Annotated in this window: 110 protein-coding genes (1 of these 110 running past the window's edge); 57 read left to right on the forward strand and 53 right to left on the reverse strand. The window is 68.1% G+C overall.

All coding sequences use genetic code 11. The features are described 5' to 3' along the window. Window positions 1-231: 231 nt before the first annotated feature. Window positions 232-1,110 carry a non-homologous end joining protein Ku gene (gene ku / locus AC1RU4_RS06020; RefSeq protein WP_492890132.1) on the forward strand — a complete coding sequence of 293 codons (879 nt, stop codon included), beginning with the start codon at window positions 232-234 and terminating at the stop codon, window positions 1,108-1,110. A 7-nt stretch (window positions 1,111-1,117) separates the two neighbouring features. Continuing rightward, window positions 1,118-3,676: a DNA ligase D gene (gene ligD / locus AC1RU4_RS06025; RefSeq protein WP_492890133.1), complete on the forward strand. Its 2,559-nt coding sequence runs from the start codon at window positions 1,118-1,120 to the stop codon at window positions 3,674-3,676. Here ligD and ku (AC1RU4_RS06030) read toward each other — a convergent pair. The 7 genes from ku (AC1RU4_RS06030) to AC1RU4_RS06060 all read right to left on the reverse strand — a co-directional run bounded on the left by ku (AC1RU4_RS06030) (window position 3,673) and on the right by AC1RU4_RS06060 (window position 11,749). Further along, window positions 3,673-4,479 (reverse strand): non-homologous end joining protein Ku, encoded by an 807-nt coding sequence (gene ku / locus AC1RU4_RS06030; protein ID WP_492890134.1) that lies wholly within the window; start codon window positions 4,477-4,479, stop codon window positions 3,673-3,675. The genes ligD and ku (AC1RU4_RS06030) overlap by 4 nt on opposite strands. Before the next feature lie 119 nt (window positions 4,480-4,598). Then, window positions 4,599-5,639 (reverse strand): ABC transporter ATP-binding protein, encoded by a 1,041-nt coding sequence (locus AC1RU4_RS06035; protein WP_492890135.1) that lies wholly within the window; start codon window positions 5,637-5,639, stop codon window positions 4,599-4,601. Then, window positions 5,636-7,168 carry an ABC transporter permease gene (locus tag AC1RU4_RS06040; RefSeq protein WP_492890136.1) on the reverse strand — a complete coding sequence of 511 codons (1,533 nt, stop codon included), beginning with the start codon at window positions 7,166-7,168 and terminating at the stop codon, window positions 5,636-5,638. The genes AC1RU4_RS06035 and AC1RU4_RS06040 overlap by 4 nt, the downstream gene beginning before the upstream one ends. 146 nt (window positions 7,169-7,314) lie before the next feature. After that, the gene (locus tag AC1RU4_RS06045; protein WP_492890137.1) at window positions 7,315-8,337 is read right to left on the reverse strand and encodes an iron ABC transporter substrate-binding protein; all 1,023 of its coding nucleotides are present in this window, start codon (window positions 8,335-8,337) and stop codon (window positions 7,315-7,317) included. 249 nt (window positions 8,338-8,586) lie between these two features. Continuing rightward, window positions 8,587-10,020, reverse strand: coding sequence for an amidase (locus tag AC1RU4_RS06050; RefSeq protein WP_492890138.1), 1,434 nt, complete (start codon window positions 10,018-10,020; stop codon window positions 8,587-8,589). A 201-nt stretch (window positions 10,021-10,221) separates the two neighbouring features. After that, window positions 10,222-11,280, reverse strand: a complete 1,059-nt coding sequence (locus tag AC1RU4_RS06055; RefSeq protein ID WP_492890139.1) for an NAD(P)-dependent alcohol dehydrogenase — start codon at window positions 11,278-11,280, stop codon at window positions 10,222-10,224. 70 nt (window positions 11,281-11,350) lie between these two features. Beyond that, window positions 11,351-11,749 carry a (R)-mandelonitrile lyase gene (locus AC1RU4_RS06060; protein WP_492890140.1) on the reverse strand — a complete coding sequence of 133 codons (399 nt, stop codon included), beginning with the start codon at window positions 11,747-11,749 and terminating at the stop codon, window positions 11,351-11,353. Window positions 11,750-12,086: 337 nt separating this feature from the next. Between AC1RU4_RS06060 and AC1RU4_RS06065 the strand changes: the two genes are divergently transcribed. The 3 genes from AC1RU4_RS06065 (at window position 12,087) to AC1RU4_RS06075 (ending at window position 16,055) form a co-directional block, all read left to right on the forward strand. Next, window positions 12,087-12,668: a class I SAM-dependent methyltransferase gene (locus AC1RU4_RS06065; protein ID WP_492890141.1), complete on the forward strand. Its 582-nt coding sequence runs from the start codon at window positions 12,087-12,089 to the stop codon at window positions 12,666-12,668. A gap of 144 nt (window positions 12,669-12,812) precedes the next feature. Next, window positions 12,813-14,741 (forward strand): glycosyltransferase family 2 protein, encoded by a 1,929-nt coding sequence (locus tag AC1RU4_RS06070; protein WP_492890142.1) that lies wholly within the window; start codon window positions 12,813-12,815, stop codon window positions 14,739-14,741. Window positions 14,742-15,371: 630 nt separating this feature from the next. Next, complete coding sequence (locus tag AC1RU4_RS06075; RefSeq protein WP_492890143.1) at window positions 15,372-16,055, forward strand: outer membrane protein; 684 nt, start codon at window positions 15,372-15,374, stop codon at window positions 16,053-16,055. Between the two features lie 261 nt (window positions 16,056-16,316). Here AC1RU4_RS06075 and AC1RU4_RS06080 read toward each other — a convergent pair whose 3' ends face one another. Beyond that, a complete protein-coding gene (locus tag AC1RU4_RS06080) occupies window positions 16,317-17,030 on the reverse strand; it encodes a FadR/GntR family transcriptional regulator (protein WP_492890144.1) in 714 nt (237 codons plus the stop codon). Window positions 17,031-17,202: 172 nt separating this feature from the next. On the opposite strand from AC1RU4_RS06080, the gene AC1RU4_RS06085 reads away from it, so the two are divergent. From AC1RU4_RS06085 to AC1RU4_RS06130, 10 genes are all read left to right on the forward strand, one after another. Continuing rightward, window positions 17,203-18,222, forward strand: a complete 1,020-nt coding sequence (locus AC1RU4_RS06085) for an ABC transporter substrate-binding protein (RefSeq protein ID WP_492890145.1) — start codon at window positions 17,203-17,205, stop codon at window positions 18,220-18,222. Window positions 18,223-18,232: 10 nt separating this feature from the next. Beyond that, window positions 18,233-19,060, forward strand: coding sequence for an ABC transporter permease (locus AC1RU4_RS06090; RefSeq protein WP_492890146.1), 828 nt, complete (start codon window positions 18,233-18,235; stop codon window positions 19,058-19,060). Between the two features lie 3 nt (window positions 19,061-19,063). Continuing rightward, complete coding sequence (locus AC1RU4_RS06095) at window positions 19,064-19,867, forward strand: ABC transporter ATP-binding protein (protein ID WP_492890147.1); 804 nt, start codon at window positions 19,064-19,066, stop codon at window positions 19,865-19,867. A gap of 14 nt (window positions 19,868-19,881) precedes the next feature. Next, window positions 19,882-20,634: an ABC transporter permease gene (locus AC1RU4_RS06100; RefSeq protein ID WP_492890148.1), complete on the forward strand. Its 753-nt coding sequence runs from the start codon at window positions 19,882-19,884 to the stop codon at window positions 20,632-20,634. Continuing rightward, window positions 20,634-21,338, forward strand: coding sequence for a fumarylacetoacetate hydrolase family protein (locus AC1RU4_RS06105; RefSeq protein WP_492890149.1), 705 nt, complete (start codon window positions 20,634-20,636; stop codon window positions 21,336-21,338). Before AC1RU4_RS06100 ends, AC1RU4_RS06105 begins: the two co-directional genes overlap by 1 nt. Window positions 21,339-21,638: 300 nt before the next feature. Next, the gene (gene ssuD, locus AC1RU4_RS06110; RefSeq protein ID WP_492890150.1) at window positions 21,639-22,820 is read left to right on the forward strand and encodes an FMNH2-dependent alkanesulfonate monooxygenase; all 1,182 of its coding nucleotides are present in this window, start codon (window positions 21,639-21,641) and stop codon (window positions 22,818-22,820) included. Further along, complete coding sequence (locus AC1RU4_RS06115; RefSeq protein WP_492890151.1) at window positions 22,817-23,380, forward strand: NAD(P)H-dependent oxidoreductase; 564 nt, start codon at window positions 22,817-22,819, stop codon at window positions 23,378-23,380. Before ssuD ends, AC1RU4_RS06115 begins: the two co-directional genes overlap by 4 nt. A 160-nt stretch (window positions 23,381-23,540) precedes the next feature. After that, window positions 23,541-24,536, forward strand: a complete 996-nt coding sequence (locus tag AC1RU4_RS06120; RefSeq protein WP_492890152.1) for an ABC transporter substrate-binding protein — start codon at window positions 23,541-23,543, stop codon at window positions 24,534-24,536. 4 nt (window positions 24,537-24,540) lie between these two features. After that, window positions 24,541-25,353, forward strand: coding sequence for an ABC transporter ATP-binding protein (locus AC1RU4_RS06125; RefSeq protein ID WP_492890153.1), 813 nt, complete (start codon window positions 24,541-24,543; stop codon window positions 25,351-25,353). After that, on the forward strand, window positions 25,350-26,195 hold the full coding sequence (locus AC1RU4_RS06130) for an ABC transporter permease (RefSeq protein WP_492890154.1): 846 nt from the start codon (window positions 25,350-25,352) through the stop codon (window positions 26,193-26,195). Before AC1RU4_RS06125 ends, AC1RU4_RS06130 begins: the two co-directional genes overlap by 4 nt. Window positions 26,196-26,201: 6 nt before the next feature. Here AC1RU4_RS06130 and AC1RU4_RS06135 read toward each other — a convergent pair whose 3' ends face one another. Next, window positions 26,202-26,432: a hypothetical protein gene (locus tag AC1RU4_RS06135; protein WP_492890155.1), complete on the reverse strand. Its 231-nt coding sequence runs from the start codon at window positions 26,430-26,432 to the stop codon at window positions 26,202-26,204. 75 nt (window positions 26,433-26,507) lie between these two features. Continuing rightward, the gene (locus AC1RU4_RS06140; RefSeq protein WP_492890156.1) at window positions 26,508-27,014 is read right to left on the reverse strand and encodes a YciE/YciF ferroxidase family protein; all 507 of its coding nucleotides are present in this window, start codon (window positions 27,012-27,014) and stop codon (window positions 26,508-26,510) included. A 354-nt stretch (window positions 27,015-27,368) separates the two neighbouring features. On the opposite strand from AC1RU4_RS06140, the gene murI reads away from it, so the two are divergent. The 3 genes from murI to rpsD all read left to right on the forward strand — a co-directional run bounded on the left by murI (window position 27,369) and on the right by rpsD (window position 30,367). After that, complete coding sequence (gene murI / locus AC1RU4_RS06145; protein ID WP_492890157.1) at window positions 27,369-28,196, forward strand: glutamate racemase; 828 nt, start codon at window positions 27,369-27,371, stop codon at window positions 28,194-28,196. 96 nt (window positions 28,197-28,292) lie between these two features. Continuing rightward, the gene (locus AC1RU4_RS06150) at window positions 28,293-29,531 is read left to right on the forward strand and encodes a lytic murein transglycosylase (protein WP_492890158.1); all 1,239 of its coding nucleotides are present in this window, start codon (window positions 28,293-28,295) and stop codon (window positions 29,529-29,531) included. Between the two features lie 218 nt (window positions 29,532-29,749). Next, entirely contained in the window at window positions 29,750-30,367 is a 618-nt protein-coding gene (gene rpsD, locus AC1RU4_RS06155) for a 30S ribosomal protein S4 (protein WP_492890159.1), read from the forward strand. 149 nt (window positions 30,368-30,516) lie between these two features. On the opposite strand, the gene grxD is transcribed toward rpsD, so the two are convergent. The 7 genes from grxD to purC all read right to left on the reverse strand — a co-directional run bounded on the left by grxD (window position 30,517) and on the right by purC (window position 35,823). After that, entirely contained in the window at window positions 30,517-30,855 is a 339-nt protein-coding gene (grxD, locus tag AC1RU4_RS06160; RefSeq protein ID WP_492890160.1) for a Grx4 family monothiol glutaredoxin, read from the reverse strand. Between the two features lie 140 nt (window positions 30,856-30,995). Beyond that, window positions 30,996-31,232, reverse strand: a complete 237-nt coding sequence (locus AC1RU4_RS06165) for a BolA family protein (RefSeq protein WP_492890161.1) — start codon at window positions 31,230-31,232, stop codon at window positions 30,996-30,998. Window positions 31,233-31,247: 15 nt separating this feature from the next. Beyond that, complete coding sequence (gene purL / locus AC1RU4_RS06170) at window positions 31,248-33,476, reverse strand: phosphoribosylformylglycinamidine synthase subunit PurL (protein ID WP_492890162.1); 2,229 nt, start codon at window positions 33,474-33,476, stop codon at window positions 31,248-31,250. A 78-nt stretch (window positions 33,477-33,554) separates the two neighbouring features. Next, window positions 33,555-34,253 (reverse strand): phosphoribosylformylglycinamidine synthase subunit PurQ, encoded by a 699-nt coding sequence (purQ, locus tag AC1RU4_RS06175; protein WP_492890163.1) that lies wholly within the window; start codon window positions 34,251-34,253, stop codon window positions 33,555-33,557. Between the two features lie 38 nt (window positions 34,254-34,291). Then, window positions 34,292-34,528, reverse strand: coding sequence for a hypothetical protein (locus tag AC1RU4_RS06180; protein WP_492890164.1), 237 nt, complete (start codon window positions 34,526-34,528; stop codon window positions 34,292-34,294). Between the two features lie 33 nt (window positions 34,529-34,561). Further along, window positions 34,562-34,804: a phosphoribosylformylglycinamidine synthase subunit PurS gene (gene purS, locus AC1RU4_RS06185; RefSeq protein ID WP_492890166.1), complete on the reverse strand. Its 243-nt coding sequence runs from the start codon at window positions 34,802-34,804 to the stop codon at window positions 34,562-34,564. Between the two features lie 209 nt (window positions 34,805-35,013). Next, window positions 35,014-35,823 carry a phosphoribosylaminoimidazolesuccinocarboxamide synthase gene (gene purC, locus AC1RU4_RS06190; RefSeq protein WP_213360731.1) on the reverse strand — a complete coding sequence of 270 codons (810 nt, stop codon included), beginning with the start codon at window positions 35,821-35,823 and terminating at the stop codon, window positions 35,014-35,016. Window positions 35,824-36,117: 294 nt separating this feature from the next. Between purC and AC1RU4_RS06195 the strand changes: the two genes are divergently transcribed. From AC1RU4_RS06195 to AC1RU4_RS06205, 3 genes are all read left to right on the forward strand, one after another. Further along, complete coding sequence (locus tag AC1RU4_RS06195; protein WP_492890167.1) at window positions 36,118-36,441, forward strand: DUF1476 domain-containing protein; 324 nt, start codon at window positions 36,118-36,120, stop codon at window positions 36,439-36,441. Between the two features lie 207 nt (window positions 36,442-36,648). Beyond that, window positions 36,649-38,850 carry an SH3 domain-containing protein gene (locus AC1RU4_RS06200; protein WP_492890168.1) on the forward strand — a complete coding sequence of 734 codons (2,202 nt, stop codon included), beginning with the start codon at window positions 36,649-36,651 and terminating at the stop codon, window positions 38,848-38,850. Window positions 38,851-38,991: 141 nt separating this feature from the next. After that, entirely contained in the window at window positions 38,992-39,735 is a 744-nt protein-coding gene (locus AC1RU4_RS06205; protein ID WP_492890169.1) for an SH3 domain-containing protein, read from the forward strand. Between the two features lie 19 nt (window positions 39,736-39,754). On the opposite strand, the gene purB is transcribed toward AC1RU4_RS06205, so the two are convergent. Further along, window positions 39,755-41,062: an adenylosuccinate lyase gene (gene purB / locus AC1RU4_RS06210; RefSeq protein ID WP_492890171.1), complete on the reverse strand. Its 1,308-nt coding sequence runs from the start codon at window positions 41,060-41,062 to the stop codon at window positions 39,755-39,757. A 128-nt stretch (window positions 41,063-41,190) separates the two neighbouring features. Between purB and AC1RU4_RS06215 the strand changes: the two genes are divergently transcribed. Beyond that, a complete protein-coding gene (locus tag AC1RU4_RS06215) occupies window positions 41,191-41,670 on the forward strand; it encodes a hypothetical protein (protein WP_492890172.1) in 480 nt (159 codons plus the stop codon). Window positions 41,671-41,755: 85 nt separating this feature from the next. Here the strand turns inward: AC1RU4_RS06215 and rpe are convergent, their stop codons facing one another. Further along, window positions 41,756-42,439, reverse strand: coding sequence for a ribulose-phosphate 3-epimerase (rpe, locus tag AC1RU4_RS06220; RefSeq protein WP_492890173.1), 684 nt, complete (start codon window positions 42,437-42,439; stop codon window positions 41,756-41,758). A 170-nt stretch (window positions 42,440-42,609) separates the two neighbouring features. Between rpe and AC1RU4_RS06225 the strand changes: the two genes are divergently transcribed. Continuing rightward, a complete protein-coding gene (locus AC1RU4_RS06225; protein ID WP_492890174.1) occupies window positions 42,610-42,942 on the forward strand; it encodes a hypothetical protein in 333 nt (110 codons plus the stop codon). A 47-nt stretch (window positions 42,943-42,989) separates the two neighbouring features. On the opposite strand, the gene AC1RU4_RS06230 is transcribed toward AC1RU4_RS06225, so the two are convergent. Further along, complete coding sequence (locus AC1RU4_RS06230) at window positions 42,990-43,997, reverse strand: P1 family peptidase (protein WP_492890175.1); 1,008 nt, start codon at window positions 43,995-43,997, stop codon at window positions 42,990-42,992. Window positions 43,998-44,176: 179 nt separating this feature from the next. On the opposite strand from AC1RU4_RS06230, the gene AC1RU4_RS06235 reads away from it, so the two are divergent. Further along, window positions 44,177-44,908, forward strand: coding sequence for a cytochrome c biogenesis CcdA family protein (locus tag AC1RU4_RS06235; protein ID WP_492890176.1), 732 nt, complete (start codon window positions 44,177-44,179; stop codon window positions 44,906-44,908). Window positions 44,909-44,939: 31 nt separating this feature from the next. Here the strand turns inward: AC1RU4_RS06235 and AC1RU4_RS06240 are convergent, their stop codons facing one another. The 9 genes from AC1RU4_RS06240 to AC1RU4_RS06280 form a co-directional block, all read right to left on the reverse strand. Beyond that, window positions 44,940-45,389, reverse strand: a complete 450-nt coding sequence (locus tag AC1RU4_RS06240; RefSeq protein ID WP_492890178.1) for a GNAT family N-acetyltransferase — start codon at window positions 45,387-45,389, stop codon at window positions 44,940-44,942. A 240-nt stretch (window positions 45,390-45,629) separates the two neighbouring features. After that, window positions 45,630-46,730: a branched-chain amino acid ABC transporter substrate-binding protein gene (locus AC1RU4_RS06245; RefSeq protein WP_492890179.1), complete on the reverse strand. Its 1,101-nt coding sequence runs from the start codon at window positions 46,728-46,730 to the stop codon at window positions 45,630-45,632. A 129-nt stretch (window positions 46,731-46,859) separates the two neighbouring features. Then, window positions 46,860-47,222 (reverse strand): DUF6867 family protein, encoded by a 363-nt coding sequence (locus tag AC1RU4_RS06250; RefSeq protein ID WP_492890485.1) that lies wholly within the window; start codon window positions 47,220-47,222, stop codon window positions 46,860-46,862. A gap of 118 nt (window positions 47,223-47,340) precedes the next feature. Continuing rightward, complete coding sequence (locus AC1RU4_RS06255) at window positions 47,341-48,054, reverse strand: ABC transporter ATP-binding protein (protein ID WP_492890486.1); 714 nt, start codon at window positions 48,052-48,054, stop codon at window positions 47,341-47,343. A 50-nt stretch (window positions 48,055-48,104) separates the two neighbouring features. Further along, a complete protein-coding gene (locus AC1RU4_RS06260; protein ID WP_492890180.1) occupies window positions 48,105-49,055 on the reverse strand; it encodes an ABC transporter ATP-binding protein in 951 nt (316 codons plus the stop codon). Then, complete coding sequence (gene livM / locus AC1RU4_RS06265; protein ID WP_492890181.1) at window positions 49,055-50,491, reverse strand: high-affinity branched-chain amino acid ABC transporter permease LivM; 1,437 nt, start codon at window positions 50,489-50,491, stop codon at window positions 49,055-49,057. Before livM ends, AC1RU4_RS06260 begins: the two co-directional genes overlap by 1 nt. A 10-nt stretch (window positions 50,492-50,501) precedes the next feature. Beyond that, a complete protein-coding gene (locus AC1RU4_RS06270; RefSeq protein ID WP_492890182.1) occupies window positions 50,502-51,419 on the reverse strand; it encodes a branched-chain amino acid ABC transporter permease in 918 nt (305 codons plus the stop codon). A 378-nt stretch (window positions 51,420-51,797) separates the two neighbouring features. Continuing rightward, window positions 51,798-52,988 carry a BaiN/RdsA family NAD(P)/FAD-dependent oxidoreductase gene (locus AC1RU4_RS06275; protein ID WP_492890183.1) on the reverse strand — a complete coding sequence of 397 codons (1,191 nt, stop codon included), beginning with the start codon at window positions 52,986-52,988 and terminating at the stop codon, window positions 51,798-51,800. Further along, window positions 52,985-54,067, reverse strand: coding sequence for a lysine-2,3-aminomutase-like protein (locus AC1RU4_RS06280; RefSeq protein ID WP_492890184.1), 1,083 nt, complete (start codon window positions 54,065-54,067; stop codon window positions 52,985-52,987). The genes AC1RU4_RS06275 and AC1RU4_RS06280 overlap by 4 nt, the downstream gene beginning before the upstream one ends. A gap of 114 nt (window positions 54,068-54,181) precedes the next feature. Between AC1RU4_RS06280 and AC1RU4_RS06285 the strand changes: the two genes are divergently transcribed. The 3 genes from AC1RU4_RS06285 to AC1RU4_RS06295 are packed head-to-tail and all read left to right on the forward strand — an operon-like array spanning window position 54,182 to window position 56,876. Beyond that, window positions 54,182-54,505, forward strand: a complete 324-nt coding sequence (locus AC1RU4_RS06285; RefSeq protein ID WP_492890185.1) for an XdhC family protein — start codon at window positions 54,182-54,184, stop codon at window positions 54,503-54,505. Further along, complete coding sequence (locus tag AC1RU4_RS06290; protein ID WP_492890186.1) at window positions 54,505-55,206, forward strand: XdhC family protein; 702 nt, start codon at window positions 54,505-54,507, stop codon at window positions 55,204-55,206. The genes AC1RU4_RS06285 and AC1RU4_RS06290 overlap by 1 nt, the downstream gene beginning before the upstream one ends. Continuing rightward, window positions 55,203-56,876 carry an NTP transferase domain-containing protein gene (locus AC1RU4_RS06295; RefSeq protein WP_492890187.1) on the forward strand — a complete coding sequence of 558 codons (1,674 nt, stop codon included), beginning with the start codon at window positions 55,203-55,205 and terminating at the stop codon, window positions 56,874-56,876. Before AC1RU4_RS06290 ends, AC1RU4_RS06295 begins: the two co-directional genes overlap by 4 nt. Before the next feature lie 9 nt (window positions 56,877-56,885). On the opposite strand, the gene bcsS is transcribed toward AC1RU4_RS06295, so the two are convergent. Both bcsS and AC1RU4_RS06305 read right to left on the reverse strand, forming a co-directional pair. Further along, a complete protein-coding gene (gene bcsS / locus AC1RU4_RS06300; protein ID WP_492890188.1) occupies window positions 56,886-57,629 on the reverse strand; it encodes a cellulose biosynthesis protein BcsS in 744 nt (247 codons plus the stop codon). 134 nt (window positions 57,630-57,763) lie between these two features. Then, the gene (locus AC1RU4_RS06305) at window positions 57,764-58,222 is read right to left on the reverse strand and encodes a DUF488 domain-containing protein (RefSeq protein WP_492890189.1); all 459 of its coding nucleotides are present in this window, start codon (window positions 58,220-58,222) and stop codon (window positions 57,764-57,766) included. A 173-nt stretch (window positions 58,223-58,395) separates the two neighbouring features. On the opposite strand from AC1RU4_RS06305, the gene AC1RU4_RS06310 reads away from it, so the two are divergent. Next, window positions 58,396-59,880: a helicase HerA domain-containing protein gene (locus AC1RU4_RS06310; RefSeq protein ID WP_492890190.1), complete on the forward strand. Its 1,485-nt coding sequence runs from the start codon at window positions 58,396-58,398 to the stop codon at window positions 59,878-59,880. Between the two features lie 171 nt (window positions 59,881-60,051). On the opposite strand, the gene AC1RU4_RS06315 is transcribed toward AC1RU4_RS06310, so the two are convergent. The 3 genes from AC1RU4_RS06315 to AC1RU4_RS06325 form a co-directional block, all read right to left on the reverse strand. After that, on the reverse strand, window positions 60,052-61,380 hold the full coding sequence (locus tag AC1RU4_RS06315; protein ID WP_492890191.1) for a TRAP transporter large permease: 1,329 nt from the start codon (window positions 61,378-61,380) through the stop codon (window positions 60,052-60,054). Then, entirely contained in the window at window positions 61,380-62,000 is a 621-nt protein-coding gene (locus AC1RU4_RS06320; RefSeq protein ID WP_492890192.1) for a TRAP transporter small permease subunit, read from the reverse strand. The genes AC1RU4_RS06315 and AC1RU4_RS06320 overlap by 1 nt, the downstream gene beginning before the upstream one ends. Before the next feature lie 424 nt (window positions 62,001-62,424). Then, complete coding sequence (locus AC1RU4_RS06325) at window positions 62,425-63,570, reverse strand: TRAP transporter substrate-binding protein (RefSeq protein ID WP_492890193.1); 1,146 nt, start codon at window positions 63,568-63,570, stop codon at window positions 62,425-62,427. A gap of 270 nt (window positions 63,571-63,840) precedes the next feature. Here AC1RU4_RS06325 and AC1RU4_RS06330 point away from each other — a divergent pair, with 270 nt between their 5' ends. The 5 genes from AC1RU4_RS06330 to AC1RU4_RS06350 all read left to right on the forward strand — a co-directional run bounded on the left by AC1RU4_RS06330 (window position 63,841) and on the right by AC1RU4_RS06350 (window position 70,060). After that, window positions 63,841-66,048 (forward strand): esterase-like activity of phytase family protein, encoded by a 2,208-nt coding sequence (locus AC1RU4_RS06330; protein ID WP_492890194.1) that lies wholly within the window; start codon window positions 63,841-63,843, stop codon window positions 66,046-66,048. 295 nt (window positions 66,049-66,343) lie between these two features. Next, on the forward strand, window positions 66,344-66,991 hold the full coding sequence (locus AC1RU4_RS06335; protein ID WP_492890195.1) for a TetR/AcrR family transcriptional regulator: 648 nt from the start codon (window positions 66,344-66,346) through the stop codon (window positions 66,989-66,991). Further along, window positions 66,988-67,953 carry an HlyD family secretion protein gene (locus tag AC1RU4_RS06340; protein WP_492890196.1) on the forward strand — a complete coding sequence of 322 codons (966 nt, stop codon included), beginning with the start codon at window positions 66,988-66,990 and terminating at the stop codon, window positions 67,951-67,953. The genes AC1RU4_RS06335 and AC1RU4_RS06340 overlap by 4 nt, the downstream gene beginning before the upstream one ends. After that, on the forward strand, window positions 67,950-68,900 hold the full coding sequence (locus AC1RU4_RS06345; protein WP_492890197.1) for an ABC transporter ATP-binding protein: 951 nt from the start codon (window positions 67,950-67,952) through the stop codon (window positions 68,898-68,900). The genes AC1RU4_RS06340 and AC1RU4_RS06345 overlap by 4 nt, the downstream gene beginning before the upstream one ends. Further along, entirely contained in the window at window positions 68,897-70,060 is a 1,164-nt protein-coding gene (locus AC1RU4_RS06350; RefSeq protein ID WP_492890198.1) for an ABC transporter permease, read from the forward strand. The genes AC1RU4_RS06345 and AC1RU4_RS06350 overlap by 4 nt, the downstream gene beginning before the upstream one ends. Before the next feature lie 196 nt (window positions 70,061-70,256). Here AC1RU4_RS06350 and AC1RU4_RS06355 read toward each other — a convergent pair whose 3' ends face one another. The 3 genes from AC1RU4_RS06355 to groES form a co-directional block, all read right to left on the reverse strand. Continuing rightward, window positions 70,257-70,565 carry a GIY-YIG nuclease family protein gene (locus AC1RU4_RS06355; protein ID WP_492890199.1) on the reverse strand — a complete coding sequence of 103 codons (309 nt, stop codon included), beginning with the start codon at window positions 70,563-70,565 and terminating at the stop codon, window positions 70,257-70,259. A gap of 363 nt (window positions 70,566-70,928) precedes the next feature. Beyond that, complete coding sequence (groL, locus tag AC1RU4_RS06360; protein WP_492890200.1) at window positions 70,929-72,575, reverse strand: chaperonin GroEL; 1,647 nt, start codon at window positions 72,573-72,575, stop codon at window positions 70,929-70,931. A 95-nt stretch (window positions 72,576-72,670) separates the two neighbouring features. After that, complete coding sequence (groES, locus tag AC1RU4_RS06365; protein ID WP_492890201.1) at window positions 72,671-72,985, reverse strand: co-chaperone GroES; 315 nt, start codon at window positions 72,983-72,985, stop codon at window positions 72,671-72,673. Between the two features lie 316 nt (window positions 72,986-73,301). Between groES and AC1RU4_RS06370 the strand changes: the two genes are divergently transcribed. Both AC1RU4_RS06370 and AC1RU4_RS06375 read left to right on the forward strand, forming a co-directional pair. After that, window positions 73,302-73,589, forward strand: a complete 288-nt coding sequence (locus AC1RU4_RS06370; RefSeq protein WP_492890202.1) for an usg protein — start codon at window positions 73,302-73,304, stop codon at window positions 73,587-73,589. 165 nt (window positions 73,590-73,754) lie between these two features. Next, window positions 73,755-74,324 (forward strand): exopolysaccharide biosynthesis protein, encoded by a 570-nt coding sequence (locus tag AC1RU4_RS06375; RefSeq protein ID WP_492890203.1) that lies wholly within the window; start codon window positions 73,755-73,757, stop codon window positions 74,322-74,324. Window positions 74,325-74,358: 34 nt separating this feature from the next. Here AC1RU4_RS06375 and AC1RU4_RS06380 read toward each other — a convergent pair whose 3' ends face one another. Further along, the gene (locus tag AC1RU4_RS06380) at window positions 74,359-74,502 is read right to left on the reverse strand and encodes a hypothetical protein (protein WP_492890204.1); all 144 of its coding nucleotides are present in this window, start codon (window positions 74,500-74,502) and stop codon (window positions 74,359-74,361) included. A 638-nt stretch (window positions 74,503-75,140) separates the two neighbouring features. Here AC1RU4_RS06380 and oxlT point away from each other — a divergent pair. After that, window positions 75,141-76,448: an oxalate/formate MFS antiporter gene (oxlT, locus tag AC1RU4_RS06385; RefSeq protein WP_492890205.1), complete on the forward strand. Its 1,308-nt coding sequence runs from the start codon at window positions 75,141-75,143 to the stop codon at window positions 76,446-76,448. 91 nt (window positions 76,449-76,539) lie between these two features. On the opposite strand, the gene AC1RU4_RS06390 is transcribed toward oxlT, so the two are convergent. The 3 genes from AC1RU4_RS06390 to putA form a co-directional block, all read right to left on the reverse strand. Next, window positions 76,540-77,343 carry a carbon-nitrogen hydrolase family protein gene (locus AC1RU4_RS06390; RefSeq protein ID WP_492890206.1) on the reverse strand — a complete coding sequence of 268 codons (804 nt, stop codon included), beginning with the start codon at window positions 77,341-77,343 and terminating at the stop codon, window positions 76,540-76,542. Continuing rightward, window positions 77,343-78,398 (reverse strand): agmatinase, encoded by a 1,056-nt coding sequence (gene speB / locus AC1RU4_RS06395; protein WP_492890207.1) that lies wholly within the window; start codon window positions 78,396-78,398, stop codon window positions 77,343-77,345. Before speB ends, AC1RU4_RS06390 begins: the two co-directional genes overlap by 1 nt. A gap of 97 nt (window positions 78,399-78,495) precedes the next feature. Beyond that, window positions 78,496-82,329, reverse strand: coding sequence for a trifunctional transcriptional regulator/proline dehydrogenase/L-glutamate gamma-semialdehyde dehydrogenase (putA, locus tag AC1RU4_RS06400; protein WP_492890208.1), 3,834 nt, complete (start codon window positions 82,327-82,329; stop codon window positions 78,496-78,498). A 196-nt stretch (window positions 82,330-82,525) separates the two neighbouring features. Here putA and AC1RU4_RS06405 point away from each other — a divergent pair, with 196 nt between their 5' ends. Beyond that, on the forward strand, window positions 82,526-83,572 hold the full coding sequence (locus tag AC1RU4_RS06405) for an LLM class flavin-dependent oxidoreductase (protein WP_492890209.1): 1,047 nt from the start codon (window positions 82,526-82,528) through the stop codon (window positions 83,570-83,572). Here the strand turns inward: AC1RU4_RS06405 and AC1RU4_RS06410 are convergent. After that, window positions 83,527-84,510 carry a DMT family transporter gene (locus tag AC1RU4_RS06410; RefSeq protein WP_492890210.1) on the reverse strand — a complete coding sequence of 328 codons (984 nt, stop codon included), beginning with the start codon at window positions 84,508-84,510 and terminating at the stop codon, window positions 83,527-83,529. The genes AC1RU4_RS06405 and AC1RU4_RS06410 overlap by 46 nt on opposite strands. A gap of 232 nt (window positions 84,511-84,742) precedes the next feature. Here AC1RU4_RS06410 and AC1RU4_RS06415 point away from each other — a divergent pair, with 232 nt between their 5' ends. The 7 genes from AC1RU4_RS06415 to AC1RU4_RS06445 are packed head-to-tail and all read left to right on the forward strand — an operon-like array spanning window position 84,743 to window position 92,749. Beyond that, window positions 84,743-84,865, forward strand: coding sequence for a hypothetical protein (locus tag AC1RU4_RS06415; RefSeq protein WP_492890211.1), 123 nt, complete (start codon window positions 84,743-84,745; stop codon window positions 84,863-84,865). After that, complete coding sequence (kdpF, locus tag AC1RU4_RS06420; RefSeq protein WP_492890212.1) at window positions 84,862-84,960, forward strand: K(+)-transporting ATPase subunit F; 99 nt, start codon at window positions 84,862-84,864, stop codon at window positions 84,958-84,960. Before AC1RU4_RS06415 ends, kdpF begins: the two co-directional genes overlap by 4 nt. Window positions 84,961-84,976: 16 nt before the next feature. Next, window positions 84,977-86,686, forward strand: a complete 1,710-nt coding sequence (kdpA, locus tag AC1RU4_RS06425) for a potassium-transporting ATPase subunit KdpA (protein ID WP_492890213.1) — start codon at window positions 84,977-84,979, stop codon at window positions 86,684-86,686. Between the two features lie 27 nt (window positions 86,687-86,713). Beyond that, window positions 86,714-88,768 (forward strand): potassium-transporting ATPase subunit KdpB, encoded by a 2,055-nt coding sequence (gene kdpB, locus AC1RU4_RS06430; protein WP_492890214.1) that lies wholly within the window; start codon window positions 86,714-86,716, stop codon window positions 88,766-88,768. Between the two features lie 2 nt (window positions 88,769-88,770). Further along, window positions 88,771-89,340 (forward strand): potassium-transporting ATPase subunit KdpC, encoded by a 570-nt coding sequence (gene kdpC, locus AC1RU4_RS06435; RefSeq protein WP_492890215.1) that lies wholly within the window; start codon window positions 88,771-88,773, stop codon window positions 89,338-89,340. Window positions 89,341-89,354: 14 nt separating this feature from the next. After that, the gene (locus tag AC1RU4_RS06440) at window positions 89,355-92,063 is read left to right on the forward strand and encodes a DUF4118 domain-containing protein (RefSeq protein WP_492890216.1); all 2,709 of its coding nucleotides are present in this window, start codon (window positions 89,355-89,357) and stop codon (window positions 92,061-92,063) included. Then, on the forward strand, window positions 92,060-92,749 hold the full coding sequence (locus AC1RU4_RS06445; protein ID WP_492890217.1) for a response regulator: 690 nt from the start codon (window positions 92,060-92,062) through the stop codon (window positions 92,747-92,749). The genes AC1RU4_RS06440 and AC1RU4_RS06445 overlap by 4 nt, the downstream gene beginning before the upstream one ends. A gap of 18 nt (window positions 92,750-92,767) precedes the next feature. Here the strand turns inward: AC1RU4_RS06445 and AC1RU4_RS06450 are convergent, their stop codons facing one another. Further along, entirely contained in the window at window positions 92,768-93,511 is a 744-nt protein-coding gene (locus tag AC1RU4_RS06450; protein ID WP_492890218.1) for an alpha/beta fold hydrolase, read from the reverse strand. A 176-nt stretch (window positions 93,512-93,687) separates the two neighbouring features. On the opposite strand from AC1RU4_RS06450, the gene AC1RU4_RS06455 reads away from it, so the two are divergent. Both AC1RU4_RS06455 and eutC read left to right on the forward strand, forming a co-directional pair. After that, window positions 93,688-95,076 carry an ethanolamine ammonia-lyase subunit EutB gene (locus tag AC1RU4_RS06455; RefSeq protein ID WP_492890219.1) on the forward strand — a complete coding sequence of 463 codons (1,389 nt, stop codon included), beginning with the start codon at window positions 93,688-93,690 and terminating at the stop codon, window positions 95,074-95,076. A gap of 10 nt (window positions 95,077-95,086) precedes the next feature. Further along, the gene (eutC, locus tag AC1RU4_RS06460) at window positions 95,087-95,941 is read left to right on the forward strand and encodes an ethanolamine ammonia-lyase subunit EutC (RefSeq protein WP_492890220.1); all 855 of its coding nucleotides are present in this window, start codon (window positions 95,087-95,089) and stop codon (window positions 95,939-95,941) included. On the opposite strand, the gene AC1RU4_RS06465 is transcribed toward eutC, so the two are convergent. From AC1RU4_RS06465 to AC1RU4_RS06475, 3 genes are all read right to left on the reverse strand, one after another. Beyond that, complete coding sequence (locus tag AC1RU4_RS06465) at window positions 95,938-96,483, reverse strand: hypothetical protein (protein ID WP_492890221.1); 546 nt, start codon at window positions 96,481-96,483, stop codon at window positions 95,938-95,940. The two genes, eutC and AC1RU4_RS06465, sit on opposite strands and share 4 nt — an antisense overlap. Continuing rightward, complete coding sequence (locus AC1RU4_RS06470) at window positions 96,467-96,934, reverse strand: cytidine deaminase (protein ID WP_492890222.1); 468 nt, start codon at window positions 96,932-96,934, stop codon at window positions 96,467-96,469. The genes AC1RU4_RS06465 and AC1RU4_RS06470 overlap by 17 nt, the downstream gene beginning before the upstream one ends. A gap of 129 nt (window positions 96,935-97,063) precedes the next feature. Then, window positions 97,064-97,960 (reverse strand): LysR substrate-binding domain-containing protein, encoded by an 897-nt coding sequence (locus tag AC1RU4_RS06475; RefSeq protein WP_492890223.1) that lies wholly within the window; start codon window positions 97,958-97,960, stop codon window positions 97,064-97,066. Window positions 97,961-98,101: 141 nt separating this feature from the next. Between AC1RU4_RS06475 and AC1RU4_RS06480 the strand changes: the two genes are divergently transcribed. After that, complete coding sequence (locus AC1RU4_RS06480; protein WP_492890225.1) at window positions 98,102-98,419, forward strand: DMT family transporter; 318 nt, start codon at window positions 98,102-98,104, stop codon at window positions 98,417-98,419. Window positions 98,420-98,470: 51 nt separating this feature from the next. Here AC1RU4_RS06480 and AC1RU4_RS06485 read toward each other — a convergent pair whose 3' ends face one another. Further along, on the reverse strand, window positions 98,471-99,649 hold the full coding sequence (locus AC1RU4_RS06485; RefSeq protein WP_492890226.1) for an FAD-dependent monooxygenase: 1,179 nt from the start codon (window positions 99,647-99,649) through the stop codon (window positions 98,471-98,473). Window positions 99,650-99,673: 24 nt separating this feature from the next. Then, window positions 99,674-99,916, reverse strand: coding sequence for a zinc-finger domain-containing protein (locus AC1RU4_RS06490; protein ID WP_492890227.1), 243 nt, complete (start codon window positions 99,914-99,916; stop codon window positions 99,674-99,676). A gap of 200 nt (window positions 99,917-100,116) precedes the next feature. On the opposite strand from AC1RU4_RS06490, the gene AC1RU4_RS06495 reads away from it, so the two are divergent. From AC1RU4_RS06495 to AC1RU4_RS06515, 5 genes are all read left to right on the forward strand, one after another. Beyond that, window positions 100,117-101,103 carry a hypothetical protein gene (locus AC1RU4_RS06495; RefSeq protein WP_492890228.1) on the forward strand — a complete coding sequence of 329 codons (987 nt, stop codon included), beginning with the start codon at window positions 100,117-100,119 and terminating at the stop codon, window positions 101,101-101,103. A gap of 56 nt (window positions 101,104-101,159) precedes the next feature. Next, window positions 101,160-101,912, forward strand: a complete 753-nt coding sequence (locus tag AC1RU4_RS06500; protein ID WP_492890229.1) for an alpha/beta fold hydrolase — start codon at window positions 101,160-101,162, stop codon at window positions 101,910-101,912. A gap of 168 nt (window positions 101,913-102,080) precedes the next feature. After that, the gene (cysE, locus tag AC1RU4_RS06505) at window positions 102,081-102,935 is read left to right on the forward strand and encodes a serine O-acetyltransferase (protein ID WP_492890230.1); all 855 of its coding nucleotides are present in this window, start codon (window positions 102,081-102,083) and stop codon (window positions 102,933-102,935) included. Window positions 102,936-103,063: 128 nt separating this feature from the next. Then, on the forward strand, window positions 103,064-103,276 hold the full coding sequence (locus tag AC1RU4_RS06510; RefSeq protein ID WP_492890231.1) for a DUF3126 family protein: 213 nt from the start codon (window positions 103,064-103,066) through the stop codon (window positions 103,274-103,276). A 21-nt stretch (window positions 103,277-103,297) separates the two neighbouring features. After that, a complete protein-coding gene (locus AC1RU4_RS06515; RefSeq protein WP_492890232.1) occupies window positions 103,298-103,828 on the forward strand; it encodes a gamma carbonic anhydrase family protein in 531 nt (176 codons plus the stop codon). Between the two features lie 235 nt (window positions 103,829-104,063). On the opposite strand, the gene AC1RU4_RS06520 is transcribed toward AC1RU4_RS06515, so the two are convergent. Next, window positions 104,064-104,705 carry a transglutaminase-like cysteine peptidase gene (locus AC1RU4_RS06520; protein ID WP_492890233.1) on the reverse strand — a complete coding sequence of 214 codons (642 nt, stop codon included), beginning with the start codon at window positions 104,703-104,705 and terminating at the stop codon, window positions 104,064-104,066. A gap of 396 nt (window positions 104,706-105,101) precedes the next feature. Between AC1RU4_RS06520 and AC1RU4_RS06525 the strand changes: the two genes are divergently transcribed. Together AC1RU4_RS06525 and AC1RU4_RS06530 are read left to right on the forward strand one after the other, a co-directional pair. After that, a complete protein-coding gene (locus AC1RU4_RS06525) occupies window positions 105,102-105,875 on the forward strand; it encodes a rhomboid family intramembrane serine protease (RefSeq protein ID WP_492890234.1) in 774 nt (257 codons plus the stop codon). 154 nt (window positions 105,876-106,029) lie between these two features. Beyond that, complete coding sequence (locus tag AC1RU4_RS06530; protein WP_492890235.1) at window positions 106,030-106,461, forward strand: CBS domain-containing protein; 432 nt, start codon at window positions 106,030-106,032, stop codon at window positions 106,459-106,461. Window positions 106,462-106,558: 97 nt separating this feature from the next. Here the strand turns inward: AC1RU4_RS06530 and hisI are convergent, their stop codons facing one another. Both hisI and folE read right to left on the reverse strand, forming a co-directional pair. Beyond that, window positions 106,559-107,050: a phosphoribosyl-AMP cyclohydrolase gene (gene hisI, locus AC1RU4_RS06535; RefSeq protein ID WP_492890236.1), complete on the reverse strand. Its 492-nt coding sequence runs from the start codon at window positions 107,048-107,050 to the stop codon at window positions 106,559-106,561. Window positions 107,051-107,093: 43 nt separating this feature from the next. Then, the gene (gene folE, locus AC1RU4_RS06540; RefSeq protein WP_492890237.1) at window positions 107,094-107,741 is read right to left on the reverse strand and encodes a GTP cyclohydrolase I FolE; all 648 of its coding nucleotides are present in this window, start codon (window positions 107,739-107,741) and stop codon (window positions 107,094-107,096) included. A gap of 230 nt (window positions 107,742-107,971) precedes the next feature. Here folE and AC1RU4_RS06545 point away from each other — a divergent pair, with 230 nt between their 5' ends. Then, entirely contained in the window at window positions 107,972-108,424 is a 453-nt protein-coding gene (locus AC1RU4_RS06545; RefSeq protein WP_492890238.1) for an iron-sulfur cluster assembly scaffold protein, read from the forward strand. 26 nt (window positions 108,425-108,450) lie between these two features. Here AC1RU4_RS06545 and AC1RU4_RS06550 read toward each other — a convergent pair whose 3' ends face one another. Both AC1RU4_RS06550 and AC1RU4_RS06555 read right to left on the reverse strand, forming a co-directional pair. After that, window positions 108,451-108,903: a hypothetical protein gene (locus AC1RU4_RS06550; protein ID WP_492890239.1), complete on the reverse strand. Its 453-nt coding sequence runs from the start codon at window positions 108,901-108,903 to the stop codon at window positions 108,451-108,453. A gap of 191 nt (window positions 108,904-109,094) precedes the next feature. Then, on the reverse strand, window positions 109,095-109,796 hold the full coding sequence (locus AC1RU4_RS06555) for an acid phosphatase (protein ID WP_492890240.1): 702 nt from the start codon (window positions 109,794-109,796) through the stop codon (window positions 109,095-109,097). A 131-nt stretch (window positions 109,797-109,927) separates the two neighbouring features. On the opposite strand from AC1RU4_RS06555, the gene yidD reads away from it, so the two are divergent. Both yidD and thrS read left to right on the forward strand, forming a co-directional pair. Next, on the forward strand, window positions 109,928-110,236 hold the full coding sequence (gene yidD, locus AC1RU4_RS06560) for a membrane protein insertion efficiency factor YidD (RefSeq protein ID WP_492890241.1): 309 nt from the start codon (window positions 109,928-109,930) through the stop codon (window positions 110,234-110,236). 50 nt (window positions 110,237-110,286) lie between these two features. Further along, window positions 110,287-110,351, forward strand: the 5' portion of a protein-coding gene (gene thrS / locus AC1RU4_RS06565) for a threonine--tRNA ligase (protein ID WP_492890242.1). It continues 1,897 nt past the right edge of the window; only the first 65 of its 1,962 coding nucleotides appear in the window; the start codon lies at window positions 110,287-110,289; the stop codon falls past the right edge of the window.

Below are 110,351 nucleotides of genomic sequence, written 5' to 3' on the forward strand. Positions count from 1 at the left end.
GGGCGGCCTGGGACCATTCGGCGCTGGTGAAGGCGCTGGAGATGCTCGCAAACCACACCGTCGCTCCCGATGCGTGAGGAGGGCGCGGGATAGCGGTTGGCAGGGCAGCGTGGGGCGATGTTCGCATGACGTCGCCCCGCTGCCAGACCGGAAGGACCCGAAAACACCTGTTCCCTATGGTGCCGGAACGCCTGCAGCCGTCGAACGTTGACGGCCGTGTGGAGGATGGCCATGGCACCGCGGGCGGTTTGGAAAGGCTATCTGCGGATCGACCGGCTGATCTGCCCGGTGGCGCTGTTCACCGCCGTGTCGACCTCCGATCGCGTGAGCTTCCACACCCTTAATCGCAAGACCGGCAATCGCCTGAACCGCCAGTTCGTCGACGCCGGAACGGGGGAGGAGGTGCCCCGCGACGAGCAGGTCAAAGGCTATGAGATCGCGCCGGACGATTATGTCGTCTTCGAACCGGAGGAGATCGCCGCCGCGGTGCCGGAGGGCGACAAGACGCTGGCGGTGAACGCCTTCATACCCTGCGCGGGGATCGACGACCTCTATTTCGACCGTTCCTACTACCTCGCCCCCGACGGGCCGGAGGCGGTGGACACCTGCGCACTGATCGGGGAGGGGTTGCGCCGGCGGAACGTCGCGGCACTCGCTCAGGCGGTGTTGTTCCGCCGCGCCCGCTCGCTGCTGGTGCGGGCCGTGGAAGGCGGACTGACCGCGACCTTGCTCAATTTCGACTACGAGGTGGGCCCGGCGGACGAGGCTTTCGACGGCATCAAGCCGATGCGCATCGACAAGGAAATGCTGGATCTCGCCCGCCACATCATCGAGACCAAGAGCGGCCGCTTCGATCCGGCGGCCTTCGACGACCGCTACGAGGCGGCGGTGGTCGAACTGGTACGGGCCAAGGCCGCCGGCCGCAGCGTGAAGCCGCCCGAGGCGCGCAAGCCCGAGAAGGTGGCGAACCTGATGGAGGCGCTGCGCCGCAGTGCGGGCATGGACGCACCGACCAAGCCGCGAAAGGCGACCGGACGCAAGCCGCCGGCTCAGGGGAAGGAGCCGGCGGGTGCAGCGCCGGCGCGCAGATCGCCACGCAAGGCGGGGTGAGCGAGCCATGGCCCTCGATCTCTATCGGCGCAAGCGCAATTTCGACGCGACGCCGGAGCCGCGCGGGCGTGCCGCGCCGCGCGGCGGCCATGCCTATCTCATCCAGAAGCATGCCGCGCGGCGCCTGCACTACGATCTGCGGCTCGAACTGGACGGGGTTCTGAAGAGCTGGGCGGTGACGCGCGGCCCGAGCCTGGTGCCCGGCGAAAAGCGCCTCGCCGTCGAGGTGGAGGACCACCCGCTCGACTATGGAAGCTTCGAGGGCACCATCCCGAAAGGCGAATATGGCGGCGGCACCGTGCTTCTGTGGGACACCGGCAGCTGGGCGCCGATCGGCGATCCGCACAAGGGTTTTGCCAAAGGCCATCTCGAATTCGAGATCGACGGCGAGAAACTGCATGGTCGCTGGCATCTCGTGCGCATGCACAAGCGGTCGGGCGAAACCCGCAACAACTGGCTGCTGATCAAGGGCGAGGATGCCGCTGCCCGCGAACCCGGCGCGCCGGACATTCTGGAGGAGCGCCCGGAATCGGTGAAGACCGGGCGCGACATCGCGTCCATCGCCAGGGAAGCGCCGGGCTGGTCGTCCAAGGTGAGCCATGCGACGGCCGCTCCGCTCATCCCTCCAGCCAGGAAGGCTCCCGCCAAGACCACTTCCCCCAAGACCACTTCCGCGAAATCCCCTCGGCCCGGTCGTCGCGCGGCCGTCGTGCAATTGCCGGACTTCGTGCCGCCGGCGCTCGCCACTCTCGTCCCCAAGGCACCGACCGGCAGCGCCTGGGTGCATGAGATCAAGTTCGACGGCTACCGCCTGCAAGCGCGGATCGAGAAGGGCGACGTCCGGCTGCTCACCCGCAGCGGACTCGACTGGACCGCGCGCTTCGGGCCGGATCTCGTCGCGGCACTGGCGGCGCTGCCGGTCGGGACAGCGCTGGTCGACGGCGAGGCGGTGGTGGAGGCCGGCTCCGGCGCCTCCAGCTTCGCCGCGCTCCAGGCCGACCTGTCGGAGGGGCGCAACGACCGGATGCGGTTCTATGCCTTCGACCTGATCCATCTCGACGGACGCGACCTGACCGGGGAGCCGCTGATCGCCCGCAAGGCGACCTTGCAGAAATTGCTGGCCGGAAGCCGCGATCCGCTGCGCTTCAGCGAACATTTCGCGGAGGACGGCGCCATCATGCTGCGCCATGCCTGCCGCCTCAGCCTCGAAGGACTGGTGTCGAAGCGGCGCGACGGCCGCTACCGATCCGGCCGCTCCCGCGATTGGCTGAAGTCCAAATGCTCGCATCGGCAGGAATTCGTGATCGGTGGCTACGTGCCCTCCAGTATTGCCTCCCACGCGATCGGCTCGCTGGTGCTCGGCGTGTTCGAAAATGGCGCCCTTCGCCATGTCGGGCGGGTCGGCACCGGTTTTTCTTCCCGCGCCGCCGCCGATCTGTTCGACACCATCGAGCCGCTCGCGCGCAAGAGCAGCCCCTTTGGCGAACCGCTATCGGCCGAGGCACGCCGCGGCGTCCGCTTTGTCGAGCCCTCGCTGGTGGCCGAAGTCGAGTTTCGCGGCTGGACCGGCGATCATAATCTGCGCCACGCCTCCTATCGCGGCTTGCGCGAGGACAAGCCGGCGGCGGAAGTGGTGCGGGAAGAGGTTGGGCGCACAGGAGATGCCGACATGAACGCTGCGCGCCCGTCCACCTCCGCGGTGACGCTCACGCATCCCGATCGTCTCTACTGGCCGGAGGATGGCGTCACGAAGCAGGGCCTCGCCGACTACTATGCGCAGGTCTGGCCCTTCATCGCCCCGTTCGTCGTCGCCCGGCCGCTGGCGCTGCTGCGTTGCCCCGACGGAATCGGCGAGGCCTGCTTCTTCCAGAAGCATGCCTGGCGCGGCATCAACAAGGCGATCAGGCTGGTGCCCGATCCCAAGGACAAGGGCGGCGAGCCGCTGCTCACCATCGGCGATCTCGACGGGCTGATCGCGCTCGTCCAGGCCGGCACGCTGGAAATTCATCCCTGGGGAGTGCCGCTCGCCGGGTTGGAAAAGCCGGACATGCTGATCTTCGACCTCGATCCGGGCGAGGCGGTCGGATGGAGGCAGGTGATCGAGGCCGCGCGCTCGGTGCGGGACTATCTGCAGCAGGACGGGCTTGCCGCCTTCGTGAAGACCTCGGGCGGCAAGGGATTGCATGTGGTGGCGCCGCTGGTCCCCAAGGCGGGATGGCCGGCCGCCAAGGCCTATGCGAAGTCGCTTGCGGCGCGAATGGCGGCGGACGATCCCGACCGCTTCATTGCCGTCGCGACCAAGGCGAAACGCAAGGGGCGGATCTTCATCGACTATCTGCGCAACGCCCGCGGCGCGACGGCGGTCGCTCCCTATTCCACCCGCGCGCGGCCGGGCGCGGCCGTGTCCATGCCGATCGCCTGGGAGGAACTCGACGATCTGGCGAGCGCCGCCCAATTCACCATCGACAATGCGCCGGCTCGGCTCGCCAATCTCGAGGCTGATCCCTGGGAGGGTTTTCGCGCGGCGGCGCTGCCCCTGCCGGCGGCGAAACGGGAAAAGATCTAGCGCTTCGCCTTCTTCTCGGCCGCCAGGCTGCGTTTGAGCGCCTCGGTGATGCTGATGACGTTGTCCCCCACAGGCTCGGGCACATGCGGCTTCGCCGCCTTTGCCGACGGCCGCCTGCGCTTGCGGGCGGCAATCAGCTTGCGCAGGTTCTCCTGCACCGGATCGCGCACCATCGAGAGATCCCAGTCGCGGGTGCGCTGTTCGATCAGCGAGGTCATCAGCTTCAGCGAGACCGGATCAGGTTTTTCCGCCGCCCGGTCGCCGAAAGCGTCCTGCGCCGGCCGGACCTCGTCGCCATAATGCAGCGTCCACAGCACGATGCCACGCGCGCGCGGCTCCAGCATCACCGCGCGCTCGCGCCGATAGAGCACCAGCCGGGCGACGCCATTCATCCCGGTCGCCACCATCGCCTCGCGGATGACCGCGAACGCTTCGGCACCGACCGTATCGGCGGGCACGAGGAAGTGCGGCTTGTCGTACCAGATGGAGGCGATGGATTCCTTCGGTACGAACATGTCGATATCGATGGTACGGGTGCTCTCCAGCGCCACGGCGTCGAGTTCGTCGTCCTCAAGCAGCACGTTGCGGCCGGGCTCGATCTCGTAGCCCTTCACCTCGTCCTGCTCGCGCACCGCGCGTCCGGTCCCGGTGTCGACATAGCGCGCCTCGACGCGATTGCCGGTGGCACGGTTGAGCGTGTGGAAGCTGATTTTCCCGGCTTCACTGGTTGCCGGCGCCATGGTGACCGGGCAGGTCACCAGCGACAGCTTGAGATAGCCCTTCCAGAAGCTACGCCGTGCCATCCGTCTGGCTCCCAGCCGGTCTCGTTCGGTCCGTGCAGCGTCAACGGCTCACCCCGCTCCGCGTTCCATCGGTCCCGCCGTCGCATGGCCAGAACGCCGCACGGAGCGAACCACATCCGCTAGCGGGCGCCGAACACATGCGCCGCACCGGCGATATCGAGCCGGACGCGGTCGCCCGGCTCGGGCAGCGCCACGCTGGAGGTCTTGACCAGGATCGGTGGCAGCGCCACCCCTTCCAGCACCACCGCGACCGTGCAGGTCGCGCCGCTGAACTCCACCTCGACGACCCGGCCGGGGCAGGGGAGGTCGCCCTCGTCCTTGACCACGCGGATCTGCTCCGGCCTCAGCATGATCTCCACGCGCCCGTGATGATCGGCGGCGACCGCCACCCGGCCCAAGGCGCAATCGGCCATGCCGTTGCGGGCGACGGCGGGCAGCAGCACGGCATCGCCGAGGAACAGCGCGGTCTCCCGGTCCCGCGGGTGCAGATAAAGCATTCGCGGCGTGCCGGCCTGAACGAGCCGCCCCTCGCGCAGTACCGCGACCTGGTCGGCGAAGGACAGCGCCTCGGCCTGGTCGTGGGTGACCAGAATGGCCGTGATGCCGGCCGCCTGCAGCACCCGCGCCACCGCCTTGCGCATGTTTTCGCGCAACCCGGTGTCGAGCGCCGAAAACGGCTCGTCGAGCAATATCAGCCGCGGCTTGCGGCCGAGCGCCCGCGCCAGCGCCACCCGTTGCTGCTGGCCGCCCGAAAGCTGGTGCGGCCGGCGGTCGAGCATGCCCCGATCGAGCTCCACCATGTCGAGGAGGTCGAGCACCTGCCGCTCGCGGTCCGGGGCGCCGCGCGCGATGCCGAAGCCGATGTTTTCGGCGACGCTCAGATGCGGAAACAGCGCCCCGTCCTGCGCCACGATGCCGATGCCGCGCTTATGGGCCGGCATCGCCGCCTGCCCCTCGGCCATCACCTCGCCGTCGAGGACGATCCGGCCTTCGTCGGGTGCCTCGAATCCGGCGACGAGGCGCAGCAGCGTGGACTTTCCCGAGCCGGAAGGGCCGACCACGGCGGTGCGTCCGCCGGCCGCGACCCGCAGCGACACCCGGTCGAGCGCGGTCGCACGGCCGTAGCGCTTGCCGAGGCCATCGATGGTGAGCAGCGTCATTGGCCTGCCGTCCGTTTCGACTGGGCGTGGAGCAGGAGGGTGAGCGGCAGCGACAGCACCACCATCATCACCGCGTAGGGCGCGGCGGCGACGTAGTCGATCTCGCTGGTCAGCGACCAGAAGCGGGTCGCCAGCGTGTCGACCCCGTTGGGCGCCAGCATCAGGGTGGCGGTGAGTTCGTTGGTGATGCCGAGCGCAACCAGCGCGAGGCTCGCCGCCACGCCGGGCGCCGCCAGCCGCGCCGTAACCTGGCGCACCGCCTGGGCCGGCGTGCGGCCGAGCGCCATGGCGGCGCGTTCCAGCTCCACCGGCGCCTGGGCGATGCTGGCATGCAGGCCAACCATGGCGCGCGGCAGGAACAGCAGCACATAGGCGGCGAGCAGCGTGGCGAAGGTCTGGTAGAGCGGCAGCAGATACCGCACGGTGAGGCTCACCAGCGCCAGCGCCACCACCACGCCGGGCAGCGACCCGACATAGTAATGGCAGGCCTCGAGGACCCGCTGGAGCCGCCCCGGCGCCCGCACCGACAGCCAGGCCATCGGCGCGGCGGCGAGTGTGGCGAGCGCACCCCCGGCGAGTGCCAGCGCCACCGTCTCGACAAAGGCGCTGCCGACGGCCTCAAAGCGCCAGATTGCGGTGCCGCCGAGCAGGAGCCAGCGGGTAAGCGTCACCAGCGGCACGCCGAGCGCCACCGCCGCGACGAGCGCCGGCAGGATCAGCACCGGCAGGCGCCACCGGCCGAGCCGCCGCCGCGGCGCCGGTCGCGCCGACCCGGCTCCCACGCGCGCATAGCGCTCGCCACCCCTGATCAGCACCTCGATGCCGATGAGCAGCACGCAGCAGGCGATGAGAACGCCGCCCAGCATATTGGCGGCCGGGCTGTTATAGGCGGACTGAAACTGGTCGACGATGGCGGTGGCGAAGGTGTCGAACCGGATCATCACATAGAGTCCGTATTCGGACAGCAGGTGCAAGCCGACGAGCAGCGAGCCGCCGCAGATCGCCAGCCGCAGCTGCGGCAGCACCGCGCGGAAGAACACCAGCCACGGATTGAGGCCGAGCGATGCGGCGGCATCCTCGATTGCCGGATCGAGCCGGCGCAGCGTCGCCGCCACCGGCAGATAAAGGAACGGGTAGTAGGCGATCACCGAGACGAAGGCGGCGCTCGATAGCCCGCGCATGCCGGGCACGAGGCCGATCCAGGCATAGGAATGGACGAAGGCCGGCACCGCCAGCGGCGCCACCGCCAGCCAGGCCCACAGCCGTGCGAAAGGCAGGTCGGTGCGCTCGGTCAGCCAGGCCAGCATCACTGCCACCACGATCGCGATCGGAATGCTGGTGGCCTCGAGCAGGAACGTATTGATCAGCAGTTCGCCGACTCGTGGACGGAACACCAGTTCCCGCACCGTGGCCCAGCCCACCTCATAGGTGGTGGCGACGATGAAGCCGAGCGGCACCAGGCTGGCGAGCGCGACCAGCGCCGCGGCAGCATATACCGCCGCATGCGGCAGGCGCCGCGCGCGGCGCATCGCTCCGCCCGCCGGAACCAGGGCGCCGGCGGCAGGTAGGGAAGCAACTAATCCGTCGTCCTGCCGCAAGGCCGATGCCCATCGGATGGGGAGGGGAAAGGCCGCCGCGCGTCGTCGGCGCAGCGGCCACGGGGACCGGGCCGGGCTCAGATCAGCCCGGCGGCGATCATCAGCTCGGTGACCTTGCGGCTGTTGAGCGTCGAGGGGTCGACCACCGGAGCCTGCAACCCGGCGAGCGGGGCCAGCTTGGGATTGGACGCGGCGTCCTTGCCCGCGGCGTACTCGTAGGAGGTGCCGGTCTTCAGAATGTCCTGTCCCGTCTTGCCGGTCACGAAGGCGAGGAAAGCCTGCGCCTCCTTCGGATGGATGCTGGACTTCAGCACGCCGCCGCCGGAGATGCTCACGAACGCGCCGGGATCCTGATGGCGGAAATAATGCAGCGCGACGTTCCTGCTGTTCTCGCCGGTCTTCGCCTGATCGCCGAACCAGTAATAATGATAGATGACGGCGCCATCGATCTCGCCGGCGTTCACCGCCATCATGGCGACGCTGTTGCCCTTGTAAGGCGTGGCGTTTTCCTTCAGCGCCTTCAGCCATCTGGCGGTTTCCGCCTCGCCCTTCAGCTCCAGCATGGCGCTGACGATCGCCTGGAAATCGGCGCCGGCGGGGGCAGCGCCCCAGCGTCCCTTCCAGGCCGGGTCGGCGAGGTCGAGGATCGACTTCGGCAGCTTGTCCTCGCCGAGCTTGGTCTTGTCGTAGGCGAAGACGGTCGAGCGCGCGGCGATGCCCACCCACATGCCGTCGGACGGCCGGAATGCCGCCGGCACCTGGTCCAGCGTCGCCTTGTCGACCGGGGCGAACATGCCCGCCCGGTCCACCAGCATCATCGCCGGCGAGTTCTCGGTCAGAAATATATCGGCCGGCGAGGCCGCGCCTTCCTGGATGATCTGATTGGCGAGCTGCATGTCGCTGCCCTGGCGCAGGGTGACCGGGATGCCGGTCGCCTCGGTGAAGGCGTCGATCCACTCGCGGCCGAGACTCTCGTGCTGGGCGTTGTAGACGACGATCCCTTCGGCCTCCGCGGCCGTGGCAGGCTTGGCGGCGAGCGTCGCTGCGCTGAACAGCGCGGCCGTCACGAAAACCGTCAAACGTTGAAACGAAACTCTCATGCGCCCTCCAGTGACGATATCGACAGAGGTTGTCCCGGCGCGGAGGGCTATAGTATTCTGGTCTGCTGTTTTCAATATTTACGTCGACGACGATACCCTGAAGAACGATTATGTGAAGATAATTGGAATTCCTCTAAACAATGAATATTCAAGATCCTGCGTTTCGCTAGACGCTGCCATTCAATACTTACGATAGGGAAGATGTCGATTTTCCCCGCCGTCGCATGGCCTCGCCGGCGGATCGCCCGTTCACGCCAGGACCGGCCGAATGTCGGCCAGGCCGGGCGGGCGCTTCTGCGGCCATTGGGTCGCCCGGTGGTATTGCTCCCCGATGGCCAGCACCTTCGCGTCACCTCCGGCCGAGCCGATGAGCTGCATGCCCATCGGCAGGCCTCGGGAGCCGAATCCGCAGGGGACGGCGAGCGCCGGCAGGCCGATCAGGCTCACCGGCACCACCACCTCCATCCAGCGGTGATAGGTGTCCATGGTGCGGCCGTTGATCTGCCGCGGCCAGCGCCATTCGGCGGGAAACGGCCAGACCTGTGCCGACGGCATTACCAACAGGTCGTAGCGGCGGAACAGTGCCGACGCCGTCGCATACCAGCGCGAACGCAGCACGCTCGCCTCATAAACCTGTGCGGCGGTGACCGTCTGTCCGAACTCGATCTCCCAGAGGGTTTCCGGCTTCAGCGCCGCGCGCTTGACGGGATCGACCCAGAGGCTGCCCTTGGATCCGGCGTTGAGGAAGCCCCGCAGATGGATCCATGCCTGCCACAATTGTTCCGCCGGAAAGGGCGGCGCAACGGGTTCCACCACCGCCCCCATATCCGCGAGCACCGCCAGCCCGGCTTCGCAGAGATCGAAGATTTCCGGCTCGCACGCATAGGCGCCGCCCCAGTCGCCCAGCCAGCCGATGCGCCGGCCGCTCATGTCGATGTCGAGCCGGTCGGCGAAGCTGGCGCCCGGCCGGCCGAACGGCACCTCGGGATTTTCACCCGCCATGACTTCGAGAAGCCGCGCGAGATCCTCGACGGTCCGCGCCATCGGCCCGTCGGTCGCCAGGGTGGCCAGAAACGTGTCGCCGTCGGCGTCGCCCGGCACCAGGCCCCAGCTGGGACGGAAGCCATAGACGTTGCAGAACGCGGCGGGGTTGCGCAGGCTGCCCATCATGTCGGACCCGTCGGCGACCGGCACGAGGCGGGCGGCGAGCGCGGCCGCCGCGCCGCCCGACGAGCCGCCGGCGGTGAACGCCGGGTCATAGGGGTTGCGCGTCGCCCCGAACACCGGATTGAAGCTGTGGCTGCCGTGCCCCCATTCGGGAGTGTTGGTCTTGCCGGTAAAGATCGCCCCTGCGGCGCGCAGACGCGCGGCGATGAGATCGTCGCGGTCGGGCACATGGTCGCGATAGAGCGGCGAACCGAAGGTCGTGCGCAGGTCCCGGACGGCGACGAGGTCCTTCACCGCCAGCGGCAGCCCATGCAGCCACCCGCGCGAGGGTTCATTGTCCATCGCAAGCGCTTCGGCCATCAGGTCCGCGGGATCACGACTGGAAACGATGGCGTTCACCACCGCGTTTGCGACCGGGAGACGCTGCAGATAGTCGGCCATGATGTCGGAGGGCTTCACCGCGCGCGTCGCGACCAGATGCGACAGCTCCGTCGCCGTCAAATCCATCAATGACAAGGGGTTGCTCCCGGTCGATAGGGAAGGGGACGCCGTCCGAGTCGGCGCCGGGAGACTATCATGCGGGCGGGGTCCGCGCTGGATGAGGGCTTGAGCGCACAATGCGTCCCGGCTCACCAGTCGCCACGCGGTAGCGCTATCCCGCGCAATTCATGGACGGGGCCGCGCCGCCTGAGGCGCGGCCCTCGATTGCGGCCGAGGTCAGGCCGCCGCCGGCACCGGCAGCGAGGCCATGTCGATCACGAAGCGGTAGCGCACATCCGCGCGCTCCAGCCGCTCGAAGGCCTCGTTGATCTGGTCCATGCGGATCATCTCGACATCCGGCAGCACGCCCTTCTTCGCGCAGAAATTCAGCATTTCCTGCGTCTCGGCGATGCCGCCGATGGGGGAGGCGGCAATGCGGCGACGGCCGAACAGCATCGGGATGGTGTTGATTTCGGCCAGCGGGCCGAGCTGGCCGACCAGGACCAGCGTGCCGTCAATGTCGAGCAGCGGGATATAGGGATTGATGTCGTGCTTCACCGGCACGGTGTCGATGATCAGATCGAAGCCGCTCGCCGCCTGCGCCATCGCCGCCTCGTCGCTGGAGACCAGCAACCGGTCGGCACCGAGCGCCAGCGCGTCGGCTTCCTTGTCCTTAGTGCGGCTGAGCGCCGTGACTTCCGCCCCCATCGCCGCCGCCAGCTTCACCGCCATGTGCCCGAGCCCGCCCAGGCCGATCACGCCGACGCGGCTGCCCGGGCCGACATTCCAGGTACGCAGCGGCGAATAGGTGGTGATGCCGGCGCAGAGCAGCGGCGCCGCCTTGGCGATGTCCAGCCCGTCCGGCAGGCGCAGGGTGAATTCCTCGCGCACCACCAGATGCTTGGAATAGCCGCCATAGGTCGGTTCGCAGGTGATGCGGTCGCGGTCGTTATAGGTCTGGGTCATCACGTTGCGGCAGAGCTGCTCCTGGTTCCGGCGGCACTGGTCGCATTCCTGGCAGGAATCGACCATGCAGCCGACCGCCACCGCGTCGCCGGGCTTGTAGTTCTTCACCGCGTCGCCGACCGCGACGACGCGCCCGACGATCTCGTGGCCGGGCACGACCGGATAGGTCGAGAAGCCCCAGTCGTTGCGGGCCTGATGAAGGTCGGAATGGCAGACGCCGCAATAAAGCACCTCCATGGCGACGTCGTTGGGCCGCAGCGCCCGCCGCTCGAAATCGAAGGGCGCGAGGCGCGCGTCGGGGCCTTGGGCGGCATAGCCGATGGTCTTCATGCGGATGTTCCTTGCAGGATTGAGGAGGCGTCGGCCTCCCCGAATAAGGTGGTCGCGGCGGGCCCCCGCTTCAGGGCGTCGTGCCGGCATATTGATCGTCGGTGACCTGCTCCAGCCAGTCGACCACCCGGCCGTCCTGCATCTCGGCGATGGCAATATGCGTCATCGCGCAATCGGGCGCGGCGCCGTGCCAGTGCTTCTCGCCGGGCGGGAACCAGACGATGTCGCCGGGCCGGATCTCTTCGACCGGGCCGCCCTCGCGCTGCGCGCGGCCGAAGCCGGAGGTGACGAGCAGGGTCTGGCCGAGGGGATGGGTGTGCCAGGCCGTGCGCGCGCCGGGCTCGAAAGTCACCGTCGCGCCGCCGAGTTGGCCACTGCCGCTGAACGGAGCGTCGATGCGCACCGCGCCGGTGAAATAGTCCGCCGGGCCTTTCTTCGACGGCTGCGAGCCGCTTCGTCTGATGTCCATGGTCATCCTGGCAGGAGATCGACGACGCGAAGCGCCGAGTATGGGGCGCACTTTAGGCGGGAAGCCGTCGCGGGATTAGTCACTGTATATTGCACGCAGTCATATCCGGAATTCATGAATGTGCCGCGAAGAGGGGGGCCGATCTCGATGCCTTCCCGATGGTGGCGCACCATGTCCCATCCCCGACATAACCGCTGCCATCGAGATGCATTATCTCTGCGGCAGGCTCTCGACGAGATCGGTTGCTTTTGGCAAGGATGGAGGTGCCGGAGGCAAGGAGTGCGAAATGTCCGAGAGCGGCTATGGATCCGGGGAGTACTGGCGGCGTCGAAGCGATATGATCTATTATCAGCATATCGATTTCATCATGCGTTCCGTTGCTGCCGATGCCCGGACGATGCTCGACGTCGGCACCGGAAATTGCCAATATCTTGAATGGTTCGACTGGATTGCCCGGCGTGTGTCGGTGGACATCCGCGTTCCCTATAAGTCGGCGAATGTGCGCGCCGTGAAAGGCGACATCCACAACATCGATTTCGGCGAGATCTTCGACGTCGTCACCTGCCTGCAGGTGCTCGAACATGTGCCGGATGCCGGCTCCTTCGGCCGGCGCCTGCTCGAACTCGGCCGGCGGGTCATCATCTCCGTGCCCTATAATTGGCCGGCGCATCCCCCGGTGACCGGCCATGTCCACGATCCGGTGGACTATGAGAAGCTGACGGGATGGATGGGCCGGGAGGCGAACTATCACGACGTGGTGCGCGAACCGTTTGCCGGGAGGTGCGGATCGCGGCTCATCGCGATCTATGACGCGGATCCCGCGTGCCGGTTCGGCAAGGCGGACATCGAGCGACGGCGGATGCGCATGTCGGACAAGGGCAAGAGCCTCCCGTTCCAGCCGAAATCGCCGGCGGTGTGAGGGCACAGACCGCATCTCGCCGCGGACGCGACCGGCGGATCGACAAGAAAATGGCTTGGATTCAATAAATTGAGCATAATCACCTCGGCCGGAGCGCTTCGATCCGGCCGAGGTGATCAGTTCCAGCATTGCGGACGGACGATTTTGGCCGAGCCTGTTTCGATCGAATTCCTGCCCGCCTACATCCGGCCGCTGCTTGCCGGTTTCGGCAAATTCCGCAGCTTCCTGCACGATATCGAATTCCCTGGGCTCGCCGCCTACCCGGTCTTCGTGGTGCGAGCCGATCCGGCCAATCTCATCGCCACCTATATGTCGGCGAGTTCGGATCGGGGGCTCGCGTCCTGGCTCACCGACCAGATCGTGGCGGTCCATACCAGCGAGAAATTCGCACGCCACGCCGCCGAATGGCGCAGCCAGGCGCAGGATCGGCGTATTCCCCAGCTGCGTCATATTCTGCCGCCGATGCCCGAGCCCGCCGAGCTGCGGGCGGACGTGCAAAGGGAGCTCGGGGCGGCATTGCAGGTGGTGCCCCACGCGCAGGTCGACGCGCTGCTGCGCTACGTGCTGCGGAGCGGCCTGTTCACCGAAGCGATGGCCGGCCAGTCTTTGACCGATTGGCTGGAGGACTTCTTCCACACACAGCGGCCAGCGGCCATGCGCATGCTGGAATGGCTGGACACGCCCGACGACATCGGGTCCGAGCGCCAGCTGCTGCTGGAATGCGCCGTGCGGCACTATCTCCAGGCCCGCTACTTCGAACGCGCCTATGATCTTGTCTCGCGGGCCGCGACGCGCAGGCGATCCAGTCAGGACATGGACCCGCGCCTCCTCGAGGACCTCTGGTATTCGGCCTTCCGGCTCGGCCGCCGGGAGGAAGCCCGCCAGTGGCTCGACGAATGGACGCGGACACGGCCCCTGCACAAGGGACCGCTGGTGAACAAGGCGATCGTCGCCGCCTATGACGACAAGGAAGCGGCCTGCCTCCTGCTGGAACGCAGCAGCGCCCTCACCGGGCGTTCAACGGTTCCGGGCCAGGTCCTCTATGCCGAATATAATCTCAGCCTGGGGCGCGTGCATCAGGCGGAACTCGCCATGCGCCAGGCCTTCGAGGTTGCCGAGACCCCGGAACAGCCCATTCCAGACAATTATTTCGTCGCGTTGCACAACATTCTCACCGTGCGTGGCGAGAAAACGACGATCCTGCGCGACCTGTTCCGCCGCTCGAACATGAACCTGTCATGGGACATTTTCGGCATCGATACGGTAACCGACCACACCGTGGATGCGGAAGCGCCGCCGGCGCGCGTGGCCGTGGTGATGACCGCCTATAATGCGGCCGCCCATCTTGCGCGCGCCATCGAGGGGGTCTTGTCGCAAAGCGCCGATGGCGTGCGGCTCATCGTGGTCGACGATGGCTCGCAGGACGACACGGCGGCGATCTGCGCGCCGCTGGTGGCGGCAGGGCGGCTCACCTATCTCCAAACTCCTCGTAACGTCGGCACCTATGCCGCCAAGAATCTCGGCATCCGCAACGCGCTGGAGACCGGCTGCGACTATGTTGCGCTATGCGATTCCGACGATTTCTGGCTGCGCGCGCATGTTGCCCACCACCTGCGCGCCATGCATGGCCGGCCGGAGATCAAGTGCACCACCTCGCAATGGCTGCGGGTACGGTCGGATTCGACCGTCGAATGCGGCCTGCGGGGGCGCTATGTCGAAAATTGCCCGCACTCGACCTTCTTTTCCGCCGATGTCTTCGACAAGGTGGGCTTCTTCGATCCCGTGCGCTTCGGTGCCGATCGCGAGTTCCAGCAGCGGGTCCGGCTGCATTTCGGCTCGATGTCGAGCGCGTCGATCAACGCCGTGCTGACGCTCGGCCGGCGGCATGGGCTTTCGCTCACCCAGTCCGGCGCCGGCGCCATATCCGAGTTCAGCGAATCGCCGGTGCGCATCGCCTATTGGAAGGCGTGGAACGACTGGCACGATTCCGAGCTCGCCGCCGGCCGCATGCCGCGAACCGATGGCAGCCTGGATGCTCGCCCCTTTCCGGTGCCGGACGAAATGTTGCCCTGAGCGCGATGCCTGGACGGCGCCGTCCGTCGCCGGGAGCCGAAGGCGCCGTCGGTCGGCTGTCAACGTCGCGGGCGAGCGGCGAATACGACCCTATTACTGGCAAAGCCGCGCTTCCGTGGAGCATTTGCGGCGGGATGGCTATTCCGGCCGAACCAATTATGTGGAGAGCCCGGATTTCCGTTCGGGAATACAGAAAAACGGGAATAGTTCTCTGATTATTCTATAATGATTTGATGATATTTCCTGTATAGATACCAATACGTTATTGTGTCACCCTCCGTAATTCGTCCGGCAAATGAACGCATGCGTGCCGGATAGTCGTCGGATAGCTGTGAGGGAGTGACTTGCTGGCGAATGCTTGCCTGCGGATTCCGAGGCCACGAATGGAGATAGCCTTGGCATGATGGGGTGCGCGCGTACCATTATCCAGCCATGCCAAGGGTTTCACCCGCCCCGCCCGACACGGCAGAGCCGCCGAAAACACATCTCCGCTGTTGCATATTTATCACTTCATTAACCTTTATATTGAAGCATTATACCAGCACAACCCATTACCCATTCTCGTTGAGTTTTCGCGCGATATTCGCTGTCATCAATCTTTCGACCTCGGGGGTCTCGGCTATGAAGAGCATGTTCCTTTCGGCCGTCAGCCTTTTAGCCCTGGCCTGCCCGGCCCTGGCTGCTGACATGGCGACCAAGTATCCGGTGAAGGCGCCCGTCGTGGTGGTGCCGGAATTCTCCTGGACCGGCTTCTACATCGGCGCCAACATGGGCGGCGCGTGGTCTGACGGCTCCGGCTCGGCGACCATCCTGCCCTACGGCACCGGCATGGTCAGCGGCAGCGGCAGCGGCTTCATCTATGGCGGCCAGCTCGGCTACAACTACCAGGTCGGCTCCTGGGTGTTCGGTGTCGAAACCGATATCCAGGGCTTCGCCGGCAGCGGCAACACCGGTGGCATTGCCGGGTCGACCTGGTATGGCGATGGCAGCGACGTGGATTATTTCGGCACCATCCGCGGCCGCGTCGGCTACGCCTGGGATCGCGTCCTGGTCTACGGCACCGCGGGCGGCGCCTATGGCAAGAGCTCCATCGACGGCGTCATCGGCACCACCTCCTATGACGTCTCCTCGACCTATTGGACCTGGACGGTCGGCGCCGGCGCGGAATACGCCTTCGCCGACAATTGGACCGTGAAGGGCGAATATCTTTACATGGGCACGCCGGACTCGGTGCCGGAAATTCCCGGTACTGTCGACATGTCCGGCCACATCAACACCAATGTCGCCCGTATCGGCGTGAACTATAAGTTCTGATCCCGGGCCGCCGGCCCGCTCCTTCCGCCGCAGGCGGCAGGCCCCTTTATGGGAGCTCCTGGGCGGCGGTCAAGGATTTGGGCGTCCTGATTTCAACGATGGCGCGTGTCGGTCCGATGGCTCGGAACCGACACGCGCCATTCTGGTTTCATAGGCTTGGCGGCCGCGGCGGACATCCGGGCCTCTTGTGAATGCGTGACGGCCGACGCCGTGCTGCATCGCAACCAATGCGGCCATTGCGCGGAGTCGGCGAAGTCGGCTTCAGCCCTCTTCGGCGGCACGCATCTGCTTCTCCAGAAGCTTGCGCTCGACGGTGCGCAGATGCGCGCGCATGGCATTGGCGGCGCCGGCCATGTCGCGATGCTCGATCGCGTCGACGATCGCCTCATGCTCCTTGAAGCTGTGATGGTCCGGCGAGGGCTTGAGCGGGGAGGCGCGCAGCCGCCCCCAGGTAACGGCGCGGCGCACCGCGTTGAGCGTGTCGAACAGCCCGAGCAGCAGGCCGTTCTGCGTCGCCTCCGCGATGGTGCGGTGCAGCCGCGTGTCCCAGCCCTCATATTGCCGCCAGCTCTCCGCCTGCCGCGAGCGCGACAGGCACAGCCGCATCTCGGAGATCGCCGCCGGCGTGGCGGTGAAGGCGGCGGCGCGGGCGATTTCCGGCTCGATGACAAGGCGGGCGCGCATCACCTCCGCCGGGTTCGAGCGCCGTGCCAGCGCCGCGATGTCGGCGAAAGTATCGAGCGGCCGGCTGCCCATGAAGGTGCCCTTGCCGACATGCCGCCAGATCTGGCCTTCGGATTCGAGCACGTCCAGCGCCTTGCGCAGCTCAGTGCGCGAAACGCCGAGCGCCGTCGACAGCTCCCGTTCCGGCGGCAGGCGCCCGTCATCCGGCAGGTCGCTCTGGGCGAGAAAGGCCCGGAGCTGGGTGACGGTGCTCTTTTGCGTGTGCGGATCGCTTTCGATGAGGCTGTCCATACATTTCAACCAAGTGTGGAATTGGTTCAATCTATGGAACGGCAAAAGCGGCCGGTCAAGCCAATGTGAGCTTGACGCTTCGGAAGGCTCAATGTAAACCAAATCATAATTGGTTTCACACCTCGCGGTGAATTCAGCAGTGGGCAAACCACTCGATCCAAGGGAGTCCGAAATGCTCGACATGCTTGCCTTTCGCATAAGATCACTTAGCCGATCCGCATTCCCCGCCGGCGCGGTTGCGCTGGTCGGGGCTGCCGCACTGGCCTTTGCCGCACCGGCCGAGGCCAAGGTGCGCGTCGCCTATGGCGACATCGCCAGCGTCGAGAACCTGCATCTGCTCGCCGCCTTCGAGCTCGCCAAGCAGAAGGGCGTCGAGATCGAGATGACCTACCTGAAGTCCGAGGACATCGCCGCCCAGGCGGTTGTCAGCGGACAGGCCGATATCGGTGTCGGCGGACCCTATGCGCTGATCCAGAAGGTGAAGGTGCCGGTGCGCCTCTTCCTCCAGCTCTCGACGCTGCGCTTCTATCCGGCGGTGAACGCCGAATTCTACAAGAGCTGGAAGGACCTCGACGGCCAGGAAGTGGCGGTGCATTCGCGCGGCTCGGGCACCGAGGCCATCATGAAGCTGATGGAGCAGAAGCAGGGGATCAAGTTCTCCAAGATCAGCTACATCCCCGGCTCGGAAGTGCGCACCGGCGCGCTGCTGCAGGGCAACGTGAAGGCGACCATCGTCGATTCCAACGGTCGCCGGTTGCTGCAGGCCAAGGCGCCCGGCAAGTTCATCATCCTGCCGCTCGACGGCGTGAACGCCACCGACGAGGCGCTGTTCGCCCGACAGGACTTCCTCGACAAGAACCCTAGGGAGGTCGACGTCATCGTCGAGTCGATCCTCTCTATCTGGCGTGACGTCACCGAGCGGCCTGCCGTGGTCGCCGAATGGCGGGCCAAGTACAACCTGCTGCCCGACCTTCCGGCCGATCAGGTCGCCGAGATCACGCCCTATTTCACCGAGCTGGCGCAAGGCAAGGCGTTCCCGCTCAATGGCGGCGGCATGGCCGCGACCAAGGACGATTTCGCCTTCTACACCCTGTCCGGCCAGCTTCAGGGCGAGCCGGCCAGCCTGAAGGTCGAGGATTTCTGGGCGATGGAGCCGCTGAACCGCGCGCTCGGCAAGCTCGGCACCAATTGAGGGCGGCCGGATGGCAGCTCCCGCGCAGGCGAACGGCTCTCCAAGGGCCGTTCACACCTCCGAGCCGGCGATATTGCGCCGGCTCCTGGAGAACCGCCCGGCCGTATGGCGCATCGCCTCCATCGGCCTGTTCTTCCTCATCTGGGAAATCGCCGGCCGCATTCCGATCAGCTTCGCCTTCCCGACCTTCCTCGAGACCTTCGGTGCGCTCATCCGCATGACGTTCGACGGTTCGCTGATCTCCGCCTATGGCTCGACGTTGCAGCCCTTGGTGATCGGCATCGCCATCTCGGCGGTGGTCGGCGTGGGGCTCGGCATCGTGATGGGCCTGTCGCGCTTCGCCGAATGGCTCATCGCGCCGGTGTTCATCGTCTTGCAGGCGGCGCCGATGGCGGCGCTGATCCCGCTGATCACCTTCGCCTATGGCATAGGCCTCGTCTCCAAGACGCTGGCGGTGGTGATGCTGTCACTGCCGGTAATCGCCCTCAACGGCTACAAGGCGGTGCGCAACACCAATCCGTCGCTCATCGACATGTGCCGCTCGTTCCAGGGCACCTGGTGGCAGCGCATCGTCAAGATCATCCTGCCGGACGCCTCGCCGGTGATCTTCGCCGGGCTACGGCTCGGCCTCGCCGCCGGCTTCATCGGGGTGATCCTCGCCGAATTGCTGATCACGCCCACCGGCATCGGCGATCTCATCACCTATCACCGCTCGGTCGCCGACTATCCCGAGATGTATGCCGCCGTCGTCTCCATCATCCTCGTCTCGACGCTGACGCTGTCCGCCCTGGAGGCCTTCGAGGTCCGGGTGCTGCGTCCCGAGAAGCGAAAGGGCTGAGCCATGCGCAACATAACGGCCGCGGCGACCACCGCCGTCGAAACCCCGTCGCCGGAAGCCGCCGTCGAGGTGCGCGGCATCTGCAAGATGTATGCGGAGATGGAGGCGCTGCGCTCCATCGACCTCGACTTTCCCGCCGGCAAGCTCACCACGCTGCTCGGCCCCTCCGGCTGCGGCAAGACCACGCTGCTCAAGATCATCGCCGGCCTCATTCCGGCGACCTCCGGCGAGGTGCGGGTAAACGGCGTGCCGGTCTCCGGTCCCGGCCCGGAGCGCGCCTTCGTGTTCCAGGATTTCGCGCTGATGCCGTGGGCTACGGTGATGCGCAACGTCGCCTTCGGGCTTGAGTTGAAAGGCATGGGCAAGGCCGAGCGCCAGGCGATCGCCCGCAAATATATCGGCGAGGTCGGGCTCTCCGGCTTCGAGGACAAATACCCCCACGAACTCTCCGGCGGCATGCGCCAGCGTGTCGGCCTCGCCCGTGCCTTCGCGGTGAATGCCGATGTGCTGCTGCTCGACGAGCCGTTCTCGGCGGTGGACGAGCAGAACCGCCGCAAGTTCCAGGAGGACCTGCTCCGCCTTGTGGCTCTGGAGAACAAGACCTTCATCTTCGTCACCCACTCGATCGAGGAGGCGGTCTATGTGTCGGACCGCATCGTCATCCTGTCGCGCCGCCCTGGTCGGGTGGCGCAGATCATCGAGCCGGAGATCGACCGCTCGGCGAGCCCCGACGCCATCCGCCGCGACCGAGGCTATCTCGATACGGTCGAGGAGATCTGGCAGGGCCTGAAGCGCTACGTGGACTAGGGGAGGGGGATGGCATGACTCTCTATGGATATCGCGTGCCGATGATGGCCTCGCTGCTGGCGTGGTGCGTCGTCTGGGAGATCATCGGGCAGATGGGAGTGTCGTTCCTCATCCCGCCGCTCTCCGACGTGCTGGTCGCCGCGGTGGCGCTGGTGCAGACCGGCACCTGGCAGGCGGCGGCGCTGACCACGCTGAACAGCTTCCTGATCGGCATGGCGCTGGCCATCGTCGCGGGCGTCGGGCTCGGGGTGCTGATGGGGCGTTTCGCCTTCGCCGACAACCTGTTCGGCGTCTGGGTGAACATCTTCGTCTCGGCGCCGCTCTCGGCACTGGTGCCGGTGCTGATGATCCTGTTCGGCATGGGCGAGACCACGGTGGTGGTCACCGTGTTCCTATTCGCCGTATGGATCATCGTGCTCGACACCCGCGCCGGCATCCAGGCGGTGCCGCGCTCGCTGGTGGAGATGGGCCGCAGCTACGGTGCCGGAGGCTTGAGGCTTTACACCAAGATCATCCTGCTCGCCGCCCTGCCGGAGATCCTCGCCGGCATCCGCCTCGGCGTGGTGCGCGGCGTGAAGGGCGTGGTCATCGGGCAGCTGCTCGTCTCCATCATAGGCTATGGCGAATTGTTCGAGCTGTACTCGCGCAATTTCGACATGGAAAACTTCTGGGCATTGACCATCATCCTGTTCGCTGCGGCCATGGGGATGTCGGCCCTGATTGAGAGCATCGAAAAACGCGTCGAATATTATGCAGGAGTCCGCTGATGAACGCGCCGCTTGACACTACCGCCTATGTCATCGTCCCGCCGGGCATTCCCACCCTTCCGGTGGCCGGCAGCGACAAGCTGTTCCCGATCCACCGCATCTACTGCGTCGGGCGCAACTACGCCGAGCATGCCATCGAGATGGGGCACGATCCCAACAAGGAACCGCCCTTCTTCTTCCAGAAGAACCCCGACAACGTCATCACCAGCGGCAGCTTCCCCTATCCCGATAAGTCGAGCGACGTGCACTACGAACTCGAAATGCTGGTCGCCATCGGCAAGGGCGGGGTGAACATCCCGCTCGACAAGGCGATGGAGCATGTGTGGGGCTATGGCGTCGGGCTCGACATGACCCGCCGCGACCTGCAGGGCGAGGCCAAGAAGCTCGGCCGTCCCTGGGAAGTGGGCAAGGCGTTCGAAGCCTCCGCCCCGTGCTCGGCGCTGGTGCCGGCCTCCACGATCGGCCATCCTACCGACGGCAAGGTATGGCTCAAGGTGAATGGCGACCTGCGCCAGAACGGCGACCTCAACCAGATGATCTGGAAGGTGCCGGAGATGATCTCCTATCTCTCCGGCCTGTTCACGCTGCAGCCGGGCGACATCATCATGTCCGGCACCCCGGCCGGCGTCGGCGCCATCGTGCGTGGTGACCGGCTGGAAGGCGGGGTCGACGGCGTCGGCACGCTCGACATCACCGTCGTCTGACATCGAATCCTTCTTCATGCCCGTCGGCCCCTCGTGGCCGGCGGGCTTTTTTGTCGTCCGGGCAAGGCGTTATACCGACGACCTCTGTGATTGGCGTTAATTTCCATAGAGTCTATAGAAAATATATTGACGTTCCATCGGTCCTGCGATCTTCTTGATGCTGAAACGCGGCTGCACGGACCGCGGCAGATGTGGGGAGCCGGAATGCAGTGGTCGTGTCGAAGCTGACGGTCGCCCGCGGAGACTGATGCCGTCCGCCACCGCCCCCCGTTCCAATCAAGCGATTTCGAGACTGCGCCCATGACTCTCGCAACACCTCCCCAGGATGCCAAAGACGGCCTCGACGTTCTCTGGTTCCTGCCGACTCATGGCGACGGCCGCTATCTCGGCACCGCCACCGGCGGCCGTGCGGTGACGATCGACTATCTGCGCCAGGTGGCGCAGGCGGCCGACAATCTCGGCTTCTACGGCGTGCTGATCCCCACCGGCAAAAGCTGCGAGGATTCCTGGATGGTCGCCTCGGCGCTGGCGCCGGCGACGAAGCGCCTGCGCTATCTGGTGGCGGTGCGCCCCGGCCTTGCCTCGCCGACGCTCTACGCCCGCATGACCGCGACCCTCGACCGCCTGTCCGAGGGGCGGCTCCTGATCAACATCGTCACCGGCGGCGACCCGGTGGAGAATGCCGGCGACGGCATCTTCCTCGACCACGACCAGCGCTACGAGGTGACGCGCGAGTTCCTCGACATTTACCGCCCGCTGCTCGCCAGCGAGCGCGTGACCTATGAAGGCAAGCACCTGAAGGTCGAGGATGCCGCTCTTCTGTTCCCGACAGTGCAGGCCGGCGGGCCGCCGCTCTATTTCGGCGGGTCCTCGGCGGCGGCGAACGATGTCGCGGCCGAGCATGTCGACGTCTACCTCACCTGGGGCGAGCCGCCGGCGGCGGTAAAGGCCAAGATCGAGGAGGTGCGGCGGCTGGCCGAGGCGCGCGGGCGCAAGGTGAAGTTCGGCATCCGCCTGCACGTCATCGTGCGCGAAACCAATGCCAAGGCCTGGGAGGCCGCCGACGAACTGATCAGCCATGTCGACGACGCCACCATCGAGGCGGCGCAGAGCGTGTTCTCCCGGCTCGACTCGGTCGGGCAGGCGCGGATGCGGGCGCTGCATGGCGGCCGGCGCGACAAGCTGGAGGTCAGTCCCAATCTGTGGGCCGGCGTCGGGCTGGTGCGCGGCGGTGCAGGCACCGCGCTGGTCGGCGACGGCCCGACGGTGGCGGCGCGCATCGAGGAATATGCCGAGCTCGGCATCGAGAGCTTCATCTTCTCCGGTTACCCGCACCTCGAAGAAGCCTACCGCGTCGCCGAGCTGGTGTTGCCGCGGCTCAGGCTCAATCACGGCCCGGTGATCTCGCCCGACCAACAGGCGCGCTTCGGCGAAGCGGTGGCGAACGATTATCGTCCGGCAAAGCAGGCGGCGCAGTCATGAGCAGCAAACTCAACGTCGTGGGAATCAGCGGCAGCCTGTCGGCGCCCTCGAAGACGCTGGCCCTGGTGCAGTTCGCCGCCGAGCGGCTTGGTCGCGAGCTCGACGCCACGGTGCGGGTCATCGACGTCGCCCGCCTGCCGCAGCTCGGCGCCATGCGCACGCGCGAGGCGGCGGGACGCGAGGAGGATGCCGCCTTCGCGGCGGTCGAGGCGGCAGACCTGCTGGTCGTCGGCTCGCCGGTCTACAAGGGCTCCTATACCGGCCTGTTCAAGCATTTCATCGACTTCGTCGATTACGGCGGACTGGTCGGCAAGCCGGTGGCGCTGCTGGCGACCGGCGGCAGCGAGCGCCATGCGCTGGTCATCGAGCACCAGTTGCGGCCGCTCTTCGCCTTCTTCCAGGCGCAGCCGCTCGGTACCGGCCTGTTCCTCACCGAACGGGACTGGTCCGGTACGGAACTGATCGGCGAGGCGACGGGCCGGCGCTTCGAGCGGCTGGTGCACGAGGCGGTGGGCGCGGTGCGCCATGCCGCGCATCGGCCGGCGATCGCGGCGGAGTGAGCGCCATGAAATCAACCCCGGCTCGTCACAGGGAGCGATGTAGGCCGGCGCGCTGACGGCGCGCCGCTGCTTCGCCAACCCGACCGCCCTGTTTTGTCGCTGCGCCGCGAGGAGGCCCTCGCGAAGAACGCCGATGCTCGATCTGAAGGACCTTCGATCCATGAAACGCTTTTTCCGGGCTGCGGCCCTTTCCCTCGCCGTGCTCGGCACCGCGGTCGGCTCCGCATCCGCCGAGGGACTGATCCGCATCTCCGAGCAATTCGGCACGCTCTACATTCCGTTCCACATCCTGCGCGACCAGAACCTCATCGAGAAGCACGGCAAGGAGCTCGGCCTGGACATCAAGGTCGAGTGGTTGAAGCTCTCGGGCGGCAATGCGGTGAACGACGCCCTGCTCTCGGGTTCGGTCGACATCGCCTCGGCCGGCATCGGGCCGTTCTTCACCGTGTGGGACCGCACCAAGGGCTCGGTGAAGATCGTCGGGGCGTTCGGGGCGACGCCGAACTACCTGCTGACCAACAAGCCGGATATCAAGAGCCTGAAGGATTTCGGGCCGAACGACCGCATCGCCACCCCGGCGGCCGGCGTCTCCGTGCAGGCGCGTACGCTGCAGATCGCCGCCGAGAAGGAGTTCGGCCCCGGCAACCAGGGCAAGCTCGATTCGCTCCAGGTGACGCTGCCGCATCCCGACGCCACCGCCGCGCTGCTCTCCGGCTCCACCGAGATCACCGGCCACCTCTCCAATTCGCCGTTCCAGGAACAGGCGCTGAAGGATCCCAAGATCCACAAGATCTGGTCGTCCTACGACGTGCTGGGTGGGCCGTTCACCCCGACCGTCGCCTACACGACGATCAAGTGGCGCGACGCCAACCCGAAGACCTATGAGGCGTTCTTCCGCGCCTTCAAGGAGGCGACGGAGATCGCCGCCAAGGACCACAAGCTGGCGGCGCAGACCTATGTGAAGATCGAGAAGTCGAAGCTCGACCCGGCCTTCGTGCAGCAGATCATCGACAACCCGGAGGTGCAGTTCACCCTCGTGCCGCTGAAGAGCGAAGCGTTCGGCGACTTCCTCTACCGCACCGGCGCCATCAAGACCCAGCCGGGCGGCTGGAAGAACTACACCTTCCCCGAATTGCACGACCAGTCGGGGAGCTGACCTCATGCTCGCACCGGCCAGCCAGACGGCGCTTGAGACGAAACCGGCCATGCCGCTCCTGGAGGCGCGCGGCCTGACGCTCGACTATGCGACGGAACGCGGGCCTGTACGGGCGGTCGACGCCGTCGACTTCACCATCGCCGAGGGCGAGCGGCTGGTGCTGCTCGGTCCCTCGGGATGCGGCAAGTCCTCGATCCTGAAGGCGATCGCGGGTTTTCTGCCCCCCAGTGCCGGAGCGCTCACGCTGCGGGGGAAGTCGATCAAGGGGCCGGGGCCGGACCGCATCGTGGTGTTCCAGGAATTCGACCAGTTGCTGCCCTGGAAGACCATTCTCGACAATGTCGCGTTTCCGCTGATCGTCGCCCGTCACAAGGGCAAGGAAGAGGCGCGGGAGATCGCGGCTGCGGCGCTGCGCCGGGTCGGGCTGGAGCGAGCGCTCGGCCAGTATCCGCACACGCTGTCCGGCGGCATGAAGCAGCGCGCGGCGATCGCGCGGGCCTTGGCGGCGAGCCCCGACATCCTGCTGATGGACGAACCCTTCGCCGCGCTCGATGCATTGACGCGCCTGCAGATGCAGCGCGACCTCATCGACATTGCGCGTGAGACCGGGCTGACGCTGCTCTTCGTCACCCATGACATCGACGAGGCGGTGCTGATCGGCACGAAACTGCATCTGCTCAGTGCCCATCCCGGACGCACCATCACCACGCTCGATACGTCGGCCTTCGACATGCGCGACCTCGGCACATCCGCCTTCGAGACGGTGAGCCGCAAGGTGCACGACACGCTGTTCGGCAAATCGGGAGCGCACGCATGACCGACATTCCCGTTTTCGATGCCGCTGCCGGCGAGGCGCCCGCGCACCGTTGGCGTGACGGGGCGCTTCGCCTCACGCGCACGCTCTGGTTCCGCCGCATCGTGGTGCTGGCCGTCCTCGCCATTGCCTGGGAACTGGCGGCGCGCTGGCAGAGCAACCCGATCATGCTGCCGAGCTTCCTCGAGGCGTTCACCGCCTTTCGGGAAGCCAGCCTGAACGAGGGCCTGCTGCTGGCGGCGGCCTCCTCGCTCACCGTGCTGATGAAAGGCTACGTGGCGGCGATCATCATCGCCACCATCATCGTCTCCATTGCCGCCACCAACGGATTCGTGCGCGACGCGCTACAGACGGTGGCGGCGATGCTGAACCCGCTGCCGGCCATCGCGCTGCTGCCGCTGGCGCTGCTGTGGTTCGGCCTCGGCGAGGCGAGCCTGCTGTTCGTGCTGATCAACGCCGTGATCTGGCCCTTCGCGCTGGCGGCGCTGCAGGGCTTCGAGGGCGTGCCGGAGACGCATCGGCTGGTCGGGCGCAATTACGGCCTCAGGGGACCCGCCTATGTGCGGCTGATCCTTATTCCCTCGGCACTGCCGGCACTGATCTCCGGCATGCGGGTAGGGTGGGCCTTCGCCTGGCGCACGCTGATCGCCGCCGAGCTGGTGTTCGGGGTGAGTTCGAGCTCCGGCGGGCTCGGCTGGTTCATCTTCAGGGCCCGCAACGAGCTCTATACCGACCGCGTGTTCGCCGGCCTCGCCACCGTCATCGTGATCGGCCTGCTGGTCGAGGCGGTGGCATTCCGCGGGCTGGAAAGCGCGACGGTGCGCCGCTGGGGCATGCTGCGCTGACGGTGCCTATCCGCCCGCCGGCACCGGCCGCGCATTGCCGGGAATGCGGCCGGGCGCCGGCTTCTCGGTCGCCTTGTCGTGGTCGCTCGGCACGGTGGGCTGCGGATGGGAAACCTCGTCCAGCGCCGGCTCCAGCGGATTGCCGGCCGGCGTCGGACGATCGTCGAGCACCGCATCGACATCGGCGGGATCGATGACGACCGGGTTCTGGTCGAGCTGTCGCGGGTCGCGCACCATGGCTTCCTCCTCGCGTCCATGAAAGGGCGGCCGGACATGCCGACCGCCCGTCGCATCGTGCCCGGATGAGCGCGCTCAGCTGGCGGCGCGCACGTTGAGCTTGGACATCGCCACCTTGGAGAGCAGGGCGTCGGCCTTCTTCTCCTCCTCCAGCGTGCGCTGGAGCACGCGGGCACAGTCGGCGCGGCCGAGCTGGTTGGCCCAGGCCACCAGCGTGCCGTAGCGGGTGATCTCATAGTGCTCCACCGCCTGCGCGGCCGCCGCCAGCGCCGCGTCGAGGACCTCCTTGTCCTCCACCTCGCCGCTGATCTCGTCGGCCTCCTTCAGGATGCCGTCGATGGCGGGACAGGTTACCGACTTGGCTTCGGTGCCATGCAGCTCGAACACTTCGAGCAGGCGCTTCACATGCCCCTCCGTCTCCTTCAGGTGGTTCTGGAAACCGGATTTGAGCTGCGGATCGGTGGACTTCTCGATCATCGAAGGCAGCGCCTTCAGGATCTTGTTTTCCGCGTAATAGATGTCGCGAAGCGTGTGGACGAACAAATCGTTCATTGTCTTGATATCTTTCGAGAAGAAACCCATGGTCTTTCCTCCGGTATTTTAGTGGGGATGAGGTATCTGGTGACTGAACAGATCGCGCATTCGGCCGCGATGTCTGCCCCGTCAACGGCTCTTCATCCGCTGGGTTCCGGATTTTCTACTCACCCCTGCGCTTTACCTCCGCCCTTCTGATCGTGCTCGCCATGGCCGGCGGCTTGCCGGCCTGCACGCTTCCGGGTGACCTGGCGTGTTCGGGGCGGAAACCAAGTCTTCACCTTGAGGCGCCATAATCCCGCCCGGTTGGAGGGCAAGAAGATGAGTGTCGTGGCTTCCCCCGTTTCCGGCTGCGGATCTTCCATCGGACCGTCAGTGGTGTCGTCGCTTTCTCCTGAAATCATGCCTGTGCCGGGTCTGCGGGTGCCTACCGTCCTCGTTTTCGATTCCGGCCTCGGCGGGCTGTCGGTGCTGCGCGAGCTCGTGCGGGCACGCCCCGATGCGCGCTATGTCTATGCCGCCGACGATGCCGGCTTCCCCTATGGCGACTGGGACGAGCCGGCGCTGATCGAGCGCATCGTCAGCGTTATGGAAGCGCTGATCGCGCGGGTGGCGCCGGATGCGGTGGTGATCGCCTGCGGCACCGCCTCGACCCTGGTGCTGCCGCCGCTGCGCGCGCGATTTTCCGTGCCTTTCGTCGGCACGGTGCCGGCGATCAAGCCGGCCTGCGAAGGCTCGCAGACGCATCTCATCAGCGTGCTCGCCACTCCCGGCACGGTGAAGCGCGACTATACCCGGGCGCTGATCCGCGATTTTGCCGGCGGCTGCCAGGTGACGCTGGTCGGCAGTGCACGTCTCGCGCCGCTGGTCGAGGCCAGCTTTGCCGGCGAGAACGTCGACGACGCCGATTTCGCCGAGGAGATCGCCCCCGCCTTCGTGCGCGAGGGCGGCAGCCGCACCGATACCGTCGTGCTCGCCTGCACCCATTATCCGCTGGTGCGCGAGCGGCTGGAGAAGGTCGCCCCCTGGCCGGTGCGCTGGGTGGATCCCGCCCCCGCCATCGCCCGCCGTGCCGTCTCGCTGGTCGGCCCGGCGACTGGGAACCGTCCGCCGGCACCGTTGCGGCTGTTCTCCACCGGCACGCCGCTCGATGCCGAATTGATCGGCCGCATCGCCGGCATGCCGGCGCGTTCCGGCGAACTGGTGCCGATGAGCCCCGAGCTCGCCTGAAACCGGCTTGTCCGGGCCGCCTTGCGCGTCCACCATGACCTAAAGTCAGAAGCCGCCCGATTCCGGCATCCTCGCCGGCGGGCAGGGAGCGAGGGCATGAAGGATTTGCACGGTCCCATCCTGTCGCGCCGTGCCGTTCTCGGCGCCGCCGGCATGCTGGCGCTGTCGGTTCCGGCCGCCTCCGCGCAATCGGCCGCCCAGCCCTTCGACGCCTGGTTGCGCGATTTCCGCGCCAAGGCGCGCGCCCGCGGCATTTCCGACGAGGTGTTCGATCGCGTGACGCGCGGGCTGAAACCCGACACCTCGGTCTATGCGAAGGACAGCGCCCAGCCGGAATTCCGCGAGGAGCTGTGGCAATATCTCAACCGCCGCATCTCCGAATGGCGCATCATCACCGGCAAGGCGGCGGCGAAGAAGAATGCCGCGTTGCTGAAGCGGCTGCATGGCGATTTCGGCGTCGAGCCCGATGTGCTGCTCGGCCTGTGGGGCATGGAAAGCGCGTTTGGCGAGCTGGTGACCGACCCAGACCACATGCACCCGGTGTTCCCCTCGCTCGCCGCACTGGCCTGGGGCGAACCGCGCCGGCGGCGCTATTGGGAAACCGAGCTGCTCAACGCCTTCGCCATCGTCCAGCGCGGCTGGGGCGAGCCGGACGAGATGCTCGGCTCCTGGGCCGGCGCCATGGGCCACACGCAATGGATGCCGGAAGTCTGGCTCAATCTCGGCGTCGACTACAATGGCGACGGCCGCGTCTCGCCCTACGATGTCGCCGACGCGCTGGCCGGCTCCTCGCGCTATATGATCAAGCGCGGCAAATATCAGGCGGGGATGCCGTGGGGCTTCGAGGTAACGGTGCCGCAGGCCGCCGCCCGCTATGCCGACGCGCAGGGCGTGCGGACGGTCGCCGACTGGGGCAAGCTCGGCATCGCGCCGGCCGGGGGAGGGCGGCTCACCCATCCTGCCGCCCGCGCCCGGCTATGGGCGCCGGTGGGCACCGAGGGGCCGTGCTTCCTGCTGACGCAGAACTTCTATGCGGTGCGCTCCTATAATCCGTCGATGAACTACGCGCTCGCCGTCTGTCATCTCGGCGACCGGGTGCTGGGCGGGGAAGCGTTCGTGACGCCCTTCCCCGGCGGCGAGCGGGCGCTGACGCTGGCCGAGATCCAGGAGGTGCAGAAGCGCCTCACCGCCGCCGGATTCGACACGGGCGGGGTCGACGGCCGGGTCGGCAACATGACCATGCGCGCCGTGGCCGGCTTCCAGAAGAAGGCCGGCATCGAACCCGACGGCTATGCCGGCCTCGACGTGCTGGCGGCGCTGCGCAAGGGCCGCTGAACGAGAGGCGACGCGGGTTTGGCGTCCAACCTCTTGACCTGCCCGCGCTTTACGACTATGCACGCGACCACTCGCGGGGTCGGCAACGGCCCCGTGAGCTGTTTCACGCACCCGTGGTTGCGTCCGGCGCGTTCGGATGGAGCCTGTCGGCGAGCCCAAGCGGTTCGCAAAGGAGGGGGCGCGATCCAACCCGCAACCTTGCGAAGAGGACCAGCGCAATGAGCAAGCGCGTTTCGGCCAAGCACAAGCTTGACCGCCGTATGGGCGAGAATATCTGGGGTCGCCCCAAGAGCCCCATCAACAAGCGTGAATACGGCCCCGGCCAGCACGGCCAGCGCCGCAAGGGCAAGCTTTCCGACTTCGGCGTGCAGCTGCGCGCCAAGCAGAAGCTGAAGGGCTACTACGCCTCGATCGGCGAGAAGCAGTTCCACGCCATCTATGTCGAAGCCTCGCGCCTGCGCGGCGACACCGGCGCCAACCTGATCGGCCTGCTCGAGCGTCGCCTCGATGCGGTCGTCTACCGCGCCAAGTTCGTCCCCACCGTGTTCGCCGCCCGCCAGTTCGTGAGCCACGGCCACGTGAAGGTGAACGGCCGCCGCGTCAACATCCCGAGCTACCAGGTGAAGGTCGGCGATGTGGTCGAGGTGAAGGACGCCTCCAAGCAGATGGCGCTGGTGATGGAAGCCGCCGCCTCCGGCGAGCGCGACACCCCGGACTATCTCGAGGTCGACGGCCACAAGCTGACCGCCAAGTTCGTCCGCGTGCCGGAACTCAACGAAGTTCCGTACCCGGTCGTCATGGAGCCGAACCTCGTCGTCGAATATTATTCGCGCTGAGTTCCGGGATCACCCAGACGGAAAAGCCGCCCTTCCGGGCGGCTTTTTTGTTGTGCAGTGAGGTGTACGGTCAGCCCGAAAATCGCGGCCAAGATGTACGATGCGGCCGATCTGGAGGCCGACGCGGTGCCCGGCCTGGCGAAATCGGATCAGGCCGAGGCGCGGCCCATCACCGGGACGCCCTTTTCCTCGAGCAGGCTCTGCAGCTCGCCGGCCTGGAACATCTCGCGCACGATGTCGCAGCCGCCGATGAACTCGCCCTTGACGAAGACCTGCGGGACGGTCGGCCAGTTGGTGTAGTCCTTGATGCCCTGGCGGATCTCGTCGGAATCGAGGACGTTGATGCCCTTGTAGTCGACGCCCAGGTGGTTGAGGATCTGCGCCACCTGGCCGGAGAAGCCGCACATCGGGAATTGCGGCGTGCCCTTCATGAAGACGACGACGTCGTTGCTCTTCACCTGGTTGTCGATGAAATCGTGGATGCTCATGTGGCGCTCACCCGTCTAAGGTCCCCGCAGGGGTCCCTGTGTGTCCATTGGCTCAAGGTGATGGCGCGGGGCGCGCCATTCAATCCCCGGTTCTCTTCACTTTTAGCCGAAAGGCCGCGACCTGTCGCCGCCGGAATGGCTCACGCCTTGGGCACTTCCGTCTGCAGCGCGAGGGCGTGCAGGACGCCGCCCATCGGGGCGCCGATGGCGGCATAGACCATCTGGTGCTGCTGGACCCGCGACTTGCCGCGGAAGCTCTCGCTGACCACGGTGGCGTGCCAGTGATTGTTGTCGCCGGCCAGGTCGCGCATGGTGACCTGCGCATCCGGCAGGCCCTGCCGGATCAGCTTCTCGATTTCGGACGCTTCCATCGCCATGTCGGTTCGGCTCCCTCAGATCATGCCCGCGCCCATATAGATGGGCAGCCAGGCTTCGTAACGCTCGCGCAGCGCATCGAGGACGATGGGGCGCTCGCCGGGGATGGTCAGCTTGTCGCCGCCGGTGCTGCCGAGCTTGGCGAGCGGGATGCCCGCCGCCTCCGCCCGCTTCACCACGGCACCCTTGCCGGCGCCGACGGTGACGATGTAGCGCGCCTGATCCTCGCCGAACCAGAAGGCATGCGCATTCACGCCGGCCGGCGGGGCGAGAAGCGAGGCGCCGATGCCCGACGACATCGCCATTTCCGACAGCGCCACCAACAGGCCGCCATCGGAGACGTCGTGGACGGCGGTGACCAGCCCGTCAGCGATCAGCTCGCGCACGAAATCGCCATGCTTGCGCTCCAGCGCCAGATCGACCGGTGGCGGCGCGCCTTCCTCGATGTCGAGGATTTCGGCGAGAAAGGCCGACTGGCCGAGCCATCCGACGGTTTCGCCAATGACCAGAATGGCTTCGCCGGCGTTCTTAAAGGCGAGTGTCGCCATTTTCTCGATGTCGTCGATCACGCCGACGCCGCCGATGGTCGGGGTCGGCAGGATACCGCGGCCGTTGGTCTCGTTATAGAGGCTGACATTGCCGGAGACGACCGGGAAGTCGAGATCGAGCGCCGCGGCGCCAATGCCGCGCAGGCAGCCGACCAGCTGGCCCATGATCTCCGGCTTTTCGGGATTGCCGAAATTCAGGTTGTCGGTGAGCGCCAGCGGCGTGGCGCCGACGGCGGTGATGTTGCGCCACACCTCGGCCACCGCCTGCTTGCCGCCCTCGAACGGGTCGGCCTCGCAATAGCGCGGGGTGACGTCGCAGGCCATGGCGAGGCCCTTCGGCCCGTCCTGGCTGACCCGGACCACCGCGGCGTCGCCGCCCGGCCGCTGCACGGTGTTGTTGAGGATCAGGTGGTCGTACTGCTCCCAGATCCAGCGCTTGGAGGCGAAATCCGGCGAACCGACCAGCCGCTCCAGCGCGCCCGGCACGGTGGCGGTGATCTCCAGCGACGCCGGATCGATACGCTGCTGCTTCGGCGTCTCCACCCATGGGCGGTCATAGAGCGGGGCTTCGTCGCCCAGCTCCTTGATCGGCAGGTCGGCCTTCACCTCGCCCTTGTGCCTGACGATGAAGCGCAGCGTGTCGGTGGTGCGGCCGACAATCGCGAAGTCGAGGCCCCATTTGCGGAAAATGGCTTCCGCCTCGTCCTCCTTGCCCGGCGCGATCACCATGAGCATGCGCTCCTGGCTCTCGGAGAGCATCATCTCATAGGCGCTCATGCCGGTCTCGCGGCAGGGCAACTTGTCGAGGTCGAGCTCGATGCCGAGGTCGCCCTTGGCGCCCATCTCCACCGCCGAACAGGTGAGGCCGGCGGCCCCCATGTCCTGGATCGCCACCACGCAGCCGGCCGCCATGATCTCGAGGCAGGCCTCCAGCAGCAGCTTCTCGGCGAAGGGGTCGCCGACCTGCACGGTCGGGCGCTTCTCCTCCGCGCCCTCGCCGAACTCGGCCGAGGCCATGGTGGCGCCGTGGATGCCGTCGCGGCCGGTCTTGGAGCCGAGATAGACCACCGGCAGGCCGATTCCGGTCGCCTTGGCGTAGAAGATCTTGTCGGCGTCGGCGAGGCCGACCGCCATGGCGTTGACCAGGCAATTGCCGTCATAGCGGGTGTGGAAGCCGACGAGGCCGCCCACCGTGGGCACGCCGAAGGAATTGCCGTAGCCGCCGATGCCGGCGACGACGCCGGCCACCAGATGCCGGGTGCGCGGGTGCGCGGGATCGCCGAAGCGCAGCGCGTTCAGCGCCGCGATCGGCCGCGCGCCCATGGTGAACACGTCGCGCAGGATGCCGCCGACACCCGTGCCCGCGCCCTGGTAGGGCTCGATATAGGACGGGTGGTTGTGGCTCTCCATCTTGAACACCGCCGCCTGGCCGTCGCCGATATCGATGACGCCGGCATTCTCGCCCGGCCCCTGGATCACCCACGGCGCCTTGGTCGGCAGGCCGCGCAGGTGCAGGCGCGAGGACTTGTAGGAGCAGTGCTCGTTCCACATCGCCGAGAAGATGCCGAGCTCGGTGAAGCTCGGCTCGCGGCCGATGAGCTTCAGGATGCGCTCATACTCGTCCGGCTTCAGGCCGTGTTCGGCAATGAGCGCGGGGGTGATCTTCGGTTCGTGGAGCGTCGTGTCTTGGGAGGTCATGCGCGGGCCGTCACATTCCATTTCACGGACGAGGGCAGGCGGGAAACATATACAGGCGGTTCTGGGCGGGAAGGGCGCTCAGGCTCGCTCCAGCACCCCGGCAAGGCTCTCGAACAGGGCGCGCCCATCGGTCGGGCCGATCAGCGGGTCGACATGGTTTTCGGGATGCGGCATCAGCCCGAGCACGTTGAGCTTCTCGGAGACGATGCCGGCGATGGAATTGGCGGCGCCGTTCAGCACCTGGGTATCGTCGCGCTTGCCGTCCGGCATCACATAGCGGAACACCACGCGGCCCTCGCCTTCGAGGCGCTTCAGCGTCTCGGCATCGGCGGTGTAGTTGCCCTCGCCATGGGCGACCGGGAAGCGGACGATGGCGCCCTTGGCATATTTGCGGGTGAAGGGGGTGTCGGTGCGCTCGACCTTCAGCAGCGCCTCGCGGCAGACGAAGCGCAGCCGCGCGTTGCGCACCAGCACGCCGGGCAGCAGCCCGCTCTCGCACAGGATCTGGAAGCCGTTGCAGATGCCGAGCACCAGGCCGCCGCGGGCGGCATGGGCGCGCACCGCCTCCATGATGGCGGCGCGGGCGGCGATGGCGCCGCAGCGCAGGTAGTCGCCATAGGAGAAACCGCCGGGCAGCACCACGAGGTCGGTGCCGGCGGGCAGCTCGGTCTCGGCGTGCCAGACCAGGGTGGCCTGCGAGCCGGAGACGGACCTGAGGGCGTGCGCGGCGTCGCCCTCGCGGTTCGAGCCGGGGAAGACGAGAACGGCGGATTTCATGGCGCGAACTTCATGGCACGAACTTCATGGAACGAACTTCATGGAACGAGCGGGTTTTCGGTCAGTTCGAGACGGCGTTCGATGCGGTCGAGGCGATTGTCCTGCCGCGTGAGGGCCGCGTAGATGTTGTGGATGTCCTGCTGCATGGCGATGAGATGGCCGCGCATCGCGTTCAGCTCGACCTTCACCTCCGACACCGACGATCGGGTCTCGTTCAGGTCACGCTGAAGTGCCTTCAGCACCTCATAGATCAGCTCATTGGTCACTTCCGCCATGGCGAGCGCATTTCCCCTCCGGCAGCAAGAATATCACCCGACGAACTCGATGCGGTAGGTTTCGATCACCGTATTGGCGAGCAGCTTCTCGCAGGCTTCCTTCAGCGTCGCCTCGGCCCTGGCGGCGTCGCCGCCGTCGAGCTCGACGTCGAACACCTTGCCCTGCCGGACGCTGGCGACGCCGGGAACGCCGAGAGAGCGCAGGGCACCCTCGATGGCCTTGCCCTGCGGGTCGAGGACTGCGGATTTGAGGGTGACGAGGACACGCGCCTTCATGGAACCACTCTTCGGGACGATCTCAGGAGCTTCGGGACGGACGGAACGCGAAAACGCGCGGAAAACAGAAACCGAGGCCTTAACGAGGGCCTTAAACAGAAACGGGGGCTTTGCGGCCCCCGCCTATCACCTGGCCGCGAACGGCTCAATGCTCGAATGCAGATGGCTGCCCGGCGAAGCACGCAGCCCCGCCGTCAGCCCCGGCATCCTCACTTTTCCGGTTCGGACTTCACCAGCACCGGGCCGGCGGGCTGGGCCCGCTCGCCCTCGGAGATGATGCCGAGACGGCGCGCCACTTCCGAATAGGCCTCGACGAGGCCGCCCATGTCGCGCCGGAAGCGGTCCTTGTCGAGCTTGTCGTTCGACTTGATGTCCCACAGGCGGCACGAATCCGGGCTGATCTCGTCGGCGACCACGATCCGCATCATGTCGTTTTCCCACAGGCGGCCGCATTCCATCTTGAAATCCACAAGACGGATGCCGACGCCGAGGAACAGGCCGGAAAGGAAGTCGTTCACGCGGATCGCGAGGGCGATGATGTCATCGATCTCCTGGGTGGTGGCCCAGCCGAACGCGGTGATGTGCTCTTCCGACACCATCGGGTCGTTGAGCTGGTCGTTCTTGTAATAGAACTCGATGATCGAGCGCGGCAGCTGCGTGCCTTCCTCGATGCCGAGACGGGTCGACAGCGAGCCGGCCGCGACGTTGCGCACCACGACTTCGAGCGGGATGATCTCGACCTCGCGGATGAGCTGCTCGCGCATGTTCAGCCGCTTGATGAAATGGGTCGGGACGCCGATCTCGTTCAGCTTCAGGAAGACGTATTCCGAGATGCGGTTGTTGAGGACGCCCTTGCCATCGATGACGTCGTGCTTCTTGTTGTTGAAAGCAGTGGCGTCATCCTTGAAGTGCTGAATCAGGGTGCCGGGCTCAGGACCTTCGTAAAGGACCTTCGCCTTACCTTCGTAAATGCGGCGGCGGCGGCTCATGGGGGGGTACCGTCGATTGAGGAAATCCATCGATGCCGGGGCTCCGGTTCTAACTGGTCCACGGCTGGGGGCTGGCTGTGCATGCTACCCGAGTGCGCGAATGCCGATTCGTATCGCGCTGCACAAGCTCCCGCACCGGGACACTAGCCGATCAGCGCTCGCGATACAACGCAATGCACAGGGGATGCCGGACATCGCGCTGCCCAATCGGGTGGCAGCGTCAGATTGACGTAGGGGACGCCGCCACGCTGAAGGCGCCGTTGATTTGGGGACGGGGGCGCGATAATCAAGCCCGCAACCTGCACTGAGATAGGGCGATGAAACATGAGCACGTTCGACGGCCGCGAAGATGCGTTCGAAGCCAAGTTCGCCCATGACGAGACGCTGAGGTTCAAGGCGCATGCGCGCCGCAACCGCGCGCTCGGCCTGTGGGCCGCCGGGAAGCTCGGCCTCACCGGCGATGCCGCCAGCGCCTATGCGCTGACGCTGATCGAGGCGGATCTCCAGGAAGCCGGCGACGAGGACGTCTACGCCAAGCTCAAGGCCGATTTCGACGCCAAGGGCCTCGACGTCTCCGAGCACCGGATCCGCCGGACCATGGAGGAATTGCTGACCGAAGCCATCGCCTCGATCAAATCCGAGCGCTGATCGGCTCCATCGACACCAGCAAGGCCGGCCTCCCGTCCGCGTTCCGCGGCACGGGCGCCGGCCTTTTCGTTGCGCGGGTCGCAGCCTGGCGCGGGTTGCAGTCTGGCAACCATCTTCACGGCATTTCGTTGCGGCAGACCGAAATTGGAGCCATGCGTGAAGCTGGCCGTCGCCCTGTAGGGTAGGGCGGCGGTGCTGGAGGGGCCGATGCGCTTCACGACGTCCTTCGCCTTGACCGCCGGGCTGCTGCTCGCGGGCACCGCCGCCGCCGCGGCCCTGCCGGCGGTGGTCAGCGCCAACACCAATCTGCGATCCGGTCCCGGCGTGCGCTATGGCGTGGTCGGCCGGCTTCCGGCGGGGGCGTCGGTCGAGTTGATCGGCTGCTCGGGCAACTGGTGCCAGACGCCCTACGGCTATGTGAGCGCCCGGCTGGTCTCGCGGGTCGCCGGCCAGACGATCGCCGCGCCCGCGGCCACCGGGGCGGGCGCTCCGGGCATGGCCAGCGCGCTCGCCCTGCCGACCGCCGGCGCCGGGATGGCCCAGCCCGTCGGCTCGACCGCGATCAACCTGAGCTCCGATCCGGTGAACTCGGCGCTGCAGAATCCGCATCCCGGCCAGACCGATACGATGAGCGGCGCGCGCACCACCATCGGCACCGCCAATGTGCGTTCCGGCCCCGGCACCGATTTCGACCTCGTGAAGACGCTGCCCGATGCCAGCACCGTGCAGGTGACGAGCTGCAGCAACGGCTGGTGCCGGACCGACGAGGGCTATATCAGCCTCTATCTCCTCTCGCGCGGGCCGGTGAAGCAGGTGCTGAGCGCCGAGGCGCAGCCGCGCCTTCCCAGCCCGGCGGCTCCGGCCGGCGTGCCGGTGGCGGGGGTGCCGGCGAATGCATCCGGCAATGCCACGACCACGGCGAACGCCAATGTGCGCTCCGGCCCCGGCGCGCGCTATCCGCGGCTCGGCACGCTGCCGGCGGGCTTTCCGGTCAATGTCGTCTCCTGCACCGGCAGCTGGTGCCGGACGGAATATGGCTATGTGAGCGCGCGCCATGTGCGCCAGGGCGCCGTCGTGCCGGCCTACGCCGCCGCCGCGCGGGGGCCGGCACCTGCCATGGCCTCGCCGGCCGCGGCCTATCCGGCGGCCGGCGCCGTCCCCGCGGGCGCCACGGCGCAGGCGCCGGCGATCAATCTCAGCTCCGAACCGTTGAACTCGGCGCTGGCGCCGCTGGCGCCCGGCCAGCGGGAGACGATGAGCGGCGCGCGCACCACCATCGGCACCGCCAATGTGCGCACCGGCCCCGGCACCGATTTCGACCTCGTGAAGACGCTGCCCGATGCCAGCACCGTGCAGGTCAAGAGCTGCAGCAACGGCTGGTGCCAGACCGACGAGGGCTATATCAGCCTCTATCTTCTCTCGCGCGGCTCGGTGAAGCAGGTGCTGAGCGCCGAGGCGCAGCCCCGCCTTCCCAGCCCGGCGGCCGCAGCCGGCATGCCGGCAAACGCGGCGGCGAGCGGCGTTCCGGCGGCTTCCACCGGCAATGCCACGACCACGGCGAGCGCCAATGTGCGCTCCGGTCCGGGCGCGCGCTACGCGCTGCTCGGCACGCTGCCGGCGGGGTTTCCGGTCGATATCGTCTCCTGCGCCGGCAGCTGGTGCCAGACGCAATATGGCTATGTGAACGCCCGCCTGGTGTCGCGTTCCGGCACCGCCACGCAGCCGGCCCCATCGGCCTATGCGCCGGCCCAGGTGGTGGTGCGCCCGGCGCAGACGACCGGCGGCGCCTATTCCGGTGCCAGCTATTCCGGCGCCGCCTATTCCACCCCCTATGCCGATCCGACGATGGCGGCGAACGCCTATGCCGCCGACGGCTCCCTCTATCCCGGTCCGGGCTATGCGAGCTTCCCGAGCGCCGGCATTCCCGGCGCCACCTACCGGACCTATGGCAACGGCTTCCCGTCGATCGCCACCGACGGCCCGACGCTCGGCACCGTGCTGGTCGATCTCGCCGCGCCGGTGACCACGCTCGCCAATGCGGTGACCGGCGGCACCTACTGGGGCGGCAGCCAGCCGTCGAGCTATGGCCTGCGCTGGCGGGCGAGCTGGGGGCCCGGCTATTGGGGGCCGGGCTATAATGGCTCGAACCGGCCGTCCTACTGGGGCGCGCGGCCGAGCTACTGGGGCGGGCGCCCGACCTATTGGAGCCAGCATCCGGGCTACCCGATCTACGCCACCTTCGGCGACAGGAAGGGCGGCACCTACTGGGCGCCGCCCGGTGGCGGGCGGCGGCCGCAATCGGCGGCCTGGTATTACGGCGTCGACCGCCGCAGCGGGCAGGGCCCCTACGAGCTCGCCACCTTCACCGGCCGGCCGCTGCTCTGGCAGCCGGCATCGGGGCTACGCTGAGGCGCGGGCACGCAATCGCGCAGTCGTGACGCTAGGTGAAGAAACCAAGGCGCGCGCCGGCTGTTGGTTCCCCACATAAGTGCCGTCGGCAGACGCCGGCGGCAGGACGAGCGTGAAACCTCGTCCAAGAGGGAGGTTGCAATGCGTATGCGTTCGACAATTCTGCTGGCGGCCGGCCTGCTGCTGGCCGGCAGCGCGGTCGCTGAGGCGCGGCCGGCCGTCGTCACCAACGACCTGAACGTGCGTACCGGGCCGGGAACCCGCTACAGCGTCGTCGCCACCCTGCCGGCCGGCGCGCGCGTCGATGTCGGCGGCTGCACCGGCAACTGGTGCCGCGTCGCCGGCGGCTATGCCAATGCCAATTACCTCTCCTTCGGCGGATCCAGCGTCGTGGTGACACCGGGCTATGGCGCGGCGCTCGGGGTCGGCGCGCTCGCGCTCGGCATCGGCGCCTGGGACGACGGCTATTGGGGACCGGGCTGGCGCGGCGGCTATTGGGGCGGGCGCCCCGGCTACTGGGGACCGCGCTACGGCGTGCGCAACCCGAATTACTGGCGCAACGGGCCGGGCTGGGGCGACGGGCCGAAGGTCCAGCAGTTCCGCCAGAACCAGGGTAATTTCCAGCAATTCCAGCAGAACCGCCCGAACCGGACCGCCATGTACCGCAACGCCGGCGGTAATCGCCCTGTCATGTACCGCAATGCGGGCGGCAACCGCCCGGTCATGTATCGCAACGCCGGTGGCAACCGTCCGGTCATGTATCGCAATGCGGGTGGCAACCGTCCCGCCATGTACCGCGCCAGCGGCGGGGGGCGGCCGGTCATTTACCGGCCGATGGGCGGTGGCGGCGGCCGCATGGGCGGCGGCGGCTTCCGCGGCCGCTGACCCGACCGGGCGCGCCGCCTCAGGCGCGCCCGAACACCCGCCGGAAAATCGTGTCGACGTGCTTGAGGTGATAGCCGAGATCGAATTTCTCGGCGATCTCCTCGGCCGTCAGGTAGGTGCGGACCTCGGCATCGTTGGTCAGCAGGTTCTGGAACTCGCCCTCGCCGCGCCAGACCGGCATGGCGTTGCGCTGCACCAGCCGATAGGCGTCCTCGCGCGAGGCGCCCTTCTGGGTCAGCGCCAGCAGCACGCGCTGCGAATGCACCAGGCCGCCGAGCCGGTCGAGATTCTTCTGCATGGTCTCGGGATAGACCAGCAGCTTCTCGACCACGCCGGCGAGCCGGTTCAGCGCGAAGTCCAGCGTCACCGTCGCGTCCGGCCCGATCATCCGCTCGACCGAGGAATGCGAGATGTCGCGCTCGTGCCAGAGCGCCACGTTCTCCAGCGCCGGCGTGACCATGCCGCGCACCAGCCGGGCGAGGCCGGTGATGTTCTCGGTGAGCACCGGGTTGCGCTTGTGCGGCATCGCCGACGAGCCCTTCTGGCCGGGCGAGAAGAATTCCTCGGCTTCCAGCACCTCGGTGCGCTGGAGATGGCGGATCTCGATCGCCACCCGCTCCATCGAGGAGGCGACGACGCCGAGCGCGGCGAAATAGGCGGCGTGGCGGTCGCGCGGGATCACCTGCGTCGACACCGGCTCGACCGCGAGGCCCATCTTCGCGGCGACATATTCCTCCACCCGCGGGTCGATCTGCGCGAAGGTGCCGACCGCGCCGGAAATGGCGCAGGTGGCGACCTCGGCGCGGGCGGCGACGAGCCGGGCGCGGTTGCGCTGGAACTCGGCATGCGCCTGCGCCAGCTTCAGCCCGAAGGTGGTCGGCTCGGCATGAATGCCGTGCGAGCGGCCGATGGTCGGGGTGAGCTTGTGCTCGAAGGCGCGGGTCTCCAGCGCAGCGAGCAGCCGGTCGGTATCCTTGATCAGGATGTCGGCGGCGCGCACCAGCTGCACGTTGAGGCAGGTGTCGAGGATGTCGGAGGAGGTCATGCCCTGGTGGACGAAGCGCGCCTCCGGCCCGACGATCTCGGCGAGATGGGTGAGGAAGGCGATGACGTCGTGCTTGGTCACCGCTTCGATCTCGTCGATGCGCTCGACGTCGAAGGTGGCGTCCTTCGCCATCTCCCAGATCTTCGCCGCCGCTTCCTTCGGCACCACGCCGAGCTCGGCCAGCGCGTCGGTGGCGTGCGCCTCGATCTCGAACCAGATGCGGAATCGGGTCTGCGGCTCCCAGATGGCGGCCATCTCGGGACGGGTATAGCGCGGGATCACGGCGGATTCCTCAAGCCAGAAAAACAACGGAAATCGCGTCTAGCAGGCGGCGCGCATGTCTGCAAACGTTGCAACCTGAAATTGTTTATGGAATAATTCATCCATAAATTGCATCTGGGGGGATGGCGATGACGGAAACGGCGGCGGAAACCGACGACGAGCAGAAGGCGGCTTCGGCCGAGGCGGGCGCGCTGGCGGCGGCGCAGGGTTCCAGCGGCCGCTCCGCCGACAAGATGGCCGACAGCATGATCGGTCAGCTCGCGCAGAATCCGGCGCTCGCCGACGATCTCCAGAAGAGCCCGGAGAAGGTGCGCGAATTCGCTGCGGTGGCGAAAATCGCCGCCGACGCGCAGCAGGTGCGCGACTACGATCTCGAAATCATCAAGAGCAACGGCCAGTTGTATCTTGTCGTGGTGGGCTGCGTCGGGGCCGTGCTGATCATCGTGGTGCTGTCGATCGCCTATCTCTCCGTCAATCAGCTCGCCATGATGAAGACGCCCATCGACGGCACGATCACGTTCGCCATCCCCGACGGGCTGATCGCCCTGGGCTCGGCGGCCATCGGCGCGCTGGCGGGACTTCTGACGCCGCTCTCGCGCCGGACCTAGGCCGGCTTCGAGCGAAGAGGAAATCGCGTGAAAACAACGACCTGGAACCTTTCGGTGAACCGGTTTCACCGAAAGGCTGCAGGCGCTAGACCACCATGCCCGTCGCCCGCTCGGCCGCGGCGCGGATGGCTGCGATATTGCCCTGATAGGCGGCCGCGCCGCCCTTGAACACCGCCGAGCCGGCCACCAGCACCGTGCCGCCCGCCGCGGCGCAGAGCGGCGCGGTCTGCGCCGTCACGCCGCCGTCGATCTCGATGGCGACCGGCCGGTCGCCGATCATCGCCCTGAGCTGGCGCGCCTTGTCCATCATCGGCGCCAGGAACGCCTGGCCGCCGAAGCCGGGATTGACCGTCATCACCACCACCAGGTCGACGAGGTCGAGCACATGCTCCACCGCGCCGGCCGGCGTGGCCGGATTGATGGCGACCCCGGCCTTCTTGCCGAGCGCGCGGATGTGCTGCAGCGAGCGGTGCAGATGCGGGCCGGCCTCGGCATGCACCGAGATGAGGTCGGCGCCGGCGGTGGCGAAGGCCTCCAGATAGGGATCGGCCGGCGCGATCATCAGATGAACGTCGAAGAACCGGGTGGTGAGCGGACGTATCGCGCGCACCACCTCCGGGCCGAAGGAAATATTCGGCACGAAATGGCCGTCCATGATGTCGATATGTACCCAGTCGGCGCCGGCGGCGTCGATGGCGCGGACCTCCTCGCCGAAGCGCGCGAAGTCGCTGGCAAGAATGGACGGGGCGACGACAATATTGGACGGCATTATTCTACTCCCGAAAGCGGCAAACGTTTCATGACGGAACGTTTCGAAACAGTCCATTAAGTAATTTCGGCCTAGGAAGGGAGATACCGTCTGGATGGACTGGCTGTGTCCGCCGCCATCGTTCGTGCCTCCCATCGAACCTTTCCTTCATTCGCCAGCAGGGGCTTGAGATGAAAAAGGCCAGCGTTGCAGTCGTCGCGGCGGTCCTCGCCACCGCAGGAACCCTGATCCCGACCCAGCAGGCTGCGGCCTGGGGCGCCTGCGGCCCGCGCGGCTGCGTCGGCGGAGCGGGCTATTATGGCCCGCCGCGCGGGCGCGTCGTGGTCGTGCAGCCCCGCCGCTACTATGCGCCGGGGGGTGCCATCCTCGCCGGGGCGGCCGTCGGCTTCCTCGCCGGCGCGGCTGCCGCCTCGCTCGCCGGTCCGCCGCCGCATCCCAATCAGTGCTGGTACTATACCAACCCGCAGCAGACCACCGGCTTCTGGGACGTCTGCCCGCGCTGATCCGTACCCGCGCGCGAACGGCCGGCGGATCGTCCGATCCGTCGGCCTCATCGCGCCCATCGGTCCTGCCACGCCGGGATCGTGTTCGGCTGCGGCAACGCGCTCGCCTCATAGATGGCGCGGGCACAGGCGCGCGCCAGCGCCTCCACCGCCGCGACGCCGATCCAGGCGAGGTCCACCACCGGTTCGGCCAGCGGCCGGAACCCGGTGGCGGCGGTGAACACCGTGTCGCCGTCGAACGGCGAATGCACCGGCCAGATGGCGCGGGCAAGGCCGTCATGCGCCATCACCGCGAGGCGCTTGCACTGCGCCTTCGACAGCACCGCGTCGGTGGCGACGATGGCGATGGTGGTGTTGGCCACCGCCACATCCAGCCGTGCCGGCATGCCCTTCATCGGCGGGGTCAGCGTCGGAGCCGGCAGCGGGCTGGGCAGCCCGAGGCCGCCGAATTCGCCGTGGCGCTCGAACGGCGCCGCCCAGAAATGCGGGCCGTCGCCGACATTCACCGAGCCGACCGCATTGACCGCCACCAGCGCGCCGACCACGTGGCCGCTGGCCGCGACGATGGAGGCGGAGCCGAGCCCGCCCTTCAGGATCGCCGTCGTCGCTCCGGTGCCGGCGCCGACCGTGCCCAGCGGGAAATCGAGCCGGGCATCGGCCGCCGCCTGGTAGCCGAGGTTGCGATAGGGAGCGAAGCGGCCCCAGTTCTTGTCGCCGCCGTTCAGCAGGTCGAACAGCACGCAGCCCGGCACGATCGGCACCCGCGCATCGCCGATGGCAAAGCCGATGCCGTGCTCGGCGAGATGGCTCATCACCCCCGCCGAGGCATCGATGCCGAAGGCCGAGCCGCCGGAAAGGGTGAGGGCGTGCACCGCGTCGACGGTGGTATCGGGGGCGAGCAGGTCGGTCTCGCGCGTGCCTGGTCCGCCGCCGCGCACATCCACCGAGGCGACGGCCGGCCGGTCGAACACCACCGTGGTCACCCCGGAGGCGAGGGCGAGGTCGGTGGCGTTGCCGACCTTCAGCCCGGCGACGTCGGTGATCAGGTTGCGCATCGGTGTACCTCTCCTGCCTTCCCGCCCGCCGCGATCACTTCCCGGCGACGGCGGAGCGCGCCGCATTGCATTCGCCCCTCGGGGCGTGCATTGGACGCAAGTCTCGTTGGGACGCAAGCCTGTCCGGGGCGCACATCCGTTCGGGACGCCAGTCAATTCGCTCACGGGTGCCAAGGTCAATGGCCGACGTCACGCTTCCGGCCGCTTTCGTCGCCGGCATTGCCAGCTTCGCCTCGCCCTGCGTGCTGCCGCTGGTGCCGCCCTATCTGTGCTACCTCGCCGGCACCAGCCTCGACCAGATCACCCACAAGGCGCCGACCGACGCGGCGGGGCGGCGCACGCTGGGCGCGGCGGCGCTGTTCGTCGCCGGCTTCTCCACCGTGTTCGTGGCGCTCGGCGCCGGCGCCTCGGTGATCGGCGGCTATCTCCGGCTGTATTCGCAGGAGATGGCGATCCTCGCCGGCATCGCCATCCTGCTGATGGGGCTGCATTTCCTCGGCGTGCTGCGCTTCGGCTGGCTGACGCGCACCAAGCGCGTGCATGTCGACGCCCCGGCGACGCTGGCCGGCGCCTATGTGATGGGGCTGGCCTTCGCCTTCGGCTGGACGCCCTGCATCGGCCCGGTGCTGGCGGCGATCCTCGCGGTGGCGGCCTCCGAACAGACGCTGATTCGCGGCGCCGGGCTGCTCGCCGTCTATTCGGCCGGGCTCGGCGTGCCGTTCCTGCTGGTGGCGGCGATGGCGCGGCCGGCGCTCGGCGTGCTGACCAAGGCGCGGCGCTACCTGCCGGTGGTCGAGAAGACGATGGGCGCGCTGCTGGTGCTGACCGGCATCGGCTTCCTCTCCGGCTGGATGGCCAGCGTCAGCTACTGGATGCTGGAGACGTTTCCGGGCCTCGCCAGCTTCGGCTGAGCGGGACGGCCGAACCGCGCCCCGACCGGCGCTAGCGCGGCGCGATCTGCTTGCGCATGCGGATATAAGCCATGCGGAGCCCCCCGCGCAGGACGTGCTCGCCGCTGCGCTGTGCCGTGAAGCCGTGGCGCCGGTAGAAGGCCTCCGCGTTGATCGAAGCGTCCATGGTGAGCTCGGCCAGGCCGTATTTGCGGGCCCTGAGCTCGAGCGCGCGCAATATCGCGCCGCCGATCCCGAGGCGGCCGTGATCGGGGGAGACATAGACGGCCCGCAATTCGCGGCCGCTCGGCACGAACGAGCCGAAGCCGATGATGGCGCCGCTCGGGTCGCGGGCGACGATCGCCTCCTCCTCGCCGCTTTCGATCCGCTGCGCGAGGGCATCGATATGGTCGGGCCGCACGGGCAGGGGAGCCCAGGCCTCGATGATGTCGGGCGGGTAGAACCCGACGGCCGAGCCGCGAATGGCGGCGCGATGCACCATCAACATCGCCTCCGCGTCGTCCGGGCGGGCTCCCGCCAGCCGCACCTTGGTTTCCATCGGCATCCACCCTCATGGACGAACGAGCTTACCCCCGGGCGGCGGGCCGGCAATGCCTTCGATGAGAGGCGGCGCATCATCGTCGTCCATCGGAGGCCGGCGGATGCAACGAAAAACCCGCCGGCTCGCACCGGCGGGTCTGATCGTCAGCCGTCACGCCGGGCGCCGCGAGGGCGCGCCGGATCAGAGCTCGGTGTAGCCGCCGTCCTTCCAGACATAGACGACGTAGTCGAGATTGGTGCGGTCGCCCTTCTTGTCGAAGGTCAGCTTGCCGAGCACGGTGTCGAACGGCTTGCCGGAGTGGATGTATTCCTCGATCTTCTTGTTATCGAGCGCCTTGACCGCCTCGGCGGCCTGCTGCAGCACCTGGCCAGCGGCGTAGGCATACAGCACGTAGCCTTCCGGATCGATGCCCTTGGCCTTGAAGGCGTCGACGACCTTGGCGGCGGCGGGGTTCTTGCGCGGATCCGGGCCGAAGGTCATCAGGGTGCCTGCGGCGCCCGGACCGGCAATGGTCCAGAATTCCTTGTCGGTGATGCCGTCACCCGAGAACAGCACGGTCTTCATGCCCTGGTCGCGCATCTGGCGCACCAGCAGGCCGGCTTCGGTGTGCAGGCCGCCGTAATAGAGGATGTCGACATTGGCGGCCTTCAGCTTCGAGACGAGAGCCGAATAGTCCTTCTCGCCCGGATTGATGCCTTCGTAGACGACTTCCTTGATGCCGGCCTTGTTCATGGCCTTCTGGGTCTCGTCCGCCAGGCCCTTGCCGTAGGGGGTCTTGTCGTGGACGATCGCGACCTTCTTGCCCTTCAGGTTCTTGACGATGTATTCGGCGGCGACGGCGCCCTGCTGGTCATCGCGGCCGCAGGTGCGGAACACGTTGGCGAGGCCGCGCTCGGTCAGCTTCGGGTTGGTCGAGGCCGGGGAGATGGCGATGACGCCGGCTTCGGCATACTGCTCGGAGGCGGGGATCGACACGCCGGAGTTGAAATGGCCGATGACCATCTTCACGCCGTCGGAGATGAACTTGTTGGCCACCGAGACGCCCTGCTCGGGCTTGGAGGCGTCGTCGCCGACCAGGATCTCGACCTTCTGGCCGAGCAGGCCGCCCTTGGCGTTGAGGTCGGCCGCCCACTGGTCGGCACCGTTCTTCAGCTGCGCACCGAAGGTGGCGTTGGCGCCCGTGATCGGGCCGCCGACGCCGACTTTCACCTGCGCCGAGGCCGGCAGCGCCAGCGCCAGAGTGGCGCTCAGCGCAAGGCCGGCAAACAGAAACTTCTTCATGAAGGTGTCTCCTGCTTCTGAAAGGATTGGTTGTTCGCTGGTCCGTCGGCCAGGCCAGTCGCCCCGAGAGGCGAATGTTGCTCTTTTTCAGGCGCTTGTCGACGGAAGAAGCGAAGGGTCGGGGCCGGCTTACGCTGCGTCTCCCGGAGACTTTTCCGCGACGCCCTCCTGCCAGCCGAACGGGCCGGCGGGACGGTAGAGCCAACTATAGCGTGTCGCCATCTGCTTTGCCCGCTCGGCCCGGAATCCGAGGGTGGAGAGCGCCAGCAGGAAGGCGGTGTCGGTCAGGAAATGCGGCAGGCTGAGCAGCGTGCCCTCGAACAGCGCGAAGTGGAAGAAGCGCACCGCGCAGCCGAGCAGCAGCGCGTAGAGCACCGCCTGCCGGTAGCCGCGCCAGGTGGACGCCACCGCCCGGCCGGAGAGCCAGGCCGCGCCACCGCCGAGAAACACGGTCACGAGATAATAGTCGGCCCGCGATACTTCGAGCACCAGCGCCGGGGCGAACAGGCTGGCGAGCAGCGACGCCGCCGCCACCACCGCCGGCAGGACGACGGCGAGGCTGGCGGGCGAGCCCTGCGAGATGAGCGTGCCGCGCGTCGGATCGGACATGTCAGTGCCTCCCGCCTTCGAGATAGGCGGCCCGTACCTCCGGCCGCTCCAGGAGCTCGCGCCCCTCGCCGGACATCGTCACCAGGCCGTTGACCATGACGTAGCCGCGATGGGCGAGCTTGAGCGCGTGGAAGGCGTTCTGCTCGACCAGGAACACGGTGAGCCCCTCGGTGCGGTTGAGCTCGCGGATGGCATCGAAGATCTGCTTGACGATCAGCGGCGCCAGGCCGAGCGAGGGCTCGTCCAGCATCAGCAGGCGCGGCCGGCTCATCAGCGCCCGGCCGATGGCGAGCATCTGCTGCTCGCCGCCCGACAGCGTGCCGCCGCGCTGGCCGATGCGTTCCTTCAGGCGCGGGAACAGGGTGAACACCCGCTCCAGGTCGCCGTCGAAATGCTCGAAATTGTCGATCGAGGCCCCCATCTGGAGATTCTCGAACACCGTCATGCGCGGGAAGATGCGGCGGCCTTCCGGCGACTGGGCGATCTTCAGATGCGCGATCTCGTGGGTCGGCATCTTGGTGATGTCGCGGCCCTCGTAGAGGATCTGGCCCTCGCGGGCGCGCGGCTGGCCGAAGATGGTCATCATCAGCGTCGACTTGCCGGCGCCGTTGGAGCCGATCAGCGTGACGATCTCGCCGCTGTGCACGTCCACGTCGACGCCCTTCAGCGCCATGATGTTGCCGTAGAAGGTCTTGACGCCGCGAATGGCGAGCATCGGCTCGGAAGACGCGGATGTCGAGGCCAGGGAAGCGGGGGCGGGCGCGCTCACGACTGCGCTCCCGTGGCTTCGTCGAGAACCGCCTCGACCGCCTCGACCGCGTCCTCGTCGACGCCGAGATAGGCGGCGATGACGCGCGGATCGTGCTTCACCGCCTCCGGCGTGCCGTCGGAGATCTTGGTGCCGTAGTCGAGGACGACCACATGGTCGGAAATTTCCATCACCACGCTCATGTCGTGTTCGATCAGAAGGATGGAGGTGCCCTGCTCGGCGCGAATGGCGCGCAGAAGCTCGTTCAGCTCCAGGCTTTCGCGCGGGTTGAGGCCGGCCGCCGGCTCGTCGAGGCACAGGAGGATCGGCCCGGAGCACATGGCGCGGGCGATCTCCAGCCGGCGCTGGGCGCCATAGGGCAGGTCGCCGGCCGGGTCGTCGGCGCGGTCGGTGAGGTTGACCTTGTCGAGCCAGTATTTGGCCTTCTCGATCGCCGCCTTCTGCGCCGCGTTCCAGCCCGGCAGGCCGAACAGGCCCTTGAGCGAATAGCCCGACGCCGTCATCAGCGCGTTGTGCTGGGCCACCATCAGGTTTTCCAGCACCGTCATGCCGGAGAACAGGCGGATGTTCTGGAAGGTGCGGGCGACCTTCGCCTCGCCGGACACCTTGTAGTCCGGCAGGCGCTCCAGCAGGTACACGCCGGAATCGCGCCCGGCCAGCGCCCGCTCGCCGTTCAGCGTCACCGCCGTCAGCTCCGCCTCGGTGGGCGCGCGGCCATGGGCGAGGATGAGCCGGCCCTCGCTCGGCTTGTAGAAGCCGGTGATGCAGTTGAACACCGTGGTCTTGCCGGCGCCGTTCGGGCCGATCAGCGCGGTGATGTCGCCGCGCCCGACCCTGAAGGACAGGTCGTTGACGGCGATGAGGCCGCCAAAGCGCATGAACAGGTGCTCGACCGTCAGGATCGGGTCGTTGTCCCAGTTATGGGTGGGGAGAGCCGTTGCAGCCATCAGCCGTGCCCTTCCTTCACGAGGTCGCCGGAAACCGCCTTCTTCTCCTTGAGATAGATGGTGGGATCGCGGGTCGAGACCAGGCCGCGCGGCTTCCACACCATGATCGCCACCATGGCGAAGCCGAACAGCAGCATGCGGTAGAGGCTCGGATCGAAGCCTTCGCCGAACACCTGCTTGAGGAAGCCGAGATTGCGCAGCATCTCCATGCCGCCCATCATCACCGCCGCCGCCACCGCGACGCCGATCTGCGAGCCCATGCCGCCGAGCACCACGATGGCGAGGATCATCGCCGAGATGTCGAAGGTGAAGCTCTCCGGCGAGACGAAGCCGGCGCGCACCGCGAAGAAGCAGCCGGCGAAGCCGCCGAACATGGCGCCGGTGGCGAAGGCCGAGAGCTTCACATTGGTGGTGTTGAGGCCGAGCGAGCGGCAGGCGATCTCGTCCTCGCGCAGCGCTTCCCAGGCCCGCCCGACCGGAAGGCGGCGCAGGCGGACGGTGGTGAAGGCGGTGATGAGCGCCAGCGCCAGGATGACGAAATACAGGAAGATGATGCGGTGCATCGGGTTGAATTCAAGCCCGAACAGCGCCGCGAACCCGTTTTCGCCGGCCGTGAACGGGATGCCGAAGAAGGTCGCGCGGGGAATGGAGGCGATACCCGCGCCGCCGCCGGTGAAATCCACCCAGTTGATCAGAACGAGGCGGATGATCTCGCCGAAGGCCAGGGTGACGATGGCGAGATAGTCGCCGCGCAGGCGCAGCACCGGGAAGCCGAGGATCATGCCCCACAGCCCGGCGAAGAGGCCGGCGGCGGGCAGGCAGAACCAGAACGCCCAGTTCGCCCAGAAGGTCTCGCCGACGAGGGCCGCGAAGAAGTCGTTGATCGGCGCGCTGGTGGCGAGCAGGGCATAGGTATAGGCGCCGACCGCGTAGAAGGCGACATAGCCGAGGTCGAGCAGGCCGGCGAGGCCGACCACGATGTTGAGGCCCCAGCCCAGCATCACATAGGTGAGGATGAGGATGCCGAGGTCCATGAGGTAGCGGCTCTCGTTGAGCCCGCCCATGGCGAAGGAGGCGATGAAAGGGAACAGCACCGCGAAGGCCAGCAGCGCCGGCTTGAAGCCCGGCGCCACCGCGACGATGCCGCGGGCGAGGGGGCTCGGGCCGGCCTTGGTCTTCGGCACCCGGTTGGGCGACCAGACGGTGAGGTTGAGGATCAGCCGTCCGACGACGATGATGCCGACCATGATGGCGACGAGCATCGGCCGATAGGCGAGGCCGAGGGCGCCGTCGATCACCACCGTCTCGAAGCCGACCAGCGGGCCGAGCAGGCCGATGGCGATCAGGCCGGTGATCAGCGCGTCCTTGACGGCGCCGGGAAAGGCGGAACTGGCGGCGGGAGCGGCGTCCGCCGGATGTGCGGTCTGCACGGCCATGGGCGTTGCCTCACACCTTCTCGACTTCCGGCCGGCCGAGCAGGCCCTGCGGCAGGAAGATCAGCGTGATGGCCAGGATGGAGAACGCCGCGACGTCCTTGTATTCGATGGAGAAATAGGCCGACCAGAAGGTCTCGATGAGCCCGATCAGCAGGCCGCCGAGCACCGCGCCGGGCAGCGAGCCGATGCCGCCGAGCACGGCGGCGGTGAACGCCTTCACGCCCGGCACGAAGCCGTCGGCGAAATTGGCGACGCCGTAATACATCAGGTACATGGTGCCCGCGACCGCCGCCAGCGCCGCGCCGATGACGAAGGTCAGCGAGATGGTGTGGTCGACATTGATGCCGAGCAGCGCCGCCATCTTGCGATCCTGCTCCACCGCGCGCTGGGCGCGGCCCAGCGAGGTCTTCTGCACCAAGTACCAGAAGCCGAACAGCAGCACCGAGGTCAGCACCATGATGATGATCTGCTTCCAGGCGAGCGTGACCTGATAGCCGTTGGTCTCCATCACCACGATCACGTCGGTGATCATCGGCGGCACCGGCTTGTTGCGCGGGCCCTGCGAGACCTGGACGAAATTGGCGAGGAAGATCGACATGCCGATGGCGGAGATCATCGGCGCCAGGCGGAAGGAGCCGCGCAGCGGCCGGTACGCCACCCGCTCGATCGCCCAGTTCATCAGCGAGGTGAAGAACATCGCCACGATCAGCACGATGAACAGCGCCAGGAAGATCGAGGTGATCCCCATGACCGTCGTCACCAGCAGGAAGCAGATGAGCGCGATGAAGCTCGACACCATGAACACGTCGCCATGGGCGAAATTGACCATGCCGATAATGCCGAAGACCATGGTGTAGCCGATGGCGATCAATCCGTAGATCGACCCCAGGGTCAGCCCATTGATGAGCTGCTGAACAAAGACGTCCATGATGAATGTCGGCTCCCCTCAGCCGCTGACAATGCCCGTGCCCCGGATGGTTTGCCCATATTGTGATCGTGCCCGGGGGTTGAGCTTTCCTGAGTCTTAGCGTGCGTCGCGTTCCGATACAATTCGATCAAAAGACGAAATGCAAATGATCGAAAGAAGTGATGCTTCGCCGTCATTATCCCGTCATTCATCGAAAATTCGAAGCGTTTCAGGCGCTTGGACCCGGTTGCCGGCGGCCCGCCCACGCACGCCTGCCTTGCATCGACAGTGGGGATATCCTCCCGGCGGCGGTTATTGAATGGCCGAGCAACAGGTTTGTACACAGGACGACGCGACGGTCGGCCCGGTCAATACGCCGGCGAATCGGCATGCACGGCTTCAGGCCGCTTGGCCGGCCGCCCAGCCCGAGGACCAGGCCCACTGGAAATTGTAGCCGCCAAGCCAGCCGGTGACGTCGACCGCCTCGCCGATGACATACAGGCCGGGCACGGCGCGCGCCTGCATCGTCCGCTGGTCGAGCCCGACGGTGTCGACGCCGCCGAGCGTAACCTCGGCGGTGCGGTAGCCCTCCGAGCCGGTGGGCTTCAGCCGCCAGTCGTTCACCGAATTAGCGAGTTCGCGCAATGCCTTGTCGGAAAGGTCGGCGAGGTTGCGGCCGGGGGCGTGGGTGTCGGCGACGAGCTGCGCCAGCCGGCGGGGCAGGAAGCCGACCAGCGCGGTGGCCGGCGCCTGCCGGCCATTGGCGGCGCGCGCGGCCTTCATCTCGGCGAGCATGTCGACGCCGGGCGCCAGCGACAGCGCGATCTCGTCGCCCTCGCGCCAATAGGAGGAGACCTGCAGGATCGCCGGGCCGGACAGGCCGCGATGGGTAAACAGCAGCGCCTCCTCGAAGACCGTGCGCCCAAGCGCGACCCGCGCGGGCAGGCCGATGCCGGCGAGCGGCGCCAGCTTCTCCAGCAGCACCGGGTCGAGGGTCAGCGGCACCAGCGCCGGGCGGGTGGAGGTGACCGCCAGGCCGAAGCGCGCGGCGATGTCGTAGCCGAAGCCGGTGGCGCCCATCTTCGGGATCGACTTGCCGCCGGTGGCGACGACGAGGCTCTCGCAGGCCAGCGGGCCGGACGAGGTGTCGAGGCGGAAGCCGTCCTCGGTCTTCGACGGCAGGGCGGCCGTGGTGCCGAGCCGCAACTCGCCGCCGGCGTCGCGGAGCTCGCGCAGCAGCATGTCGACGATCTGCCGCGCCGAGCCGTCGCAGAACAATTGCCCGAGCGTCTTCTCGTGGAAGGCGATGCCGTGGCGGCGCACCAGCGCGATGAAATCATGCTGGGTGTAGCGCCTGAGCGCCGAGATGCAGAAGCCGGGATTGGCGGAGAGATAGTTGCGCGGCGCGGCATCGAGATTGGTGAAATTGCAGCGTCCTCCGCCGGATATGCGGATTTTCTCACCTGGCGCGCGAGCATGGTCGATCACCAGCGTGCGCCGGCCGCGCCGGGCGGCCTCGATGGCGCACATCAGGCCGGCGGCGCCGGCGCCCAGCACCACGACGTCCCGGTTCTCCGGCCGCGCGCTCATGCGTCGGCGGAAGGGTCGTAGGCGTGGATCCGGCCGCAATAATCGGTTACGCGCCAGCCTTCCGGCGCCGGCTCGATATAGCCGGGCCCGATCGGCACCTTGCCGTGGCCGCCGGGAATGTCGAGCACATAGGTCGGCAGGGCGAGGCCGGAGACCCGCCCGCGCAGCGCCCGCATCAGCTCCTGCCCGCGCTCGACCGGCAGGCGGAAATGCGCGGTGCCGGGGGCGAGGTCGGGATGGTGCAGGTAATAGGGCTTCACCCGCGATTCCACCAGGGCGCGGAACAGGGCGGCGAGCGTGTCGGCCTCGTCGTTCACCCCCGCCAGCAGCACGCTCTGGCCGACCAGCGCGATGCCGGCATCGGCGAGACGGGCCAGCGCCGCGCGCACCGGCGCGTCGAGCTCGCTCGCATGGTTGGCGTGGACGGCGACATAGGTGGCGAGGCCGGGCATGCGCAGCGCCTCGACCAGCGCGCCGGTGACGCGCTCGGGGGCGGCGACCGGCACGCGGGTGTGGAAGCGCACGACCCTGACATGGCCGATGGCGGCCAGCCGCTGCATCAGCCCGCCGAGCCGGCGCGGCGCCGCCATGAACGGGTCGCCGCCGGTGACGATCACCTCCCAGATTTCCTTGTGGTCGGCGACATAGGCGAGGGCGCGGTCGAGCGCCTCCTCCGACAGGCTGGCCTCGGCGCCCGGACCGACCATCTCGCGGCGGAAGCAGAAGCGGCAATAGACGGCGCAGACGCCGACCAGCTTCAGCAGCACCCGGTCCGGGTAGCGATGCACGATGCCCGGCACCGGGCTGTGCGCCTCGTCGCCGATCGGGTCGGCGAGTTCCTGCGGGCGCTCGTCGAGCTCGCGCGCATCCGGCAGGAACTGGCGGGCGATGGGGCCGTCGGGCGCGCCGGGAACGATCTTCGCCGCCAGCGAGGCGGTGACGGCGATCGCGTAGCGCTGCCCGACCGCCTCCAGCGTCGGATCGGCCGGCAGCAGCCCGGCCTCCACCAGCGCGCCGGCGCTGCGCAGCGTGCGCGGCAGCGCCGGAACGGGCGAAAGCGAAGCCGGGGTGGGTCTCACGGTGGGTTTCATGCGCGCCGATGTCATGGCGTCCTTGTGACCGTTTCCGCCTTTATGGGCAAGGCATGCGCGGCCATGCTGCGCTATGCTCGGGGCGAGAGAAGGAGACGACGCATGTCCGCACGCGAGGACGACGTTCTGGAATCCGCCGCCCGCTGGCGCCGCGAGGGCCGCGGCGTGGCGCTGGCGACGGTGGTGGAGACCTGGGGCTCGGCGCCGCGCCCGGTCGGCAGCCATCTGGTCATCGACGAGGCCGGCGGCTTCCTCGGCTCGGTGTCCGGCGGCTGCGTCGAAGGCGCGGTGGTGGCCGAGGCGGCGGAGGTGATCGCCGACGGCAAGCCGCGCCTGCTGGAATTCGGCGTCGCCGACGCTACCGCCTGGCAGGTCGGGCTGTCCTGCGGCGGCCGCATCGCCGTCTATGTCGAGAAGCTGAACTGATGGACCTGTCGCTGCTGGAAGAGCTGAACGCCGAGCGCGCGGCGCGGCGCGCCTGCGTGGTGGTCACCGAATTCGAGGATGGCCGGCAGCGGCTGGTGCGGGCGGCGGCGGCGGCGGCCGATCCCCTCGCCGCGCCGCTTGCCGAGGCGCTGCGCACCGGCAGGAGCACGCTGCTCACGCTCGGAAACCAGCGCATCTTCCTCGCCGTCGAGGTGCCGGCGCCGCGGCTCGTCATCACCGGCGCCGTGCATATCGCCCAGGCGCTGGCGCCGATGGCGCGCCTTGCCGGACTGAACGTCATGATCGTCGATCCACGCACCGCCTTCGCGACGCCGGAACGCTTCCCGGATGTCGAGATTCGCGCCGAATGGCCGGATGTGGTGCTGCCGACGCTCGGGCTCGACCGCTTCACCGCGGTGGCGGCGCTGACCCACGACCCCAAGATCGACGACCCGGCGCTGATCGAGGCGCTGGCGCGCGGCTGCTTCTATGTCGGCGCGCTCGGCTCGCGGCGCACCCACGCGACGCGGCTCGACCGTCTGGCCGGCAAGGGCGTCGCGCGCGAGGCGCTGGCCCGCATCCACGCGCCGATCGGCCTCGACATCGGCGGCGCCACGCCGGCGGAGATCGCCGTCTCCATCATCGCCGAGATCGTCGGCGAGCTGCGCCGCAAGCCGGCGGCCGGCGAGCGGGCGGCATGAAATTCGGCTGCGTGCCGCTTGCCGAGGCCGAAGGGGCGGTGTGCGTGCACTCGCTCAGGCTGCCGGGCCTCGAACTGCGCAAGGGCACCCGGCTCGACGCCGGCATGCTGGAGCGCCTCGCCGCGCAGGGCGTCGGCGACATCGTGGTGGTGCGGGAAGAGCCGGGCGACGTCGCCGAGGACGTGGCGGCGGCGCGGGTGGCGGCTTCCATTGCCGGGCCGGAAGCGCAGCCGGACCCGGCCTTCACCGGCCGCGCCAATATCCGCGCGCGGCGGGCCGGGCTGGTGAAGGTCGACCGCGCCGGCATCGATGCGCTCAACGCCGTCGACGAGGCGGTGACGCTGGCGACCCTGCCGCCATTCCGGCCGGTGCAGCAAGGCGAGATGATCGCCACGGTGAAGATCATTCCCTTCGCGGTGGCGGAATCCGCCATGGCGGCGGTCGAGGCGCGGCTCGCCGAGGCGCCGCCGCTGGTGGAGGTGGTGCCGTTCAAGCTCACGCGGGTGGCGGTGATCTCGACGCTGCTGCCCGGCCTCGGCGAGAAGGTGATCGCCAAGACGCTGCGGGTCACCGGCGCCCGGCTCGCCATGGCCGGCGCGCATATCGCCTACGAGCAGCGCGTGCCGCACAGTGCCGAGGGGGTGCGCGACGGGCTGGAGCGGGCGCGCGCCAGCGGGGCGGAGCTGATCCTCGTGTTCGGCGCCTCGGCGATCGCCGACCGGCGCGACGTCATTCCGGCCGGGCTGGAATCGGCGGGCGGCATCATCGAGCACTTTGGAATGCCGGTGGATCCGGGTAATCTGCTGCTTACCGGCCGGCTCGGAACGCTGCCGGTGCTGGGTGCGCCGGGATGCGCCCGCAGCCCGAGGGAGAACGGCTTCGACTGGGTGCTGCACCGGCTGCTGGCCGGGCTCGCCGTCTCGCGGGCCGACATCGTCTCGATGGGAGTAGGAGGGCTCTTGATGGAAATCCCGTCTCGTCCGCAGCCGCGCGAAGGCTCGGCGCCGACCGGCGGCCCGACGGCCGCCGTCGTGCTCGCCGCCGGACGCGGCACCCGCATGCCGGGCGCCCACAAGCTCACCGTGCCGCTCGACGGCGAGCCGATGATCCGCCGGGTGGTGCTGTCGGCGCTCGCCTCGCATGCGCGCCCGGTGATCGTGGTCACCGGCCATGATTCGTCGAGGCTGCGGGCGGCGCTCGCCGGCCTCCCGGTGCATATCGTGCACAACCAGGCCTATGCGGACGGGCTGTCGACCTCGATCCGCGTCGGCATCGGTGCGGTGCCGCCGGAGGCCGGGGCGGCGGCGCTGCTGCTCGCCGACATGCCGAAGGTCTCGGCCGGCCTGATCGACCGGCTGATCGCGGCGCTGGAGGCGAAGCCCGGCGCCATCGCCGCCGCGCCGTCGAGCGAGGGGCGCCGCGGCAACCCGGTGGTGTGGGCGCGGCGCATGTTCCCGGCGCTGATGGCGCTGACCGGCGATGTCGGCGCCCGCCACCTGCTCGCCGAGAATGCCGAGGCGGTGGCCGATGTCGAGGTGAGCGACGATGCCGCCTTCGTCGATGTCGACACGCTCGACGAGCTGCACGCGCTGGAACTGCACCACATCGCCGAGAGCGCCCGCGTCGACGCCCGCCCGGCCCTCGACGGCATGGAGGCCGAGGACGCCTGAGGCCTCCCCTCAGAACGGCGCGTAGAGCGACAGCGTGCCATAGGCGCCGTCCGGGCTGTCGCTGCTCCAGCGCCAGCCGCCGGCGGCGCGCCATTGCCGGCCGGGCAGGGGATTCGCGATGTAGAGCCCGGCGCCGGCGGTGTTGGAGAACCAGTCGGTGGAGGCCGCGGCCTCGGTGCCGAATTCGATCCAGTCGGCCAGCTTCCGGCCCGCCGTGGCGCGCAGCGTGGCGGTCTCGTCGGCCGTGGAGGCGCCGGCGGCGGCGGTGGCCACCCAGTCCGGCGCCGGCCGGTAGAACCATTCGGCGACCGCCTTCAACCCGACATGGCTGCCCTGGTCGCGGTTGGACGGGTCCGGCCGGTCGAGCGTGTCCTCGCGGAAATTGACGCCGCCATAGAGCGCGAGCGCGTGCGCGCCAAAGAAGAACTGCCGGCCAGCCAGCACTTCGCCCTCGGTCTTCGAGGCGTCGTTCCAGCCTCCCGGCACATAGTCGGTGCTGTAGGAATAACGCCCGGCGCCGCCCTGGACGCGCAGGCGAAAACCCTCCTCGTTCATGGTGCCGAAGGGCGCCCAGGCGGCGCCGGCCCAGCCATAGGAGGTGTCGCGGGCGATATCGACGCCGGAATAGAAATACGTCCGGTCGACGAAGAGGTTGCGGATGGCGAGCTCCTCGGCGCCGGCAAGCGTGCCCGCCCCGGCGGCCGCCATGCCGACGAGGATCTGCCGCAATGCCAGCCGGCCAAGGCCCGCCATGCCGTTCCGATCCGGTTGTGGAGTTCCGTCCTTCGCTCCATCCGAGCATCCGGCCGCCGCCTCGGCAATCGACCGGCGCGCGCGCATCCGATAAATGCACGCATGAGATGCATATAAATTGTCGCGGTATGACGTTACAGCGGCGAGGGCATCAGATGCGTCACCGGTACCTCGACCCGCTCGCAGACGAGATCGGCCACCAGCAACCGGTGGCAATGCTCGGGATGGCGCTCGAAGCACAGCAGGCAGACCCGCCGTCCGGCGCCGACGAGGCGGACCAGCTCGTCCATCTCCTCGATGGCGACGGGCGTCGCCAGATGCTCGGCATAGATGCGCCGCATGGTCTCGTGATGGCCGGAGCGCGCCGCCTGCCTTCCCTCCGCCGGCGTGCCGAGGCCGCGCAGATGCAGGTAGGAGATGCCGCGCTCCTCGACGCCGGCGGCGAGCTGGCGCTTGGAAAAGCCCGGCCGGCGAGAGTTCGCCACCGCCCGCACGTCGACCAGCAGCTCGACGCCCGCATTGGCGAGCTCGTCGAGCACCGCCGAGGCGTTGACCTGTTCGTAGCCGATGGTGAAGAGCGCCGTGCCGGACATGCCGCCAGATTGTCCGAGCCGCGGCCCGAAGTCGATGCCCGTCGTCGATGTCCTCTTGCCGGGACGGCGCGAATCTGTGGACTTCTCCCGATCCGCCGCTCGCCGCCGCCGCGCAGGTGATAGAGCGGAGCGGGGACAATGGCACACGAGACAATCGGGACCAGAAGCAGGCAATGACCATCGCCATCGAGCTCGGGACCAGCACGGCCGGACAGCCGGTGCGGCTCGATCTGGAGGAGCTTCTCTCGACCCGCCTGCTGGTGCAGGGCAATTCCGGGTCCGGCAAGTCGCATCTGCTGCGCCGACTGCTGGAGCAGAGCGCCGGCCATGTGCAGCAGGCGATCATCGACCCGGAAGGCGATTTCGTCGGGCTGGCCGAGCGCTTCGGCCATGTGGTGATCGACGCCGAGCGCACCCAGAGCGAGATCGGCCGCATCGCCGCCCGCATCCGCCGGCATCGCGCCTCGGTGGTGTTCAACCTCGAAGGGCTCGACGCCGACGCGCAGATGCGCTCGGCCGCCGCCTTTCTCGGCGGCCTGTTCGACATCGAGCGCGACTACTGGTTCCCCATGCTCGTCGTGGTCGATGAGGCGCAGCTCTTCGCCCCCGCCGGCGCGGCGGAAATCTCCGAGGAGGCGCGGCGCGCCTCGCTCTCGGCGATGACCAATCTGATGTGCCGCGGCCGCAAGCGCGGCCTTGCCGGCGTCATCGCCACCCAGCGCCTCGCCAAGCTGGCCAAGAACGTGGCGGCCGAGGCCTCCAACTTCCTGATGGGCCGCACCTTCCTCGATATCGACATGGCGCGCGCGGCCGACCTGCTCGGCATGGAGAAGCGGCAGGCGGAAAGCTTCCGCGATCTCAATACCGGCTCCTTCGTGGCGCTCGGCCCGGCCTTGTCGCGCCGGCCGCTGCCGGTGAAGATCGGCTTCGTCGAGACCGGCACCCGCAACGGCCGCCCGGCGCTGATGCCGCTGCCGGACATGGCGTCCGGCGACATGCAGGACCTGATCTTCGACGATAGCGGCCTGCCGGCGCCGGCCCCCGCCACGCGGCCGGCCGGCCCCTCCGCCGAGGAGGTGCTGGCGCGGCTGGAGAACGCCGCGGCGCCGGTCGCCGCCCCGCACGACCCGGAGGCGGCCGCCGCCCTGGATGCCGAGCGCGAGGCGCTGGTGGAGGAGATCGTGCGCCAGTTCCTCGCCGACCCCGAGGCGCCGTTCCGCTCGGCGGCGACGCTCTATCCCGATTTCCTGGTGCATTGCCGGGTGCGCCGGGTCGGCTCGCGCATTCCCGACCTCGCCGAGTTCACCCGCCGCCTCGCCATCGCCCGCGCCGGCCTCGACGGGATCGAGGAGGGGCGCGACGGCGACTGGCGCCGCGCCGTCGAGCAGGCGGCGGGGCTGCCGGAGGAGATGCAGGGCGTGTTCCTGCTGCTCGCCCGCGCCGGCATGGAGGGGGCGCCTTCGCCGGCCGACGAGGCGCTCGCCCGCGCCTATGGCAGCCGCTCGCCCTCGCGCGGGCGCTGGCTGCTGACCTATATGGAAGAGCGCGGCCACCTCGTCTGCGAGGCGGATTTCCGCGGCCGCCGGGTGGTGCGCTTCCCCGCGCTCGGCTGGAAGACCGCGCCGGGCGACCCGAAGGGCGCCTCGGCGACGGCGTGACGGGCCGATGGGAATGGAGGGGCGGAGGCGTGCGTGCTTCGAGGCTCGCTCCGCTCGCACCTCAGCATGACGAAGGTTCTTCGTCGAAATATCGACCCTCGTCATCCTGAGGTGCCCGGCGCCGCCGGGCCTCGAAGGACGCACCCACGCGCGCCGCTCGCAAACCTCTGCTCATCCCCCGTAGAGATAGTTCGGCAGCCACAACGCGATGCCGGGGAAGATGTAGAGCAGCGCCATCGCCACGACCACAATGGCGATGAACGGCATGACGCCGGAGAAGATCTCGTCGATCGACACGTGCTTGGGCGCCACGCCCTTCAGGTAGAACGGCGCCATGGCCACCGGCGGCGACAGGAACGAGGTCTGCAGGTTCAGCGCCACCAGCACCCCGAAGAAGATCGGGTCGATGCCGAAATGGTCGAGCAGCGGCAGGAAGATCGGCAGGAAGATCACAATGATCTCCGTCCATTCCAGCGGCCAGCCGAGGATGAAGATGATCACCTGGGTCAGCAGCAGGAAGCCGATCGGCCCGAGGTCGAGCGACATGATGAACTCTTCCACCACCCGCTGACCGCCGAGCAGCGCGAACACCGCCGAGAACACCGCCGAGCCGACGAACAGCCAGCACACCATCGCCGAGGCACGGGCGGTGAGGAACACCGAGTCCTTCAGCTTGGTGAAGTCGAAGCTGCGATAGGCCAGCGCCAGCAGCACCGCGCCCAGCGCGCCGATCGCCGCCGCTTCCGAGGGCGTGGCGAGGCCGAGGATGATGCAGCCGAGCACCGAGGTGATCAGCAGCACCAGCGGCAGGAACGAGGTCAGCAGCGCCCAGACGACGGTCAGCGCCGGCACATGGCGCTCCGCCGCCGGCAGCTTCGGCGCCAGCGACGGGTTCAGCACGGCACGGACGATGACATAGGTCATGTACATCAGCGCGAGGCCGACGCCGGGGATGAAGGCGGCGGCATAGAGCTTCACCACCGACACGCCGGCGGTGGCGCCGTAGAGGATCAGCATCACGCTCGGCGGGATGAGGATGCCGAGGCAGCCGCCGGCGCAGACCACGCCGGCGGCGAGCCGCGTGTCGTAGCCGGCGCGCAGCATCGCCGGGAAGGCCAGCAGCCCCATCAACGTCACCACCGCGCCGACGATGCCGGTGGCGGTGGCGAACAGCGCGCAGGTGATCAGCGTCGCCACCGCCAGCGAGCCGGGCAGCCAGCCGGCGGCGAGCTGGATCGAGCGGAACAGCCGGTCGAGGATGTTGGCCCGCTCGACCACATAGCCCATGAACAGGAACAGCGGGATCGAGATGAGCACGTCGTTCGCCATCACCGAATAGGTGCGCTGCACGAACAGGTTGAAGATGCTGTCGCCCTGGGTGAAGTAGCCGAAGCCCACGCCCAGCGCCATCAGCGTGAAGGCGATGGGGAAGCCGAGCATCAGGAAGATCAGGAACAGCACCAGCATCAGGATGCCGAGGGCGGGCTCGGACAGGAACATCACAGCGCTCCCCGCGTGGTGGCTTCGCGCTCGGCCTCGTTGAGGGCGGCCTCTTTCCGGGCGGCGGCCTCTTCGAGGATGACCTTCTCCAGCTCCTCGACATCGTGCAGGCGCTGCGGCCAGTCGCCTCCGCGGATGCAGATGATGCACCGCACGACCTCGACGACCCCTTGCGCGAGCATCATCACGCCGACGATGGGGATGATCGCCTTGAACGGCCAGATCACCGGCCCGTCCGGGCTGAACGAGGAATGCTCGTTGAGCATGTAGGAGAGCTGGAAATAGCCCCAGCCGGAATAGATCAGCGCCAGGATGCCGGGGAAGTAGAACAGGAAGTACAGGACGAGGTCGACCTTGGCCTGCGTCACCGGGCGCCAGTTGCGGTAGAGGAAGTCGCCGCGCACATGGCCGTTGCGCGAGAGCGTATAGGCGCCCGCCATCATGAACAACGCGCCATACAGCATCAGGCTGACATCGTAGGCCCAGGTGGTGGGGTCGCGCAGTATGTAGCGGCGGAACACTTCGTAGCAGATCGCCAGCGTCAGGATGACGATGCACCAGGCGAAGGCCTTGCCGATGAAGGCGTTCAGCCGGTCGACGGCGAGGAGGATGGATTGCATGGAGTGGCCTCGGGGAGGGGGCGGCGGCAGGCGCTCGGACGGTGAGGTTGCACGGAAAAGCCCTCTCCCCGCCGGGGAGAGGGTTGGGTGAGGCGGAGGGCGCCCCGGACCTCGGGAGCTTCTGCCGACCCGCCACACTCGGCGGGACGGTCCCGCCCGGCCGGCTGCCGGCGCATCCCCCTCACCGACCCGCGAAGCCTGTCCTCGGGCTCGCCGAAGGCGAGACCCGTGGGTGGGCCACCTCTCCGCCGAAGCCGGACGTTTCCAGCTCCGGCCCTGCCGGAGCCGAACCCGGCTGCAGCCGGGTTCGGGCGGGGAGAGGAAAAGAGCGCCGGCCGCGCGGCACGGCACGTCGATGGAAGTCGTCGGCAAGGGTTCGCGCCATTTCGGGCATGGCACGCACCCCCGCCGCCTCGCCCCGCCCTCAGGCGGAGGGGAAGAAGTGGTCGTAGGCCATCCTCGAATCCGGCTCGTATTGCAGCCGGAAGCCGACGATGCGCTGCGCCCACGCCTTCTGGCTGTCGACCACCTTCTTGAACACCGGATCGGCGGAGAGGTTGGCGATCACCGTGTCCCACGCCTTGAGCTGCGCCTCCAGCACCGGCTTGGGCGTCGGCAGCACCTTCACCCCGCGCGCCTTGATCGCCTCCAGGTCCTTGGAGTAGCGGTCCTGCGCCTTCCACATCATGGTGGAGGAGGTGGCGTCGGCCGCCGCCTTGATGATCTCCTGCACGTCCGGCGGCAGGCTGCCGTACTTGGTCTTGTTGAACAGGATCTCGAAACATTCGAGCGCCTGGTGGTAGCTCTGGATCATGTAGACCTTGGCGACATCGGGGAAGCCGAGCACCAGGTCGGAGGAGGGGTTGTTGAATTCGGCGCCCTCCAACAGGCCGCGGTCGATGGCCGGCACGATCTCGCCGCCGGGCACGATGGTGACCGCCGCGCCGAGCTCCTTGAACAGGTCGGCGCCGAGGCCGACCGTGCGGTACTTCATGCCCTTCATCTGGTCGATGCTGGTAATCTCGGTCTTGAACCAGCCGAGCGGCTGGCTCGGCATCGGGCCGGAGAGCATGCCGACCACGTTGAGCTTCAGCGTGTTCTGCACGAGGTCGTCATAGAGCTGCTGGCCGCCGCCATAGCGTACCCAGCCGAGCAGCTCGTCGGCATCCCAGCCGAAGGCGGGGGCGGTGCCGAACAGCGAGAAGGCCTTGTTCTTGCCGTACCAATAGGCGGCGACGCCGTGGCCGCCGTCGAGAATGCCGGCCGAGACGGCGTCCAGCATCTGGAAGGCGGGCACCACCGCGCCGGCGGGCAGCAGGTCGAGCTCGACGCGCCCGCCGGTCATGCCGTTCACCCGCTTGACGAAGTCGCCGGCGAATTCGTGGAAGATGTCCTTGTTCGGCCAGGTCGACTGGAATTTCAGCTTGATCGGCGCCTGTGCGTGCACGGCCGGCGCGGCGACGGCGACGGCGGTGGCGCCGGCCGCCGCCGCAGCCGTGGCGATGAAGCGGCGGCGGGACGGGGTGGCATTCTCGCGCGCGTCGGCGTTCTTCCCTGACGTATCGGTCATGGGGCGGTTCCTCCTGTGGCGTGTCCTCCGCGGGCGTCACGCCCGCCGGGCGGCGCTTTTCGCGCTCTGACCCGATGCGATCAGCAGACGATGACCCAGGGGCAAGCGCAAGTCCTAATTGGTCAATCTGCGACATTTCGGCTGATACGAAAGTCGCAATCGCCACGGCCCGCCACCGCCTTTTCGCCGCAACTGTCATCGGCGTGTCATCGCCGCCGGCTTTGAAGGCCGCAGAGCGGGCTGACCCCGCGTCAGGATGAGGATCCTTCCATGCGCTCGATTTTGATGGCCGGCGTGTCGCTCGCGGTGCTCGGCGCCGGCGCGGCGATGGCGCAGACCGCGCCCCCCAGCTTCAACCGCATCGCCACCTTCAACGTGATCGACAACCTGCCCGCCGGCGCCGACGCCAAGGCGAGCACCGCGGCCGAGATCATCACCGTGACCGAGGACGGGCGCACGCTCGTCTACACCGACAGCCCCGGCAAGCGCCTCGGCCTGATCGACATCTCCGAGGCCGGCGCGCCCAGGCCGGCCGGCATCGTCGCGCTCGACGGCGAGCCGACCTCGGCGGTGGTGATCGGCTCCAAGGCCTATGTCGGCGTCGTCACCTCCGAATCGAAGGAGAAGCCCTCGGGCTTCCTCGCCGTGGTCGACCTCGCGACCCGCAAGGTCGAGGCCGCCTGCGACCTCGGCGGCCAGCCCGATTCGCTGGCCAAGAGCCCGGATGCGTCCTTCCTCGCCATCGCCATCGAGAACGAGCGCGACGAGGAGAAGAACGACGGCGCCATCCCGCAGCTTCCCGCCGGCAACCTCACCTATTTCCCGCTTCAGGGCGGCGCCCTCGACTGCGCGGCCAGGAAGGTGGTCGACATGACCGGCCTCGCCGCCGTGGCGCCGGAAGATCCCGAGCCGGAATTCGTCGACATCAACGCCCGCAACGAGGCGGTGGTGACGATGCAGGAGAACAACCACATCGCCATTGTCGACCTGACCACCGGCAAGGTGACGGCGCATTTCTCCGCCGGCACCGTCGATCTCGACAGGATCGACGTGAAGAAGGACGGCGTCGTCGACCTCACCGGCAAGATGGCCGCCGTGCCGCGCGAGCCCGACGCCGTGCAGTGGATCGACGACAACCGCTTCGTCGTCGCCGACGAGGGTGACTGGAAGGGCGGCACCCGCGGCTTCACCGTGTTCGACAAGACCGGCAAGCTGGTATTCGCCTCCGGCACCGCGCCCGAGCACATGGCGGTGCGGCTCGGCCACTATCCCGAGAAGCGCAACAAGAAGGGCATCGAGATGGAGGGCGCGGAAGTCGCGACCTTCGGCGGCGACAAGCTGATCTTCGCCGGCTCCGAGCGCGCCTCGCTGGTGTTCGTCTATCGCGACAAGGGTGAGGGGCAAGCGCCCGAACTGCTTCAGGTCCTGCCCGGCGGCATCGGTCCCGAGGGCCTGCTCGCCATTCCCGGCCGCGACCTGTTCGTGACCGCCAGCGAGACCGACCTGCGCGAAGACGGCGGCATCGGCTCGGTGGTCACGCTCTATCAGCGCGCGCCCGGCGCGCCGAGCTACCCCACCATCCTCTCCGAGAACGACGCCAGCGGCCTGCCGATCTGGTGGGGGGCGCTCTCCGGCTTCGCCGCCGACGCCAAACAGCCCGGCAAGCTCTATGCGGTGACCGACAGCGCCTATGCGCAGGCCCGCATCCTTACCGTCGACGCCACCGCCAGGCCGGCGAAGATCACCGGCGCCCTGGTGATCACCCGCGACGGCCAGCCGGCCAAGGGACTCGACCTCGAAGGCATCGCGGTGCGGCCGGAAGGCGGCTTCTGGGTCGCCTCCGAGGGCAACCCGGAAAAGAAGGAAAACCCGACGCAGAATCTGCTGGTGCGGGTGAATGCCGACGGCTCCATCGCCGAGGAGATCGCGCTGCCGGAAGCGCTGGCGTCGCAGGCCAGCCGCTACGGCTTCGAGGGCGTGACCGTCACCGGCACCGGCACCGAGGAGACGGTGTGGCTCGGCGTGCAGCGTGAGTGGAAGGACGACCCCAAGGGTAGCGTGAAGCTCATCGCCTACAAGCCGGCGACCAGGAGCTTCGCCTATGTGCGCTATCCCCTGGAGAAGGCGGAAAAGGGCTGGGTCGGCATTTCCGAGCTCACCGCCTACAAGGACGGGCTCGTCGTGGTCGAGCGCGACAACCAGGTCGGCCCGAGTGCCCGGCTGAAGAAGCTGTTCTTCGTGTCGCTGAACGGCGTCACCCCGGTGGCGGTCGGCAGCGAGGCGGCTCCGCCGGTGCTGGCCAAGCGCGAGGCGAAGGACCTGCTGCCGCTGCTGCAGGCGCCGAAGGGCTATGTGCTCGACAAGATCGAGAGCTTCGCCCTCGACGCCGCCGGCAACGCCTATATCGTCACCGACAATGACGGCGTCGACGGCTCCTCGGGCGAGACGCAGTTCATCCCGCTCGGCGCCTTCAACTGACGGAAGCTCAAATGCACCCTCATTCCGGGGTTTGCCCCGGGGACCCAGCCTCTACGCGGGTGCGAGCAAGACAGTTTGTGTGCCCGGGTCGAGCCCCGGCATGAGGGCAGAGAAAGTCGCATTCGATCGGCCGGACTGAATGATGAGTCAGGCCCTGAGCAGAGGCGCGCCCGGCAAGGGCGCGACAGATGATCGGACGGGCGCCCCATGCGGGCGCCCGCTTCTTTTTTATCCGCTTCTCTCGCATCCCGATATACTATAATGACTGACCGGTCAGTCATTATAGGTCGTTGTCATGTCCGACCCTGTCGACCCTCCCGGGAAGGCGCCGGCGCGCAAGCGGCCGGACGCGCAGCAGCGCCGGCGTGCCATTCTCGATGCCGCGCTCGCGGTCTTCGCCGAGCACGGCTTCAACGGCGCCCGCATGGAGGATGTCGCCCGCCGCGCCGGCATCGCCAAGGGCACGCTCTATCTCTACTTCACCGACAAGACCGCGCTGTTCGAGGGGCTGGTGCACGACGCCGCCGACCCGATCCTCGGCGCCCTGGAGCGCGAATTCGCCGGCTTCGAGGGCTCGACCCGCGACTTCCTGTTCATGATGTTCGCGCATATCCAGTCGGAGGCGATCGCCACCCCGCGCCGGCACATCATCCGGCTGATGCTGGCCGAGGGCGAGCGCTTCCCGCACATCGCCGATTTCTACTATCGCGAGGTGGTCTCGCGCGGGCTCGGCCTGTTGCGCGCGATCAATGCGCGGGCGCTCGAACGCGGCGAGATAACCTCCGACGCGGCGCTGCGCTTTCCGCAATTGCTGATCGCGCCGCTCTTGCTGGCGGCGGCGTGGGACGGGCTGTTCGGGCGGCACGAGAAGCTCGATACGGCGGGCATGTTCATGGCCCATGCCGAGATCGTCATGCGTGGACTGGGCTGGAGGGACGCATGAGGCGGTTTTGGGCGATGGGGCGGTTCGCGATGGCGCTGTCGGCGCTGCTGGCGCTGGCGGGATGCTTCGACGCCGGCCCGACGCGCTATCAGGGCTATGCGGAAGCCGATCTGCTGTTCATCGGGCCCGATGAGGCCGGCCGCGTCACCGCGCTCAAGGTCGACGAGGGCGACCGGGTCGCCGCCGGCCAGCCGCTGTTCGAGGTCGACCCGGCGCTGCAGCAGGCCGATGTCGATGCGGCGAAGGCCAGCCTGGAGCAGGCCCGCTCCCAGCTCGCCAACCTGCAGGCGAGCGCGCAGAGGCCCGAGGAAGTGGCGGTGCTGGAGGCGGGCCAAAGGCGGGCCGCCGCCGCGCTCGACCTCTCGCGCATCGAGCTCGACCGCCAGAAGGACCTCTATGCCAAGCAGGTCGGCTCCAAGGCGGCGCTCGACACCGCCCAGCACACCTTCGACCAGAACCAGGCGGCGCTCGACGAGGTCGGCAAGCAGATCGACGTGGCCCGCATGGGGTCGCGCGAGGACCAGATCGCCGCCGCCGAGAAGGCGATCGACGCGGCGCAGGCGAGCCTCGCTTCCGCGCAGACCCGGCTCGATCGCCGCAAGCTGGGTGCCCCGGCGGAGGGGTCGGTGGAGACGGTGTATTTCCGTCCCGGCGAACTGGTGCCGGTCGGCCGGCCGGTGCTTTCCCTGCTGCCGCCCGGCCTGATCAAAATGCGCTTCTTCGTGCCGGAGCCGGACCTCGCCCGCTTTCGCCTGGGCGCCCGGGTGACGGTCACCTGCGACGGCTGCGAGGGGAGCGTCGCCGCGACGGTGAGCTATATCGCCACCGAGGCGGAATATACCCCGCCGGTGATCTACAGCCTCGACGAGCGCGCCAAGCTGGTCTTCCTGCTGGAGGCCCGGCCCGACGATCCGCTCGAGCTGCGCCCCGGCCAGCCGATCACCGTCGAGCTGGTGCCGTGAGCGAGGCGGCGGACAAGGCCCGTGACGCGCCCTACGCGATCGAGGTCGAGGGGCTGAGCAAGTCCTTCGGCGACCGCGTGGTGGTGCGCGACCTCACCATGCGGGTGAAGCGCGGCCAGATCTACGGCTTCCTCGGGCCGAACGGCTCCGGCAAGACCACCACCATCCGCATGCTGTGCGGGCTGCTGACCCCGGATTCCGGGCGCGGCACCTGCCTCGGCATGGACATCCTCACGCAGGCGCGCGCCATCCGCCGCCATGTCGGCTACATGACGCAGCGTTTCAGCCTCTATGCCGATCTCTCGGTGCGGGAGAATCTCGAATTCGTCGCCCGCGTCTATGGCGTGCCGGACCCGGCCGGCGCCGCGACCGCGGCGGTGGACCGGCTCGGCCTCACCGGGCGCGACCGCCAGCTCGCCGGCTCGCTCTCCGGCGGCTGGAAGCAGCGCCTCGCGCTCGGCGCCTGCATCCTGCCGTCGCCGGACCTGCTGCTGCTCGACGAGCCGACCGCCGGCGTCGATCCCAAGGCGCGCCGCGAATTCTGGGCGCAAATCCACGAGCTCGCCGCCGACGGGCTCACCGTGCTGGTCTCCACCCACTACATGGACGAGGCCGAGCGTTGTCACGAGATCGCCTATATCGCCTATGGCGAATTGCTGGCGCAGGGCACCGTCGACGCGGTGATCGCCGGCGCCGGCCTCGTCACCTGGAGCGTGTCGGGCGGCGATCCGGCGGCGCTGGCGCGCGAGCTCGCGGCCTTGCCGGGCATCGACATGGTGGCGCCGTTCGGGGCCAGCGTGCATGTCGGCGGCCATGACGCGGCGGCGCTGGAGGCGGCGATCGAACCCTTGCGCCAGCGGCAGGGCCTCGCCTGGCGGCGGGATGATCCGACGCTGGAGGACGTGTTCATCGATCTCATGAGCCGGTCGAAGGACAATTTCCGATGAGCCGCGTCGATGCCGCTTCCGGCTTCCTCCGGCGCATCGGCGCCATGATGCGCAAGGAGTTCCTGCAGCTGGCGCGCGACCGGATCTCGTTCGCCAGCATGCTCGGCATTCCGCTGCTGCAGCTGATCCTGTTCGGCTACGCCATCAACACCACGCCGCGCCACCTGCCGACCGCCGTGCTGGCCTATGAGGAGACCTCGCTCACCCGCTCGATCCTGGCGGCGATCGAGAACACCAAATATTTCGCGGTGGTCAGCCATCCCTCCAGCGCGGCGGAGGCGGATCACCTGATGCGCGCGGGCCGCGTGTCGTTCATCGTCGAGATCCCCGCCGGCTTCGAGCGGGCGGTGCGGCGCGGCGAGAGCCCCTCCATGCTGGTGGCGGCCGACGCCACCGATCCGGTCGCCTCCGGCAGCGCCATCGCCACCCTGCGCACGCTCGTCGAGACCTCGATCAAGCGCGAGCGCTTCGCGCAGGAAGGCGGGCCGAAGGGCTCCGGCCTCGAAGGCGCGCCGCCGTCCTTCGAGATCCTCACCCATGCCCGCTACAACCCGGCGGCGGTGACGCAGCTCAACATCGTGCCCGGCCTGCTCGGCACCATCCTCACCATGACCATGCTGATCTTCACGGCGCTCTCGGTCACGCGCGAGATCGAGCGCGGCACCATGGAGACGCTGCTGGCCATGCCGATCCGCCCGGTGGAGATCATGCTCGGCAAGATCGCGCCCTATGTGATGGTCGGGATAGGGCAGGCGTCGATGATCGTGGTGGCGGGGCTCTACCTGTTCGGGGTGCCGATGATCGGCTCGCCGGGGCTGCTGATCGCGCTGACCGTGCTGTTCATCATCGCCAACCTGTCGATCGGCTACACCTTCTCGACGCTGGCGCAGAACCAGCTGCAGGCGGTGCAGATGACCTTCATGTATTTCCTGCCGAACATCCTGCTGTCGGGCTTCATGTTCCCCTTCGCCGGCATGCCGATCTGGGCGCAGTACCTCTCCGAGACCATGCCGCTGACGCATTACCTGCGCATGGTGCGCGGCATCATGCTGAAGGGGGCGGATGCGGGCGACCTCGTGCGCGACATCGTCATGCTGGTGGCGATCATGCTGGTGGCGATGACCATAGCGGTGAAGCGTTTCCGGCAGACGCTGGATTGAGCGGGGGAGCGGGTGCGCCGCTTGAGCATCCTTCGAGGCCCGGCTGCGCCGGGCGCCTCAGGATGACGGGCTCGGATGGAACGCCGAATATGCGCAGGTGCCGAAACGGATAACCTAGTGAGCGACGTCATCCTGAGGTGCGAGCGCAGCGAGCCTCGAAGGATGCTTGAGCCATGCATCAGCGGGACCCGGTGTCCTATCCGCCAACGCCGTCCCTCGCCGAAGGCCGTCGGGCATGGCGGCTCACGGACACCCAATCGCCGCGCAAAAGCGCCTCCTTCTTCGCCCGGCTCCAGCCCTTCAACTGCCGCTCAACGGCAATCGCGTCCGTGACCGTGGCGAAATGCTCGGACCAGACCAGTTCGACAGGGCGCCGGGAGAAGGTGTAGCCGGGGAACACGCCATTGTGGTGCTCGTTCACCCGCTTTTCCAGGCTGTCGCCGGTGGAGGAGCCGACGTAGTAGGAACCGTCCGCACAACGCAGCATGTAGACGAAGGCACCCATGGGGTCGGCTCCCGGTCGACCATCCTTCGAGGCCCGGCTGCGCCGGGCACCTCAGGATGACGTGGCTCAGACGAAACGCAAGGAATTGCGGAAGCGCGCATGGAGCCTGCCGGCGGTCGTCGGCGATCGAAGACCTTTTTCACCGACATTCACTCGACCGTCATCCTGAGGCGCGAGCGCAGCGGGCCTCGAAAGATGTCTTCCGGGAGCCGCCCCTGCGCCCAAACGAAAAGGGCGCGGCTTTCGCCGCGCCCTTTCGAATTTCAAGAGCCGATGGGCTTGGATCAGAAATCCATGCCGCCACCGAAGCCGGGCAGGCCCGGCTTCGGTCCCGACCGATCCGCATGGGCGGAGTGGATTTCCTCAGAAATCCATGCCGCCCATGCCGCCCATGCCGCCGCCCGGCATGGCCGGAGCCGCGCCGGCCTTCTTCGGCAGCTCGGCGATCATCGCCTCGGTGGTGATCAGCAGCGAAGCCACCGACGCCGCGTTCTGGATCGCGGAACGCAGCACCTTGGCCGGGTCGATCACGCCCGCCTTGTACATGTCGACATATTCGCCGGTCTGGGCGTTGAAGCCGTAGGAGTAGCTGTCCTTCTCCAGAATGCGGCCGACGATCAGCGAGCCGTCCTCGCCGGCGTTGGACGCGATCTGGCGAGCCGGGTACTGCACCGCCTTGCGGACGATCTCGACGCCGGTCTTCTGGTCGGCATTGGCGGTCTTGACGCCGTCGAGCGACTTGATCGCGCGGAGCAGGGCGACGCCGCCGCCCGGCAGGATGCCTTCTTCAACGGCCGCGCGCGTGGCGTGCAGCGCGTCGTCGACGCGGTCCTTCTTTTCCTTCACCTCGATCTCGGTGGCGCCGCCGACGCGGATCACCGCGACGCCGCCCGCCAGCTTCGCCAGGCGCTCCTGCAGCTTCTCGCGGTCGTAGTCCGAGGAGGTCTCCTCGATCTGCGCCTTGATCTGCGCCACGCGGCCCTCGATGTCCTTCTTGGCGCCGTTGCCGTCGACGATGGTGGTGTTCTCCTTCTCGATCACCACCTTCTTGGCGCGGCCGAGCATGTTGAGGGTCACCGTGTCGAGCTTGATGCCGAGATCGTCGGAGATCGCGGTGCCGCCGGTCAGGATGGCGATGTCCTGCAGCATGGCCTTGCGACGGTCGCCGAAGCCCGGAGCCTTCACGGCCGCGACCTTGAGGCCGCCGCGCAGCTTGTTGACGACCAGCGTGGCCAGGGCCTCGCCCTCGATGTCCTCGGCGATGATGAGCAGCGGCTTGGAGGTCTGCACCACGGCTTCGAGAACCGGCAGCAGCTCCTGGAGGCCCGAGAGCTTCTTCTCGTGGATGAGGATGTAGGGATCCTCGAACTCGACGCGCATCTTCTCGGCATTGGTGATGAAGTAGGGCGAGAGATAGCCGCGGTCGAACTGCATGCCCTCGACGACGTCGAGCTCGGTCTCGGCGGTCTTGGCTTCCTCGACGGTGATGACACCCTCGTTCCCGACCTTCTGCATGGCCTCGGCGAGATACTTGCCGATTTCGGAATCGCCATTGGCGGAGATGGTGCCGACCTGGGCGATCTCGTCGTTGGAGGTGACCTTCTTGGCGTTCTTCTTCAGGTCCGCCACGATGGCCTCGACCGCGAGGTCGATGCCGCGCTTCAGGTCCATCGGGTTCATGCCGGCGGCCACCGACTTGGCACCTTCGCGGACGATCGCCTGGGCCAGCACGGTGGCGGTGGTGGTGCCGTCGCCGGCGAGGTCGTTGGACTTCGAGGCCACTTCGCGCACCATCTGGGCGCCCATGTTCTCGAACTTGTCCTCGAGCTCGATCTCCTTGGCGACGGTGACGCCGTCCTTGGTGATGCGGGGGGCGCCGAAGCTCTTCTCGATGACGACGTTGCGGCCCTTGGGGCCGAGCGTCACCTTCACCGCATTGGCGAGGATGTCGACGCCGCGCAGCATCTTGTCGCGCGCATCGCCGGAAAACTTGACTTCCTTGGCAGACATATCCTGAAACTCCGATGAGTTATGGGTTCGCGGTTCGGAGTCCGGGAGCCGCGCGGCGCTCTATCGGAGAGGCCGGGCTCGCGAACTCCGGCGGATCACGCGGCCTTCTTGGCCGAGCCGGCGCCCTCGACGATGCCGAGGATGTCGGATTCCTTCATGATGAGGTACTCGACGCCGTCGAGCTTCACCTCGGTGCCGGACCACTTGCCGAACAGCACGCGGTCGCCGGCCTTGACGTCGAGCGGGACGAGCTTGCCGGCTTCGTCGCGGGCGCCGGGGCCGACGGCGACGATTTCACCCTGCGAGGGCTTTTCCTTGGCGCTATCGGGAATGATGATCCCGCCTGCGGTCTTCTCTTCCGCATCGATACGCTTGACCACCACGCGGTCATGCAGGGGACGGAACTTCATCGGTTCTCTCCAGAAAGTCTTGAACGATCGGTGAATTTGCCGAACGACGCCGGTTCGGGCATCCATTGCGGATCTGCCGCCCCCATGCATCGTCGGCGTCCATCTAGGTGGCAGCCGGGAGGCGCGCAAGAGGTGGCGGCGGATTTTTAGCAGTCATTCCATGAGAGTGCCAGCACCGATTGGCGCCAGCTGTCAGCACTCTGTCGCCTATGCTGCCAGCGCATTGATATTGAACGGAAAATGCAAATTTTACGCTTGCCCGACTCCGGCGGTGCGCCCATCATTTCGTGGCTTTATTCGCGAAAGGAGGTTCCGCATGGCATCCGACGCTGCGCCGGTCTCGGCGGATTTCGTCAAGCAGATGAGCGGCTACGGCCTGACCACCGCCCACATTCTCTACCGCCGGCCCGACCATCTTTTTCTGCTCCAGACCTATCTCTGGCAGCACTACGATCTGTGTCCGCATTTCCCCGAGCTGACGCGTTTCCTCGATTTCTGGAAGCGCGAGCTGGAAGGGCCGCTGCATTCGGTGACGGTCAGCCATTCCCGGCTGATAAAGCCGGCGGAGCTGCGCCCGGTGGACGGTATTTTCCGGCTCAACTGAACCATGGGCGGAGATTGGCCGGCGGGCTTTCGTGCAGAATGCCCTCTCATTGCCGCTTTCAGCGTGTTATGAGGGCGCCTAACGAGGTGCCGACCGGGCGCCTTGCGGTGTCGTAGGCATTTGGTCAGGCTCGTGGATCATCGTTCTCCGCGCACGTCGGAGCTGTTGAGCGCGCTCGTCACCGCCCATTCGGCGGAACGGATCGGCGTCGGCGAAGTCGTGCACGCCCTGCGCAACCGTGCGTTCGGCCTGTCGCTGCTGCTGCTCGGCCTGCCGAACTGCCTGCCCATGCCGCCCGGCATCCCGGTGATCTGCGGCCTGCTCCTGTGCCTCGTCGGCGTGCAGATGACCATGGGGCGCGACGAGCTGTGGCTGCCGGGCTGGATCGCCCGCCGCACCTTCTCGCGGTCGCTGCTGGAAAAGGTGATCAACGGCGCGCTGCCGTGGATCCGCCGCTTCGAAGGCTATTCCCGCCCGCGGCTGTCATATTTTTCCAACGCCTCGGCGCGCCTCGTGGTGGGCGGGCTGGTGGTAGTGCTGGGGCTGCTGCTGCTGCTGCCCATCCCCATCTTCGGCAATCTGCCGCCGGGCATCGCGGTGTGCATTCTCGGCCTCGGCCTGGTCGAGCGCGACGGCGTCTTCATCTGCGCCGGCATCGTCGCCACGGCGATCAGCTTCGGCGTCATGGGCCTGCTGAGCTGGATGCTCTATCAGGGCGCGCTCGCGGTCATCTGAGCGCACCCCGCCGTCGATCGGGGAGGGCCGTGCCTCAGCCCGGCGGATCGATCTTCACGCCCTTCGGACCGACCTCGATCTGCATCGTGCTCTGGTCGCGCTCATAGGCCTGATAGGCGAAAACGCCGGCGACCACCGCCAGCACGGCGATGACGGCGTAAAGCACGGTTCGGTTCATGGTATCCCCTTATTGGCTTGCGGCGCGATGTCCGACTCGGACGGCTCCGCGCCGCATGACGAGTGGTACTGGAACGCCGGCCGCCGGCTCCGGGTTCCACCGCGCCGCGCGCCGCCTTGCCGCAGCGTCGACCGCATCTGCCTCTGCGACAGGGCCGCATCTTCCCTAGACGCCGGAACCGGAACGCCGCCCTTCGCGCCGTCGACGCGCAATGTCGCGCCGGACGAACCTTGCGTCATGCATCGCCCATTTCGGCACCGGGCCGGTCGCGTCCCGCATGATCGACATCGAGATACGTTCGTATGTAGCGACCTTACGGAAGGTATGCGGTCAAGAAATCGAATGTATATGCCCAGCGCACATAACGATTATTGTGTATTGACCGTGTCGAAAATTTAATTTGAGCAACATAATTGCTGTGGTATTTTGTGGACGGGCATAAAATGACCCGTCATCACCTGATGCGATCTAACCCGGCGTAAGTATTTACGTTCGGTCAGGTTGCGTTCACCGGCCCTGGGAAGCCGTTCTGAAAGGTGAGGGCGGAGCAATATGCACGGGCGGCGCCGCCGGCGTCCCGTCCCGCAAGCGGTCGGCAAAGAACCGTGGTTTTCAGCATTCAGGTCGAGGAAACACCGATGGACACCAACACACCGGCAATGCGCTCCTGGGAACCGTGGGTTCAGCTGGGCTGCGGCATCGTCTGCATGGCGATGATCGCCAATCTTCAATATGGCTGGACGCTGTTCGTCGATCCCATCGACGCCAAGCACCAGTGGGGCCGGGCCGCGATCCAGCTGGCCTTCACCATTTTCGTGCTCACCGAGACCTGGCTGGTGCCGATCGAGGCGTGGTTCGTGGACCGCTACGGCCCGCGCCTCGTCATCCTGTTCGGCGGCGTGATGATCTCGCTGTCCTGGATCACCAATTCCTACGCCGCCTCGCTGCCCATGCTCTATGCCGGCGCGGTGTTCGGCGGCATCGGCGCCGGCGCGGTCTACGGCACCTGCGTCGGCAACGCGCTGAAATGGTTCCCCTATCGCCGCGGCCTCGCCGCCGGCGCCACCGCGGCCGGCTTCGGTGCCGGCGCCGCGCTCACCGTGGTGCCGATCGCCGCGATGATCGCCACCCGCGGCTACGAGCAGGCGTTCTTCTGGTTCGGCATCGGCCAGGGCGCCATCGTCTGCGTGATGTCGTTCTTCCTTTATCCGCCCAAGCACAAGATCGCGCCGCCGAAGAAGGCGAGCACGCTGCCGCAGAGCAAGATCGACTACCGCCCGGCGCAGACCGTGACCAAGCCGGTGTTCTGGATGCTGTACCTCATGTTCGTCATGGTCGCCTCCGGCGGCCTGATGGCGGCGGCGCAGATCGGCCCGATCGCGCATGACCTCGGCGTCGCCGACGTGCCGGTGAACATCCTCGGCCTGCAGGCGGTGGCGCTGACGCTGGCGATCTCGCTCGACCGCATCTTCGACGGCTTCGGCCGGCCGATCTTCGGCTATGTCTCGGACCGCATCGGCCGCGAGAACACCATGTTCATCGCCTTCGGCACCGCCGCGGCGATGCTGCTGCTGCTCGTCTATCACGGCTCGAACCCGGTGATCTTCGTGATCGCCACCGCCTGCTTCTTCGGCGTGTTCGGCGAGATCTACTCGCTGTTCCCGGCGACCTGCGGCGACACGTTCGGCTCGAAATTCGCCGCGACCAATGCCGGCATGCTCTACACCGCCAAGGGCACGGCGGCGCTGCTGGTGCCGCTCGCCAGCGTGGTGGCGGCGCGCTACGGCTGGTACGCGGTGTTCGCCATCGCCGTCGGCCTCAACGCCATGGCGGCCTTCCTCGCCATGTTCGTGCTGAAGCCGCTGCGCAGCCGCTTCATCGCCCGCACGGCGAGCGAGACGGCTCCGGTTCAGGCGACGGCGGCGCACGGGCAGCCCGCGCACTGATACGCCTTCCCTGCACCCCATGGGTGTCGGTCAGCCCGGCGCGTCGGCCTTCAGGGCCGGCGCGCCGTTCTGCTTTTCAGATGCCTGTTTCTCAGGGGCGGACGAGAGCGCCGTAGAGCCCCGGCCGCCGATCCGCGAGGTGGCTGTTGGCGGCGCGGGCGACCGCCAGATGCGCCGGATCGAGATCGGCGAAGATGAGCCCGTCCTCCTCGCCGGCCAGCACGACATGGCCGCCGGTCGGCTCGCCGACGCAGCTCATGCCGAGATAGTCGAGCTCGCCCTCGGTGCCGACGCGGTTGGCATAGGCGACATAGACGAGGTTCTCGAAGGCCCGCGCCGGCACCACCACCTTGGAGACGCCGGCGAAGGGCTTCATGTTGGCGGTCGGCACCAGCACGAGGTCGGCGCCGGCCAGCGCCAGCGTGCGCACCGCCTCCGGGAACTCGACGTCGTAGCAGATCAGCAGCCCGACCTTGAAGCCGGCCACTTCCACGATCTCGCCGAGCGAGCCGCCGGGCGCGAACATGTCGCGGTCGAGCGTGCCGTAGAGATGGGTCTTGCGGTAGTTGAGCCGCACCGCGCCGGTGCGGTCGACCAGCCGCGCCGCATTGTAGATGGCGCCGTCCGGTCCGCGCTCGGGATAGCCGTAGCACAGCGCGATGCCGTGCCGGCGGGCGAGGATGCCGGCATGCCGGGCGGAGGGGCCGTCCGGCGGCTCGGCGCGTGCCTGCAGGGCGGTGCGGCCGATATTGTAGCCGGAGAGGAACATCTCCGGCGCCAGCAGCAGATCGGCGCCGCCCGCGGCCGCCCGCCCCGCCGCCTCGCCGAGGCGCTCGAGATTGGCGGCGAGGCGGCCCTGGCGGTCTCCCGCCGTCTGCAGCATGGCGAGGCGCATCAACTCCCCTTCCGCGCCTTGTGCGCCGTTACCGACATGCAGAAGATCTCGAACAGCACCTGCGCCGCCGCATGGGCGGTGTTGGAGGTCGCGTCGTACTGGGGCGCCACCTCGACCACGTCGCCGCCGACCACGTCGAGCCCGTTGAGGCCGCGCAGGATCTCCAGCACCTCGCGCGAGGTGAGGCCCCCGATTTCCGGCGTCCCCGTCCCCGGCGCGAAGGCGGGGTCGAGGCTGTCGACGTCGAAGGAGACATAGACCGGCCCGTCGCCGAGCACGGCCTTCGCCTTCTCGATGATCGCCGGCACGCCCATGCCGGTGACCTCCTCGGCGTGGATGACGGTCATGCCGCTCTCGTAGGAGAATTCCCACAGGAACTCGGCGCCGCCGCGAATGCCGATCTGGATGGTGCGCTCGGGATCGAGCACCCCGTCGAGCACCGCCTGGCGGAACGGGCCGCCATGGTGGAACTTCGAGCCCTCATAGACGCCGCTGGTGTCGCAATGGGCGTCGATATGCAGCATGCCGACCGGCTTCGTCTCGCCGACCGCCTTCAGGATCGAGCCGGTGATCGAATGGTCGCCGCCGACCGCGAGCGGGATCACGCCGGCCGCGACCACCTTCTTGAAAAACGCCTCGATGTCCTCGTGGCAGCTCTCCAGGCTGAAGCGCGAGCGGAACGGCATGTCGCCGATATCCGCCACCTTCACCTCCGCCGCCGGCACCATGCCGAGCACATGCTCGTAGGGCCCGATGCGCTCGATGGCGCGTACCGCGCGCGGCCCGAGCCGGGCGCCGGCGCGGTTGGTGACGCCGAGATCCATCGGCACGCCGATCAGCGCCATGTCGAGGCCGTCGAAATCCGGCAGTTCGGCGGCATCCGGGCGATAGGGGGCGCCGAGCAGGGTGGCGGCATTGGCCCAGGGCCACACCCGCTTGCCGCCGTCCTTGAACTGGAGCTCGGCGACCTTCTTGAAGGTGGGGTCGAAGACGACCCCGCCTGGGATGTCCGCATATTTCGCCCGCAGCTTCGCGAGCTTGTCCTGATCCGACATGGTGGCCTCATGCTTGACGATAGGCGTCAGCCTAGCCGGCCGGAGGCGGATCGGGGAGGGGGCCGGTGGTCGGCTCCCGCCTTTATCTTGTGCAGGCTCACCCGATACTCATCAGGCTGGCATTGCCGCCGGCGGCGGCGGTGTTGGTGCTGACCGAGCGCTCCAGCACCAGCAGGTCGAGCGGATAGCCCGCGCCGCGCGCCAGGTCGTCCGGGTTGAGCCCGTGCACCAGCACGATCGGGCCGTCGCGGCCGGCAATGGTCTCGTTGAGCTCGCGCAGCGCGTCGCCGTCGCCCTCGAACAGCACCGCGTCGAAACGGGCCGCGGCGAGGTCGGTGGCGGTCGAGACCAGCCCCTTCAATTCCCTGGGCAGCTTCGGCGGCGCGGCGGCGTCGAGCAGCACCCGGTTGCCGGTGGCGAGCGCGGCGCAGACCTGCACCGCGAGGCCCGTCGGCGTCTGGGCGAGGCACAGAACCGTGCCGCGCGCGGCGAGCTCATAGGCATTGCGCTCGCCGACCGGGCCGGGCAGCACGGTGGCGGCCGGCAGCACCGGCGCGTCGAGCAGCGCCCCGCACAGGGCGCGCGCCTGCGGATCGGTGACGAAATCCGTCCATAGCCGCGCCGCCGCCAGCGCCTCGTCCGACACGGCCGGCCGGCCGGAGGCGGGGCGGGTGGCGAGCAGCCGGCCGAGATAGAACGGCCCGCCCGCCTTCGGCCCGGTGCCGGAGAGCCCGTGGCCACCGAAGGGCTGCACCCCGACCACGGCGCCGATGATGTTGCGGTTCACATAGATGTTGCCGGCCTCGATGCGCGAGGTGACCTGGGCGATGGTCTCGTCGATGCGGGTGTGCAGGCCGAAGGTGAGGCCGTAGCCGGTGGCGTTGATCGCCTCGATCAGGTCGCCGATCTCCTCGCGCCGGTAGCGCAGCACATGCAGCACCGGGCCGAACACCTCGCGCTTCAGTTCGGAGATGGCGCCGATCTCGATCAGCGTCGGCGGCACGAAGCTGCCATGCGCGCACTCCTCCGACAGCTCCAGCTGCTCGACATTGCAGCCGGCGCGGCGCATGCGCTCGACATGCGCCTCGATAGTGGCCTGCGCCTCGGCGGTGATCACCGGGCCGACATCGGTGGCGAGATGCACCGGATTGCCGATGGCGAGCTCGTGCAGCGCGCCCTTGAGCATGGTGAGCGTGCGGTCGGCGACATCGTCCTGCAGGCACAGGATGCGCAGCGCCGAGCAGCGCTGGCCGGCGGAATCGAAGGCCGAGGCGATGACGTCGCCGACCACCTGCTCGGCCAGCGCCGAGGAATCGACGATCATCGCGTTCTGGCCGCCGGTCTCGGCGATCAGCGGGATCGGCTGGCCGTCCGGGGTCAGCCTTCCCGCGAGCTGGCGCTGGATCAGCCGCGCCACTTCGGTGGAGCCGGTGAACATCACGCCGCGGGTGCGGGGATCGCCCACCAGCGCCGCGCCGACATCGCCGGCGCCGGGCAGGAGCTGCACCGCGCCGGCCGGCACCCCGGCCTCGCGCAGGATGTCGACGGCGGCGGCGGCGATCAGCGGGGTTTCCTCCGCCGGCTTGGCCAGCACCGGGTTGCCGGCGGCGAGCGCGGCGGCGACCTGGCCGGCGAAGATGGCGAGCGGGAAGTTCCACGGGCTGATGCACACCACCGGCCCGAGCGGACGGTGGGTGTCGTTGGAGAAGCCGTCGCGCGCCTGCGCGCCGTAATAGCGCAGGAAATCGACCGCCTCGCGCACCTCGCCCACCGCATTGGCGAAGGACTTGCCGGCCTCGCGCACCACGATGCCGATCAGTTCCGGCATGCGCGCTTCCATGGCGTCGGCGGCGCGGAACAGGCAGGCGGCGCGCTCGGCCGGGGTGGTGGACTGCCAGATCGGGGCGCTTGCGACCGCCATCTCCATGGCGCGGGCGCAGATTTCCGGCGTCGCGTCCTCGACGGTGCCGACCTCGTCGCGCCGGTCGGCCGGGTTGCGGATGGAGCGGGCGATGCCCTGCTCCGGGCCGTCGCCGAGCAGCGGCACCGCCTTCAGGGGCTGCGCCGAGCCGGCGAGCAAGGCGGCGGCGAGCGAGGCGAGGCGCTGCTCGTTGGAGAGGTCCAGCCCCTGCGAGTTGCGGCGGCTGTCGCCATAGAGATCCGCCGGCGCGGCGATCTTCGGATGCGGCGCGCCGACCGGCTCGATGCGGGACGCGACCTCGGCCGGGCTGTCGATCAGCTCGTCGATCGGCACGTTCTCGTCGGCGATGCGGTTGACGAAGGAGGAATTGGCGCCGTTCTCCAGCAGCCGCCGCACCAGGTAGGCGAGCAGCGTCTCATGGGTGCCGACCGGCGCATAGATGCGGCACGGGCGGTTCAGCTTGTCCTTGCCGACCACTTCCTCATAGAGCGGCTCGCCCATGCCGTGCAGGCACTGGAACTCGTATTGGCCGCCATAATAGTTCGGCCCGGCGAGCTCGTAGATGCTGGCCAGCGTCTGCGCGTTATGGGTGGCGAATTGCGGAAACACCGCGTCCGCCGCGCCGAGCAGCTTGCGGGCGCAGGCGAGGTAGGAGACGTCGGTATGCACCTTGCGGGTATAGACCGGGAAGCCCTCCAGCCCGTCCACCTGCGCGCGCTTGATCTCGCTGTCCCAATAGGCGCCCTTCACCAGCCGGATCATCAGCCGGTGGCCGGAGCGGCGGGCGAGGTCGATCAGGTAGTCGAGCACATAGGGGCAGCGCTTCTGATAGGCCTGCACCACGAAGCCGATGCCGTTCCAGCCGGAAAGCGTCTCCTCGAAGCACAGCGCCTCCATCAGGTCGAGCGAGAGTTCGAGGTGGTCCGCCTCCTCGGCATCGATGTTGAGGCCGATGTCGTAATGGCGGGCGAGGCGGGCGAGCGAGACGACGCGCGGCAGCAATTCGCCCATCACCCGCCCGTACTGGGCGCGGGAATAGCGCGGATGCAGCGCCGACAGCTTGATCGAGATGCCCGGCCCTTCATAGATGCCGCGCCCGGCCGACGCCTTGCCGATGGCGTGGATCGCCTGTTCGTAGTCGGCTAAATAGCGCTGCGCGTCCTCGGCGGTGGTCGCCGCCTCGCCGAGCATGTCGAAGGAATAGCGGAAGCCCTTGGCCTCCATGGCGCGCGAGTTCGCCAGCGCCTCGGAGATGGTCTGGCCGGTGACGAACTGCTCGCCCATCATCCGCATGGCGACGTCGACGCCCTTGCGGATCAGCGGCTCGCCGCCGCGCCCGATCAGCCTTGTGAGGGCGCCGGTCAGCCCGGCCTCGCTGGAGGTGGTGGTCAGCTTGCCGGTGAGCACCAGCCCCCAGGTGGCGGCATTGACGAACAGCGACGGCGAATGGCCGACATGCGCCTGCCAGTCGCCATGGCCGATCTTGTCGCGGATCAGCGCGTCGCGGGTGGCGCGGTCGGGAATGCGCAGCAGCGCCTCGGCGAGGCACATCAGCGCCACGCCCTCCTGGCTGGAGAGCGCATATTCGTGGATCAGTCCTTCGACCGGGCCCTTCTGCCCCTTCTCGCGCAGGGCGGTGACGAGGCTGCGGGTGCGCTCGCGCGCCGCGCCGGCCGTCGCCGGGGGCAGGGTGGCGCCGGGCAGCAGCATGGAGACCGCCTCGGTCTCCGGCATGCGATAGGCGCCGGTGATGCGGGCACGCAGCACGCTCTGCGGCTTCACCCCGCGGGCGAAGGGCAGGAACGGGCTTTCCGTATCGAGATGATGCGCGGGCGCATCGGCGTCGGCCGGCTCGGGATCGATCGGCAGCCCCTGCTCGATGCGCTCGACGATCCCCACCACCGCCTGCTTCAGGAGCGAATGCGGGGTGCGCCCCTGGCTCTCGGCGGCGGCCTTCAGCCGCGCGCGCAGATCCTCGTCGATCTTCAGGCCGATGGTGGTCGTCGCCATGGAATGCCCTCGTTGGATGGAATGGTTACCCATCCAGATACACGGGTTGCACCTATTCTGCAATGAGGTGCAACCTGTTCTGATTCTGCACTCATCGGTCACCGGACTGTACGGATCGTACACCTCATCGGCCTTGTGCGGCGCGCAATCGGGCTTACCTGCGTTTGATGACAGTCATCAGCCAATGGCCCTTCCCATGAGCTCTGCCGCGATCCGCTCTCCCGTCCCCCATGTGCCGCTCTCGGTCCTCGACCTGTCCTTCGTGGTCTCCGGCGGCAGCGGGCCGCAGGCGCTGGCCAACACGATCGAGCTCGCCCGCCATGTCGACGCGCTCGGCTACGCCCGCTTCTGGGTCGCCGAGCATCATAACCTGCCTTCGGTCGCCTCCGGGGCGCCGGATATCATGTCCGGCCAGATACTTGCCGCGACCCGGCGCATCCGCGTCGGCTCCGGCGGGGTGATGCTGCCGAACCATTCGCCGCTGATGGTCGCCGAGCGCTTCAAGGTGCTGGAGGCGCTCTATCCCGACCGCGTCGATCTCGGCCTCGGCCGGGCGCCCGGCACCGACCAGCTCACCGCGCTCGCCCTGCGCCGCCGCCGCGATGTCGAGCCGGCCGACGATTTCCTCGAACGATTGAAGGAGCTTATGGCCTGGGACAGCGGCAGCTGGCCGGAGGACCATCCGTTCCGCAACATCTCGGTGATGCCGGTCGACGTGAAGCTGCCGCCGCTCTGGCTGCTCGGCTCCTCCGGCTACAGCGCCCGGCTGTCGGCTCAGCTCGGGCTCGGCTTCGCCTTCGCGCATCATTTCGCCACCCATGACGTGCTCGACGCCATGCTGAGCTATCGCGCCGACTTCCGGCCCTCGGCGAAGTTGTCGAAGCCGCACGCCATCCTGGCGCTCGCCGTGGTCTGCGCCGATACCGACGAGGAGGCGGAATATCATGCCTCCAGCGTCGATCTCGCGCATCTCAGGCGCCAGCGCGGCGATTATGGTCCGGTGCCGTCGCCGGAAGAGGCGAGCGCCTATCCCTACACCGACGGCGACCGCCGCTTCATCGCCCGCAACCGCGAGCGGGTCCTGGTCGGCGGGCCGGACAAGGTGGCGGCGGGGCTGGCGCGCTTCGTCGAGACCACGCAGGCCGACGAGCTGATGATCACCACCGCCATCCACGACTTCGCCGCCAAGAAGCGCTCCTATGAGCTGCTGGCGGAAATGGCGGTGGCACCCGTTCCCGCCTGACGCGCGGGGCGCGTCACCAGCCAAATGCCTATGGCGATTGGCAGAATTCCCAGGATATCGAGCGGTGGCACCTGTTCGCCGAGCAGCAGCCAGCCGAAGAACAGCCCCAGCGGCGGCATGGCGAAATGCAGGCTGGAGGCGGCGGTGGCACTCGACCGCGTCAGCAGGTAGAACCACAGCCCATAGCCGCCGATCGACACCGCGAAGACCAGAAAGGCGAGCCCGACCAGGAAGTTTCGGGTGACATGCACGTCGCCGAGGCTCTCCGTCGCCATGGCGAAGGGCAGCAGCACCACCGCGCCGGTGAGGCACTGGATGGCATTGCCGGTCCACACGCCGCCGCGGGGCTTGAAATATTTGAAGGCCAGCGTGCCGGCGGCCAAGCCGAGCATGCCGATGCCGATCAGCACCGTGCCGAAGGCGTCCTCGTGCCCGCCGGCGAGCCGCGAGCGCAGCACGATGACGACGCCGACAAGCCCGAGCCCGAGGCCGATCCATTTGGTAAGGTTCAGCTTCTCGCCGAGCAACGGACCGGCGAGCAGTGCAACGACCAGCGGGTTGCAGCTGATCAGCACCGCGTTATAGGCCGACGAGGTCATGGTCAGCCCGATCCAGTTGACGCCGAGATAGACGGCGTTGTTGAGCACGCCGCACAGGATCAGCGCCGCGACGTCGCGCCGGCGCATGCTGGCGAGCTTTGCCCGTCCGTCCACCTTCACCGCCAGCGCCATCATGATGCCGCCGGCCAGCGTCAGCCGCAGCACCAGCAGGATCAGCGGCGGGCACTCCATCAGGGCCAGCTTGGCGAAGGCGAAGGCCGACGACCATAACAGGCAGAAGGCCAGCACCAGCAGGTACAGCGCACGGCCCGACAGGGCAGGGGATGTCGCGCCGGGGGCGCCCGTGGCGCTGGAGAGGTCGCTATTGGCCGGCGGCATGGCACGCTCCGGTTGTCACAGGAAGCGGACCATAGGCGAGAGCCTTTGCATCGAAAAACGAGATGTTTTCATAGCCGCCATTGAGAAACGCGATGAAATGAGCCGGCCTAAATAGGGGCCGCGCACGCGACCGGCACCGGCGGCGCCCGTCCGCCGCCCGCGGCCGGGCCTTTATGCTTTCCTTATGCCGCGCCCGCACATCCGCAATCGAAACCTGACCCGAGACGGCGCCATGTTCTCCCGACCCACCAACCTCGGGAGTTCTGCGATGGCAGACCTTGTCTTTCTCCTCACCGGCATCGCCGCACTCGTCGCCCTCGGCGTCTATGCGCGCCTGCTCGCCCGGCTGTCGTGAGGCCGATCATGATCGAGCCTCTTCTCGGCCTCGCCGTGGCGATCACCCTCGGCGCCTATCTCGTGGTGACGCTGCTGCGTCCCGAACGCTTCTGAAGGACGGGAGCGCATCATGACCCTCGTCGGGTGGCTGCAGATCGCAGCCCTGTTCCTCGCCGTGCTCGTCACCGTCAAGCCGCTCGGCCATTACATGGCCCGCGTCTTCACCGGCGAGCGCACCGTGCTTTCGCCTGTCCTCGTTCCCGTCGAGAAGGGGTTCTACCGCCTTGCCGGCATCGACGGGGCCCGCGAGCAGGGCTGGCTCGCCTATACGCTGGCGATGCTGGCCTTCTCGCTGGTCGGCTTCGTGTCGCTCTATGCGATATTGCGGCTGCAGGACGTGCTGCCGCTGAACCCGCAGGGCTTCGCGGCGGTGCCGCCGGACCTCGCCTTCAACACCGCGGTCAGCTTCCTCACCAACACCAACTGGCAGAACTATGCCGGCGAGACCACGATGAGCCATCTCTCCCAGATGGTCGGCCTCACCGTGCACAACTTCACCTCGGCGGCGACCGGCATCGCCCTCGCGGTTGCGGTCACCCGCGCCTTCGCCCGCTCCAGGGCCTCGACGCTCGGCAATTTCTGGGTCGATGTCACCCGCGCGACGCTCTATGTGCTGCTGCCGATGTCGATCGTGGTGGCGCTGGTCTTCGTCGCCATGGGGCTGCCGCAGACGCTCGACGCCTCGGTGGCCGCCACCACGCTGGAAGGCGCGCAGCAGACCATCTCGCTCGGCCCGGTGGCGAGCCAGGAGGCGATCAAGCAGATCGGCACCAATGGCGGCGGCTTCTTCAACGTCAATGCCGCGCATCCGTTCGAGAACCCCTCGGCGCTCGCCAACCTGCTCAACATCTACGTCATGCTCGCGATCTCGGCGGCGCTGGTCTACACGTTCGGCCTGATGGTGGGCGACCGCCGGCAGGGCTGGGCACTGCTCTCGGCCATCGCCATCCTGCTGATCGCCGGCGTCGGCGCCGTCTACTGGGCCGAGACCTACGGCAATCCGATCCTCGCCTCGCTCGGCCTCGACCCCTCCCTGGGCAACATGGAGGGCAAGGAGGTGCGCTTCGGCCAGTCGGCCACCGCCCTCTACGCGGCGGTCACCACCGGCCTGTCGGACGGCGGCGTCAACGGCATGCACGGCTCGTTCACCGGGCTCGGCGGCCTGGTGCCGATGTTCCTCATCCAGCTCGGCGAAGTGCTGCCGGGCGGCACCGGCTCGGGGCTCTACGGCCTCGTCGTGTTCGCGCTGCTGTCCGTCTTCGTCGCCGGCCTGATGGTCGGGCGCACGCCGGAATTCCTCGGCAAGAAGATCGAGGGCCGCGAGATGAAATACGCCATGCTGGCGGTGCTCATCCTACCGCTTGCCATCCTCGGCTTCGCCGCGGTCTCGGCCATGCTGCCTTTCGCGGTAGCGAGCGTCGGCACGCCCGGCCCGCACGGCCTCTCCGAGATCCTCTACGCCTTCACCTCGGCGGCGGGGAATAACGGCTCGGCCTTCGGCGGCCTCACCGGCAACACGCCCTGGTACAACACCACGCTCGGCATCGCCATGCTGCTCGGCCGCTTCGCCTATGTGGTGCCGGTCATGGCCATTGCCGGCTCGATCGCCGCCAAGGTGAAGGCACCGTCGTCCGTGGGCACCTTCCCCACCCATACGCCGCTGTTCGTCGGCCTGCTGATCGGCATCATCCTGATCCTGGGCGGCCTGCAATTCTTCCCCGCACTCGCCCTCGGGCCGATCGTCGAGCATTTCGCCATGCTCGCCGGCCAGACCTTCTGAAGGTTCCGATCCATGTCGAATCGCTCGATGTCCACCATAAAGAACCCCTCGCACCAGCCGCCCGCGGCACCGGGCATGTTCGCCCCGGAAATCCTCGGGCCGGCGGTGCTCGCCGCCTTTGCCAAGCTCAACCCGCGCCAGCTCATGCGCAATCCGGTGATCTTCGTCACCGAGGTTGTGGCGGCGGTCGTCACCCTGCTGTTCCTGCGCGACGTGCTGCTGGGCGGCGATGCCGCATTCTCCGGCCAGATCGCCGCCTGGCTGTGGTTTACCGTGCTGTTCGCCACCTTCGCCGAATCCGTCGCCGAAGGGCGCGGCAAGGCACAGGCCGACAGTCTCAAGCGCGCGCGCTCCGAGCTTACGGCGCGGTTGAAGCACGAGGGCAGCCGCATCGAATACGTGCCCGCCACCGCGCTCAAGGTCGGTGACAAGGTCATCGTCGAGGCCGGGGAGCTGATCCCCGGCGACGGCGAGGTGGTGGAAGGCGTCGCCTCGGTCAACGAGAGCGCCATTACCGGCGAATCCGCCCCGGTCATCCGCGAGGCCGGCGGCGACCGCTCGGCGGTGACCGGCGGCACGCAGGTGCTGTCGGACCGTCTAGTGATCCGCATCGCGGTGACCCCCGGCGCCGGCTTCGTCGACCGCATGATCGCCCTCATCGAAGGTGCCAAGCGGCAGAAGACCCCGAACGAGATCGCGCTGTCGATCCTGCTGTCCGGCCTCACGCTGATCTTCCTGATCGCGGTGGTGACGCTCTGGGGCCTTGCCGGCTATTCCGGCACCGTGCTCTCGGTGACGGTGCTCGCCGCGCTTCTGGTGACGCTGATCCCCACCACCATCGGCGGCCTCTTGTCGGCCATCGGCATTGCCGGCATGGACCGGCTGGTGCGCTTCAACGTCATCGCCACCTCCGGCCGCGCGGTGGAGGCGGCGGGCGATGTCGACACGCTGCTGCTCGACAAGACCGGCACCATTACCTTCGGCAACCGCATGGCGACCGACTTCCTCCCGGTTCCGGGCGTGACCGACACCGCGCTCGCCGAGGCGGCGCTGCTCGCCAGCCTCGCCGATGAGACGCCGGAAGGCCGCTCCATCGTGGCGCTGGCGACCGGCGAATACCGCGTCGTCCCGCCGGCGGTGACGCCGGACGCGGTGATCCCCTTCGCCGCCGAGACGCGGCTTTCCGGCGTCGATCTCGGCGGCCGCCGCCTGCGCAAGGGCGCGGTCGACGCGGTGCTGCGCTTCGCCGGCATCGACAACGGCGCCGCCCCCGAGGCGTTCCGCGTCGCGGTGGACCGCATCGCCCGCAGCGGCGGCACCCCGCTGGCGGTGGCGGACGGCGGCAAGCTGCTCGGCGTCGTGCACCTGAAGGACGTGGTGAAGCCCGGCATCAAGGAGCGCTTCGCCCAGATGCGCGCCATGGGCATCCGCACGGTGATGGTGACGGGCGACAACCCGGTCACCGCCGCCGCCATCGCCTCGGAGGCCGGCGTCGACGACTTCCTCGCCCAGGCGACGCCGGAGGACAAGCTCGCCTATATCCGCAAGGAGCAGGAGGGCGGAAGGCTGATCGCCATGTGCGGCGACGGCACCAATGACGCCCCCGCGCTGGCGCAGGCCGATGTCGGCGTCGCCATGCAGACCGGCACCCAGGCCGCGCGCGAGGCGGCCAACATGGTCGACCTCGATTCCAACCCGACCAAGCTCATCGAGATCGTCGAGATCGGCAAGCAGTTGCTGATGACCCGCGGCTCGCTGACCACGTTCTCCATCGCCAACGACGTGGCGAAGTATTTCGCCATCATCCCGGCTCTGTTCGTCGTCACCTATCCCGGCCTGAACGCGCTCAACATCATGGCGCTGGCCTCGCCGCAATCGGCGATCCTGTCGGCGGTCATCTTCAACGCGCTGATCATCGTCGCGCTGATCCCGCTCGCCCTGCGCGGCGTCACCTATCGCCCGGCCGGCGCCGGCACCCTGCTGCGCCGCAACCTGCTCATCTATGGCCTCGGCGGCCTCGCTTTGCCCTTCGTCGGCATCAAGCTGGTCGATCTCGCCGTCTCCGCCCTGCATCTGGTGTGATCATGCTCAAGCATCTTCGTCCCGCCTTCGTCTTCGTCCTGCTGTTCACCGCGCTGCTCGGGCTCGGCTATCCGCTCGCCGTCACCGGCATCGCCGAAGCGGTGCTCCCGGCGCAGGCTGCCGGCAGCCTCATGACCCGCAACGGCACCGTCATCGGCTCGGCGCTGATCGGCCAGAACTTCGCCTCGGAGCGCTATTTCTGGCCGCGCCCCTCGGCGACCGGGCCGGACCCGTACAATGCCGGCGCCTCCTCGGGCTCCAATCTCGGCCCGACCGCGGCCAAGCTGCGCGACCGGGTGGCCGGCGATGTGGAAAGGCTGCGCACCGCCGGGCTCAATGGCCCGATCCCGGCGGACGCCGCGACCACCTCCGGCTCGGGCCTCGACCCGGACATCTCGCCGGACTTCGCCCGCGCCCAGGTGGCGCGGGTGGCCAAGGCCCGCGGCCTCGGCGAGGCCGACGTCGCCACCCTCGTCGAGCGCATCGAGGAGGGCCGGCTTCTCGGCTTCATCGGCGAACCGCGCGTCAATGTGCTAAGGCTCAACCTGGCGCTGGACGAGCTGAAGAGCTGAAGGATATCAGGCGGATGGCCGCGACCGACGCACGGGAGGATGGCCGACCCGATCCCGACGCCCTGCTGGCGGTGATGCGCCAGGAGACGCGCGGCGAGACGCGCGCCGACGGGCGCGGCCGGCTGACCATCTTCCTCGGCGCCGCACCGGGCGTGGGCAAGACCTATGCGATGCTCGCCCGCGCCCGCAAGCTCAAGTCCGACATCGTCGTCGGCCTCGCCGAGACCCACGGCCGTGCCGAGACCGCCGAACTGCTCGACGGCCTCGAAGTGCTGCCGCGCCGCCGCGTGCCCTACAAGGGCCGGGTGATCGAGACCTTCGATCTCGACGCCGCGCTGGCGCGCAAGCCGCGCATCCTCATCCTCGACGAGCTGGCCTCCTCGAACCCGGAAGGCGCGCGCCACCCCAAGCGCTTCCAGGATATCGAGGAACTGCTGGCGGCCGGCATCGACGTCTGGACGGCGCTGAACATCCAGCATCTCGAAAGCCTCGCCGACGTCGTCGCCAACATCACCGGCATAAGGGTGCGCGAGCTGGTGCCGGACACCGTGCTGCAGAAGGCCGACGAGATCGTGCTGGTCGACCTGCCGCCGGCCGAGCTTCTCGACCGGCTGAAGGACGGCAAGGTCTACCTGCCGGAGAGCGCGCGGCGCGCCTCCGAGCGGTTCTTCCGCCTCGGCAACCTCACCGCGCTGCGCGAGCTCGCCCTGCGCCGTACCGCCGACCGCGTCGACGACGACATGGTCGGCTATCTCAAGGGCCATGCCATCGAGGGCGCCTGGGCCTCGGCCGAGCGACTGGTGGTCTGCGTCGGCCCCGACGCGCTGTCGGAAAAGGTGGTGCGCGAGGCGAGCCGGCTCGCCTCCGGCCTCAACGCGCCGTGGATCGTCGTCTCGTTGGAGCGCGCCGACCGCGAGCCGCCGGATGGTGCCGCCCCCGCGCGCATCGATGAGCTGCTGCGCCTCGCCGAACGGCTGGGAGCGGAGACACGGCGCATCACCGCCACCGATTTCGTCTCCGAGCTGATAAGGCTGGCACGGCGCGAGCACGTCACCCAGATCGTCATCGGCGCGGCAGCGCGACGGCATTGGCCGCTAGTCTGGCGCAAGTCGCTCGCCGACGAGATCGTCGCCCGCGCACCGGGCATCGCCGTTCATGTCGTCACCGGCGATCGCTCCGAGGCGCACGCGCCGGCGCCGAGCCGGCGGCCGTACCGGCCGCGCGAGCTGGCGCGCGCCGGCGCCTATGCCATTGGCTGCGTCGGCCTTGCGACCCTGATCGGGCTCGGCATCGAGCGGATCGTGCCGCTGTCCAACGTCTCGCTGCTGTTCCTGATGGCGGTGGTGGTGGCCGCCATCCGTGCCGGCTACGGCGCCGCCTTCATGGCGGCGGTGCTGTCCGGCCTCGCCTACAATTACTTCTTCATCCAACCGCTCTACACCTTCACCATCGCCTCGCCGCACGAGGTGTTCGCCTTCGTCGTCTTCCTGATCGCGGCGCTGCTCACCGGCGGCCTCGCCTCGCGGGTGAGCGAGCAGGCGCGTGCCGCCCGCGCTCGCGCCGCCGCTCTCCAGTCGCTCTACGACTTCTCCCGCAAGCTTTCCGGCAATGCCGAGGCCGAGGACGTGCTGTGGGCGGCGGTCTCGCAGCTGCACGAGAATTTCAACCGCCCCGCCGTGCTGCTCACCCCGCAGAACGGCACGCTGCTGCTCGCCGCTGCCTGGCCGCCCGATTCCGATCTCGAGGTCGGCGACATGAGCGCGGCGCGCTGGGCGTTCGAACACAGGGAGCCCGCCGGCCGCGCCACCGGCACGCTGCCCTCCAGCCCCTGGCAGTTCCGCCCGATGACGAGCCCGCATGGCGTCGTCGGCATTTGCGGCCTGCGCTGGGACGGCGAGGCGTTCGACGGCGCCGCCGAGCCGATGCTGGCGGCGATCATGGACCAGACCGCCATCGCCCTCGACCGGGCGCGCCTCGCGCAGGAAAGCATCGCCCAGGCGACCCGGCTGCAGGGCGACAGCCTGCGCGCCGCCTTGCTCTCCTCGATCTCGCACGATCTGCGCACGCCGCTCGCCACCATCACTGGCGCGGTGACCAGCCTGCGCCAGCTCGGCGAGCGCATGGATGCGGCGAGCCGCGACGACCTGCTGCTCACCATCGAGGAGGAGGGCGGCCGGCTGTCGCGTTTCGTCTCCAACCTCCTGGACATGACCCGCATCGAAGCCGGCACGCTCGACATGCGCCGCGACTGGATCGATGTCGGCGATGTGGTGCGGGCGGCGGTGGAGCGCTGCGCCCGCTACTACCCGCTTCTCACCGTCGAGGTGAGCATCGCCCCCGACCTGCCGCTGATGCTGGGTGACAGCGTGCTGCTGGGGCAGGTGCTGTTCAACCTGCTCGACAATGCCGCCAAATATGCCGCCGGCGAGCCGGTGAAGATCTTCGCCCACGCGGAGGGCGGCGAACTGGTCATCTCCGTCACCGATTCCGGCAAGGGCATCCCGCCCGCCGACCTCGACAAGGTGTTCGAAAAGTTCTTTCGTCCCGGCACGCCGGACGGGCGCCCGCCCGGAACCGGACTGGGGCTGTCGATCGCGCGGGGTTTCGTCGACGCCATGGGCGGAAGCATCAAGGCGGAAAGCCCGGCCTCACGACGGCGCGGCACAAGGATGGTGCTGCGCTTCCCGATTCCTCCGACCAGGGCGGACGACCGCACGCCATGAATGCCGACCGCATACTCGTCGTCGACGACGAGCCGCAGATCCATCGCTTCCTGAAGCCGGCGCTGACCGCCGCCGGCTACGACGTCGTCGAGGCGACCACCGGCGCGGCCGCGCTGAAGGCCGCCGCCACCGCCGCGCCGGATGTGGTCATCCTCGATCTCGGCCTGCCGGACATGGACGGCAAGGACGTGGTCGCCCAGCTGCGCGGCTGGTCGAGCGTGCCGATCATCATCCTGTCCGCCCGCGACCGCGAGAGCGAGAAGATCGCCGCGCTCGATCTCGGCGCCGACGACTATGTCGAGAAGCCGTTCAACATCGGCGAGCTCACCGCCCGCATCCGCGCCGCTTTGCGCCACCGGCTCGCGGCCGAGGCGGAAGCCGACCATGTCGAGGTCGACGGCCTCGTCATCGACACGCTGCGCCGCCTCGTCGCCCGCGACGGCGCGCCGGTGAAGCTGACGCCGAAGGAATACGACCTTCTGGTGCTGCTGGCGCGCCATGCCGGGCGCGTCGTCACCCACCGCACGCTGCTGACCTCGATCTGGGGCCCGGCGCATGGCGAGGACCTGCACTATCTCCGGGTGTTCATCGGCCAGCTGCGGCAGAAGATCGAGCGCGACCCGGCCCAGCCGGCGATCATCCGCACCGAGCCGGGCGTCGGCTACCGCTTCATGGCCGGGGAATGATCCCCGCCATGCACGCTCTCACACGATCGAATCGAGCATCTCGGCCACCTCGTCCGGCATGCTGAGGAAGGGCGAATGGCCGGCGTCCAGCTGGTGCACGGTGGCTCCCGGCACCGCCGCCTGCATCTCCCGCTGCAGCGGCAGGGGCAGGGCGCGATCCCCGAGGCACTCGACATAGTGCCGCTCCAGCCGCCCGTAGCGCCCCGGCGTGATGGCGGAGACCGCGGTGAACGGCGCGTGCGGCGTCACCGGGATGAGGTTGGCCAGGGCCACCTCGATCTCGCGCGGCCGGCAGTCCGAATAGAGCGAGCGGATGGCGAGGTCGCGCTTGTGGAGGTCAAGCCCGAGGCCTTCGCGGGTCATGCGCAGCAGGCCCTGCGTCTCCACGATCGCCGGGTCCTTGAGATAGGTCGGCGTCATCACGAAATCGCGGGCGCTCCTGCCGGCCGGCGCCAGGAAGCCGGTGAGATAGACCAGCGCCTGCACCCGCTCGGGCATCAATTCGCCGAGCCACGTCAAGGTCGCCCCGCCGACGCTGTGGCCGACCAGGATCGCCTTGCCCTCGATCTCCTCCAGCGCTGCGCGCGCCGCCGCCGCGTAGAAGGGCAGGTCGGCGATCTGCGCGATCGGCGTCGGGTCGAAGCCATGGCCGGCCATGTCGGGCGCGATCACCGCATGGCCCATGGCGGCGAGCCGATTCGCCACCTGGCCGAAGCAGCCACCCCAGTGCCAGGCGCCGTGAATGAGAATGAAGGTGGCCATGATGTCCTCGCCGAGCCGCAGATCGTTTGCCGCGTCCTAGCCGGCTCCGCGCATGCCGTCCAGCCGCCGCTGCGCCGCAGCTAGACCGATGGCCGGCTTTCGCCCGGCGCCGAGCCGGAGTATCTTTTCGCGCCATGGCGACGGATTGGGCAACGGGCGCCGGTCGAGGAGGGCACATGCCGTATCGTCATGTCATCGGGCCGCGGACCTACGTCTTTTCCGACCTGAAGGAATTAATGGCCAAGGCGACGCCGATCCGTTCCGGCGACATGCTGGCCGGCATCGCCGCCGGCTCGGCGGAGGAGAACGTCGCCGCCCGCATGTGCCTTGCCGAGGTGCCGCTGGCGACCTTCCTCACCGAGGCGCTGGTGCCCTATGAGGAGGACGAGGTCACCCGCCTCATCATCGACACCCATGACGCCGTCGCCTTCCGGCCGGTCTCCCACATGAATGTCGGCGATTTCCGCGACTTCCTGCTCTCCGACGCCGCCTCGCCGCAGGCGCTCGCCGCGCTCGCCCCGGCGGTCACGCCGGAGATCGCCGCCGCGGTGTCGAAGATCATGCGCAACCAGGACCTGATCGCGGTAGCCCGCAAATGCCGGGTGGTGACGAAGTTCCGCGACACCATCGGCCTGCCCGGCACCATGGCGGTGCGCCTGCAGCCGAACCACCCGACCGACGATCCCGCCGGCATCACCGCCTCGATCCTCGACGGCCTGCTCTATGGCTGCGGCGACGCGGTGATCGGCATCAACCCGGCCTCCGACAGCATCCCGGTGCTGAGCGAGCTGCTCAAGCTCACCGACGACATCATCGCCCGCTTCGACATCCCCACCCAGGCCTGCCTGCTCACCCATGTCACCACCTCCACCGAGGTGATCAACCGCGGCGTGCCGGTGGACCTGGTCTTCCAGTCGGTGGCGGGCACGCAGAAGGCCAATGCCTCGTTCGGCATCGACCTCGCGGTGCTGAAGGAGGGGCGGGAGGCGGCCTTGTCGCTGAAGCGCGGCACGCTTGGCGACAATGTGATGTATTTCGAGACCGGGCAGGGCTCGGCGCTGTCCGCCAATGCCCATCACGGCGTCGACCAGCAGACCATCGAGGCGCGCGCCTATGCGGTGTGCCGGCCGTTCAAACCGCTGCTGGTCAACACCGTGGTCGGCTTCATCGGCCCGGAATATCTCTATGACGGCAAGCAGATCATCCGCGCCGGGCTGGAGGACCATTTCTGCGGCAAGCTGATGGGCGTGCCGCTCGGCGTCGACGTCTGCTACACCAACCATGCCGAGGCCGACCAGGACGACATGGATACGCTGATGACGCTGCTCGGCGCGGCGGGCGTCACCTACATCATGGGCATTCCCGGCTCGGACGACGTGATGCTGAACTACCAGTCGACCTCCTTCCACGACCAGCTCTACCTGCGCGACGTGCTGGGCCTGAAGCGGGCGCCGGAATTCGAGGCCTGGCTGCAATCCATGGGCATTACCGGGCCGGACGGGCGGCTGAAGCCGCAGGGCGGTGGCAATGCGCTGCTGTCCTTCGTGACGAACCTCGCGGCGTGAGGGCAGGGGCATGAGCCAGTCACCTCCCGCCGACGCACCGTCCGCCCCTCCCGCCTCCGCCTATGTCATCGAGGACGCCTGGACCAGGCTCGCGCGCGCCACCCCCGCACGCATCGCGCTCGGCCGGGCCGGCACCGGCCTGCCGACCCGCGAGGTGCTGCGCTTCGCCCTTGCCCATGCGCAGGCGCGCGATGCCGTCCATACCGCCTTCGAGGCGGAGAAGGTGGCGGGCGAGATCGCCGGCCTCGGCTTCGAGGTGGTGCATGCGGCCTCCGCCGCGCCGTCCCGCGCCGCCTATCTGCGCCGGCCGGATCTCGGGCGGAAGCTGTCGGACGAGAGCCGCGCCGCGCTGGCGCCCTATGCCGGCACCGCGCCGGACATCGCGCTGGTGGTCGCCGACGGCCTGTCCTCCACCGCCATCCACGCGCAGGCGGCGCCCTTCCTCACCGCCTTCAAGGCCCGCATCGCGGAGGCCGGCTGGCGGGTCGGGCCGGTGGTGATCGCCTCGCAGGCACGCGTGGCCCTGGGCGACGAGGTCGGCGCGATCATGGGCGCGCAGGCGGTGGTGGTGCTGGTGGGCGAGCGGCCGGGCCTGTCCTCGCCGGACAGCCTCGGGCTCTATCTCACCTTCCAGCCGCGCGTCGGCCGTTCCGACGCCGAGCGCAACTGCATCTCCAATGTCCGCGGCGAGGGGCTGTCCCATGAGCATGCCGCCTTCAAGCTGGCCTGGCTCCTGAGCGAGGCGCTCTCCCGCCGCCTTACCGGCGTGAGCCTGAAGGACGAGAGCGACATGCTGCTGGTCGGCGGCAAGCCGCCTTTGGCCGTGTCGCCGCCCGCCGACACCCGGGAGAGCCCGGCGAGCTAGGGAAGCAGATTCCGCAATACCTGGTTGCCGTAGACAAGCACATACTTGAATTCGAAATCAGGAAAGAGGGTGTGAAACGCCTGATAGGCCGCGATGCAAATGAATATCGCGCAAAATAAAAACGCCCCGGCAAATGACCAATTTCTCAATCTCCTGAATTTGCGCTCCCTTCTCAGGGTGACATCAAAAAATTGATTTTTATACCTATCAAAATCATTAACGTCGGCGATGCGATCGAATCTAAGATAAAATATGCTGAAGCTATATAGTTCGGCAATGAACAAGAATATAAATATGAGCGTGCTAAATAAAAGAAAGATTCCAGGAAAGGGTACGATCTTTTCACCGAGCTCGATGACGCGAAATACGGCGACAGTAACGAAACCCATCATGACGCCATTGACGCGCATCAGGGCGCTCGTCTTGTTGTCGACGATGGTTAATCTATCGTACAGGTATTTGATCTGCCATTGATGGTCTTTAAGGTCGCACAATGCGTTGTAGTGGGACTGCTCAATGGCCAGCCTATTTCCGCCCGACATCCTTGTTGCCCCTGCTGGCGAACGTGAATGCATGCGGCAGGAGATCGGCTGCCGTGACTGCATCGACCTTCATCAACTCATTGTAGAAATATACCGTCGCCTTACGGTTGAATTCAACTATGCGTTGTCGGCATGCCCCGCAGGGCGAGCAGGGCGATTGGCGGCCCGTTTCATCTTCCGCGTAGACGGCAATTTCCACGAGGGCCATCTCCCCGCCTTCGGCTGAACAGGCCGCGGAAATGGCCGCAGCTTCGGCGCATGTCCCTACCGGAAAGGCGATGTTCTCGACATTGCACGCGACATGGACGTTTCCGGTTGCGGTTCGAACGGCCGCGCCGACACGGAAGCCCGAGTAAGGCGCGTAAGCATTCCTGGAAACGGCGATCGCCGCACCGAACAACTTGTTCAGGTCCGACTTGGACTCATCGGCCAAGGTCCGTTCCGGCTTCATGGCGCGTCTCCAGCATCCCTTGGAAATCCAGCTTGCATTCTTTCTTTATGGAGCGCCAGCCGCCGGATCACAGGGGCTCCGGCAGCAAATGCCGGATGCACCACCCCCGAGGCTGTCGAGATGCGCCGCTCATCCGGCCGGCGGAGCGAACTCACCGAGGATCCACTCGCGCAGCGTCGCCACTTCCGGCCGGCCTTCCGCGCCCTCGGGATAGACGAAATCGAAGCGGTGGCCCTCGATCACCGGACCGAAGGGCTGCACCAGCACGCCCGAGCGAAGTTCCGGCCCCACCAGGGCGAGGCCGAGCAGCGCGATCCCCTGGCCGGCCACCGCCGCCTCGATGGCGCTGTTCTCGTCGGTAAAGGTGAGGCCCGCTTCGGTATCGAGCCCGGCCAGCCCCGCCGCGTCCGCCCAGTCGCGCCAATCCGGCGGCTGCGTCTGCGGTCCGGCGAACAGCCATTCGAAATGGATCAGCGTCGCCCGCGCCAAATCCTCCGGTCGCACCGGCACCATGCGCGGGCTGCACACCGGCGCGAAGCGATCGGTCATCAGCGGCACCGAGACGAGGCCGGGATAGCGCCCGCGCCCGTAGCGGATCGCCGCGTCCGCCTCGCCGGCCGCGAGGTCGACCGGCTCGTCGGAGGCGTGCAGCCGCAGGTCCCATCCCGGACACAGCGCGCGGAAGCGTCCGGCGCGCGGCACCAGCAGCCGGGCGGAAAAGGCGAGAGTGGCCGACAGCGTGGCGAGCCGGCGCGAGGGGCGCGGCCGCGCCTCGTCCACCGCCTGCGCCATGGTGTCGAAGGCGATGCCCAGCCGTGCCGCCAGCGCCCGTCCCGCAATGGTCGGCGCCACCTTGCGGGTGCGGCGTATGAAGAGCGGCGTGCCCAGCTCCTCTTCCAGCTGGCGCACCTGGTGGCTGATCGCGGTCGGCGTCACGCCGAGCTCGGCAGCGGCCTCCTTGAAGCTCTCATGGCGCGCCGCCGCCTCGAAGGCACGGAGCGAGCCGAGCGGCGGCAGGCGGCGCATGACAACCTCATGGATGAATTCATCTCATTCATTGGCTGAGAACTTCGCGTTTGTCGAGCCGGTTTTCCTCGTCCTACTAAGAAGGCGACCGCGAAAACGGATGAGCATTCCTCATTCACGATGCGGCAAGGGAGATCGATCATGGCCTGGCTCTGGCTCGCTCTGGCAGCGGCGTTCGAGGTGGCATTCGCGCTGTCGATGAAGGCATCGGACGGCTTCACCCGGCTGGTGCCGAGCCTCGTCACATTCGCCGCCGGCGGCATCAGCGTCGCCTTCCTCACCGTGGCGATGAAGTCGCTGCCGGTCAGCATCGCCTATCCGATGTGGACCGCCACCGGCGCTTTCGGCGCGGTGATCCTCGGCGCGGTATTGCTCGGAGAGCCGCTCGGCCTCGGCAAGCTGCTGGCGCTCGGCGCCATTATCGCCGGCGTCGCCGGGCTGCAGGCGAGCGGCGCCTGAGGCGGTGCCCGGTCATGCTCCGTCACGAGGCGCCGCCGCGCCCCTCCGCGCTCACCCCCGCCATTCATAGATCCAGCGATAGCGCTCGAGCACGTTCGCTCCACCCTGCGCGCGGATCACGAGATCGCGGGCGAAAGCCGCCGGGCCGCGGAGATGATACAGCCGGTCCATGCCGCGCGCCGCCGTCTGCACCCGTGCCGTGCGGGGGCGGCGCGCCGCCTCGTAGCGGCGCAGGGCGGCCGGCAGGTCGCCGCCCGCCTTCAGGCAATCGGCAAGCACCAGCGCATCCTCGATCGCCTGCGCCGCCCCCTGCGCCAGGAACGGCACCATGGCATGGGCGGCATCGCCGAGCAGCGTCGCCCGGCCGGTGCCCCATTGCGGCAGCGGGTCGAGATCGAACAGCGCCCAGCGCAGCCAGCGCTCCGGCGCCGCCAGCAGCGCGCCGACATCGCCGCACCAGCCCTCGAAATGCGCGGCGAGCTCGCCGGCCTGGCTCTCGTGGCTCCAGCCATGCGCGATGCGCTCGTCCGGCGTCACCGCGACGAGGTTCACCGCCTCGCCGCCTCGCACCGGGTAGCTGACGAGATGCGCCCCCGGCCCAAGCCATAGCCGCGTGGCCGAATCGGTCAGGTGCGCCGGCAGGCGTGCAGCCGGCGCCGTCGCCCGCCAGGCCGCCCGGTGGCGGAAGCAGGGCAGGGCGGAGGGAAACAGCTGGCCCCGCACCGCGGAGCGCACCCCGTCGGCGCCGATCAGCGCCGCGCCGGTGAAAGAGGCCGCCTCGCCGCCATGGCGCGCCTCAACCGTGATCCGGCCGTCGCTTTCGGAAAATCCCTCGATGGCATGGCCGAGCCGCAGCCGGATGCGGGGTTCGGCGGCCGCCGCCTCGGCAAGCGCGGCCTGCAGGTCGGCGCGGTGGATGACGAGGAAGGGCGCGCCGAAGCGCTGCTCGGCTTCATCGCCCATCGTGACCTCAGCGAGCATCTTGCCGTGCCGGGCATCCATCACCCGCATGAATTCCGGCCGCACCGCCCGCGCGCTCACGGCGTCGAGCACGCCAAGCCGGGCGAGGCAGGAGGTGGCGTTGGCGGCAAGCTGCACGCCGGCCCCGGCCTCTTCCAGCGCCGCCGCGCGTTCGAGCACCGTGACGTCGAAGCCCGCCTGCGCCAGCGCCAGCGCCGCGCTCAGCCCCCCGACGCCGGCGCCGGCGACGAGGATGTCACGCTCGGACAAGATGAGACCCCAGGTCCTGGGTGCTTAGGCCGCGATATCGAACAGGCAGTCGGCCGGGATCGATTCGGTGCCGTGCAGCTTGGCGTCATATTTGTAGAGGGTCGAGCAATACGGGCAGATGATCTCGTCGTCCGATCCCATGTCGAGAAAGACATGCGGGTGGTCGTAAGGCGGCAGCGCGCCGACGCACATGAATTCCTTGGCACCGATCGAGATGGCCGGCACGCCCGCCGAATTGTGGAAATGAGGAACGACGTGGCCCGCCATGTGTCTGCCCTGTCCGTGCTGGTCTTCGAATGGGCGGCAGGATAACCGCTGGCGCCGGCCGGCGGAAGGCCCGCGCGCGGGCGAAATCGTCCCATGGAGCCCCCGTCCCACGGCTTCGCCACGATACCCCCCATGGCTTCGCCACAATGCGCAGGCATGACGCAGCGTCCGTCCCCGGTCCCCATCCCCTGTACCGTTTCATGCGCCGCTTCCGTCTCGCCCGCCTGTTCGCGGCGGCCTCGCTGGTTCTCGCGCTTGCCGGCTCGGCCCACTGGCTGCTGCCGCTGGGCCGGGAGGCGTTCGCGTTGCTGATGGCGCAGGCCGATGCCGCCCGCCTCGCCGATCTCAGGCTGGACGCGACATTCACCGCCGAGCGGGCGAACCGCGAGATCGAGGATGCGCTCGCCGCCGGCGATGCGGAGCTGGCGCAGAGCTTCCTCGATCTCGCCGATGCCCGCGCGCTCCCGGTGCCGGCGGAATTGCGGGCGCAAGCGACCGCCGCCTCGTCGAGCCTGGCTCAGGCCGGACGCTATGCCGGCTCGTTCGGCGCCGGCTTCCTCACCGGGCAGGCGGAGGACCTCACCGGCCTTGCCGGCGCCGCCGCCGGCGACCTCACCGTGTGGGGTGACCTGCGAGATGGCGGCCGCGAGGCGCTGCACTGGCTGCGTGGCGAGGAGGTCGATCCGCTGATGGTCGGCCTCGCTGGCGCCGGGGTGGCGGCGACCGCGGCCACCTATGCCGCCTTCGGCGCGCCGCTCACCATGCGGGCCGGGCTCTCGCTCGCCAAGGGCGCCCGCCGGGTCGGCGCGCTGAGCCTCCGCCTCGGCGACGATCTGCTCCAGCTGCTGCGCAGCGGCCGCAAGGCGCGGGCCTTCGGCACGCTCGCCGATATCGGCCGCGTCGGCGAGAAGGCGGGGATGCGTGCCACGCTCGCCGGCCTGCGCCATGCCGACGATGCCGGCGACGTCGCCAGGCTGCGCCGACTGGCGGATGCGAAGGGCGGCCAGACGCTGGCCATCGTCAAGACGCTCGGCCGCGGCGCGCTGGTGCTGGGCGAGATCGCCGCCAGGCTGGCCTTCTGGGCGGTCGCCGCGGCACTGAACCTCGTCGGCCTGATCGCGGCGTTCAATCATTTCGTCGTCGCCATGATCCGCCCGCTGTGGCGCCATGCGCCGATGGCCACTTGAGCGCCCGCCGCCTCGTCTCTAGCTTGCGCGCAACGCCTTGAGGAGTTCCGCGCGCAATGCCCTCGTTCCAGCATGACGGCCTCGACTTCGCCTATCTCGACGAGGGCAAAGGCGAGCCGATCGTCCTCATCCACGGCTTCGCCTCCACCAAGGAGATCAACTGGGTCGGCCCCGGCTGGGTCTCGACGCTTACCCGCGCCGGCTACCGGGTCATCGCCATGGACAATCGCGGCCATGGCGGCTCGGTGAAGCTCTATGACCAGGATGCCTACGACCCCTGGACCATGGCCGGCGACGTGCTGGCGCTGATGACCCATCTCGACCTGCCGCGCTTCGATGTCATGGGCTACTCGATGGGCGGGCGCATCGGCGCCTGCGTCGCGCTGCTGGCGCCGGCACGGGTGCGCTCGCTGATCCTCGGCGGCATCGGCATCCATCTGGTGGAAGGCGCCGGCCTGCCGGTGACGGTGGCGGAGGCGCTGCTGGCGCCGAGCCTCGACGACGTCACCGACCCGACCGGCCGTACCTTCCGCGCCTTCGCCGAGCAGACCGGGAGCGACCGGCAGGCTCTGGCCGCCTGCATCTACGGCTCGCGCCGCACCCTCACCCGCGAGGAGGTCGGCCGGATCGAGGCGCCGACGCTGATCGCCATCGGCACCCGCGACGCCGTCTCCGGCGCCGCCCGGCCGCTGGCGGAGCTGATCCCCGACGCCGAGGTGGTCGACATCCCCGAGCGCGATCATATGCTGGCGGTCGGCGACAAGGTGTTCAAGCAGGCGGCGCTGGCCTTTCTCGACCAGCGCCCGTGAAGGCCAGGAACCGCACAGGAACCGCGCACGCAAATGGGCGCGGACACAGGCGCGCGAGCGCATAGGCGCGCCGCCCCGGCTGTGTTAAAACCGCCGCAACAACGGCTCCTGGGTTGGCGGCGTTCAGGCGCCGCCCGCCGCGGGAGCGAGAGCACAGGACTTGAGCCGATGGTGCAGAATTCCACCCAGCGCCTGGACCACTCCACGCGCACCCTCATCGAAAGGGTCGATCCGGTCTGGTCGCGCATCCGCGCCGAGGCCGAGGCCATCACCGCCAGCGAGCCGGCGCTGGCCAGCTTCATCTTCTCCACCGTGCTCTACCATCCCTCGCTGGAGAAGGCGGTGGCGCACCGCATCGCCCAGCGGCTCGACCATGTCGACGTGCCGGCGGAGCTGATCCGCCAGGCCTTCGACGACGCCTTCGCCGCCGATCCGTCGATCGGCGTCGCCATCCGCGCCGACATCATGGCGGTGTGCGACCGCGACCCGGCGACCGACCGCGCCTTGCAGCCGCTGCTCTATTTCAAGGGCTTCCACGCCATCGAGACCCACCGGCTGGCGCATTGGCTGTGGAACGAGGGCCGGCGCGACTTCGCGCTCTACCTGCAGAGCCGCTCCTCGGCGGTGAACCAGGTCGACATCAACCCGGCCGCGCCTTTCGGCCGCGGCATCTTCTTCGACCATGCTACCGGCATCGTGGTCGGCGAGACGGCGGTGATCGAGGACGACGTGTCGATCCTGCAGGGCGTCACGCTCGGCGGCACCGGCAAGGAGCACGGCGACCGCCATCCGAAGATCCGCCGCGGCGTGCTCATCGGCGCCGGCGCCGAGGTGCTCGGCAATATCGAGATCGGCTATTGCGCCCGCATCGCCGCCGGCTCGGTGGTGCTGAAGCCGGTGCCGCCCCGGACCACGGTCGCCGGCGTGCCGGCCCGCATCGTCGGCGAGACCGGGACCTGCTGCGATCCCTCGCGCAGCATGGACCAGCTGTTCGACCATACCTTCCTCGGCGAAGCGATCTGAACGGGGAGAAGCGGGTCCGGCGCGGTTGCGCCGGGCCGAGGGCCGTGGCAAAGCCTGCGGCCCGAATATAATTCTCTCGGCCGCGGCAGGCCCGCGGCCCAATTTCACGCATCGTGGGAGCACGGACTTTGGAAAAGAAGGAACTCGAGCGCGTCCAGACCTATATGCGCCGGCTGTTCAACAACACGCAGATCAAGGTCGTGGCACGCCCGAAGAAGAAGGATTCCGCCGAGGTCTATATCGGCGACGAGTTCATCGGCGTGATGTTCGAGGACAAGGAAGACGGCGACCTGTCCTATAATTTCCAGATGGCCATTCTCGACACCGATCTCGAGGATTGATCGAGGCTCGGAGCTCAAGCCATGCCGATCTATGCCCTCGACGGCGTCCAGCCCGAGCTTCCCGCCCTCGGGCGCTACTGGATCGCGCCGGACGCCGCCGTCATCGGCAACGTGGCGCTCGCCGACGAGGCGAGCGTCTGGTTCGGCTCGGTGCTGCGCGGCGACAACGAGACGATTTCCATCGGCGCGCGGGTGAACATCCAGGAACTCTGCGTCCTGCACACCGATCCCGGCTTCTCGATGACCATCGGCGAGGACTGCACCATCGGCCACAAGGCGATGCTGCATGGCTGCACCATCGGGGCGAACAGCCTTGTCGGCATGGGCGCCACCATCCTCAACGGCGCCCGCATCGGCCGCAACTGCCTGGTGGGGGCGGGGGCGCTGGTCACCGAGGGCAAGGAATTTCCCGACAATTCGCTGATCGTCGGCGCGCCGGCGAGGGTTTCGCGCGAACTCGGGCCGGAATGGGCAGAGCGCATCGAACGCACCGCCGCGCATTACGTGCGCAACTGGCGCCGTTTCGCCGAGGGCCTCCAGCGCATCGACTGAGGCGGCCGGGCGCCTGCCAAAGCCCCGGCTGGCGCCGCCCCGGCCCCGTCATTCCCGCACATCAAGCCGTCGCCCCGGCCAAGGCGAAGCGGAGCGCGGCCGCTCGCCATGTCCCGAGCGATTCTTCAACTCGCGAGCGATCCCGGATCGTTCCTGCGATCCGTTGATCGCGCAAAAGCCGAGGGCGGCCCGAAGGCCGCCCCGCACATCCGACACGTGGCCGCACATGGCGCCCTCAGTTCCGGCTCCGGCCGACGGTGGCCGGTGCCAGCACGTCGCCCAGCGAGACCCAGCGGTCGGGATCGCCCTGCGCCTGCCGCTTGACGAAGCGGTAGCCGGTCTCGTGCCACAGCAGGATCGCCGCTTCCTGATTGTCGAGCATCAGGTCGCCGCGGTCGCTGACCACGGTCAGCACCGCATGGCCGGCGCCCTTCTTGTCGCGCACCACGGTGATCAGCAGCGTCTCGGCCGGCCAGCCGAGCGCGATCAATTCGCGGCGCTTCACCAGCACATAATCCTCGCAATCGCCATAGCCGTCCTCGGCATAGCTCCAGCGCTCGACCTCGCCGAAATGGTCGAGATCGGTCATCGGCTGGATGCGCCGGTTGACCTCTTCGTTCACCTTCACCAATTGGGCGAATTCGGCGGCCTCGACCATCACCCGCCCGCCGCGGCCATTGCCGTGGCCGCAATCGCCCGGCAGCGTCTCGCAGAAGCGGGCATAGCCGACCGGCGTGGTGGTGGTGGCGCCGGGCGCCATATTGTCGGCGAAGGGCGACAGCATCGCCACCGTCTCGCTCGCCTGCGCCGGACGCGCCGCCGAGATCGAAACCGCCGCCATCGCCACCGCGATCAGGGCCCCCGTGAGCCTCTTCATCGTCGCGAACCTCGTTTGCCTGTCCATGAGAACAACATGGCAGAGGGATTTTGATCTTGCTCTAAGCGAAGCGGGGAATTCGTAACGACTGAATCTAGGGAAAATTAACGGATTTTCTATTGCCCGTTAACCATTGAAGATGGGGTTCTATTTACTTCTCGCGCCGGTGCGGCGAGTCGGGAAATGGCGATCGCGTGTCCTTTCCAAGGCGCGCCAAGGCTTCGCGCCGATCCGGCCCGATCCCCGGCGCCGGACGGTTCCGCTCCCGCGACGCCCGGCGGGCGCCCAAAGCGTTTCCGAGGCGGCAAACACCGCATGTCGATCCGCCGCTTCTTGTTATCGCCTCGCTAACCGACTTTGCTTGCCGCGGCGGCGTGGTCGGCCTATGTCATCGCTGTGCTTGACCAGACCCGACATGCCGACCCCCGGCACCAGCCCATCTTCAACGTGCCGGTGGTGATCACCGTGCTGGCGGCGCTGCTGCTCGGCATCCAGCTCCTCCGCAACCTGGTCGGCGAGACGACCGACGTCGACATCCTGGCGCTGTTCGCCTTCATCCCGGCGCGCTTCGATCCCACCGTCTTCGCCGACGGCGTGCTGCCCGGCGGCACCGGGGCGGATATCTGGACTTTCGTCAGCTATGCCTTCCTGCATGCCGACTGGATGCATGTGGGAATCAACACCCTCTGGCTGCTGGCCTTCGGCTCGCCGGTGGCGCGTCGCTTCGGGCCGCTGCGCTTCCTCGCCTTCTTCCTGTTCGCCGCCGCGGCGGGGGCGGGGGTGCATCTCGTCACCCATGCCGGCGAACCGGTGCCGATGATCGGCGCCTCCGCCTCGGTGTCGGGCTGCATGGCGGCGGCGCTGCGCTTCATGTTCGCGTCGGAAGGCTATGGCGCCTGGCGGCCGGACGCGATGCAGGAATCTGTGCGCTACCCGGCGCTGCCGTTGATGCGGGTGCTGCGCGACCGGCGGGTGATCAGCTTCGTCGTGGTGTGGTTCGCCATCAACATCGCCTTCGGCCTCGGCGCGCCGAGCGGCATCGCCTCGGGCGCCATCGCCTGGGAGGCGCATATTGGCGGCTTCCTCGCCGGCCTCTTCGCCTTCCCGCTCTTCGATCCGGTGAAGCGCCGCCCGGACGAAGGCCGCTACGCCCCGCGCCCGCCGCTCTGACCGCCACAGCCTTCGCTAGGGAACCCTATTGCCGTCCGGGCCGTTAGGGTCGATCATCTGTCGCAACGGAACGCGCGCTGACGCCACGGTGACGCGACCGCATCCGGCGGACGGTGAAACGATCCGCCTGACCTCTCAGGGAAGGAGGCATGCCATGACCGTGCGAGCTATCTTGGATGAAAAGGGTTACGACGTGGAGACCATCAGCCCGCGCGCCACGCTGCGCGAGGCGGTGGAACGGCTCGCGGAGAAGCGTATCGGCGCGCTGGTGGTGACCGATGGAGACCGGCGCGTCGTCGGCATCGTGTCGGAGCGCGACGTGGTGCGGGTGATCGGCCTCGACGGCACCGGGCGTCTCGACGACGAGATCGAAGCGGTGATGACCAGCCGGGTAGTCACCTGCGACGGCAACGAGACCGTGCCGCAGCTGATGGAGCAGATGACCGCCGGCAGGTTCCGCCATCTGCCGGTGGTGCATAACGGCAAGCTGATCGGCCTCGTCTCCATCGGCGACGTGGTGAAGCATCGGCTCGCGGAGTTCGAGCGCGAAAGCTCGGCGATGCGGGACTACATCCTATCGACCTGAACCGCTTCGCGCGCCGGAAGGAGCGGGCCGCTCGGGAGCGCGGCCGGCCTTGCATGCCGGCAGTTCCCGGACCGCCGGCTTTCGGGCGGGACACGTCTCAGAAGCGCGGCACGTCGGTCTTTTCCGGCGTGCCGTAGACCGCCTGCGGGTCGAACAGCTTGCCGCCGTCATTGACGGTCAGCTTCAGCTCGGGGGTCGGGCGGAAGCCCAGCGGCACCGAGCGGAAGAAGCACGAGCGGTGCCCGGTGTGGCAGGCCGCGCCGGTGCCGGCCATTTCGACCCGCATCAGCACCGCGTCCTGGTCGCAGTCGACCCTGAGTTCGACCACCCTTTGCAGATGGCCGCTCTGCTCGCCCTTCTTCCACAGCTTGCGCCGCGAGCGGCTGTAATAATGGGCGAAGCCGGTCTCGATGGTCAGCGCCAGCGCTTCTTCATTCATGTGGGCAAGCATCAGCACCGCGCCGTCGCCGGCATCGACGGCGACGGCGGTGACGAGGCCGTCGGCGTCGAATCGCGGGCTCAGGCGGTCGCCCTCTTCGAGCGTGTGTCTGTCGCCGGGCGCGGCAAACGGAGCGGGAATATCGGTCACGATCGGGCCTGTGGTCGGGAAGCGAGGCGGCGGCCCGGCCTTGTCAGCCCCGCGCGCCGCGGATCAGGTTCATGAAGCGCACCTGTTCCTGCGGGTCGTCACGGAACACGCCGGTGAACTGCATGGTGACCGTGGAGACACCCGGCTTCTGCACGCCGCGCATCGCCATGCACATGTGCTCGGCCTCGATCAGGATGGCGACGCCGCGCGGCTTCAGCGCCTCGTCGAGCGCGCTGACGATCTGCGAGGTCATGTGCTCCTGCGTCTGCAGGCGACGGGCATAGATGTCGACCACACGGGCGATCTTGGACAGGCCGACCACGCGCTCCACCGGGAAATAGGCGATATGCGCCTTGCCGACGAAGGGCACCATGTGGTGCTCGCAATGCGAATGGAAGATGATGTCGCGCACCACCACCATGTCGTCGAAATTGCCGATCTCGCCGAAGGTGCGGTCGAGCACGCTCTCGGTGGTGGCCTTGTAGCCGCTGAACAGCTCTTCATAGGCCTTCGCGACGCGCTTCGGCGTGTCGAGCAGGCCCTCGCGATCCGGGTCGTCGCCGGCCCACGCGATCAGCGTGCGGACCGCCGCTTCGGCTTCCTCTCGGCTCGGCTTCTGCGAAGCGGCGCTTTCGGCGTCTCCCACTTCGTTCTTGGCACTACGCATCAGGGCACTAAGCACGGCATCCATGGCGAACTCCGTTCGACGGCGCATTTGCAACCCAGCGCCGGGGTGTCACCGGTTTCAGTCGCCATGTGGTGCCGCCGGCGTACCGGCCGCGCGCCACCTGACAGGGCAGAGGCTCGAACGAGACCGCGGCGATATCTTCCGCCACAATCCCGCTCTCCTATATAAGGGACGCGTGACCGGCCGCAACCAACCCTTATACGCAACGCCGCTCCGACTCGATGAGCGTTCTCATGATCAACGACATCTACAATCGCCGCATATTGGAGCTTGCCGCCGATATACCACGGCTCGGCCGGCTCGAAGCTCCCGATGCGACGGCAACCGCGCATTCCAAACTTTGCGGTTCCACCGTCACCATCGACCTCGCGATGAAGGACGGCGTCGTCACTGACTTCGCCCATGAAGTGCGCGCCTGCGCGCTCGGCCAGGCCTCGTCCTCCATCATGGCCGACCATGTCGTCGGCGCGACCGCGCAGGAGTTGCGCGAGGTCCGCGAGGCGATGCGACGCATGCTGAAGGAGAATGGCCCGGTGCCGGGTGGACGCTGGAGCGAGCTCGCGGTGCTGGAGCCGGTGCGCGACTATAAGGCGCGCCACGCCTCGACGCTGCTCACCTTCGACGCGGTCGTGGACGCCATCGGCCAGATCGAGGCGCGCGACCCGGCGCGGGACGCGGCGGAATAGCGACGCCGCCGATTTCCGCCGGGATGTCAGCGCTCGGTGAAGAAGGTGAACAGCACCTCGCCCTTCGGCCCGGTCAGGCAGAGAAAACGGTTAGGCTGGTCGGAACGGTCGCGCTGGATATAGGCCTCGCCCATGATCACCCCGGCCACCGGCGTATCGCCGACCTTGCTGTCGGCGGTGGCGATAGTGAGGCCGTCTATGTCGATATGGATGTCGTCGATGGAGGGCGAGACGGCCTTGAGCTTTTCCAGCGCCCGCATCTTGCAGGCGGCGACGCGCTGCATGTCCGGGTCGACATCGGACGAGGTCGCGGCCGAGGGCGCCGGCTGGGTGCCGCCGGCGAGGCCGGGCGCGGCGGGAGCCGGAGCGGCTTGCGCGGGCGGGGCGGCAGGGGTCTGCGCCAAGGCGGGCAGGGCGAGGGCGGGCAGGGCGAGCCCGGCAAGACCGGAGATCAGCACGAGGCGCAGGATGGTGGTCATTGGCGGCAGGTTCCCCGGTGGTCACCCAGCGATCATCGCCCGGCGCACCTGCGGATAATGCGCGGCTGCACCGGCGGTTCCGGGATAGGGACTGGCAGCGGCACAGAGGCGGAGCCGGTTCCGTCCGCGCCGCTGCGGAGCGCCTCGGCCGCCGGAAACCCGGCCACCTGGAACCCGGCCGCCTGGATATCTCAGCCGCCGAAGCCAAGCACCTGACGGACTTCCGCCCTGGCCTTGGCGAAATCCTCCTGGAACCTGATATCGCGCAGTTCCTGCGCCGCGATCAGCGTGCCGGCGAGGCGGCCGGCCTCGATGTCGGAGGGGTAGTGGATGCCGCCGATGATGCGGTTGTTCGAGAAATCGGCCGCGCGGGCGAAGATGGCCACGCTCTTCTCCGGCACCATGTTGGCGAGCACCACGGCGGTGAGATAGGCGAAGCTGGCATGCCCGCTCGGATAGGCACCGCTCGAGGACAGCTTCACCGCCGGCTTGACCCGGCTGTCGAAGATGTGCGGGCGCGGGCGCTTCCAGACGTCCTTGGCCGCGTCGACGATAAAGCCTTCGTCTTCCGCCACCTTGGCGAAGAAGGCGGCGGCGACCGGCAGCTTCCCGGCGGTGAAGTCGGGACCCATGACGTTGGCGAAGCGGAACACGTCCTCGGTGACGTCGGCCTGCGCGGCCGCCACCTGCTCGGGCGTGCGCGCCTGCTGGATGACCAGCAGCCCCTCGATCTCCGCCCGCGTGACGGGCGAGTCGTTGGCCGGTGGCGGCGCCAGCACCTTGGTCAGGTCGAGCTGCTCATGGGTGATGTAATTGCCGCCATCGGCAAGGGCGGGACTGGCCAGAAGCACCAGAAGGGTGGAGAAAAGCGCGGCGCGACGTGTGAGGCGCATGGAGAAGGCTCCGTCAGGTTGAGCATCGTTGCGCAACCCTATGCGGCCGAGCATGACGACCGCATGTCACCATCCCCAATTCCGAGCTATTCATCGGAACGAGAAACGCATCGAACTGTTGATCTATGGTAATGTTCAAGTCCATCGCTCGCATTCCCGAATATGTTCTGCGCGGACTCGTGCTGACCTACCGTTATACATTGTCGTCGATCATGGGGCGGCAATGCCGCTATTTGCCGACCTGCTCGGAATTCGCCGAGGAATCGCTGCGCCGCCACGGCGCCTGGGCCGGCGGCTGGATGGCCGCGGGCCGGGTGTGCCGCTGCCATCCCTGGGGCGGCTCGGGCTATGAGGCGGTGCCGGTCGAATTGCCGCCAAAAGCCGTGTGGTATATGCCGTGGCGCTACGCGCGCCGACCGGGCGCCGCGTCGCGTGACTGACCTGAAATGCCTACCTGCGTGGTTCGCAGGAGTGGGCGGGAGAAACCATAATGATCCACCTTGCCTTCCCCGACGGTGCCGTGCGTGAGTTCGCTCCCGGCACCACCGGCGCCGA

It is taken from the genome of Ancylobacter sp. GW821-FHT10E12, assembly GCF_058809335.1.

Bases quoted from the DNA above. Each gene is read 5' to 3' on its own strand.
- oxlT (WP_492890205.1), top strand. From the start codon at position 75,141: ATGGACACCAACACACCGGCAATGCGCTCCTGGGAACCGTGGGTTCAG.
- AC1RU4_RS06085 (WP_492890145.1), top strand. From the start codon at position 17,203: ATGCTCGACATGCTTGCCTTTCGCATAAGATCACTTAGCCGATCCGCA.
- AC1RU4_RS06235 (WP_492890176.1), top strand. From the start codon at position 44,177: ATGGCCGACGTCACGCTTCCGGCCGCTTTCGTCGCCGGCATTGCCAGC.
- AC1RU4_RS06470 (WP_492890222.1), bottom strand. From the start codon at position 96,934: ATGAAGCCGGAACGGACCTTGGCCGATGAGTCCAAGTCGGACCTGAAC.
- AC1RU4_RS06515 (WP_492890232.1), top strand. From the start codon at position 103,298: ATGCCGATCTATGCCCTCGACGGCGTCCAGCCCGAGCTTCCCGCCCTC.
- purQ (WP_492890163.1), bottom strand. From the start codon at position 34,253: ATGAAATCCGCCGTTCTCGTCTTCCCCGGCTCGAACCGCGAGGGCGAC.
- AC1RU4_RS06230 (WP_492890175.1), bottom strand. From the start codon at position 43,997: ATGCGCAACCTGATCACCGACGTCGCCGGGCTGAAGGTCGGCAACGCC.
- AC1RU4_RS06080 (WP_492890144.1), bottom strand. From the start codon at position 17,030: ATGGACAGCCTCATCGAAAGCGATCCGCACACGCAAAAGAGCACCGTC.
- AC1RU4_RS06480 (WP_492890225.1), top strand. From the start codon at position 98,102: ATGGCCTGGCTCTGGCTCGCTCTGGCAGCGGCGTTCGAGGTGGCATTC.
- AC1RU4_RS06500 (WP_492890229.1), top strand. From the start codon at position 101,160: ATGCCCTCGTTCCAGCATGACGGCCTCGACTTCGCCTATCTCGACGAG.
- speB (WP_492890207.1), bottom strand. From the start codon at position 78,398: ATGTCGGATCAGGACAAGCTCGCGAAGCTGCGGGCGAAATATGCGGAC.
- AC1RU4_RS06550 (WP_492890239.1), bottom strand. From the start codon at position 108,903: ATGACCACCATCCTGCGCCTCGTGCTGATCTCCGGTCTTGCCGGGCTC.
- murI (WP_492890157.1), top strand. From the start codon at position 27,369: ATGCCTGTGCCGGGTCTGCGGGTGCCTACCGTCCTCGTTTTCGATTCC.
- AC1RU4_RS06090 (WP_492890146.1), top strand. From the start codon at position 18,233: ATGGCAGCTCCCGCGCAGGCGAACGGCTCTCCAAGGGCCGTTCACACC.
- AC1RU4_RS06275 (WP_492890183.1), bottom strand. From the start codon at position 52,988: ATGAGCGCGCGGCCGGAGAACCGGGACGTCGTGGTGCTGGGCGCCGGC.
- AC1RU4_RS06445 (WP_492890217.1), top strand. From the start codon at position 92,060: ATGAATGCCGACCGCATACTCGTCGTCGACGACGAGCCGCAGATCCAT.
- AC1RU4_RS06225 (WP_492890174.1), top strand. From the start codon at position 42,610: ATGAAAAAGGCCAGCGTTGCAGTCGTCGCGGCGGTCCTCGCCACCGCA.
- AC1RU4_RS06475 (WP_492890223.1), bottom strand. From the start codon at position 97,960: ATGCGCCGCCTGCCGCCGCTCGGCTCGCTCCGTGCCTTCGAGGCGGCG.
- AC1RU4_RS06055 (WP_492890139.1), bottom strand. From the start codon at position 11,280: ATGAAGACCATCGGCTATGCCGCCCAAGGCCCCGACGCGCGCCTCGCG.
- AC1RU4_RS06340 (WP_492890196.1), top strand. From the start codon at position 66,988: ATGAGGCGGTTTTGGGCGATGGGGCGGTTCGCGATGGCGCTGTCGGCG.
- AC1RU4_RS06310 (WP_492890190.1), top strand. From the start codon at position 58,396: ATGACCATCGCCATCGAGCTCGGGACCAGCACGGCCGGACAGCCGGTG.
- bcsS (WP_492890188.1), bottom strand. From the start codon at position 57,629: ATGGCGGGCCTTGGCCGGCTGGCATTGCGGCAGATCCTCGTCGGCATG.
- rpe (WP_492890173.1), bottom strand. From the start codon at position 42,439: ATGCCGTCCAATATTGTCGTCGCCCCGTCCATTCTTGCCAGCGACTTC.
- AC1RU4_RS06330 (WP_492890194.1), top strand. From the start codon at position 63,841: ATGCGCTCGATTTTGATGGCCGGCGTGTCGCTCGCGGTGCTCGGCGCC.
- yidD (WP_492890241.1), top strand. From the start codon at position 109,928: ATGTTCAAGTCCATCGCTCGCATTCCCGAATATGTTCTGCGCGGACTC.
- AC1RU4_RS06105 (WP_492890149.1), top strand. From the start codon at position 20,634: ATGAACGCGCCGCTTGACACTACCGCCTATGTCATCGTCCCGCCGGGC.
- AC1RU4_RS06065 (WP_492890141.1), top strand. From the start codon at position 12,087: ATGATCTATTATCAGCATATCGATTTCATCATGCGTTCCGTTGCTGCC.
- AC1RU4_RS06325 (WP_492890193.1), bottom strand. From the start codon at position 63,570: ATGACCGATACGTCAGGGAAGAACGCCGACGCGCGCGAGAATGCCACC.
- AC1RU4_RS06450 (WP_492890218.1), bottom strand. From the start codon at position 93,511: ATGGCCACCTTCATTCTCATTCACGGCGCCTGGCACTGGGGTGGCTGC.
- AC1RU4_RS06100 (WP_492890148.1), top strand. From the start codon at position 19,882: ATGACTCTCTATGGATATCGCGTGCCGATGATGGCCTCGCTGCTGGCG.
- cysE (WP_492890230.1), top strand. From the start codon at position 102,081: ATGGTGCAGAATTCCACCCAGCGCCTGGACCACTCCACGCGCACCCTC.
- AC1RU4_RS06165 (WP_492890161.1), bottom strand. From the start codon at position 31,232: ATGGCGATGGAAGCGTCCGAAATCGAGAAGCTGATCCGGCAGGGCCTG.
- AC1RU4_RS06320 (WP_492890192.1), bottom strand. From the start codon at position 62,000: ATGCAATCCATCCTCCTCGCCGTCGACCGGCTGAACGCCTTCATCGGC.
- AC1RU4_RS06260 (WP_492890180.1), bottom strand. From the start codon at position 49,055: ATGGCTGCAACGGCTCTCCCCACCCATAACTGGGACAACGACCCGATC.
- AC1RU4_RS06120 (WP_492890152.1), top strand. From the start codon at position 23,541: ATGAAACGCTTTTTCCGGGCTGCGGCCCTTTCCCTCGCCGTGCTCGGC.
- kdpC (WP_492890215.1), top strand. From the start codon at position 88,771: ATGCTCAAGCATCTTCGTCCCGCCTTCGTCTTCGTCCTGCTGTTCACC.
- AC1RU4_RS06350 (WP_492890198.1), top strand. From the start codon at position 68,897: ATGAGCCGCGTCGATGCCGCTTCCGGCTTCCTCCGGCGCATCGGCGCC.
- putA (WP_492890208.1), bottom strand. From the start codon at position 82,329: ATGGCGACGACCACCATCGGCCTGAAGATCGACGAGGATCTGCGCGCG.
- AC1RU4_RS06455 (WP_492890219.1), top strand. From the start codon at position 93,688: ATGCCGTATCGTCATGTCATCGGGCCGCGGACCTACGTCTTTTCCGAC.
- AC1RU4_RS06335 (WP_492890195.1), top strand. From the start codon at position 66,344: ATGTCCGACCCTGTCGACCCTCCCGGGAAGGCGCCGGCGCGCAAGCGG.
- purL (WP_492890162.1), bottom strand. From the start codon at position 33,476: ATGACCTCCCAAGACACGACGCTCCACGAACCGAAGATCACCCCCGCG.
- ligD (WP_492890133.1), top strand. From the start codon at position 1,118: ATGGCCCTCGATCTCTATCGGCGCAAGCGCAATTTCGACGCGACGCCG.
- AC1RU4_RS06205 (WP_492890169.1), top strand. From the start codon at position 38,992: ATGCGTATGCGTTCGACAATTCTGCTGGCGGCCGGCCTGCTGCTGGCC.
- purS (WP_492890166.1), bottom strand. From the start codon at position 34,804: ATGAAGGCGCGTGTCCTCGTCACCCTCAAATCCGCAGTCCTCGACCCG.
- AC1RU4_RS06115 (WP_492890151.1), top strand. From the start codon at position 22,817: ATGAGCAGCAAACTCAACGTCGTGGGAATCAGCGGCAGCCTGTCGGCG.
- ku (WP_492890134.1), bottom strand. From the start codon at position 4,479: ATGGCACGGCGTAGCTTCTGGAAGGGCTATCTCAAGCTGTCGCTGGTG.
- AC1RU4_RS06405 (WP_492890209.1), top strand. From the start codon at position 82,526: ATGAGCTCTGCCGCGATCCGCTCTCCCGTCCCCCATGTGCCGCTCTCG.
- AC1RU4_RS06130 (WP_492890154.1), top strand. From the start codon at position 25,350: ATGACCGACATTCCCGTTTTCGATGCCGCTGCCGGCGAGGCGCCCGCG.
- AC1RU4_RS06200 (WP_492890168.1), top strand. From the start codon at position 36,649: ATGCGCTTCACGACGTCCTTCGCCTTGACCGCCGGGCTGCTGCTCGCG.
- AC1RU4_RS06530 (WP_492890235.1), top strand. From the start codon at position 106,030: ATGACCGTGCGAGCTATCTTGGATGAAAAGGGTTACGACGTGGAGACC.
- ssuD (WP_492890150.1), top strand. From the start codon at position 21,639: ATGACTCTCGCAACACCTCCCCAGGATGCCAAAGACGGCCTCGACGTT.
- AC1RU4_RS06215 (WP_492890172.1), top strand. From the start codon at position 41,191: ATGACGGAAACGGCGGCGGAAACCGACGACGAGCAGAAGGCGGCTTCG.
- AC1RU4_RS06305 (WP_492890189.1), bottom strand. From the start codon at position 58,222: ATGTCCGGCACGGCGCTCTTCACCATCGGCTACGAACAGGTCAACGCC.
- AC1RU4_RS06075 (WP_492890143.1), top strand. From the start codon at position 15,372: ATGTTCCTTTCGGCCGTCAGCCTTTTAGCCCTGGCCTGCCCGGCCCTG.
- AC1RU4_RS06520 (WP_492890233.1), bottom strand. From the start codon at position 104,705: ATGAAGAGGCTCACGGGGGCCCTGATCGCGGTGGCGATGGCGGCGGTT.
- AC1RU4_RS06270 (WP_492890182.1), bottom strand. From the start codon at position 51,419: ATGGACGTCTTTGTTCAGCAGCTCATCAATGGGCTGACCCTGGGGTCG.
- AC1RU4_RS06240 (WP_492890178.1), bottom strand. From the start codon at position 45,389: ATGGTGCATCGCGCCGCCATTCGCGGCTCGGCCGTCGGGTTCTACCCG.
- AC1RU4_RS06180 (WP_492890164.1), bottom strand. From the start codon at position 34,528: ATGGCGGAAGTGACCAATGAGCTGATCTATGAGGTGCTGAAGGCACTT.
- AC1RU4_RS06495 (WP_492890228.1), top strand. From the start codon at position 100,117: ATGCGCCGCTTCCGTCTCGCCCGCCTGTTCGCGGCGGCCTCGCTGGTT.
- AC1RU4_RS06555 (WP_492890240.1), bottom strand. From the start codon at position 109,796: ATGCGCCTCACACGTCGCGCCGCGCTTTTCTCCACCCTTCTGGTGCTT.
- AC1RU4_RS06355 (WP_492890199.1), bottom strand. From the start codon at position 70,565: ATGGGTGCCTTCGTCTACATGCTGCGTTGTGCGGACGGTTCCTACTAC.
- AC1RU4_RS06490 (WP_492890227.1), bottom strand. From the start codon at position 99,916: ATGGCGGGCCACGTCGTTCCTCATTTCCACAATTCGGCGGGCGTGCCG.
- AC1RU4_RS06150 (WP_492890158.1), top strand. From the start codon at position 28,293: ATGAAGGATTTGCACGGTCCCATCCTGTCGCGCCGTGCCGTTCTCGGC.
- kdpB (WP_492890214.1), top strand. From the start codon at position 86,714: ATGTCCACCATAAAGAACCCCTCGCACCAGCCGCCCGCGGCACCGGGC.
- AC1RU4_RS06380 (WP_492890204.1), bottom strand. From the start codon at position 74,502: ATGAACCGAACCGTGCTTTACGCCGTCATCGCCGTGCTGGCGGTGGTC.
- AC1RU4_RS06390 (WP_492890206.1), bottom strand. From the start codon at position 77,343: ATGCGCCTCGCCATGCTGCAGACGGCGGGAGACCGCCAGGGCCGCCTC.
- groES (WP_492890201.1), bottom strand. From the start codon at position 72,985: ATGAAGTTCCGTCCCCTGCATGACCGCGTGGTGGTCAAGCGTATCGAT.
- AC1RU4_RS06060 (WP_492890140.1), bottom strand. From the start codon at position 11,749: ATGGACATCAGACGAAGCGGCTCGCAGCCGTCGAAGAAAGGCCCGGCG.
- AC1RU4_RS06040 (WP_492890136.1), bottom strand. From the start codon at position 7,168: ATGCGCCGCGCGCGGCGCCTGCCGCATGCGGCGGTATATGCTGCCGCG.
- AC1RU4_RS06545 (WP_492890238.1), top strand. From the start codon at position 107,972: ATGATCAACGACATCTACAATCGCCGCATATTGGAGCTTGCCGCCGAT.
- AC1RU4_RS06465 (WP_492890221.1), bottom strand. From the start codon at position 96,483: ATGTCGGGCGGAAATAGGCTGGCCATTGAGCAGTCCCACTACAACGCA.
- AC1RU4_RS06045 (WP_492890137.1), bottom strand. From the start codon at position 8,337: ATGAGAGTTTCGTTTCAACGTTTGACGGTTTTCGTGACGGCCGCGCTG.
- AC1RU4_RS06415 (WP_492890211.1), top strand. From the start codon at position 84,743: ATGTTCTCCCGACCCACCAACCTCGGGAGTTCTGCGATGGCAGACCTT.
- folE (WP_492890237.1), bottom strand. From the start codon at position 107,741: ATGGATGCCGTGCTTAGTGCCCTGATGCGTAGTGCCAAGAACGAAGTG.
- eutC (WP_492890220.1), top strand. From the start codon at position 95,087: ATGAGCCAGTCACCTCCCGCCGACGCACCGTCCGCCCCTCCCGCCTCC.
- AC1RU4_RS06295 (WP_492890187.1), top strand. From the start codon at position 55,203: ATGAAATTCGGCTGCGTGCCGCTTGCCGAGGCCGAAGGGGCGGTGTGC.
- AC1RU4_RS06035 (WP_492890135.1), bottom strand. From the start codon at position 5,639: ATGACGCTGCTCACCATCGATGGCCTCGGCAAGCGCTACGGCCGTGCG.
- AC1RU4_RS06410 (WP_492890210.1), bottom strand. From the start codon at position 84,510: ATGCCGCCGGCCAATAGCGACCTCTCCAGCGCCACGGGCGCCCCCGGC.
- AC1RU4_RS06440 (WP_492890216.1), top strand. From the start codon at position 89,355: ATGGCCGCGACCGACGCACGGGAGGATGGCCGACCCGATCCCGACGCC.
- AC1RU4_RS06290 (WP_492890186.1), top strand. From the start codon at position 54,505: ATGGACCTGTCGCTGCTGGAAGAGCTGAACGCCGAGCGCGCGGCGCGG.
- purC (WP_213360731.1), bottom strand. From the start codon at position 35,823: ATGGATTTCCTCAATCGACGGTACCCCCCCATGAGCCGCCGCCGCCGC.
- AC1RU4_RS06140 (WP_492890156.1), bottom strand. From the start codon at position 27,014: ATGGGTTTCTTCTCGAAAGATATCAAGACAATGAACGATTTGTTCGTC.
- AC1RU4_RS06125 (WP_492890153.1), top strand. From the start codon at position 24,541: ATGCTCGCACCGGCCAGCCAGACGGCGCTTGAGACGAAACCGGCCATG.
- AC1RU4_RS06135 (WP_492890155.1), bottom strand. From the start codon at position 26,432: ATGGTGCGCGACCCGCGACAGCTCGACCAGAACCCGGTCGTCATCGAT.
- AC1RU4_RS06195 (WP_492890167.1), top strand. From the start codon at position 36,118: ATGAGCACGTTCGACGGCCGCGAAGATGCGTTCGAAGCCAAGTTCGCC.
- AC1RU4_RS06255 (WP_492890486.1), bottom strand. From the start codon at position 48,054: ATGCTCGCCATTCGCGGCGTCAAGACCTTCTACGGCAACATCATGGCG.
- AC1RU4_RS06245 (WP_492890179.1), bottom strand. From the start codon at position 46,730: ATGAAGAAGTTTCTGTTTGCCGGCCTTGCGCTGAGCGCCACTCTGGCG.
- grxD (WP_492890160.1), bottom strand. From the start codon at position 30,855: ATGAGCATCCACGATTTCATCGACAACCAGGTGAAGAGCAACGACGTC.
- AC1RU4_RS06370 (WP_492890202.1), top strand. From the start codon at position 73,302: ATGGCATCCGACGCTGCGCCGGTCTCGGCGGATTTCGTCAAGCAGATG.
- AC1RU4_RS06285 (WP_492890185.1), top strand. From the start codon at position 54,182: ATGTCCGCACGCGAGGACGACGTTCTGGAATCCGCCGCCCGCTGGCGC.
- AC1RU4_RS06315 (WP_492890191.1), bottom strand. From the start codon at position 61,380: ATGTTCCTGTCCGAGCCCGCCCTCGGCATCCTGATGCTGGTGCTGTTC.
- AC1RU4_RS06095 (WP_492890147.1), top strand. From the start codon at position 19,064: ATGCGCAACATAACGGCCGCGGCGACCACCGCCGTCGAAACCCCGTCG.
- ku (WP_492890132.1), top strand. From the start codon at position 232: ATGGCACCGCGGGCGGTTTGGAAAGGCTATCTGCGGATCGACCGGCTG.
- kdpA (WP_492890213.1), top strand. From the start codon at position 84,977: ATGACCCTCGTCGGGTGGCTGCAGATCGCAGCCCTGTTCCTCGCCGTG.
- rpsD (WP_492890159.1), top strand. From the start codon at position 29,750: ATGAGCAAGCGCGTTTCGGCCAAGCACAAGCTTGACCGCCGTATGGGC.
- livM (WP_492890181.1), bottom strand. From the start codon at position 50,491: ATGGCCGTGCAGACCGCACATCCGGCGGACGCCGCTCCCGCCGCCAGT.
- groL (WP_492890200.1), bottom strand. From the start codon at position 72,575: ATGTCTGCCAAGGAAGTCAAGTTTTCCGGCGATGCGCGCGACAAGATG.